Origin of the sequence: Pseudofrankia sp. EUN1h, from assembly GCF_001854645.1 — a bacterium.
GTDB lineage: Bacteria > Actinomycetota > Actinomycetes > Frankiales > Frankiaceae > Pseudofrankia > Pseudofrankia saprophytica.
In genome coordinates, this window is record NZ_MBLN01000074.1 from 57,672 (window position 1) to 150,845 (window position 93,174).

General features: G+C 73.5%; 72 protein-coding genes and 1 pseudogene (1 of these 73 cut by a window edge). 45 read left to right on the forward strand and 28 right to left on the reverse strand.

From position 1 onward, the window contains the following. Positions 1–583, forward strand: partial view of a DUF4232 domain-containing protein gene (locus BCD49_RS29185; protein ID WP_007519295.1) — the 3' portion only. It extends 239 nt beyond the left edge of the window; 583 of the gene's 822 nt are visible here — the last part of the coding sequence; its start codon lies off the left edge, out of view; it ends in the stop codon at positions 581–583. On the opposite strand, the gene BCD49_RS29190 is transcribed toward BCD49_RS29185, so the two are convergent. Together BCD49_RS29190 and BCD49_RS29195 are read right to left on the reverse strand one after the other, a co-directional pair. Beyond that, entirely contained in the window at positions 559–6,054 is a 5,496-nt protein-coding gene (locus BCD49_RS29190) for a heavy metal translocating P-type ATPase (protein ID WP_071042127.1), read from the reverse strand. The genes BCD49_RS29185 and BCD49_RS29190 overlap by 25 nt on opposite strands. A 3-nt stretch (positions 6,055–6,057) precedes the next feature. Further along, positions 6,058–6,582, reverse strand: a complete 525-nt coding sequence (locus BCD49_RS29195) for a hypothetical protein (RefSeq protein ID WP_131803586.1) — start codon at positions 6,580–6,582, stop codon at positions 6,058–6,060. Between BCD49_RS29195 and BCD49_RS43745 the strand changes: the two genes are divergently transcribed. Next, the gene (locus BCD49_RS43745; protein WP_071042129.1) at positions 6,575–7,093 is read left to right on the forward strand and encodes a hypothetical protein; all 519 of its coding nucleotides are present in this window, start codon (positions 6,575–6,577) and stop codon (positions 7,091–7,093) included. The genes BCD49_RS29195 and BCD49_RS43745 overlap by 8 nt on opposite strands. 75 nt (positions 7,094–7,168) lie before the next feature. On the opposite strand, the gene mftR is transcribed toward BCD49_RS43745, so the two are convergent. Further along, a complete protein-coding gene (mftR, locus tag BCD49_RS29205; RefSeq protein ID WP_007520380.1) occupies positions 7,169–7,789 on the reverse strand; it encodes a mycofactocin system transcriptional regulator in 621 nt (206 codons plus the stop codon). Between the two features lie 291 nt (positions 7,790–8,080). On the opposite strand from mftR, the gene BCD49_RS29210 reads away from it, so the two are divergent. The 9 genes from BCD49_RS29210 (at position 8,081) to cas6 (ending at position 18,370) form a co-directional block, all read left to right on the forward strand. Beyond that, positions 8,081–10,177, forward strand: a complete 2,097-nt coding sequence (locus tag BCD49_RS29210) for a mycofactocin system FadH/OYE family oxidoreductase 1 (RefSeq protein ID WP_007520382.1) — start codon at positions 8,081–8,083, stop codon at positions 10,175–10,177. Beyond that, the gene (locus tag BCD49_RS29215) at positions 10,174–12,198 is read left to right on the forward strand and encodes a mycofactocin system FadH/OYE family oxidoreductase 2 (RefSeq protein ID WP_071042130.1); all 2,025 of its coding nucleotides are present in this window, start codon (positions 10,174–10,176) and stop codon (positions 12,196–12,198) included. Before BCD49_RS29210 ends, BCD49_RS29215 begins: the two co-directional genes overlap by 4 nt. Before the next feature lie 88 nt (positions 12,199–12,286). Further along, complete coding sequence (locus tag BCD49_RS43750; protein ID WP_007520388.1) at positions 12,287–12,445, forward strand: hypothetical protein; 159 nt, start codon at positions 12,287–12,289, stop codon at positions 12,443–12,445. Positions 12,446–12,488: 43 nt separating this feature from the next. After that, positions 12,489–13,715 carry a mycofactocin-associated electron transfer flavoprotein alpha subunit gene (locus tag BCD49_RS29220; protein WP_241832419.1) on the forward strand — a complete coding sequence of 409 codons (1,227 nt, stop codon included), beginning with the start codon at positions 12,489–12,491 and terminating at the stop codon, positions 13,713–13,715. Next, positions 13,708–15,075, forward strand: a complete 1,368-nt coding sequence (locus tag BCD49_RS29225) for an FAD-dependent oxidoreductase (RefSeq protein WP_007520763.1) — start codon at positions 13,708–13,710, stop codon at positions 15,073–15,075. Before BCD49_RS29220 ends, BCD49_RS29225 begins: the two co-directional genes overlap by 8 nt. Next, positions 15,072–15,512 carry a ferredoxin family protein gene (locus BCD49_RS29230; protein ID WP_007520765.1) on the forward strand — a complete coding sequence of 147 codons (441 nt, stop codon included), beginning with the start codon at positions 15,072–15,074 and terminating at the stop codon, positions 15,510–15,512. The genes BCD49_RS29225 and BCD49_RS29230 overlap by 4 nt, the downstream gene beginning before the upstream one ends. A 51-nt stretch (positions 15,513–15,563) precedes the next feature. Further along, the gene (locus tag BCD49_RS29235; protein ID WP_241832420.1) at positions 15,564–16,547 is read left to right on the forward strand and encodes a mycofactocin-associated electron transfer flavoprotein beta subunit; all 984 of its coding nucleotides are present in this window, start codon (positions 15,564–15,566) and stop codon (positions 16,545–16,547) included. A gap of 254 nt (positions 16,548–16,801) precedes the next feature. Next, positions 16,802–17,197 carry a DUF2267 domain-containing protein gene (locus tag BCD49_RS29240; protein WP_007519431.1) on the forward strand — a complete coding sequence of 132 codons (396 nt, stop codon included), beginning with the start codon at positions 16,802–16,804 and terminating at the stop codon, positions 17,195–17,197. A gap of 267 nt (positions 17,198–17,464) precedes the next feature. Beyond that, positions 17,465–18,370 carry a CRISPR system precrRNA processing endoribonuclease RAMP protein Cas6 gene (cas6, locus tag BCD49_RS29245; protein ID WP_007519429.1) on the forward strand — a complete coding sequence of 302 codons (906 nt, stop codon included), beginning with the start codon at positions 17,465–17,467 and terminating at the stop codon, positions 18,368–18,370. A gap of 68 nt (positions 18,371–18,438) precedes the next feature. On the opposite strand, the gene BCD49_RS29250 is transcribed toward cas6, so the two are convergent. The 3 genes from BCD49_RS29250 to BCD49_RS29260 all read right to left on the reverse strand — a co-directional run bounded on the left by BCD49_RS29250 (position 18,439) and on the right by BCD49_RS29260 (position 24,002). Further along, complete coding sequence (locus BCD49_RS29250; protein ID WP_232794010.1) at positions 18,439–20,340, reverse strand: serine/threonine-protein kinase; 1,902 nt, start codon at positions 20,338–20,340, stop codon at positions 18,439–18,441. A gap of 270 nt (positions 20,341–20,610) precedes the next feature. Beyond that, entirely contained in the window at positions 20,611–23,697 is a 3,087-nt protein-coding gene (locus BCD49_RS45960) for a helix-turn-helix transcriptional regulator (protein ID WP_063630154.1), read from the reverse strand. Positions 23,698–23,780: 83 nt separating this feature from the next. Then, entirely contained in the window at positions 23,781–24,002 is a 222-nt protein-coding gene (locus BCD49_RS29260) for a hypothetical protein (RefSeq protein WP_007519422.1), read from the reverse strand. A 405-nt stretch (positions 24,003–24,407) separates the two neighbouring features. On the opposite strand from BCD49_RS29260, the gene BCD49_RS29265 reads away from it, so the two are divergent. Together BCD49_RS29265 and BCD49_RS29270 are read left to right on the forward strand one after the other, a co-directional pair. Continuing rightward, a complete protein-coding gene (locus BCD49_RS29265) occupies positions 24,408–25,412 on the forward strand; it encodes an ABC transporter ATP-binding protein (protein ID WP_007519420.1) in 1,005 nt (334 codons plus the stop codon). Next, positions 25,409–26,284 (forward strand): ABC transporter permease, encoded by an 876-nt coding sequence (locus tag BCD49_RS29270; RefSeq protein WP_007519419.1) that lies wholly within the window; start codon positions 25,409–25,411, stop codon positions 26,282–26,284. The genes BCD49_RS29265 and BCD49_RS29270 overlap by 4 nt, the downstream gene beginning before the upstream one ends. 92 nt (positions 26,285–26,376) lie before the next feature. Here the strand turns inward: BCD49_RS29270 and BCD49_RS29275 are convergent, their stop codons facing one another. From BCD49_RS29275 to BCD49_RS29290, 4 genes are all read right to left on the reverse strand, one after another. Beyond that, the gene (locus tag BCD49_RS29275) at positions 26,377–27,324 is read right to left on the reverse strand and encodes a DMT family transporter (RefSeq protein ID WP_007519417.1); all 948 of its coding nucleotides are present in this window, start codon (positions 27,322–27,324) and stop codon (positions 26,377–26,379) included. 149 nt (positions 27,325–27,473) lie between these two features. Further along, positions 27,474–28,763, reverse strand: a complete 1,290-nt coding sequence (locus BCD49_RS29280; protein ID WP_007519415.1) for an MFS transporter — start codon at positions 28,761–28,763, stop codon at positions 27,474–27,476. Between the two features lie 102 nt (positions 28,764–28,865). Continuing rightward, positions 28,866–29,336 carry a bacterioferritin gene (gene bfr / locus BCD49_RS29285; RefSeq protein WP_027140483.1) on the reverse strand — a complete coding sequence of 157 codons (471 nt, stop codon included), beginning with the start codon at positions 29,334–29,336 and terminating at the stop codon, positions 28,866–28,868. Positions 29,337–29,640: 304 nt separating this feature from the next. Next, positions 29,641–30,570 (reverse strand): proline dehydrogenase family protein, encoded by a 930-nt coding sequence (locus BCD49_RS29290; RefSeq protein WP_007519411.1) that lies wholly within the window; start codon positions 30,568–30,570, stop codon positions 29,641–29,643. Between the two features lie 224 nt (positions 30,571–30,794). On the opposite strand from BCD49_RS29290, the gene BCD49_RS29295 reads away from it, so the two are divergent. From BCD49_RS29295 to BCD49_RS29330, 8 genes are all read left to right on the forward strand, one after another. Next, a complete protein-coding gene (locus tag BCD49_RS29295) occupies positions 30,795–31,298 on the forward strand; it encodes a hypothetical protein (RefSeq protein ID WP_007519410.1) in 504 nt (167 codons plus the stop codon). A gap of 155 nt (positions 31,299–31,453) precedes the next feature. Then, entirely contained in the window at positions 31,454–32,437 is a 984-nt protein-coding gene (locus BCD49_RS29300) for a MurR/RpiR family transcriptional regulator (protein ID WP_071042131.1), read from the forward strand. Between the two features lie 274 nt (positions 32,438–32,711). Further along, positions 32,712–33,878, forward strand: coding sequence for an ABC transporter ATP-binding protein (locus BCD49_RS29305; RefSeq protein WP_007515455.1), 1,167 nt, complete (start codon positions 32,712–32,714; stop codon positions 33,876–33,878). Between the two features lie 167 nt (positions 33,879–34,045). Further along, positions 34,046–35,428 (forward strand): ABC transporter substrate-binding protein, encoded by a 1,383-nt coding sequence (locus BCD49_RS29310; RefSeq protein ID WP_007515456.1) that lies wholly within the window; start codon positions 34,046–34,048, stop codon positions 35,426–35,428. Between the two features lie 127 nt (positions 35,429–35,555). After that, positions 35,556–36,458, forward strand: coding sequence for a tyrosine-protein phosphatase (locus tag BCD49_RS29315; RefSeq protein WP_071042132.1), 903 nt, complete (start codon positions 35,556–35,558; stop codon positions 36,456–36,458). An 83-nt stretch (positions 36,459–36,541) separates the two neighbouring features. Next, the gene (locus BCD49_RS29320) at positions 36,542–37,447 is read left to right on the forward strand and encodes a metallophosphoesterase (protein ID WP_007515458.1); all 906 of its coding nucleotides are present in this window, start codon (positions 36,542–36,544) and stop codon (positions 37,445–37,447) included. 6 nt (positions 37,448–37,453) lie between these two features. Continuing rightward, positions 37,454–38,416, forward strand: a complete 963-nt coding sequence (locus BCD49_RS29325) for a carbohydrate ABC transporter permease (RefSeq protein WP_007515459.1) — start codon at positions 37,454–37,456, stop codon at positions 38,414–38,416. Between the two features lie 67 nt (positions 38,417–38,483). Then, positions 38,484–39,374: a carbohydrate ABC transporter permease gene (locus BCD49_RS29330; protein WP_007515460.1), complete on the forward strand. Its 891-nt coding sequence runs from the start codon at positions 38,484–38,486 to the stop codon at positions 39,372–39,374. A 55-nt stretch (positions 39,375–39,429) separates the two neighbouring features. Here BCD49_RS29330 and BCD49_RS29335 read toward each other — a convergent pair whose 3' ends face one another. Then, positions 39,430–39,954, reverse strand: a complete 525-nt coding sequence (locus tag BCD49_RS29335; protein WP_007515461.1) for a hypothetical protein — start codon at positions 39,952–39,954, stop codon at positions 39,430–39,432. A gap of 226 nt (positions 39,955–40,180) precedes the next feature. After that, positions 40,181–40,675, reverse strand: a complete 495-nt coding sequence (locus BCD49_RS29340) for a DoxX family protein (RefSeq protein ID WP_007515462.1) — start codon at positions 40,673–40,675, stop codon at positions 40,181–40,183. 640 nt (positions 40,676–41,315) lie between these two features. On the opposite strand from BCD49_RS29340, the gene BCD49_RS29345 reads away from it, so the two are divergent. The 5 genes from BCD49_RS29345 to cydD all read left to right on the forward strand — a co-directional run bounded on the left by BCD49_RS29345 (position 41,316) and on the right by cydD (position 50,079). Continuing rightward, positions 41,316–42,665, forward strand: a complete 1,350-nt coding sequence (locus BCD49_RS29345; protein WP_027140482.1) for an ATP-dependent 6-phosphofructokinase — start codon at positions 41,316–41,318, stop codon at positions 42,663–42,665. Between the two features lie 68 nt (positions 42,666–42,733). Further along, positions 42,734–43,396 (forward strand): DsbA family oxidoreductase, encoded by a 663-nt coding sequence (locus tag BCD49_RS29350; RefSeq protein ID WP_007515464.1) that lies wholly within the window; start codon positions 42,734–42,736, stop codon positions 43,394–43,396. 283 nt (positions 43,397–43,679) lie between these two features. Beyond that, on the forward strand, positions 43,680–45,251 hold the full coding sequence (locus BCD49_RS29355; RefSeq protein WP_007515467.1) for a cytochrome ubiquinol oxidase subunit I: 1,572 nt from the start codon (positions 43,680–43,682) through the stop codon (positions 45,249–45,251). A gap of 32 nt (positions 45,252–45,283) precedes the next feature. Continuing rightward, a complete protein-coding gene (gene cydB, locus BCD49_RS29360; protein WP_007515468.1) occupies positions 45,284–46,417 on the forward strand; it encodes a cytochrome d ubiquinol oxidase subunit II in 1,134 nt (377 codons plus the stop codon). Next, a complete protein-coding gene (gene cydD, locus BCD49_RS29365; RefSeq protein WP_007515469.1) occupies positions 46,414–50,079 on the forward strand; it encodes a thiol reductant ABC exporter subunit CydD in 3,666 nt (1,221 codons plus the stop codon). The genes cydB and cydD overlap by 4 nt, the downstream gene beginning before the upstream one ends. A gap of 158 nt (positions 50,080–50,237) precedes the next feature. Here cydD and BCD49_RS29370 read toward each other — a convergent pair whose 3' ends face one another. Then, positions 50,238–51,317, reverse strand: a complete 1,080-nt coding sequence (locus tag BCD49_RS29370) for an Lrp/AsnC family transcriptional regulator (RefSeq protein WP_007515470.1) — start codon at positions 51,315–51,317, stop codon at positions 50,238–50,240. 146 nt (positions 51,318–51,463) lie between these two features. Between BCD49_RS29370 and BCD49_RS29375 the strand changes: the two genes are divergently transcribed. From BCD49_RS29375 to BCD49_RS29385, 3 genes are all read left to right on the forward strand, one after another. Then, positions 51,464–53,062 carry an MFS transporter gene (locus BCD49_RS29375; protein ID WP_083401765.1) on the forward strand — a complete coding sequence of 533 codons (1,599 nt, stop codon included), beginning with the start codon at positions 51,464–51,466 and terminating at the stop codon, positions 53,060–53,062. A gap of 247 nt (positions 53,063–53,309) precedes the next feature. Further along, the gene (locus BCD49_RS29380) at positions 53,310–54,188 is read left to right on the forward strand and encodes a TIGR03619 family F420-dependent LLM class oxidoreductase (RefSeq protein WP_071042133.1); all 879 of its coding nucleotides are present in this window, start codon (positions 53,310–53,312) and stop codon (positions 54,186–54,188) included. Positions 54,189–54,222: 34 nt separating this feature from the next. Further along, positions 54,223–54,726 (forward strand): nuclear transport factor 2 family protein, encoded by a 504-nt coding sequence (locus BCD49_RS29385; protein WP_007515473.1) that lies wholly within the window; start codon positions 54,223–54,225, stop codon positions 54,724–54,726. A 42-nt stretch (positions 54,727–54,768) separates the two neighbouring features. On the opposite strand, the gene BCD49_RS29390 is transcribed toward BCD49_RS29385, so the two are convergent. From BCD49_RS29390 to BCD49_RS29405, 4 genes are read right to left on the reverse strand one after another with little or no spacing between them, the layout of a single operon-like run. Further along, on the reverse strand, positions 54,769–55,530 hold the full coding sequence (locus BCD49_RS29390) for a GntR family transcriptional regulator (protein ID WP_007515474.1): 762 nt from the start codon (positions 55,528–55,530) through the stop codon (positions 54,769–54,771). Between the two features lie 44 nt (positions 55,531–55,574). Then, a complete protein-coding gene (fabG, locus tag BCD49_RS29395; protein ID WP_007515475.1) occupies positions 55,575–56,357 on the reverse strand; it encodes a 3-oxoacyl-ACP reductase FabG in 783 nt (260 codons plus the stop codon). Continuing rightward, a complete protein-coding gene (locus BCD49_RS29400) occupies positions 56,358–57,455 on the reverse strand; it encodes a phosphotransferase (RefSeq protein ID WP_007515476.1) in 1,098 nt (365 codons plus the stop codon). Between the two features lie 14 nt (positions 57,456–57,469). Further along, positions 57,470–58,759: a class-III pyridoxal-phosphate-dependent aminotransferase gene (locus BCD49_RS29405; protein ID WP_071042144.1), complete on the reverse strand. Its 1,290-nt coding sequence runs from the start codon at positions 58,757–58,759 to the stop codon at positions 57,470–57,472. 328 nt (positions 58,760–59,087) lie between these two features. On the opposite strand from BCD49_RS29405, the gene BCD49_RS29410 reads away from it, so the two are divergent. The 3 genes from BCD49_RS29410 to eutC all read left to right on the forward strand — a co-directional run bounded on the left by BCD49_RS29410 (position 59,088) and on the right by eutC (position 63,296). Beyond that, complete coding sequence (locus BCD49_RS29410; RefSeq protein WP_007515478.1) at positions 59,088–60,722, forward strand: APC family permease; 1,635 nt, start codon at positions 59,088–59,090, stop codon at positions 60,720–60,722. A 196-nt stretch (positions 60,723–60,918) separates the two neighbouring features. Continuing rightward, on the forward strand, positions 60,919–62,361 hold the full coding sequence (gene eutB / locus BCD49_RS29415) for an ethanolamine ammonia-lyase subunit EutB (RefSeq protein ID WP_071042134.1): 1,443 nt from the start codon (positions 60,919–60,921) through the stop codon (positions 62,359–62,361). A gap of 5 nt (positions 62,362–62,366) precedes the next feature. Then, the gene (eutC, locus tag BCD49_RS29420) at positions 62,367–63,296 is read left to right on the forward strand and encodes an ethanolamine ammonia-lyase subunit EutC (protein WP_241832421.1); all 930 of its coding nucleotides are present in this window, start codon (positions 62,367–62,369) and stop codon (positions 63,294–63,296) included. A gap of 293 nt (positions 63,297–63,589) precedes the next feature. Here the strand turns inward: eutC and BCD49_RS29425 are convergent, their stop codons facing one another. Then, a complete protein-coding gene (locus BCD49_RS29425) occupies positions 63,590–64,498 on the reverse strand; it encodes a hypothetical protein (RefSeq protein WP_007515481.1) in 909 nt (302 codons plus the stop codon). Between the two features lie 469 nt (positions 64,499–64,967). Between BCD49_RS29425 and BCD49_RS29430 the strand changes: the two genes are divergently transcribed. From BCD49_RS29430 to BCD49_RS29445, 4 genes are all read left to right on the forward strand, one after another. After that, positions 64,968–65,834: an ABC transporter substrate-binding protein gene (locus tag BCD49_RS29430; protein WP_027140480.1), complete on the forward strand. Its 867-nt coding sequence runs from the start codon at positions 64,968–64,970 to the stop codon at positions 65,832–65,834. Between the two features lie 121 nt (positions 65,835–65,955). After that, a complete protein-coding gene (locus BCD49_RS29435; RefSeq protein ID WP_027140479.1) occupies positions 65,956–66,831 on the forward strand; it encodes an amino acid ABC transporter permease in 876 nt (291 codons plus the stop codon). Further along, the gene (locus tag BCD49_RS29440; RefSeq protein WP_007515486.1) at positions 66,824–67,627 is read left to right on the forward strand and encodes an amino acid ABC transporter ATP-binding protein; all 804 of its coding nucleotides are present in this window, start codon (positions 66,824–66,826) and stop codon (positions 67,625–67,627) included. Before BCD49_RS29435 ends, BCD49_RS29440 begins: the two co-directional genes overlap by 8 nt. 263 nt (positions 67,628–67,890) lie before the next feature. After that, positions 67,891–70,674: a LuxR C-terminal-related transcriptional regulator gene (locus tag BCD49_RS29445; RefSeq protein ID WP_071042135.1), complete on the forward strand. Its 2,784-nt coding sequence runs from the start codon at positions 67,891–67,893 to the stop codon at positions 70,672–70,674. Here BCD49_RS29445 and BCD49_RS29450 read toward each other — a convergent pair. Beyond that, a complete protein-coding gene (locus BCD49_RS29450; protein WP_007515488.1) occupies positions 70,622–71,044 on the reverse strand; it encodes a globin domain-containing protein in 423 nt (140 codons plus the stop codon). The genes BCD49_RS29445 and BCD49_RS29450 overlap by 53 nt on opposite strands. 243 nt (positions 71,045–71,287) lie before the next feature. On the opposite strand from BCD49_RS29450, the gene BCD49_RS29460 reads away from it, so the two are divergent. Beyond that, positions 71,288–72,217: a hypothetical protein gene (locus BCD49_RS29460; RefSeq protein ID WP_007515489.1), complete on the forward strand. Its 930-nt coding sequence runs from the start codon at positions 71,288–71,290 to the stop codon at positions 72,215–72,217. Positions 72,218–72,260: 43 nt separating this feature from the next. On the opposite strand, the gene BCD49_RS29465 is transcribed toward BCD49_RS29460, so the two are convergent. The 4 genes from BCD49_RS29465 to BCD49_RS29480 all read right to left on the reverse strand — a co-directional run bounded on the left by BCD49_RS29465 (position 72,261) and on the right by BCD49_RS29480 (position 78,610). Then, positions 72,261–76,355, reverse strand: coding sequence for an ABC transporter ATP-binding protein (locus BCD49_RS29465; RefSeq protein ID WP_007515490.1), 4,095 nt, complete (start codon positions 76,353–76,355; stop codon positions 72,261–72,263). Continuing rightward, entirely contained in the window at positions 76,352–76,876 is a 525-nt protein-coding gene (locus BCD49_RS29470) for a MarR family winged helix-turn-helix transcriptional regulator (RefSeq protein WP_007515491.1), read from the reverse strand. Before BCD49_RS29470 ends, BCD49_RS29465 begins: the two co-directional genes overlap by 4 nt. A gap of 458 nt (positions 76,877–77,334) precedes the next feature. Next, positions 77,335–77,550: an antitoxin gene (locus tag BCD49_RS29475; RefSeq protein ID WP_007515492.1), complete on the reverse strand. Its 216-nt coding sequence runs from the start codon at positions 77,548–77,550 to the stop codon at positions 77,335–77,337. Between the two features lie 163 nt (positions 77,551–77,713). Then, positions 77,714–78,610 carry a LysR family transcriptional regulator gene (locus BCD49_RS29480; protein WP_007515493.1) on the reverse strand — a complete coding sequence of 299 codons (897 nt, stop codon included), beginning with the start codon at positions 78,608–78,610 and terminating at the stop codon, positions 77,714–77,716. A 138-nt stretch (positions 78,611–78,748) separates the two neighbouring features. Here BCD49_RS29480 and BCD49_RS29485 point away from each other — a divergent pair, with 138 nt between their 5' ends. After that, entirely contained in the window at positions 78,749–79,570 is an 822-nt protein-coding gene (locus BCD49_RS29485; RefSeq protein ID WP_007515494.1) for a CTP synthase C-terminal region-related (seleno)protein, read from the forward strand. Positions 79,571–79,636: 66 nt separating this feature from the next. Then, complete coding sequence (locus BCD49_RS29490; RefSeq protein ID WP_007515495.1) at positions 79,637–80,470, forward strand: maleylpyruvate isomerase N-terminal domain-containing protein; 834 nt, start codon at positions 79,637–79,639, stop codon at positions 80,468–80,470. A gap of 113 nt (positions 80,471–80,583) precedes the next feature. On the opposite strand, the gene BCD49_RS29495 is transcribed toward BCD49_RS29490, so the two are convergent. After that, complete coding sequence (locus BCD49_RS29495) at positions 80,584–81,759, reverse strand: iron-containing redox enzyme family protein (protein WP_007515496.1); 1,176 nt, start codon at positions 81,757–81,759, stop codon at positions 80,584–80,586. A 244-nt stretch (positions 81,760–82,003) separates the two neighbouring features. Between BCD49_RS29495 and BCD49_RS29500 the strand changes: the two genes are divergently transcribed. Both BCD49_RS29500 and BCD49_RS29505 read left to right on the forward strand, forming a co-directional pair. Continuing rightward, positions 82,004–82,819, forward strand: coding sequence for a hypothetical protein (locus BCD49_RS29500; protein ID WP_007515497.1), 816 nt, complete (start codon positions 82,004–82,006; stop codon positions 82,817–82,819). A 206-nt stretch (positions 82,820–83,025) separates the two neighbouring features. Then, on the forward strand, positions 83,026–83,631 hold the full coding sequence (locus tag BCD49_RS29505) for a hypothetical protein (RefSeq protein ID WP_007515498.1): 606 nt from the start codon (positions 83,026–83,028) through the stop codon (positions 83,629–83,631). 78 nt (positions 83,632–83,709) lie between these two features. Here the strand turns inward: BCD49_RS29505 and BCD49_RS29510 are convergent, their stop codons facing one another. Then, positions 83,710–84,597, reverse strand: a complete 888-nt coding sequence (locus BCD49_RS29510) for a pyridoxamine 5'-phosphate oxidase family protein (protein WP_071042136.1) — start codon at positions 84,595–84,597, stop codon at positions 83,710–83,712. Between the two features lie 31 nt (positions 84,598–84,628). Beyond that, positions 84,629–85,081 (reverse strand): VOC family protein, encoded by a 453-nt coding sequence (locus BCD49_RS29515; RefSeq protein WP_007515500.1) that lies wholly within the window; start codon positions 85,079–85,081, stop codon positions 84,629–84,631. 109 nt (positions 85,082–85,190) lie between these two features. Between BCD49_RS29515 and BCD49_RS29520 the strand changes: the two genes are divergently transcribed. Next, a complete protein-coding gene (locus tag BCD49_RS29520; RefSeq protein ID WP_106410181.1) occupies positions 85,191–85,787 on the forward strand; it encodes a CGNR zinc finger domain-containing protein in 597 nt (198 codons plus the stop codon). Positions 85,788–85,820: 33 nt separating this feature from the next. Here BCD49_RS29520 and BCD49_RS29525 read toward each other — a convergent pair whose 3' ends face one another. Beyond that, complete coding sequence (locus tag BCD49_RS29525) at positions 85,821–88,742, reverse strand: BTAD domain-containing putative transcriptional regulator (RefSeq protein ID WP_241832422.1); 2,922 nt, start codon at positions 88,740–88,742, stop codon at positions 85,821–85,823. Between the two features lie 280 nt (positions 88,743–89,022). Between BCD49_RS29525 and BCD49_RS29530 the strand changes: the two genes are divergently transcribed. From BCD49_RS29530 to BCD49_RS29540, 3 genes are all read left to right on the forward strand, one after another. Next, positions 89,023–90,003: an NAD(P)-dependent alcohol dehydrogenase gene (locus BCD49_RS29530; RefSeq protein WP_007515504.1), complete on the forward strand. Its 981-nt coding sequence runs from the start codon at positions 89,023–89,025 to the stop codon at positions 90,001–90,003. A gap of 305 nt (positions 90,004–90,308) precedes the next feature. Further along, positions 90,309–91,430 carry an effector-associated domain EAD1-containing protein gene (locus BCD49_RS29535; RefSeq protein WP_007515505.1) on the forward strand — a complete coding sequence of 374 codons (1,122 nt, stop codon included), beginning with the start codon at positions 90,309–90,311 and terminating at the stop codon, positions 91,428–91,430. A 421-nt stretch (positions 91,431–91,851) separates the two neighbouring features. Further along, positions 91,852–92,922 carry a hypothetical protein gene (locus BCD49_RS29540; RefSeq protein WP_157845203.1) on the forward strand — a complete coding sequence of 357 codons (1,071 nt, stop codon included), beginning with the start codon at positions 91,852–91,854 and terminating at the stop codon, positions 92,920–92,922. A gap of 16 nt (positions 92,923–92,938) precedes the next feature. Here BCD49_RS29540 and BCD49_RS43755 read toward each other — a convergent pair. Beyond that, positions 92,939–93,174 (reverse strand): annotated as a pseudogene (locus BCD49_RS43755) (hypothetical protein); the annotation flags it as partial.

Sequence of the window (93,174 nt, forward strand, 5' to 3'; positions counted from 1 at the left end):
GGCCTGGGCCAGGACACCGCCGGCCGCGGCTCAGGCGACCGGAGAGCCGTTCGCCACCCTCGACCCAGCGGACCTCACCAACCCGACCGGCCGCGGTGATACCGCCGCGGGCGACGCGCCGCGGTGCACCGGCGCGGGACTTACGCCCCGGCTCGGCAGCCCGACCCAGCTCACGGCGCTCGCGCCGGGGCTGACCCAGTTCGGGCTCATCATCACCTTCGTCAACAACACGACGCGAACCTGCGCGATGTACGGCTTCCCGGGCGCGACGCTCGTCACCGCCCAGGGCGACACCTACGACCTGGCTCGCCGCACGACCGTCATGCCCGCGTCGCTGCGCGTCCCGCCGGGCGACGGCGCCGCGGCGGTCCTCACCTACCTCGCCGTGCCCGCGGCGGCCGCCACGCCACCGGCGGGCGACGGCTCGCCTGCCGCGGCGATGCCGGCCTTCGACGCGCGCTACCTGCTGGTCACCCCGCCCGACGACCGCGACCCGATACGCGTCGACTGGCCGGGCGGCCCCGTCGCCGACCAGCGCCGCGACGCCTATCCCGCCAGCTACATCGGCCCCGTCACCCGCTGAGCCGGTTTCGCCGGGCCGCCACGGCCGGCGGCCTGTCCGCCACCGGCGGCGACCGCCGCGGGCCGCGCCAGCCCCGGCCGGGGCGCGGACGGCCGACCGGCGGGTAGCGAGCGCCCGAACACGGGCAACGCCAGCGTAAGGCTGGGCACCCGACCGTTCTGGGACGCGGTGGCCCGACCGTTCTGGGACGCCACCGTCGGCCAGGGCCTGGGCGTGCCACGGCGCGCGACCGGCTCGTCGCGACCAGCCGGGCTGACAGAGCCGACCGGGCTGACAGAGCCGACGCGGCTGACAGAGCCGACGCGGCTGACGGAGCCGACCGGGCCGAGCGAGCGGCGACGGCGGCGTTCGTAGAGCCAGGCCGCGGATGTCGCGAGGGTCGCCGACGCGAGCACCACCGTCCAGCCCGCGGGACCGACCGGACGGCAGCCGAAGAGCTGGGACAGCAGTGGCGTCTGGACCAGCACCGCCAGAACCAGCAGGCTCGCGAGCGCGGTGGTGATCACCAAAGGATCCCAGCCGGCCAGCATCAGCGTCTGGCCGAGCTGGGTCGTGACCAGCGCGAGCAGCCCCATCGTCGACGCGCGCCGCGGAGTGCCGCTGTACCGGCCGACCAGCCAGGCCGCCGTCGCGCCCGCGGTCGTCGTCGCGCCCCTGACCAGCAGCATGCGGCGCAGCGGCCCGGACAGCCACCGCTCGGCGACCGCGTCCGCCTCGGCCGCCGGGGCCCGCCCGAAGTCGGTGCCGTTCGACAGGGACGCGCCGGCGAGCCAGGCGGCCCGAGCGAGGCGGCGCAGGGCAGCGACCGGATCGGCGCGACCGGATCGGCGCGTCCCACCGGCGCCGTCCCGGCCACCACCGTCCTCGCCGCCGCCCCCATCTCCGCCGCCGCGGCCGCCAGACCCGCCGCTGTCAGGCCCACCGCCATCCGTTCCCCGGGTGCTGTCGCCGTCTCGGGCCGCCATCGGCCTCTCGACCGGCCGGGAGGCGTCGTGGTCGCCCCGTCCGTGCTCCTCCCCCGAACGCACGGCGAGCGCCATGGCCGGCGCCATGTCGGTGAGCAGGTTGACCAGCAGCAGCTGGCGCGGGCGCAGCGGCGCCTCGCCGGCGATCGCCGTCCCGAGCAGCGTGAAGGCGATCTCCCCGGCGTTACCGCCGACGAGCACCGACACCGCGTCGGTCACCGAGCGCCACATCCTGCGGCCCGCCAGCACGGCGTCGGCCAGGCGGGTGACCTCGGCGTCGGTGAGCAGCAGGTCGGCGGCGCCCGTCGCGGCGGCGGTACCCCGGCCGCGCACGGCGACGCCGATGTCGGCGGCCCGGATGGCGGCGGCGTCGTTCGTGCCGTCGCCCGTCATCACCACCACCTTCCCCAGCCGCTGCAGGGTCGTGACCAGCCGCACCTTCTGCTCCGGTGAGATGCGGGCGAACACCGCGGCGGCGCCGACCTGGGCGGCATAGCCATCGTCGGTGAGCCGGTCGAGCCGCGCGCCCGTCACCACCCGGTCCGCGCCGGGGACGCCGACCTCCCGCGCGATCGCCGAGGCGGTCTCGGGATGGTCGCCGGTGACCATGACGACCCGCAGCCCGGCGTCCAACAGGCGGCGCACCCCCAGCGCGGCGGACGGACGCGGGCTGTCGGCGATGCCGACGAAGCCCAGCAGGCGAAGCGAGCTCAGGTCGACGGCCGACGCCGGCCGGCTTCCCGGAATCGACTCGGCCACCGCCAGCACCCGCAGCCCCTGACGGGCGAGCCGGCCGGCAGCGGCCCGAGCGGACGCGAGCCGCACCGCGTCCAGTTCGACGAGGCCGAGCACCACCTCCGGCGCGCCCTTGAGCGCGAGCACCGGCCCGTCGGCCGTGCGCAGCAGGGTGGACGCATAACCCCGAGCGGTCTCGAACGGGCTCTCGTCCGCCCGCTCACCCACCAGCGCCCGGGCCAGCTCGGGCCGCCCGACGACCGCTTCGAGCACCGCCCGGTCGGTCGCGTGCGGCACCCGGCCCTCCCGCGGCGGGCAGGCCGCGGCCGCCACCGCCAGCATTCGGGCGGCTGCTCCGTTCAGCCCGTTCGACCCGGCCGTCGCGGCCGTCGCGTTCGATTCGCTTGTTCCGGCCGGTCCGCTCGTCGCGTCGCCCGTTCCCGGGGCGGCCACGGGCACCGTCCGCCACCGGCCAGCCGCGTCGGGCAGGGCGGCCGCGCGCAGCAGCAGTCGGCCCTCGGTCAGCGTGCCGGTCTTGTCGAAGCAGACGACGTCGGCCCGACCCAGCGCCTCAACCACCCGCGAGGAACGCACCAGCACGCCGAGCTTCGCGAGCCGACGGGCCGCGGCCACCTGCGCGACCGTCGCGACCAGCGGCAGACCCTCGGGCACCGCGGCGACGGCGAGGGCGACACCGGAGCTGAGCGCCGAGCGCGCCGACGAGCCCCGCACCGAGCCGAGCGCCGCCACCGCGAGCCCGGACAGCCCGGTCGCCGGCAGCGCCAGCCGGGTCAGCTCGCCGAGCCTGGCCTGCACGCCGACGGGCCCGGCCGTGTGGGCCTCGGCCACGACGCCGGCGCGGCCCGCGAGGGTGGCCTCCCCCGTCGCGACGACGACGGCCCGGGCGGTGCCGGCGAGCACCGTCGTCCCCTCGTAGACCATGCAGTCGCGGTCGCCGACCTCGGCGGCCGGGGTGGGCTCGATGCCCTTGGTCACCGGCAGGGACTCCCCGGTCAGCGTCGCCTCGTCCACCTCCAGCGCGTCGGCCCTCAGCAGCCGGGCGTCCGCCGGCACCACGTCCTGCGCGCTCAGCTCGATGACGTCGCCGGGCCGCAGCGTGTCGGCCCGGCGGGTCTCCGCCTCGTCGCCGCCGGTCACGACGCGGGCCATCAGCACGTTGCGGTCGATCAGCCTGGCCAGCACTCCCTCGGCGTGCGCGCGCTGAGCGCCGCTCATCGCCGCGTTCGCCAGCGACACGCTGGAGACGAGCAGGGCGTCCGTGGTCGAGCCGAGGACGGCGCTCGCCGCCGCCCCGACGAGCAGCACCGGCACGAGCGGATCGGTGAGGTCCGCGACCACCGCGGTGAGGTAGCGGCGGGCACCCGTGCCGGCCGCCACGACCCGGCCGCCGACCGCCCGCGCGGCGGCGCCGGTCACCTGGCCGTTCGCGGCCAGCGCCCGCGCGCGGCCCGCGCCGAGCCGGGCGCCGGCCGCGTCCAGTCCGCGTCGGGCCGCGGACGGGCCGGCGATGGATGACGCGGTCGACGCCTGTGCCGGCTGCCGCCGCGCCGCCCACGCGGCCGCCGTCGGTCCGCCGTCCGGACCGGCGGCGCCGCGCAGGCGGCGCAGCGCCGCGTCGGCGGTCAGCGCGTGCCAGTCGGTGTGCAGGACGGGCGACGGCGGTGCGCCCCGGTCCGCGCGCAGGGCGGCGACGAGCCCAGCGGCCATGGCCGTCGCCGCCGCGGCGCTCACCGGCCCGCTGGTCAGCGCCAGCCGACGGCCGGCCGGTAGCGCGCCCGGGCCGTCGACGGCGGTGGTCAGCGCGGCGAGCGCCGAGCCGGACACCGACAGGGTGGCGGCCCGTCGGCTCGTCGCGGCGGCGTACGGCGGCAGCCGCAGCACCCGCCAGACGTCGGTGAGCTCCGGGCCACACAGCAGGTCCGCGGACCAGGGCGGCCGGTGGCCGGCGCGGGCGAGCCCGACGCCGACGTCGGCGACACGCAGCGCCTCGTCGCCCTCAGCGTCGGCGACGACGCACACCCCCGCTCCCGCGGCCTGGAGCCGGCGGACCTCCTCGGCGAGGCCGGGCGCTGGCCTGGGCGCCCGGGACGCGGACACCGGGCCGGGCGGCCGAGGCGCCAGGGTCACGTCGGCGAGGCCCGCGACGTCGGCGACGCTGGCGTGCTCGGTCAGGACCACCCGCCCGCAGGCACGGGCGGCCCGCAGCACGGCCTCCGCGTGGCCGTCCAGCGTCGCCCCGGCGAGCGCCTCGGTGCTGGTCCTTCCGTGCCACAGCCGCAACGGCAGCCCGGCGGGGTCGGCGGCGCGGCGGCGGCCGGCGTAGTGCGCGGCGACGAGCTGGTCGCCGCCAGCGTGGGCGACCACGTCGCCCGGCCGGAAGGCGCGGCGCGGGTCGAGCTGACCGAGCATGGTCTCCACCCGGTTCCACGTCGCGGCATCGGTGGCGGACAGCACCCGGGCACGCTCGCCCAGCAGCGCCGACGCGCACACCACCACGGTGTCGACCCGGTCGAGGCGGCGCAGGCACCCGGCGTCCAGCGGGACGATCCCGCGGGCGGCGAGCCTGCGCCCCGCTGTCGAGGCGAACACCTCCCGGCCCGACCTGGCGGCGCGCGGCAGCGTCGCGAGCACCAGCTCCCCGGCGAGCCGCGGCGACCGGCCGACAAGCAGCCCGGCGCCGCCGAGCGCCAGCCCAGCGGCGGCGAGCCGGGCGCTGGCCAGCTCGACCGGCCCGTCCGGCAGCGGCACCGGCCGGTCGCGCCAGGCGGCGCCCGCGCGGCCACCGGCGCCGGCGCCGGGATGGCCAGCGTGGACGCCGGCCGAGTCGTCGAGCCCGGAGCGCCGAGCGGTGTCCGCGGTCAGCTGAGGGGCCCTGGCCTCGAACACCCGCGCGCCGGCGCGCAGCTCGGCGACCCGCGCGAGCCGGCGGACCATCGCGACCGCGAGCACGTCGGGCTGCTGGGTGAGAGCGCCAGCCCAGGCGCTGGCGAACCCGAGCGCGAGGTCGGTGGCCGTCGGGCCGATCCGGTCCGCGAGCGCGGCGCGCACCCGAGGTTGGCCGTCCACGACCGCGACGACCGCGCTGGCGGCGCGGGGCACCGCCGGCAGCCGGACGACGCGGCCTACCAGCGCGGCGCCGAATGCGGCGGTGTCGGTGGCGAGCGCGACGGTCTCCGCGAGCAGCGGGTCGGTCTCCGCGGGATGGCGCTCTGTGCCCCGCGCCGGGCGCGGGGCGACGCCGGCGACGCCGTCACCGGCGCCGGCGCCGACGCCGTGCAGCGCGTGCTCGACCTCCGTGACGGTGTCGACCAGGTCCGAGACCCCGAGCTGGTCGCCGTCGAACCCGACGAGCACCTGGCCGAGGCCTTCGTCGACCTCCGCCCAGTCGACCCCGTCGAGCTGGCGCAGCGCGGTGCGGACGGCCGAGCACGCCGCCGCGCCGCCGGTGCGGGCGGCGCCGATCAGCTCGATGTGCGCGGCGCCGTCCTGGTGCCACACCCGCCGGGGCCGCCGGTCCGGATGCGCCAGCTCGTGGCGCAGCGCGCGCGTCACCTGACCGGGGCCCGGCAGCGCACGCGCCACCCGGCTCGGGCTCGGCAGCGCGCGCACGGCCTGAGCGGGGCTCGGCAACGCGCGTACCACCCGGCCGGGGCTCGGCAACGCGCGCGCCACGGTCGCGGGGGCGGTCAGCGCCCGCGTGAGGCCGGCCCGCCCCGGCAGCCCGAGCCCGGGCGCGCGCAAGGCGACCACCCGTCAGCTGTCCGCGGACGTGCGGCGGCGCGCGTGGCCGTTGTGCGTGCTGGCGCCGGCCACGGCCGCCGCACCGGCGGCGGTGCCGGCGTGTCCGTTGTGGCTGTGCTCGTCGTCGCCGTGCCCGCGGTGGCGCAGGAAGTCCCAGGGCGCGGCGCCGGTCGCCGGCGCCTCCGGCCGGGTGTGCTGCGCCACCCAGGTGCCCGCCGCGACCGCGGCCACGACCGGCCATTCGACCACCTCGAACGCCGCCAGCGCGCCGAGCCCCAGGTAGTAGGCCGTCTTGCGCGGCGAGGGCAGGTCGAGAGGACCGACCCGCCAGCCCTCGGCGCCGGCCCGCTCCGCGTCCCCCCGCGTCGCGGAGGGCTCGAGCATCGGGGCACGGCGACGGTGAGGACGCTCCAGGTTGACCCGCAGGAACGGCAGCCGGAACGAGGCTGCGACCGCCTCATGCTCCTGCGAGACCGCGTCCAGGACACCGCGGCGGTACCAGTCCTCGGCCGCCGTCGCGTGCTCTCCCATGCTCACGGCGTTCGCCTCTCTGGCATTCGTCGCCGTCGCGACGTCGCGGCCGTGCCGAGTGGTCGACCGGCCGGTCGACGAGGCGGGCCGCTTCGTCGCGCCGGTCGTGCTGGCGCCGGCGGCGCGCCGGGCCGTCGTGCCCCGGGCCGTCGTGCCCCGGGCCGTCGCGCCCCGGGCCGTCGCGCCCCGGGCCGTCGCGCCCCGGGTCGTCGCGCTCCTGGTACCGGTGGCACCGGCGGTGGCCACGCGCGACGAGGTCCCTCGGGCGGCCGAGCGAGCCGCGGCCGGCCGGGCGGCGGACGACCGCGTCGCCGCCGACGACGTCGCCGCCGGACGCGCGGCGGTGGAACGGGTGGCCGTCGAACGGGTGCCGGTGGAACGGGTGGCGGGCGACGCGGCGGTCCGCGTGGGCCGGGCCAGGCTGTTCTCATCGGGGCTGACGGTCGTCGTTCGCGCCTTCGACGGCATGGCTGTTCCCCTTTCCGCCCAGGCAGCGGCGACAGTCGGCTACGCTTAGTAACCGCGTTGAAGCCAAGTGTCTACCATGCGGGACGGCCGATCGCCCGTCAGCCAGCCGGGCCCGTCGGGTCCTTCACGGACGGCGCCCGCCACGCTCGAGGGGCGAGAGCGGACGGTCGAGACCGTCCACCAGCAGCCCGAGCGCCCGGTCGAGGATGGGGATCAGATCGGCGCCGGCGTGGGCGAGCCACTCCTCGTAGCCGGCGATCGCGACGCCGAGAAACGCCCAGGCCACCGCTTGCGGCTCGAGCGCGCCAACGTCGCGTCCGGTCCGCTCGGCGACGAACTCGGCGACCACCGCCCGCCACCGGGCGTAGCGCAGCATGGAGTGCGCCTGCAGGGCGGGGGTGCGCAGGATGAGCGCCATCCGTCGCCGGTGCCAGTCCGCCTCGGCGGCCGGGTAGCTGTTGAAGTCCAGGATCGCGCGGCGCAGCGCCGGGAGCACCGGCACGTCGGGCGGGGTGGCGGCCAGCGCCGCGCGCATCGTCTCGAGGTGGGCGTCGAACTCCCCCCAGGCGACGTCGTTCTTCGACGCGTAATACCGGAAGAACGTGCGCCGCCCGATGCCCGCCGCGGCCGCGATGTCGTCGACCGTGGTCGCGTCGAACCCGCGCTCCGCGAAGATCAGCAGAGCGTGCCGCTCGAGCTCGGCGGCGCTCGTCACCGGCCGGCGCCCGGCCCGTCCCCCGTTCACCCTGGACCCATCCCCCCGGCTGGCGCCATCTCCAGGAACCGTGCCATCTCCAGGAACCGGGCCGTCCCCGCGGACACGGCCGGTGTCGCGCTGCGCGACCGCTCGCGCGGAGCCGGGCTCGCGGAACGCATCAACCGATCCCTTTCCTTTGGCATCGGGTGCCAATATGCTTCCTGTCACCCGGCAAGTTGTGACATCGGGTGTCACAACCGGACGGGCCGCGAGCGCCGCCCGTTCCGGGAGGTGCCCAACCCATTGCGATGTGGACGGACATCACGGTATGGCCACAGCATGAACTCGATCGACGGCGACACCGACGCGGTGCCCGCGCCGCCACTTTCGGTGCCAGCGCCGACACCGGCGGTGGCACGCTCCGTGAGCCTGGCGCTCGCCGAGCCGTTCGCGTTGCGTGAGCACACCGCGCCGTCGCGTGTCCTGTTCGGCCCGCACGAGACGAACCTCGCCCGCCGCCGGGACATCTCCGACCGCCACGTCGCCTACTACGCCCGCCGCGCCGCGGGCGGCGCCGGCGTCATCGTCACCGAGACGGCGTCCGTCACGGCCGACGACTGGCCCTACGAACGCGCCCCGTTCGCCGCCGACTGCGGCCCCGGCTGGGCCGCGGTCGGCGAGGCGGCCCGCCCGCACGGCACCTTGGTGCTCGCCGGGCTGGGGCACGCGGGCGGGCAGGGCTCGAGCGCGTACTCGCAGTCGGTGCTGTGGGCGCCGTCGCCGGTCGCGGACGCGGCCAGCAGGGAGCTCCCGGCCGAGCTGGAGCAGGACGGGATCGACGCGGTCGTCGCCGGTTTCGCCGCCGCCGCCGAGCTCGCCGCCACCGCTGGCCTCGCCGGGGTCGAGATCGACGCCGGCCCGCTCGCGCTGCTGCGCCAGTTCCACTCCGGGCTGACGAACCACCGGGGCGACGGCTACGGCACCGACCGGCTGCGGCTGACCCGCGAGGTGCTCACCGCGGTGCGCGCGGCCCTCGGCCCGGACAGGATCCTCGCGCTGCGGCTGTGCTGCGACGAGCTGGCGCCGTGGGCCGGAGTCACCCCCGAGCAGGCCACCGAGCAGGTGGACGCGCTGGCCGGCCTGGGCCTGCTCGACCTGCTCGTCGTGGTGCGCGGCGGCCCGTACTCGACGACCGCCTACCGGCCGACGTCACACACCGAGCCGACGTTCAACCGCGACCTGTGCGCGGCGATGCGGACGGCGGCGGCGGGCCGGGTGCCGGTCGTGCTGCAGGGCAGCGTCGTCGACGTCGACGCCGCCGAGGCCGCGCTCGCGGACGGCGTCGCCGACCTCGTCGAGATGACCCGCGCGCAGATCGCCGACCCGGAGCTCGTCGCCAAGGCTCGCGCCGGGCACGCGGAGCGGGTGCGGCCCTGCCTGCTGTGCAACCAGGCCTGCCGGGTCCGCGACAACCGCAACCCGATCGTGAGCTGCGTCGGCGAGCCGCGCAGCGGCCACGAGACCGAGGACGCCCCTCCCGAGGGGAAAGACCCGCGGCCGCGCGAGGTTCTGGTCGTCGGTGGCGGCGCGGCCGGGCTGGAGGCCGCCCGGGTGTTGGCGTCGCGCGGCCACCGCGTCACGCTGGCCGAGGCGGGCGAGCGGCTCGGCGGCGCGCTGCGGACCGCCGCCGTCGGCCCGGGCCGCGAACGGCTCGCGCTGCTGGTCGACTGGCTCGCCGCCGAGTGCGCCCGCCTCGGGGTGCGGTTCCTGTTCGAGAGGACGGTCACCGCCGCCGAGCTGGACGCCGCCGAGGCGGCCGGCCTGGCGGTCATCCTCGCCACCGGCTCGGTCGCGGCGGGCCGGGTCTACCCGGCGCCGCCAGGAGCGGTCCCGGTCCCGGCCCTCTCGGCGCTGGCGCTGCTCGACGGCGGCGTCGGGGTGCTGCCCGACGGACCGGTGGTCGTCCACGACCCGGTCGGCGGCCCGGTGGCCGTCGGGATCGCCGAGTGGCTGGCCGGCGCCGGCCGCGAGGTCGCGCTGGTCGCCCCCGACCAGGTCGCCGGCACCCTGCTGTCGCTCACGGGCGACCTCGCTCCGGCCAACACCCGCCTCGCCCAGGCGGGCGTCCGCCGCGAGCTGCGGGCGCTGGTCCGCGAGGCCGCCGCAGGCCGGGCGGTGCTGGAGGACGTCTGGACCGGCGCCCGCCGCGACATCCCCTGCGCGGTCATCGTCGACTGCGGCCACCGCCTGCCGATGGAGGCGCTTTACCTCGAGCGCCCCGGCACCCCGCGGGCCGGCGACTGCGTCGCGCCGCGCGGCGCGCTGGAAGCCGTCCTGGAGGGCCGCCGCCGCGCCCTGGAGGTCGCCACCACGCCCCCCAGGCAGCGGCGCGCGCCGGCCGGCGCCGCGAGTGTGAGCGAAGGGGCGGGCCGATGAGCGCGACGGGCCGGTACCGGTACCTGTTCAGCCCGCTGCGGATCGGGCCGTTGACGGTGCGCAACCGGGTGGTGTTCTCGGCGCACCTGACGAACTACGCCGCCGACGGGCTGCCGACCGAGCAGCACGCCGCCTACTACGCCGCCCGCGCGGCCGGCGGCGCGGGGCTCATCATCACCGAGGAGCACTCGACCCACCCGACCGACTGGCCCTACGAGAAGCTGATCCACGGCTTCAACCCGGCCGTCATCCCCGGCTACCGGCGGATCACCGACGCCGTGCACGCCCACGGCACGCCGATCCTGGCGCAGATCAACCACAACGGCGGCCAGGCGTCGAGCATGTTCTCCCGCCAGCCGGTGTGGGCGCCGAGCCCGGTGCCGGACCCGCTGTTCCGCGAGGTTCCCAAGGCGCTCGAGCCGCACGAGATCCGCGAGGTCGTCGCGGGCTACGGGCTGGTCGCCGAGCACTGCGTGGCCGGCGGGTTCGACGGCATCGAGCTGCAGTGCTCGCACTCGTCGATCGTGCGCGGCTTCCTGTCTCCCGCCACCAACAAGCGGACCGACGCCTACGGCGGGTCGCTCGTGAACCGGGCCCGGCTGCTGTTGGAGATCGTCGACGCGGTGCGCGCCGCGATCGGCCCGGGCAAGGCGCTCGGGGTGCGGATCTGCGGCGACGAGCTGATCGAGGGCGGGACGACGATCGAGGACGCCGTCGCCATCGCCCAGCTGGTCGAGGCGCAGGGCAAGGTCGACTACATCAACACCTCGATCGGCGTCGCCACCGCCACGCTCTACATGATCGAGGCGAGCATGCAGGTGCCGCCGGGCTACGCGATGTTCATCCCGAGCGCGATCCGGGCCGCCGTCTCGCTGCCCGTCGTCGGCGTCGGCCGGTTCAAGGACCCGCTGCAGGCCGACCGGGCGCTCGCCGCCGGCCATGYGGACCTCATCGGCGTCGTGCGCGGCCAGATCGCCGACGCCGACTTCGTCGCGAAGGCCCGGGCCGGGCACGCCACCGAGATCCGCACCTGCCTGTCGTGCAACCAGGAGTGCGTCGGGCGGATGGGCCTGAACCGCTGGCTCGGCTGCATCGAGAACCCGCGCACCGGCCGCGAGGCGGTGCCGCTGCCGGCGCCGCGCCGGCGCGGCCTGCGGGTGTTCGTCGTCGGCGGCGGGCCAGGCGGGCTGCAGGCCGCCGTCACCGCCGCCGAGCGCGGCCACCACGTCACCCTGTTCGAGCGCTCCGACCGGCTGGGCGGCCAGGTGCTGCTCGCGGCGAGCGTGCCGAGCCGGGCCGAGTTCCTCGACATCACCCGCAACCTGGTCGCCCACGCGCAGCGGGTCGGCGTCGACGTGAAGCTGTCGACCGAGGTGGACGCGGACCTGCTGCTCGCGGAGAAGCCGGACGCGGTGATCCTCGCGACCGGCGCCGCGCCGAACGCCCCGTGGTGGGCGGGCGGAAACCCGCGGGTCGTCGACGTCCGTGACGTGCTGGAGGGACGCGCGGTCCCGGCCGGCAGGGTGGTCGTCGTCGACGAGCTGGGCTTCCACCAGGCGACGTCGGTCGCGGAGCTGCTGGCCGACCGCGGCTGCCAGGTCGAGGTCATCACCAACGGCATGGTCGTCGGCCAGGACCTGGGCGTCACCCTCGACATGGAGCAGTGGAACGTGAAGGCCGCCGTGCGCGGCATCACCCAGGCCACCGACCTCGTCCCCATGGGCACGACGCCCGCCGACGACGGCGAGGGCGTGGTGCTGAGCCTGCAGCACCACCCCACCGGGACCGACCAGACCAGGACCGCCGACTGGATCGTCTGCGCCGTGCACCAGCGGGCCGACGACACGCTCTACCGGGCGCTGCGCGCGGCCCGGACCGGACTGCCGGCCGGCCCTCATAGCCCCGAGGGCCGGCCGGTGGGCGACCTGCCGTTCATGGTGACCCGTGTCGGCGACTGCCTGTCACCCCGCCGCGCCCACGCCGCCGTCGTCGAGGGGCAGCGCGCGGCGGTGGCGCTCTGATGGCCACCGGCCACCACCCCGCCGGCCACCGCCCCTCCCGGGCGGACGGGCGGCGGGCGGACGGGCGGCGGGCGGACGGGGGCGCGGCGTGATCTACGAGATCGAGTGGACCACCGGCGAGGAGGTCGCGCCGGGCTTCCTCGCCCTGTTCATCGCCGAGATCGAGGCGGACAGCCTCGACGAGGCCCACCTCGTCCTCGACGACATCGTGATGGAGAGTGATCGTCTGTGGCGCGAGTTCTGCTGATCGTCGCGGGCGGCCCCACGCCGACGGACGGGACCGGCGCGCGATGATCGAAGCCGTGATCTCCGATATGCCGCCGACGACACCGGGCTCGCCGGCGCCTGGCTCGCCGGCCGAGACGCCGGCACCCGGCCCGATGACCCGGCCCGGATCCCGGTCTGGGTCCGGGCCGACGGTCGGCGGGACGGTGGCGGTCGTCGTCGCGCGCGGCGGGCAGGTGCCGCCGGGCGGCGCAGAGGCGGTGGCGGAGGCCGGCGGGCGGGTGCTGGTCGTCGGCTCCGGGGCGGCTGAGGCGGCCATGACGCTGCACCACGCGACCGGCGGCGGGCCGGCGGCCGAGGTCTGGTGGGCCGACACGGGCCCGGGCCTGCGGGTGGGAGCCCTCGCCGCGTCGCTCGCCCCGCTGCTTGCCGGCGCGGACCTGGTGGTGCTGCCCGCGTCGGCGGACGGCCGGGACCTCGCGCCGCGGCTGGCCGCCGAGCTCGCCGTCCCGCTGCTCGCCGGCGCCGTCCAGGTGGGGCTCGCGGGCGACGGGGAGGTGCGGGCGGAACTGGCCCGCGTCGACGGCCGGCTGCTGGTCGCCGCGACCTGCGCGGTGCCCGCCGTCGCGACGCTGCTGCCGGGTGCCCGTTCGGTGTACGGCGGCTCGGCGGAACCGGCCCGCATTCCCCAGCAGACCTCTGCGGGCACCCGGGGGCCGGTCGAGGTGGTGTTGCCCGCCGCGCCGGACGGCGTCGTCGACGTCGAGGTCGTCGAGGTGCTGGAGCCGGACCCCGCGACGATGGACCTCGGCGAGGCGCGCCGGGTGCTCGGCGGCGGCGCCGGCCTCGTCGCCCGCGACGGCGGGCTGGCGGGTGTCGAGCCGGCCGCGGCGTTCACGCTGCTCGCCGGCGTGGCCACGGCGCTCGGCGCGTCCGCCGGCGCGACCCGGGTCGTCACCGACGCCGGCTGGATGGGTTACGAGCGCCAGATCGGCACCACCGGCATCACCCTCGATCCCGAGCTCTACATCGCGTTCGGGGTGTCCGGCGCGAGCCAGCACACGGGCGGGCTCGGCGCGCCGCGCCATCTGGTGTCGGTCAACACCGACCCGAGCTGCCCGATGACCGCGATGGCCGACCTGGGCCTGGTCACCGACGCGGGTGAGCTGCTCGTCGAGCTCGCCCGCCGCCTCGGCGTGCACGTCCCCGCCGGCGCTCCGGTCCCCGCCGGTCCCCCGGCGAGCCCGGCCGCCGACGTTCCCGACCCCCGCGGGGAGACCACCCATGGCTGACGACCAGGCCCTGTACGCAGGCCCGGCCAGCGTCCCCGGCGCGCCCCGCGGCGACCGGCCGGCGGATGTCGACGTCCTCGTCGTCGGCGCCGGGCCCGCCGGCGCCGCGGCGGCGCTGGCCGCCGCCAGCGCCGGCGCGTCCGTCGTCATGCTCGAACGCGGACCGTTCCCCGGCTCGAAGAACGTCTACGGCGGCGTCATCTACGGCCGGATCCTCGACACCGTCGTGCCGAACTGGTGGGAGGAGGTGCCGGTCGAGCGCTGGGTGGTCCGCCGCTCGACGATGGTGCTCACCGAGACGCAGGCGCTCACCGTCGACTTCCGCACCCAGAGCTGGGCCGGCCCGCCGTACAACGGCATGACGGCCTACCGCGCCGACTTCGACAGCTGGCTCGCGGGCAAGGCGACCGCCGCCGGCGCGCGGCTGGTCACCTCGACGGTCGCGACCGGGCTGCTGCGCGACGCGGCCGGCCGGGTCGTCGGCGTGCGCACCGACCGGGCCGACGGCGAGCTGCGCGCCAAGATCGTGATCGCCGCCGACGGCGTCAACTCGTTCCTGGCCAAGGAGTCCGGCCTGCTGCCGAAGGCCGACCCGAAGCACCACACCCTGGGCGTCAAGGAGGTGCTGTCGCTGCCGCGCGAGGTGATCGACGAGCGCTTCGGGCTGCGCGGCCAGGAGGGCCTCGACATCGAGATGCTCGGCAACACCCGCGGCATCCCCGGCGGCGGCTTCCTCTACACGAACAGCGACACGGTCAGCATCGGCGCGGTGCTCGCGCTGCCCGGCCTGGCCGCGGCGAAGGTCCGGCCGGAGGAGATCATCGCCGACCTGAAGGCACACCCGGCGATCGCGCCCTACCTGCGCGGGGCGACGGTGAAGGAGTACGCCGCGCACCTCATCCCGGAGGGCGGCTACGACCACATGCCGGCGCTCGCCATGGACGGGATGCTGGTCGCCGGCGACGCCGCCGGGATGACGCTCGCCGCCGGCATCTGGCTGGAGGGCGTCAACTTCGCGATCGGCTCCGGCCTGGTCGCGGGCCGGATCGCCGCGGAGGCCGCCGCCGCTGGCGACGCGTCGAAGAAGAGGCTGGCCCGCTACCGCGACGAGCTGGAGAAGCAGTTCGTGCTCGCCGACCACAAGCGGCTGCGCGGCGCACCCGAGATCATCCTGTCGGAACGGATCCAGCGCCGCTACCCGGGGCTGGTCGCCGACCTGGTCGAGAGCCTCTTCACGGTGACGAACCCGGAGCCCAAGCCGGGCGCGCTGGCACTGCTGCGCCGGGCCGCGAAGCGCAACGGTGTCAGCCTGCGCGAGCTGGCCAGCGACGGAGTCAAGATCGGAAAGGTGTTCCGGTGAGCCGGTTCGGGATCAGGAAGTCGGCGCGCGCGGCCGGCACGTCCGCGGACGCGGGCGCCGGCGAGCCCGCCACCACCGGCCCTGCGGCCACCAGCCCGGCCACCACCGGGGTTGCCGCTGGGGCAGCCGCTGCGGGCGCCGGCGGCGGGCGGTTCGGCGACATCGCGTTCGACGACCGGATGGCGACGGTCGACTTCCGGGTCGGCGAGCGGGCGCACATCGTCGTCGACTCGGACGTCTGCCGCTCCTGCACCACCCGGGCCTGCGTCACCGCCTGCCCGGCGAACCTGTTCGCGCCCACGGCGGACGGCGGGATCCTGTTCAACTACGAGCAGTGCTTCGAGTGCGGCACCTGCTACATGGTCTGCAACGGCGAGGGCGCGCTCACCTGGACCTACCCCGACGGCGGCCAGGGCGTCGTCTTCCGCCAGGGCTGAGGCGGGCGGGCTGAGGCGGACAGGGCTGAGGTGGCGATGAGGAGCACGGCGATGACGAACACGACCGGCGACGGGGCGGGCGCGGGTGGCCCGCTGGTCGCCGTGTGCCTGCGGGTCGCCGACCTTCGGCCCGAGGTCGACCCGCTGACCGGGGCGGTGACGCGCTCGGCGCACGGCGCCGGGCTGTCGGCGGCGGACGAGGCGGCGCTGGAGCGCGCGCTGACGATCGCGGCGGCCTGGGAGGGGCGTGTGCTCGCGGTCGCCGCCGGCCCGCCGATCGCCGACGGGCCGCTGCGCGCCGCGGCGGCGCTGGGCGCCCAGGTGCTGCGGGTGGCCTGGCCGCCCGCCGGCGAGGGCCACGGACCGGCCCTCGCCGATCGCGGGGGCACGCAGGGGCGGGGGGCGCGGCGGCGGGACGAGCCGTTCGGGCCGGCGGACGCCTACCTCGCGGACCTCGCCGGCGACACCCGCGCGCTCGCCGACGCGCTGGTCGAGGCGATCCGGACGGTGGGCGAGCCGACGCTGGTGCTCTGCGGCGACCATTCCCCCGATCGCGGGACCGGCGCGCTGCCCGCGCAGCTCGCGCACGCCCTCGGCGCCGCGCAGGCGCTCGGCCTGGTGGGTCTGACCCCGGCCGTCGGTGGCTGGCTGCTCGCTGAGCGCCGGCTCGATGGCGGCCGGCGCGAGCGGCTGCGGGTGCCGACGCCCGCGGTCTGCTCGGCCGAGGCCGCCGGCCTGCGGCCGCGGCGCGCGGCGCTGCCGGCGCTCCTGGCCGCCGGCGACGCACCGGTCCCCGTGGTCGAGCCGGCGCCGTCGGCGGCCGGGGCGGTCCGGGTCGCCGACGTCCGCGCCTACCGGCCGCGGGCCAGGGTCGTCGCCCCGCCGGAGGGCGCCACCGCGCGGGACCGGCTGCTGGCGCTCACCGGCGCTCTGGTCGCCCACGAGCCGCCCACGATCGTCGGCCCGACGGACGCCGCGCGGKCCGCGGACGCACTGCTCGCCTATCTCGTCCGCACCGGCTACCTCCCGGCCTGAACCGCCCAGGACTGCCCGAGACCGGCCGGGTCCGCTGGATCGCTCGAGACTTTCCGAACCGGCCCGAACCGGTCCGGACCGCCTGAACCGTTCACGGCCGTACCGGCCGCGAGGCCGTGACCTGGCGTTTTGTCCGCGGCACACCGGGGACGAGCAGAAGTTGTCGGCCACGGACCGGTTGGGTCCGGCGCGACGCCAGGTCGCCAAGGCACCGGAACACGAAGGCGCCAGGTCACGAGCGGGGGGCAGGCGAGATGAAGCAGGACCAGCTGGTATCCGCGATCCGCGTCACCGGTGGGTTCGAGTCCGCGCGGCAGGCGGAGATGGCGATGCGTGCCACCCTCACCGTGCTCGGCGAACGGATATCCGGCGGCGAGACGCGGAGTCTCGCCGCCCAGCTCCCGGCGGCGTTCGCCGAGGTGCTGCCACCCAGGGGCGCGGGCGAGCGCTTCGACGTCCAGGAGTTCTATCTCCGGGTCGCCCAGCTCGAGGGCGACTCCTGCACGGCCTCCAAGGCGCGCCGGCACGCCCGCGCCGTGGTCGCGGCACTCAAGGCCGGCATCTCGCCGTCGGAGTTCGAGGATGTCGCCGGCCAGTTGCCCGTCGACTACGCAGATCTCCTCGGCCGCGAGTCCGTCATCCACTATTAACAGCGTCTTCGCCCGACAGACGTCTCACAGCGGTCATCCCTGAACGAACCGAAAATCTACCGCGATACGCTCCAGATGGGGCCCTCGACCGCGACCCGCGGCACATCGGCGGACGAAGCAGCCGTTCTCGCAGAAACCGGTTTCAGGCGTAGCGCTAGAGTGACCCCGGCCACAATGTCGACGGTGCCGTCGGCTATGCTCCCCTCGCGGCGCGGCTGACTGTACCCAGCCGGTTACCCGCCGCGCGGGACGATGGCGGAGGCTCGGATGCCGTCGATACTTCTCGTCCGAATGGCGGGAGCCATTCCGGACGTGCCCCCTCGTTGGCTGCTCACCGCGGCAAGCGCCATCTGCGACCCCGGCGGCAGGACTCATGCCGCCGAGGCCAGGCCCTTCAGCGTCGGCGCGCTGGTGCCCGGCGCCGGGCCCGACCTCAGCGGGCCGCGCGCCCCCGGCGACGCCCACCTCGCCGGCGGACGAGGGCCCTCCGTGTCCGCCGGCGGCCAGCCGGGCCATGGTGGCGCCGTGACGACCTGGCGGCTGGGCTGGCTCGACGACGGCGCCCCGCCGCCCGGGTGGCCGCCGGACACGGTCCGGTTCGGTTCCCAGGTGGTCCCGGTCATCGGCGCCGACCTGCACCGGTACTCCTACGCCGAGCTCGCGCAGGGCCGGCCGGCCCGCAGCGTCCGGCTGACGATGAACACCCCGACGTTCTTCGCCCTGGACGGGCGTGACCTGCCGCTGCCCGACCCGGCGCTGGCCATCGGCGGCCTGCTCGCCCGCTGGAACGCCTACGCGCCCGGGCCGCTGCGGATCAGCGCCGACGACGCGCGGGCCCTCGTCGACGCGGTCTTCCTCGACGGCGTCTGGGGCGCGAGCGCCGAGGTCGAGCTCGGGCACGGGCTGCGTCAGGTGGGGTTCGTCGGGCAGGCCGACCTGCGGCTGCTCGCGGCCACGTCCGACTACATCGCGACCATGTTCACCGCGCTCGCCCGGTTCGCCGCGTTCGCCGGCCTCGGCGCTCGCACCGCCCACGGATTCGGCGCGGTGGACGTCGACGTCGTCGACCTCGCGCCCGCGCCACGGCGGACGGCGCCGGTGGCCGTCCCGACGAGCCGGCGTTCGGACCGCTCCCCGGCCCGCTCCCCCGCTGCAAGGACCATCAGGCTGTAGATCGAGATCATCACGGCGCGGCGCCAGGTCGCCAAGCCGCGGTGCCGGATCGCTGGCCAGCCGTCAGGTCAGCCCCGTGAGACGCTTCCCTGGGTGTCGACGTACACAGGAGAACATCTCCTGTCGGCGGGGGCGTTCTGATTCCAGATGCAGATCCGCACGGAGAGCTTGTAATAGCCGAAATAGAGGTACGACGGCGGCTTGGAGTCCGCCCGGGTGTTGTCCACCGCCGTGAGGCTGACGCGCGAGGGCTCAGCTCCGTAGGCTTCGTCGGTGGTGGTGACCTCGGCGGCGCAGGAGGCGTGTCCGGCGGAGAGTGTTCCGTAGAGGACCCCGGCGAAGTCCATCCAGCCGGCGCAGCCTGGGACGGCAATGTCTGAGCCTGCCTGATAGTTCGAGTCGCCTTCCGGCCCTGCGGGCCTCGCCTGGCTCGGGGTGGACCGCGAGCCAGGTCTGGTCGGCACGGTCCCAGCGGTGGCGACCGAGGAGGCGGGGGTCCGGGGGCTGACCGAGACCACCGGGGTCGACGTGCCGACCGCCGTGGAGGTGTCGGTGGCGGGAATGGTCGGTGTGACGGAGGGACCCGTCGATGCCGGGACGGACAAGGCCCCGGCGCCCTGAGGTTTCGTGCCGGCCAGGGGTCCGGCTCCGCCCTTCGCCGACGAATGATCACCTCCGGGCAGGATGTCGGCGCCGAACAGTCCCAGCGTTACCGCCAAGGCAGCCACCAGCACGGCGCAGACGATGGCCAGCCGTGCCGCTCTGCGCCGCGACCCACCGACGGCAATGCCCGCGCCCGCGGGCGGGGCTACCGGGGATGTCGGGGATACCGGTGCCGATGACGGTCCAGCGAGCGGCTCGGCCCCACCGGTGGGGAGGATCACCGGCGGCACCGTTGTGGAGGACCGCTGCGACGGCACCAGCGACGCGGGCTCGATTGCCTGTTCGTTGACAGGCGGGGAGATTCCGAGGAACGGGGGGGTGCTGGGCTGGCTCGCTGACCGGTCCAGGGAATCGTCGGCGGCACGGCGGACGGCGTCGTCGAGGTGCAGCGGCAGCCCCGCACGGGCGGTCCAGCCGGGGCCGAGGGCCTGGACGGCGGCCCGAGCGAGGTCGAGCGCGAACGCGGTGGCATCCGGGTGCCGGTCCGCGGGGGACTTCGCCAGCGCGCGGAGAACCACGGCGGCGATCCGGGGATCCACACCGGTCATCGGCGGCGGCGGTTGGGTCACCTGCTGGTACCACAATGCCGGCGCCGGCATTTTCGGATCGAACGGCGGCCGGCCGGCCAGCAGTCGGTAGAGCACCATGCCCAGCGCGTACAGGTCGGTTGCCGGCCCCAGCCGGCCGCCCTGGATCTGTTCCGGCGCCATGTACAGCGGCGTCCCCACCATCCGGCTTGCGGTCACCGCCGATTCGTCCAGCAGCTTCGCGAGCCCGAAGTCGCTGACCTTGGGGGTGCCGTCGGCGGCGAACAGGATGTTGCTGGGCTTGATGTCGCGGTGCAAAACCCCGTGGTCGTGAGCATGCGCCAACGCTCCCGCCACCGCCAATCCCACCGCGCAGGCCTGCTCCAGCCCGATATCCGCCTGCCGGTCGGTCAGCGTGCTGCCCGCCAGCAGTTCCATCACCACGAGGCAAAGGCCCTCGGCCTCGACATAGTCATGCGCGCGCAGCACATGGGGGTGGTCCAACCGCGCCAGCACCCGAGCCTCGGCGGCAAAGCTGTCTGTCGACTCGTCGGAGTCTTCGGCGTCCATCACCTTGATGGCGACGGGACGGCCCATCCGCAGATGCTCGCCGGCCAGGACGAGCCCGTATGCTCCCGAACCCAACCTCTCGGCAACGCTGTAGCCGGGCAGCGCCTTCTCCACCCGCTGCCGGTCAACGATCACCGAGCGCCCCCGAGTAACTCGCCGCCCAATCCCCGCCGCCGCGCCACGGTGACCGCAATTTAACCATCCGGCCACATTTCGCCTCGGACCGGTCACGTTCCGCCGTGGGCGGACGGTAGATCAGCGTCTCAAGATGGCCCACGGATGCGTTGGTCAGACCGAGGCGGGCGGTGAGCACGAGGATGTCGTCGGCATCCTTGCGTCGTTGGGCGATGGACTTGGTGACCAACAGCACCAACCGCTCCGAGCAGTCCGGACCGCGGCGACCTCTCCCCCACCGCCGGAGTCGCCAACGGCTGACCGTCCTGCCCCTGGGTGACCCGCCGACGGTGAAGGACTCGACGACTAGCGGCGCGTCACGGGACGGTGGTCGGGGACGGCGGTATCAGCGACGTCGGTGCCATCGAACAGGCGCAGGCGGTGGGCGACGGCCGCGGCCTCGCCGCGAGTGGTGACGCCCAGCTTGCCGAGGATGTTCGAGACGTGCGTGCTCGCGGTCTTGCGGCTGATGAACAGGGCCGTGGCGATCTGCGGGTTGGTGCTGCCGGCGGCGACGAGGCGCAGCACGTCCAGCTCCCGCGCGGTCAGGCCGAGCGGCGGGCCGTCCGCGGTGGCCACCCCGCACTCACCCTCGGCCGCAGTCAGCTCGTCCGCGGAGCCCGGCAGCGCCAGGCGGCCCTGCGCGGCGAGCAGGCGCAGGTCATGGCGCAGCAGGTGCGCGCCGAGCGCGTCCGCGGCGGTCGCGGCGGCGCGCAGCTCGTCACCGGCCGCCGACCGGTCGCCGATGGCGAGCAGCGCCTCCGCCCGCCGGTAGCGCGCCCTGGCCGAGTGGTAGGGCACGCCGAGCGCGGCCCAGGCCTTCGCCGCACTCGCCCACGCCCGCGGGTCCGGCCGGCTCTCGGCCCTGGCCTGCTCCCCGGCGATCACCGCGCGGCAGGCCTCACCGGACACCGCCCGGTCGAACGGCATCTCGGCGGCCAGCGCGGCGACCCTGTCGGCGGCCTCGAGGGCGCGGCGCAGGTCGTCCCGGGCGCGCAGGGCCCTGGCCACGCCCGCGGCCTCGGCGGTGGCGCCCATGGCGGCGGCGAGCAACGGCGCGGCGTAGCGGACCACGTCGGTGAAGTCGAACGTCTCCACGGCGCGCACGGCCGCCAGGGCGGCGGCGACGCCATCGGCCAGCGCGCCCGGTTGGGCACGGCGCAGGTCGACCTCGATGCGCAGCCGCAGGAGCGGCATCGTGTACTGGCTGCCGAGGTAACGGTAGGCGAGTGTGCCCTCGGCGGCGGCCAGCGCCGTCGCGGCCTCATCGAGCCGGCCACGGGCCAGCGCCAGGTCGCCTCTCAGCTGCTCGAGGAACAGCGCGTGGATTCCCACCGGGCCGAGCTCGGTGGTCTCGGCGAGCAGTTTCTCGGCCTCGTCCCAGCGGCCGGCCCCGAACAGCGCCTCGACGACGTTGCCCGCGATGAGCAGGCCGTGGTTGCGTTCCTGGCCGAGCCTGCGGGCCAGCCGCAACCCCTCGCGTCCGGCGGCGATCGCCTCGTCGAAACGGCAGCCACCGAGCCAGGTGTCGGACTCGTTGGTGTAGCTGGACAGCAGCAGGTCGTCGTCGCCCAGCTCCTGGGCGATCTCCCGGCCCAGGCGCGCATCCTCCGGCCAGGTCCAGACGCTGGCGAGGCAGGCGGTGCTCATCAGGGCCTTTCCCTCGACCCGGCGCGCGCCGGTGGCGCGGGCGACGGCCAGCGCCTCCTCGATCGCCTCCAGCGCCGCGGCGCGCCGCGGGATCATCGACAGCGCCTTGCCCAGCGAGACCAGCACCTTTGCCCGCGTCGGCGTGGGCGGCTCGGCGGGCATCAGCCGGACCGCCTCCCGCGCCTCCTCGACCCCGTCCGAATGGCCGAGCATGCGCAACAGGAAGCTCTGCTCCGTCAGCACCAGGGCCTGGCGCACCGGGTCCCCCAGACGGGCGGCCTCAGCACGCGCCTGGGTCGTCAGGTCCAGCCCACGGCGCAGCTCGCCGGCCGTCTTCGCCACCGCGATCGCCGCCTCCAGGACCCCGAGGTGGTCGACACCCGCCCGCTCGGCCGCGTCGGGCACCTCGTCCCAGCTGGCGAGCGCCCGCTCATAGTGCCGCAGCGCCTCGGCGAACGCGAAGGTGCCGGCGGCGGCGCGGGCGGCGGTCAGCAGGGCCGGCAGCGCCCTGAGGTGGTCGCAGGCCGCGTACCAGTGGTAGGCGACCGCCGCGGCGGCCCGCGAGCCGCCACCGACCAGGCCCGGATCGGCCTCCAGCGCCTGCGCGTAGCGCCGGTGCAGATGGGACAGCTCTCCGGGCAGCGCCTCGTGGCGCAGGGCGCCGCGGGTCAGCGCGTGGCGGAAGCAGTAGGCGTCGTCGGCCGGGGCGACCATCAGCACACCCGTGGCGACGGCCGCGCGCAGCGCGTCCCACAGTTGCTCCTCCGGCAGGCCGAGGACTGCGGCAAGGAGGCGGTGCTCTACCCGCTGGCCGCCCGCGGCCGCGACCCGCAACAGGTGGCGCGTCGCCGCCGGCAGCGCCTCGATCCGGGCGAGCAGGGCCTCGCGCAGTGTCGGGCTGATCGTGTCGACCCCGCCTGCGCCGGCGGCGCAGACCAACTCCTCGACGAAGAACGCGTTGCCGTCCGAGCGGTCCATGACGGCGTCGACCAGGTCGTCCGCCGGCGCCTCGCCGAGGATGGCCTCGACCAGCTCGGTCACCTCGGCCCGGCCGAACCGGGCGAGCTCGATCCGCTCGACCCAGCGCTGTCGCTCCGAGCCCGCCACCCAGCGCAGCCGCTCGGACTCGGCGAGGAATGTCCGCAGCGGGTGGCCTGGCCCGACGCCGTCGGCCCGATAGGTGAGCACCAGCGTCGCCCGGCAGCCACGCAGGTTGCGCAGCAGGAACGCGGCCAGGGCGCGGGTGGAATGGTCCGCCCAGTGCAGGTCCTCGATGACGAACAGCACCGGCTGCTCGGCCGCCAGCGCCTCGACGACGCCGAGCACCAGGTCGAACAGCCGGCCGATGCCGTGCCCCTGGACGTCCTCACCCGCGGCCGCGGGGCTGGTGGCGGGGCCGGCGACCTCGGGCAGGAGCCGGGCCAGCTCGTCGCGGCGCCCGCCCGCGAGCCGGGCCAGCGCCTCAGGGCCTATCCGGCGGGCCAGGCCGCGCAGCGCCTCGACGACCGGGGCGAGCGGCAGTCCGTCGCCCTCGAGCTCGACGCAGCCCCCGGCGAGCACGGTGTGCCCCGCCGCGGCGGCCCGGGCGGCCGTCTCCTCCACCAGCCGGGTCTTGCCGACGCCAGCCTCGCCGCCGACGATGACGCCCGCGCCCTCGCCGTCGGCCGCGCGTCGCAGCGCGCCCTCCAGCCGGGCGAGCTCGACCGCGCGGCCGACGAACACCGAGCTGGCGAGTCGCGTCATATCTCCTAGTCTGGCGGACGACTGCGACAACTCCACCCGGTTTTCCGTCACCCGCCTGTAACTCTCGCCTTCCCGGCGCCGCTTCAGCGGCGCCGGCCACTGGCGGTCCGCCGCCCGGCGCCCCGGCCCTCGGCCGGCTCGTCGGGGTAGACCTCCTCGGGATCGAGCGCCAGGCGCCCGCTCTTCGGAGCCTCGGCGGGGGCGCTCGCCCGCGCCGACCGGGCCGACCGGGCCGCCGCCGCGTCCCGCCGCAGCTGGTCGCCGTGCTCGCCCGCCGCCGCCGTCGTGATCTGCCAGGACAACATCGTCTGCCACGTCCTCTCGCGCCCCTCGGCGCGTGCCGCCGTCTTCTCGTGTCGCTATCCACGATCACCGTCGGACGGGGGTGGCGGCATCGGGCAGGTGCCCGATTCCTGTCCGAGCCGACCGCCCTACCCACGGGCGCGGGTGTCGGATAACGGACAGGATCCGGCCCGCGTGGCGCGCGCCGTCCGCGCCCGAGCGACCCGCCCGCGGAGGTCGCGCAGTTGACCTGCGCGAATGGTGACGCCGAGCAGTCAGGCGGTACAGCCACGTGTTTCCAGCCCCGGTCGCCGTCACCCGACGTACACATCAAGGCCGGCATGTCGCCACCTCCGGGGTCGGGAGCGCCTACGGGGTGCCCCTAAGGTGGACGTGACGGACAGCCGATAGACCCCTGAGGTAGGCGGATGATAGAGGCGCGCGGCCTGACAAAGCGGTACGGCAGCAAGACGGCTGTCGACGACCTCACCTTCAGCGTCCAGCCAGGCGTGGTCACCGGGTTCCTGGGCCCGAACGGCGCTGGCAAGTCCACGACGATGCGGATGGCCATCGGTCTCGACCGGCCGACCAAGGGCAAGATCACCGTCAACGGCAAGGCCTACCGGGACTTCGCCGCCCCGCTGTGCGAGGTCGGCGTGCTGCTCGAGGCGAAGGCCGTGCACACCGGCCGGTCGGCCTACAAGCACCTGCTGGCCGTGGCGCAGACGCAGGGCATCCCGCGCCGCCGGGTCGACGAGGTGCTGGGCCTGGTGGGCCTGTCCGAGGTGGCGGGCAAGCGGGTCGGCGGCTTCTCGCTCGGCATGGGACAGCGCCTGGGGATCGCGTCCGCGATGCTCGGCGACCCGGACGTGCTCATCCTCGACGAGCCGGTCAACGGGCTCGACCCCGAGGGCATCCGCTGGATCCGAACCCTGCTGCAGACGCTCGCGGCCGAGGGCCGGACCATCTTCGTCTCGTCGCACCTGATGAGCGAGATGGCGCTGACCGCCACCCACCTGATCGTCGTCGGGCGCGGCAAGCTGATCGCGAACATGTCGGTCGAGGACTTCATCCGGTCCGCCTCCGGCGACCTGGTGCACGTGCGCTCCCCGCAGGCCAGCCGGCTCGCCGAGGTGCTCGACCGCGAGAACGCGAAGACCACGCCCACCGGGCTGGACACGCTGGCCGTCAACGGCCTGACCGCCCAGCGGATCGGCGACCTGGCGTTCGAGGCCGGCGTCCCGCTGCATGAGCTCACCCCGCGGCAGGTGTCGCTGGAGGACGCGTTCATGGACATCACCCGGGACGCCGTCGAGTACAACCACGGCCAGCCGCAGCAGGCCCGTGTTCCGGCCGCCGCGACCTCCGCCGGCGGCTTCGTAGACGACGGCTCCGTCGGGGCCGGCGCGACCAACGCGAGGGGGCAGGCATGACCACCACACCGCTCGGGTCCGGCGAGACCCTCCAGCCGCGGGTAGCGGCGCCGGCACCCGTTCGGCAGCCGGCCGCGTTCCACAAGACCGCCAAGGTCACGATCTCCCGGGTCCTGCGCTCCGAGTGGACCAAGCTCACGTCGCTGCGCTCCACGATGTGGACGATGCTCGCGGCGTTCGTCGTGACGATCGGCTTCGGCTGCCTCATTCCGGCGATCACCGTCTCGGAATGGCACAACTCGACTCCGCAGGAGCAGGCCGAGAACTTCACCGAGCCGGTGATGACGAGCCTGGTCGGCGGCTACTTCTCCCAGATCGCCATCGGCGTCCTCGGCGTGCTGCTGATCACCGGTGAGTACTCGACCGGGATGATCCGCACGTCGCTCGGCGCGGTGCCGCACCGGCTGCCGGTGCTGTTCGCGAAGGCCGCCGTGTTCGGCGTGGCCAGCTTCGCGCTGTCCCTGCTCTCGATCCTCGCCGCGTTCTTCTGCGGCCAGGCGATCCTCCACCAGATCGGTCTCGGCGTCTCGATCGGCGACCCGCACGTGGTGCGCGTGCTGCTCGGTGGGGCGTTCTTCGTCACCACCATCGGCCTGCTCGGGCTCGTGCTCGGAACCCTGATCCGCAGCACCGGCGGCGCGATCGCCGCACTGCTCGGCCTGATCTTCGTGGTGCCGATCATCACCGGCCTGCTGCCCGGCGACTGGGGCAGCATTCACAAGTTCGTCCCGGACGGCGGCGGCGAGGCGCTGGTGACCGTCGTCCGCGACTCGGACGTGATGACGCCGCTTGGCGGCCTGATCGTCCTGCTCGCGTGGATCGTCGTCGGCCTCGGCGCGGCCGCCTACACCATGGTCCGCCGGGACGCCTGAGCCACCTGCTCGAACCGAGGAAGCCCCGGGCTGGCCTGCCCGGGGCTTCCTCGGTTTCGGGACCACCTCGGCGGTTCCAGGACCACCTTGGCCTAGGCCCGGCGTCCGGCGCCGGCCGCCCGGCGGCGCCGGACGGCCTCCTGGACCGGCACCGCGACCGAAGTGCCCACCGGGCGGGACGGCAGGAGCATGCGCGCGAGGCCGGTGACGCCGACGATGACCAGCGCGGCCGCGGCCGTCAGCCCGATCACCTGGTGGGGGGCGGTCGGCGCGGGGACGCCGTAGACGAGCACGGCGAGCAGGTAGGACACGACCGGGTTGGTGATGTTCATGCCGGTCACCGCGCCTGCGAACGGCCCGGAGGCGTAGGCCGTCTGGCTGAGCGTCATGCTCGTGATCATCGCGGCGATCAGTGCGTAGACGTGCCACGAGGCCGCCAGCGCGAGCACGCCGTGGTCGACGAGGAGACCGACGGTGCGCTTGATGAGCACCGCGTTGAGCGCGTAGAAGAACCCACCGGCGATGCCGAACATCGGGGCCCGCAGCGCCGGGGGCCGGCCGATCGACACCACCGTGATCGCGACCCCGACCGCGACCGTGACCGCGATGGCGGCGATGAGGCGCGTGTCGTCGACATGCACGACCTCGGGCGGCTTGCCGCGCACCGTCAGCAGGACACCGAGCCCCGCGGACACGGCGCCGGCGGCCCACCAGGCCCCGTGCGGCAGCGGACGGCCCGAGCCGACCCGGGACAGCGGAAGCGCGAACAGCAGCTGCGCCACGATCAGCGGCTGCACGACCGCCACCGAGCCCAGGTAGAGCGCCCCTGCCTGGACGAGGAAGCCGCCGAGGTTGGCCAGCCAGCCGGCGAACCACAGTGGGTCACGCATCAGGGCCAGCATCAGGCCGTGCCCGGGGACGACCCGGTCGAGCGCCAGCGAGCCCCGGCGGCTCGCCCGCATCGCGGCCCGTTGCTGCAGGACGGCCGACAGAGCCCACAGGAACGCAGCGAGGAGGCTGAGCGCGACGACGATCAGCACGGTGGGCGGGACGCCTCGGCGGCGGTGAACACGCCGTCCGCGCCTCGCATGGGCCTCACCATAGCGGCCAAACCGGCGGTCCGTTAGTCAGTCGCGACGACGCGAACATGAAGGTCAGCCGGCGTGTTTCATAACAACCCCCCCACAAGTCAGCGCAGGAGAAGCTGGCGCACGGCCTCGGCGGGCGGCCGGCGCTCCAGGATGGGGCGCAGGGCGAACGCGGCCGCGACGGGGGCGATCGCGACCAGCAGGAACGCGCGTGACCAGCCGGTCCCCGTGACGAGCAGGCCCACGAGCGGCGGGGTCGCCGCGGCGGCGACGAAGTTCATCGTGTTCTCCGCGGCCATCGCGGTCGCCGCCCGGCCGGGTGGCGCGAGCTCGCCGGCCGCGGTGAACGCCAGCCCGTTCCAGCAGACCGTCACGGCCGCGGCCAGCACCAGGACCACCGCGAGCAGGCCCACCGGCGCGGCGGCCGTCGCCACGGCGGCGGCGACCATCCCGGCCGCGGCGGCGACGGCGAGCACCCGCAGCGGGCGCAGCCGGGCTCCCACCCGGTCGCTCCAGGCGCCGACCAGGATGCGCGCGAGCGCGCCCGCCGCCTGCGCGACGGTCAGCACGACGGCCGCGCGCTGGGCGCTCATCCCACGGCCGTCGTGCAGCACCTCCACCAGAAACGCGACCATCGTGAACTGCGGCACGACCAGCAGCCCCGCGGCGACGCTCAGCCGCCATAGCCGCCGGTCACGCAGCACGTCCCGGGTCGAGGCCGGCCGGTCTCCCGCGAGGCCCGGTTCCGCGTGCGCCGCGGGCTGAGCGGGCCCCGAGAACCCCGCCGCCACAGGTCGGGGGGCGTCCGCGCGCAGAGCCGGCGGTGGCTCACGGATGAACGCGAGCACCGCGATGCCCGCCGCCAGGCAACAGGCGGCGAGGGCGTAGAAGGCGGCGGCGACGCCGAACCGGTCGGTCACCGCCGGCAGCCCGGCGGCGGCGAGCCCCGAGCCGGCCGGCACCGCGCACTGGCGGATCCCCATCGCGACACCGCGGCGCGCGCCGGGGAACCAGGTCAGCACGGCCCGGCCGCTCGCGGTCGTGACGCTCGCGCCGGCCGCCCCGGCCAGCGCCAGCAGCACCGCCCGGGTGGCGAGGCCGTGGCCGAGCCCGGCGCCGAACAGGCACACCGCCGCTCCGGCGAGCCCGGCCGTCATCGCAGGGCACTCGCCGTACCGGTCGACCAGCGGCCCCCAGGCGAGCAGCGTCAGCAGGATGCCGGCCGTCGGGCAGGCCAGCAGCAGCCCCAGCCCCCCGAGCGTCAGCCCGTGCTCGGCCCGCAGCGCCGGCCCGATCCCGGCGAGCCCCTGGAAGTACGCGCTGGTCGTCGCCTGCGCCACGGTCCCGACCGCCAGCACCACCCAGCGGTAGCCCGCGCCCCTAGTTCCCATATTTTGATACTAGAGTCCCACATAGTGAGACAGGCGACGGGTCGACGACACCCCCGAACGGCGCGAGACGGCGCCGGGCGGGGCAGGACCGCCGTTCGGCGCTCAGTCGCGGATCTGCTGCGCCAGGTAGTTCTCGGTTCCGATCTGGTCGATCAGGTCGTGCTGCGCGTCGAGCCAGTCGATGTGCTCCTCCTCGTCGTGCAGGATCCGCTCGAGCAGCAGCGCGGAGCCGATGTCGCCACGCTCTCGACACAGGGCGATGCCAGGTCGCAGCACGTCGACCGACCGCTCCTCGTGCTTGCGGTCGAGACTGAGCTGCTCGGGCACGTTCTCGCCGATGGCCAGCGTGTGCAGCCGCTGGAGGTTGGGGTGCCCGCCGAGGTAAAGCACCCGCTCGATGAGCTCGTCGGCGTGCTTCATCTCGTCGATCGACTCGTGGTAGGAATGCTCAGAAAGCCGCTTGTACCCCCAGTTACGCTGCATACGCGAATGCAGGAAGTATTGGTTCACCGCCGTCAGCTCATCGGTGAGCACCGCGTTCAACAGCTCGATGATCTCCGCGTCCCCGCGCATGGTCATGCACCTTCCGCCATTACCTCGCCGTCGCGGGCGGGTGGGTCATCCGAGGGCGGAGCAATTCCGCGACCACAATCCGTGACCAGCGAGGACGACGCGCGACCGCCTCCAGTTCCACCCACGAACAGCAAACCACAGAAATGAGACGGGTGGTACGGGAGGGGGATTACACTCGCCAGGCTGGTATTGTTCAGGTCAGCCTAACCTTCGCGCAGGTGAACCTCACCTGTAGGAGAATTCAGCGCCGCCCGAACGGCACGGCCGTTCACCGTCCAACCCGGCGCCGACACCTCGGGCCGCGTCAGGAGCGGGTACGCAGGGCACGCAGGAAAAGGGCCAGGTTGGCGGGGCGTTCAGCCATCCGGCGAAGCAGATACGGGTACCAGTCGGGGCCGTAGGGCAGGTAGACCCGCACCCGGGCGCCGAGGCTCGCGAGCCTGAGCTGCTCGTGCGGCCGTACGCCGTGCAGCAGCTGGTACTCGAAGCCGTCCCGGTCGCGGCCGCGCGTCTCGGCGAGCCGGCCGGCGAGCGCCAGCAGCCGCGGGTCATGGGTGGCGACCATCGGGTAGCCGTCGCCGGCCATCAGGATGCCGAGGCACCTGGCATAGGACGCGTCGACGTCGGCGCGGCGGGTGAAGGCGACGTCGCCCGGCGCCCGGTAGGCGCCCTTGCACAGCCGCACCCGCGCGCCGGCGCGGCCCAGCCGACGGCAGTCGTCCTCGGCGCGGCGCAGGTAGGCCTGCAGCACCGCCCCGGTGGTCGGGAAGTCGCGGCGCAGGTCGGCGAGCACCGCCAGGCCCGCGTCCACGCTGGTGTGGTCCTCGGCGTCGACGGTCACCGTGGCGCCGACGGCTCCCGCGCGGGCGCAGATCTCCGCGGCGTTCTCGTAGCAGATCTTCAGTCCGCCGTAGGGCACCAGCCGGCCCAGCGCGGACAGCTTCACCGAGACGTCCAGCCCGGCGGCGAGCCCCACGTCCTCGGCGAGGTCGAGCAGCGCGAGGTACCCGTCGGTCGCCTCCCGCGCGCTGGCGAGGTCGACGCCGCTCTCCCCGAGCCGGTCGACGGTGGCGGCGATCCCGTCGGCGGCGAGCCCACGGACCACCTCGAGGGCGTCGGCGGGCCGCTCACCGGCGACGAACCGGTCGACGACGCGGCGCGTCGGCCGGGTGGCGACCACGAGGTCCCGCGCTCTGGGGCTACGGGACGTGGCGAGCAGCATCCGACGGATCATCCGGCGCCTCCTCGCGGTCGTGGCGCGGTCGCGCCGCACCGGCGCGGCGCCGTCACTGACGGTGCCCCCACCGACACGACTTCAGCCTCGGCCACCCCACCGGCCCTGTCCATTCGGCGCCTGCCGCGGTCGGCGCCGGTGCGGGACACCGGGACCACGCCAAGATCCCGACATGCCGCCGAACGGCCGGCGGATACACCCGCGCGGTCACTACGTTGCTTTCCGTGAAAGAGCGGACACCTCATCCACGGCACCGGCGGCTTGGCCGCCGGATTGCCGCCCTCGCCACGGCCACGGCCGCCGCCGCGTCCTGCGGCGCGGTCCTCGGCCAGGTCACCCCCGCCGCCGCCGGCGGCGACCCGACCCGCGACTGCCCACCCGGCGCCCGGGTCAACATCCCGTCCAACCACGACTACCCGGTCTCTGCGACGCAGCTCGTCGGCGGCTACTACGCCCAGGCCGGCGTGTTCTGGCCGCCGACGACGGCCGCCGTCTGCAAGGTCGGGCCGGACATACGCCAACCACTGATCAGGGTCGGCAAGGGCGGCTGCGACACCGACGCCCTGGCGTTCCTGATCCCCGACGACTCCCCCGTCGAGTACACGGACGTCACGCCGCCCACCTGGGGCACCTTCCTGCCCGCCGGCTGGTACTACCTCGGCGAGCCGACCACCCCGGGCTGGTCCACCGTCTGCTGGTACACGCTCAAGCCGAAGGTAGCGGCGTAGCCCAGCCGAGCCGGATCGCCGCCCTGGTCCCCGGTTCCGCCCCGAGCCGTGCAGGAGGACGACCAACCAGGCGCCGGACGTCTCCCGACATCCGTGCGCAGCATGCCTGTTACGAGTTCGCCCGAACGGTGCGCGCGTCGGGTAAGAACGGACGCATGGTCAGCCCATCGCCGCCGCGCACCGGCAGCCTGTTCGCCGGCATCCGGGCGGCACTGCCGACGCTCATCCCGAGCGAGCGGCGCGTCGCCGAGGTGTGCCTGCTGCGCTCGGAAGACGTGGTCGAGTGGTCGGCCGCGCAACTGGCGGCGGCGGCCGACGTGTCGGCGGCGACCGTGGTGCGAGCCTGCCAGTCGATGGGCTTCCGCGGCTTCCAACAGCTGCGGGTGGCGTTCGCCAGGGAGGCCGGTGTCTTCGCCCGCGACGCCGAGGCCGCGGGCGCCGGCGCCGCGACGGGGGCTGGCGCGCCAGGCGGCGGGCGCCGCGGCCTGCGCGAGCCGCGCGCCGGCGACCCGCCGGAGCTGATCGTCGACGCGGTCTTCCAGGCGGCCGCCTCCGTGCTCGCGGACGCGTTGGCCGGCCTCGACCGGGCCCAGCTCGCCACCGCGGTCGACCTGCTCGTCGGCGCGCGCCGGCTGCTCCTCGTCGGCAACGGCGGATCGTCGCCGGTCGCCCAGGACGCGGCGCTGCGGTTCCTCGCGGCCGGCCGGCCGGTCGAGGCACCGGCGGACGCGCTCGTACAGCAGCTGGCGGCGAACGGGCTGTCCGCCGGTGACCTCTGCCTGCTGGTCACCGGCAGCGGCGTGAACGACCTGACGATCCGGGTGGCCGAGATCGCGCGCGGCCGCGGCGCGTCGGTCGTCGCCATCACCAGCTACGCCGGCGGCCCGCTGCCTGCACTCGCCGACGCGCTCCTCGTCGTGGGCTCGCCGCACTGGCCGCTGGGCAGCGACACGATCGGCAGCCGAGTGCCGTCGCTGCTGCTGATCACCGCGCTGCAGCAGGCGGTCATGCTGCGCGGCGAGGACGCGGCGGGCACGTCGCTCGCGCGCCAGCTCGAGCAGCAACGGGACCTGCTCGACAGCATGATCGTCAGCCCGGACCGGGCGGACCGAGCGGACCGGGCGGCGCCCGCGCCGTGAGACGGCGCTCACAGACGCGCCATCTGCGGATTCCCGCGCCCCGTTGGCGTGGACAGCGTTGCCCTAGCCGTCCGCGCGGCTTCGTTGCGAGTACCTGGACCGTTCACCTGGATCTCGGACCCTGAGCTTGTAACAGCGATCCATAAATTTCCGATCTATGGAACGTTCGTACATAGCCAGGGATCTCCGCCAGTTCCGCCGACGGGCACGGGCCGCGTCCCAGCGCCGTTCGCACGGATCCGGCAGGGGTGCCACGTCACACGGGAGCACGGTTGTGGCAAGGATCCGAATCGAGGGCCTGGGCAAGGTGTTCGGCGCCACCCGCGCGGTGGACGACGTCTCCCTCGACGTCGCCGACGGTGACTTCCTCGTCCTGCTCGGCCCGAGCGGCTGCGGCAAGACGACCCTGCTGCGCATGATCGCCGGCCTGATCCAGCCGAGCACCGGGCGGATCCTCGTCGAGGACCGCGACATCACCTACCTGCCGCCGCGCGAACGTGACGTGGCGATGGTGTTCCAGAGCTACGCCCTGTACCCGCACCTGAGCGTGGAGCGCAACATCGGTTTCCCGCTGCGCGCCGCCCGCCGCTCGAAGGCCGAGATCGCGGCCCGGGTACGCGAGGTGGCCGCCCAGCTGGAGCTCGACGGGCTGCTCGGCCGCCGCCCGCGCGAGCTCTCCGGCGGGCAGCGCCAGCGGGTGGCGCTCGGCCGGGCGCTGGTCCGCGACCCGCGCGCGTTCCTGATGGACGAGCCGCTGTCGAACCTGGACGCCAAGCTGCGCACGGCCACCCGCACCGAGCTCACCGCCCTGCACCGCAGGCTCGGCTCGACGTTCATCTACGTCACGCACGACCAGGTCGAGGCGATGACGATGGCGACGAGGATCGCGCTGCTCGACGGCGGCAGCCTCGAGCAGGTCGGCACGCCAACCGAGGTCTACGACCAGCCGGCGTCGGTGTTCGTCGCCGGCTTCCTCGGCGCGCCGCCGATGAACCTGCTGCCGGCGACGGTGGCCGGTCGCGACGGCCAGGTCGTCCTCACCGCGGATGGCATCGACATCTCACTGTGGCCGGGCGGGGCCGACCCGACCGAGGTCACCCTCGGCATCCGGCCGGAGCATCTGCGGGTACTGCCGGCCGGCGCTCCGGCACCCGCGGGCCGCGGGCGGCTGGCCGGAGCGGTGACCGGCGTCGAGAACCTCGGCAGCGAGGAGGTCGGCTGGCTCGCCATCGGCACCGGCGGCGGCACGGCGAGCGCCGCGGTCGCGGTACGCGGGCCGCGACCGCTCGGCCTCACGATCGGCGACCGGGTCACCCTGACCGTCGCCCCCGAGCACCTCCACCTGTTCAGCCGGGACTCCGGCCGCCGGCTCGCCTGGCAGCCGGACGCGAAGGTGCCGCGCCCGGCCCGACCGGTCGAGCTGACCACCAGCGGCGCCTGACGCCGACTCAGACACCCGACACCCGACACCGTCTCCGGAGCCTGACGCCCGCCGGCTCCCGTCCCGCATCCCACACACACCGGCGGCCCGCCCCTGGGCCGCGCGGCTCCCAGGCGTGCCCGCGGTCCACCGGGCACGCGCGCAACGCTCAAGTTAGGAGCCCTGACGTGGCACGTCCACGCCTCGGGCGCGCGGCCGTCGGCCTCGCGCTGCTCTCGACGCTGGTGGCGGCATGCGCCACCGGCGGATCGAGCTCCCCGGCGCCCGCCGGCGCCTCGTCGGCCGCCGCGGCGACGATCCCCGAGCTGAAGCCCGACCAGAAGGTGACGATCACCTTCGAGAGCTACAACCTCGCGAACACCGGCACCTGGAAGCCCGTCATCGAGGGGCTTCTCGCGGACTTCGCGAAGGAGCACCCGAACATCACGGTCAAGGCGCAGCCACCGCAGAGCACGACCGCGGGCGACTTCGTCGGCTCCATCAAGACCCAGGCGCTGGCCGGCAGCCCGCCGGACGTCGCCCAGATCACCTTCAACGCGCTCGACTTCGCCGCGACGGCGCTGTCGGCCAAGCCGCTCGACGCCCTCGTCGGCAAGGACGCCGTGACGGCCAACTTCGCCGGGACGCACCCGTTCGCCCCGGCCGCCACGACGCTCGGCGACCTGGGCGGCCACACCTACGCACTGCCGTACGTGTTCTCCACGCCGGTGTTGTGGATCAACTCGACGCTGTTCAAGGCGGCCGGTCTCGACCCGGCGAACCCGCCGAAGACCTGGGACGAGGTCAAGGCGGCGGCGCTGGCCATCAAGCAGAAGGCCGGCAAGGACGGCGTCTATCTCGACTGCACCACCAAGGGGTCGGGTGACTGGTGCTTCCAGAGCCTGGTCCGCTCCAACGGCGGCCAGGTCGTCTCGACCGACCGCAAGTCGCTGACCTTCGCGGACGAGCCCGCCGTCGGCGCGGTGTCGATGGCCGCGGACCTGTACAAGTCCGGCGCCTCCCCGAACTTCTCCCAGGCCCAGGCCATGGACGCCTTCACCAAGGGCAATCTCGGCATGATGCTGGAGACGTCCGCCCTGCAGGGTGCCTTCATAGCCGGCGCGCAGTCCGGTGGCTGGGAGCTCTCCGCCGCCGCCGAGCCAGGCTTCGGCGCGAAGCCGGCCGTCCCGACGAACTCCGGCTCCGGCCTGTCGATCTTCTCGAACGACCCGGCCAAGCAGCGCGCCGGCTGGGAGCTGATCAAGTACCTGACCAGCGACCACGCCTACACCGAGATCTCCTCGAAGATCGGCTATCTGCCGCTGCGGACGAGCCTGGTCGACGACGCGGCCTTCCTGAAGCCGTGGGCCGACCAGCACCCGCTGATCAGGCCGAACCTCGACCAGCTGACCAGGCTGCAGCCATGGGTGTCGTTCCCGGGCAACGGATACCAGCAGATCACCGACCTGATGATGTCCGCCGCCGAGAGCGCGATCTACCAGGGCAAGGACCCGCGGACGGCGATGACCGCCGCGCAGAAGCAGGCGACCGACCTGCTGCCGAAGACCTGACCTGCCTCCACCTGCCCAGCCACCCACCACCGGCCGGCCACCCGCCCCTCGGGTGGCCGGCGCCGGCGGCTGACTTCTACGAAACAGCGACCGCTCGCCAGCGCGAGCCTCTGGAACGCTGAGGACCATGAATCTCGAACTTGACGTGACCCCCGATCTCGGCAACCCGGCGGACGCCGACCGGGTGCTCGGATTGCCCGGGGCGCTGAACCTGCGCGACGTGGGCGGCTACCCGGCCGCGGGCGGGCGCCGGGTCCGGCGCCGCACGCTGCTGCGCTCGGCCGCGATGCACGGCCTCGGCGACGAGGCCCGCGCGGTGCTCGCCCAGATCCCGGTACGCACGGTCGTCGACCTGCGCGAGGACACGGAGGTCGCGCACGAGCCGAACGCCCTCGGCCGGCTGCCGATCACCACGATCCGGATGCCGCTGTACTCCAGCGGCTCGCCGCTGCCGTCCGTGGCGACGACCGACACCGCCACGGATGYGGCGACGGGCGAGGCGGGCGAGAACGCGCCGGGCACGGGCGCGGCGGCGGCCGAGGGGGTGCGGGCCGCGCAGGCGGCCGGCCTGGAGATGGACCTCGCCGCTATCTACGACTTCATCCTCGACAACAAGGGCGACCGGCTCACCGCGGTCGTGCTGGCACTGGCCGAGCCGGGCGCGCTGCCGGCGATCGTGCACTGCAGCGCCGGCAAGGACCGGACCGGTCTGACGATCATGCTGGTGCTGGACCTGCTCGGCGTCCCCGACGAGGTGATCGTCCGCGACTACGCGCTCACCGCCGAGCTGCTGCACGACGAGGCGATCGCCGCGCTGCGCCGGCTCACCGCGGTCACCAGCGGCGGCGGGGACGCACGCCGGCTGCCGGCGGGCCTGATGGCGGCCCCGCCCGAGCTGATCCGCGCGGCGCTGGAGCGTGTCCGGGCGGCCCACGGCGGTGCCCGCGGCTACCTGCTCGCCCATGGCGCGACGGCCGAGCGGCTCGACGCGCTAACCGAGGCCCTGCTCGTCGCCGACGACCTTTCCTAGAGGGCCAAAGGGGGCGCGAAAATGCTCTTCCTTCGCGCACCCGGCGGCCTATGTCTCCTAGCAACAGAAACGCGGAGCCCACCATGCGCCTCATCACCGACGCCCCGTCCCCGACCCACACCGTCATCCAGTTCTCGGACACCCACATCGTCCCGGAGGGCGAGCTCTACCACGGGATGTTCGACACCCTGCCCAACGTCGCCGCCGCCTTCGACCAGATCGAGGAGTCCGGCCTCGACGTCGCGGCGCTGCTGCTGACCGGCGACCTGGCCGACGCCGGCGACCTGGCCTCCTACCGGCGGCTGCGCGCCTACGTCGAGAAGCGCGCGGGCAGGCTCGGCCTGCCCGTGCTCTACCTGATGGGCAACCACGACAACCGCGGGCCGTTCCGCGAGGGCCTGCTCGACGCCGAGCCGACGACCGAGCCGTACGACCACGTCCACTGGGCCGGCGACCTGCGCATCATCGCGCTCGACTCGACCGAGCCGGGCGAGGCCCTCGGCGAGCTCACCGACGCCCAGCTGGACTGGCTCGCCGCCGAACTCGCCACCCCGGCGCCGGCCGGCACGATCCTCGCGCTGCACCACCCGCCGGTGCCGTCGCCGATCGCGATGCTGAACTCGATGGTGCTGGCCGAGCCGGAGCGGCTCGCCAAGGTCATCGCGGGCACCGACGTGCGGATCGTCCTGTGCGGGCATGCGCACCATGCCACGGCCGGGGTGCTCGGCGGCGTGCCCGTCCTGGTCGCGGGCGCCGTCTCCTACTCGGCGCGCGCGCTCGGCCCGGCCGGCGGCTACGCCGGCGTGACCGGCGGCCTGTTCACCCGGGTCGACGTCTACCCCGGCCAGGCCGTCGCCACGGTCATCCCGGTGACGGTCGGCGACAAGATCTACGAGCTGACGCCGGAGACGCTGGCCCGCTTCGCCGACGAGTTCAACGCCGAGGCGGACACCGCGGCGCGTGACCTCGAGAAGCTCACCGAGGTATAGGCGCCGATGTTCGTCGAGCTCGCCGCCCCCGCGACGCTCGCCGGCGAGGGCCGGGCCGCCGTCCAGGCGGCCCGGCCGGCGCTGGCCCGGCGCCTGCTCGCGGCCACCCCGCCCTACCTGTACCTGCTGCCCGCGCTCGCCTGCCTGGTGCTCTGGACGTACAAGCCACTCGTCGAGGCCGTGCAGCTGTCCTTCTACGACTGGAACCTGCTGCCGACGTCGCCGATGACCTACGTCGGCCTCGACAAGTACCGCCAGGTGTTCACGCAGGCGGGCCTGCGGCACGCCGCCGTCAACACCGTGATCTACATCGTCTGCCTGCTGCCGTTCTCGGTGGTGCTGCCGACCGCCGTCGCACTGGTCACGCGCCGGCTCGGCGGGCGCTCGCGCGACGCTTACCGGGCACTCGTGTTCACGCCGATGCTGGTCGCGCCCGTCGCGGCGGCGGCGGTGTGGCGCTGGCTGCTCGACCCGACCGGCCTGTCCAACCAGGCGCTCGGCTGGTTCGGCATGGCGCCGCACAACTGGCTGCGCGAGGAGTCGACCGCGCTGCCGGCCATCCTCGCGATCACCGCGTGGTCGATGTGCGGCTTCGCCGTGCTCGTCGTCTCGGCGGGCCTGACCGGGATCAGCGCCGACTACGCCGAGGCCGCCGCGATCGACGGGGCGACCGGCTGGCAGATCCTGCGCTGGGTCACGCTGCCGCTGCTGCGTTCGACGCTGTTGTTCCTGGTGCTGATGACCGTGCTGCTCTCCGGGCAGTGGACGTTCCCGCTGCTGGACTCCCTCACCCAGGGCGGCCCGGCGGAAAGCTCGACGAACGTCTACTACCTGCTCTGGGAGCTGGGCTTCCGCAACTTCGACTCCGGCCTCGCGTCGGCCGCCGGGATCGTGTTCTTCGTCGTCTTCGGCCTCATCGCCGCCGGGCTGGTGGCGCTCGCCGACCGTTTCAGCTTCCACGACAACTGACGACCGACCGACGACGACGACCGACGACGACCGACCGATGATCGACGACTGCGAGGAGCGCGCGACGATGAGCCTCATCTCGGCCGAGGCTGGCGACACCGGCACCGCGACGTGGGGTGGGCCGCCCGCCGGCGCGCCGCCCAGGCCACGGTGGGCCTGGGCGGCGACGGCCGGCCGGCACGCGGTGATGGTCGCGCTGAGCCTGGTCAGCATCGTCCCGATCTACTGGATGTACGCCGGGTCGGTCCGTCGGCCCGGCGACATCCTCAGCCAGAACCCGCTGCCGTGGCCGTTGTCGGCGCGCAACTACACCTACGTACTGGACACGCTCGACGTCCCGGTGCTGCTGGCCAACACGCTGGTCATCGCGGTCGGGTCGACCGTCGGCCAGCTACTCGTCTGCCTGCTGGCCGCCTACGCGTTCGCGGCCTGGGACTTCCGTGGCAGGAACGTTCTCTTCCTGCTGTTCGTCGCCACCTGGCTGGTCCCGTTCCAGGTGACGATGATCTCCAACTACCTGGTGCTCAACAAGCTGGGCCTGTTGAACACCCTGGCGGGCGTCATCGTGCCGAGCCTGTGCTCGGCCCTGGCTGTGCTGATGCTGCGCCAGCACATGCAGGCTTTCCCGCGCGAGCTGCTCGACGCCTCCCGCATCGACGGGCGGGGATCCTGGACGACCTTGTGGACGGTCGTCGTCCCCAACATGCGCCCGGTGCTCGCGTCGCTGGGGATCCTGCTGTTCATCAGCGCCTGGAACGAGTACTTCTGGCCGGCGCTGGTGCTGCAGCGGGCGAACTCGGTGATCCAGCTCGGGATCCGCGGCTACCTGACCCAGGAGGGCAACGACTGGGGCGCCATCATGGCCGCCTCGGGCCTCGCCTGCCTGCCGATCTTCGCCCTCTACGTGGTGCTGCAGCGCCAGGTCATCGACGCCTTCGTCCGCTCGGGCCTGCGCTGAGGCCGGGGTGGGCAGGGCGCCGAGCACCTGCCCACCCCGGCGGCCGTCGGCGGCGTCAGGCGGACGCGAGAAGCGCGCGGACGGCCTTCGAACGACGGGATCCCGCCACGAGGTCCACGAGGCCGCGGATGGCCTCGCCGATCTCGGAGTACATGCGGGTGCCCTCCAGCGCGTGCGGGCCGCCGGCCGGAAGGACGCCATTGGCGCCCAGCACCTCGATGGCGAGGCGGGTGGCGGCCGGGTCCGGCCCGGCCATCTCGGGGAACGGGCGACTGAAGGCGACGGCGTGCTTCTGGCCGCCCGGGAGCCGCAGGTGGGCGATCATCCGGCCGGACCACCACGGCCAGCTGACGGCGGTGCCCTGCCGGGGCGCGCGGAACAGCTCGCCGCGCGGGGACGCGAACGCGACGTCGGTCGCCGAGACCGCGAAGACGCCCCACTCGTAGGCGTTGCCGCGGCCCTTCACCCACACCGCCGCCGGGCCACGCCAGCCGGGAAACAGCGCCACCTGACCGGTAGGCGTCGCGACGATGACACTGTCCTTGGACAGACTGACAATGGACGAGGCGGTCGCGCTCATTCTTCCTCCCGCTGGCCGGACGGCGGACGGGAATGATTCGGCCGCCTTCTCCGTCGAAGACATCGTTGTTTCCGGGTCGATGCTACGGAGCGATTCGGCCGGCGGTACGGCGGTTTGTTGTCGGACCTCGGACACGACGCGGCGACAATGCCATCGCCCGGTCGTCGGAAACGTTCCAGGACGGCCCTGGGGCGTTTCGCCCGGTTTCGAGACGAACCGGGCGCCGTCAGCCGCGGATGATCAGGACGACGGCGGCGAGGACGAGACCGAGAACGATCGCGGCGGCGCCGACGGGCCAGCGGGGCTCGCGCAGCCCGCCGAGGTAGTCGTCGATCGAGTAGCGGCCGGGGCCGGTCAGCGCGAGGGACGCGCCGGTCATGGCGAGAAGGACCTCGTACTCGATGCCGTCCGATCCGTACAGGCTGCCGTGCCAGACGGCCGCCATCGCATTGATCATGGTGCCGAGGATGGCGGCGCCGGCGAGCGGGGTGAGGAACCCCAGCGCGAGGCCCGCCCCACCCAGGGCCTCGGTCAGCCCGGCGACGACCGCGCACACCCGGGCCGCCGGGTAGCCGAGCCTGCCGAACGACGCCGCGGTGGCGTCCAGGCCGCCACCCCCGAACCACCCGAACAGCTTCTGGGTGCCGTGACCGAACATGATCACGCCGATGGTGACGCGGAGCAGGAGCAGGCCGACGTCGCGCCCGGACGTCGCCGGCATCGCTCGTAGCCCTGGCCACGCCCCTACCGGGCGCTCCCCCGCGGCCGGCCTGGCCCGCGCCGCCGGGGTGGGCCGACGATCGTCACCCGACGTGGTCACCAATGCCTCCATGGACCAGAACCGCTCCGCGCTCTACGGCCAACACCATCACAGCATGCATCTAAACCATCACGGGAAGCATGCTCGCCGGACACCACCACCCCGTGAAGGTGACCCCGGAGAACCTTCACCGTCGTCACGGCTCCCATTGCCCCATTCCMACCGCCACCCACTCCGGCAACCGGAGGTCGCGAATACCGCCATTCGTTACCGCGCCATGTCCAGCCGATCTCGCGCATCACTTTCCCTAACGGTCGGCGCCCCGGCCGTCGTGTTCTCGGCGCAGTCGGACGACGCCAGACGGTGACGCTGTGTGGCCGTTCACGCGGGGTTCCCGGTGCGCTCCGGCAGGGGCCGGTTGGCGGTGCGGTGAGGCGGTAGGCTCGGAGAAAGTCCTGGAACAGCCGAGGATCTCCGAACAGCCAGGTCCACGACCGCCAGGATGACGATTAGCGGGATCACGGTCATCAGATCGGCCAGGAGTTGGCCCGGACGCACCGGGCGGAGCAGGCGAGGAGAGGTCCGGGGCACGGTGGCTACGCTGGGCGATCCACTGACCGTCGATCACGAGGCGCTGGCGGTCCGAACGCTCGGGCCGTGCCGGGTGACCTCCCCGTTGCTCCCATTGCTTGGTGAACGGCCGACGACGGAGCACTACATCGACGAGGCGGACAAGGTCCTCTTCGACGACACATTGGCCATGGTGTCGGCACGAAAAGTGCCGATCGGGGAACTACCCAGCTTCGAAGCCGCCGGGCCGCGCCGGAAGATTTACTTCGACCCCGCGAAGACACGCGTGGGCATCGTCACGTGCGGCGGCCTGTGCCCGGGTCTCAACAACGTCATCCGCGGCGTGGTGACCGAGCTCACGACGCATTACGGCGTGACCCGCATCTTCGGTTTCCGCAACGGTTACCAGGGATTCATCGCCAGGTACGGGCACGACGTCCTCGACCTCACCCCGGAGAAGGTCGCGACCATCGGCGAGGACGGCGGCACGATTCTCGGCACCTCCCGCGGCCAGCAGGACCCGGAGGAGATCGTCGACTGCCTTTCCCGCATGAACATCAACATCCTGTTCGTCATCGGCGGTGACGGGACGCTGCGCGGTGCCGGCGAGATCGCCCGGGTGGCGGCCGAGCGCGGTGAGAAGATCGCCGTCGTCGGCATCCCGAAGACCATCGACAACGACATACCGTTCATCGACCAGAGCTTCGGTTTCCAGACCGCGTTCGCGAAGGCGTCCGAGTCGATCGCCGCGGCCCACGCGGAGGCGACCAGCGCGCCAGGCGGGATCGGGCTGGTCCGAATGATGGGCCGCCATTCCGGGTTCATCGCCTGCTACGCGTCACTGGCGAAGTCCGACGCCGACGTGGTGCTCATTCCCGAGGTCCCCTTCGCCCTCGACGGCGAGGGTGGGCTGCTGAGCTACCTGCGCCGGCGGATGGAGGACACCGGCCACGCGGTCGTCGTGGCCGCCGAGGGCGCCGGCCAGGACCTGTCCGCCGCGGACAACGGCGGCCACCTCACCGGCACCGACGCGTCGGGCAACAGGAAGCTGCACGACATCGGCCAGTTCCTCAACCACCGGATCACCGACTACTTCGCGTCCGCCGGCGTCGAGATCAACCTGAAATACATCGATCCGAGCTACGTGATCCGCAGCGTGCCCGCGAACCCGTACGACAGCGTGTACTGCATCCGGCTGGCGCACGCCGCCGTACACGCCGCGATGGCGGGCCGCACCGAGATGGTGGTCGGCCGCTGGCGGCGCCGGTTCATCCACATCCCGATCCCGCTGGCGATCGGTCACCGCAACCAGGTCGACCCGTCCGGCGACCTGTGGATGTCCGTGCTGGAGGCCACCGGCCAGCCGCCCCGCTTCCACTAGCCGCCAGTAACGTCGGGCGTCGCGAGGCCTGGCCGGCCTCGGGCTTCGGGTGAGGACAGGGAGAGGCCATGCTGGAGATCGACATCTGGTCGGACGTCGCGTGCCCGTTCTGCTACATCGGCAAGCGGTCCTTCGAGGCGGCGCTGGCCACCTTCGAGCACGCCGACGAGGTCGAGGTCCGCTGGCACAGCTTCGAGCTCGACCCGGACGCGCCCACCACCCCGCCCGGCAGCATCAACGAGCTCCTCTCCGCCAAGTACGGCGTCTCCGTCGAGCAGGCGGTGGCGATGAACGAGCGCGTCTCGGCGATGGGCGCGGCCGTCGGCCTGACCTTCGACTTCGCCGCCCTCAAGCCCACCAACACCTTCGCGGCGCACCGCGTCCTGCGGTACGCCGCGACGGAGGACCTGCAGGCCGCCGCCGCCGAGGAGCTGTTCGCCGCCTACTTCACCCGGGGCGCGAACCTGGCCGACCCCGACATGCTCGCCGACACGGTCGCCGTCCTCGGCCTCGACCGCGCCCGCGTCCGCGCGGTAGCCGCGGGCGGCGAGTTCGCCGACGAGGTCCGCGCCGACGAGGCACACGCCCGCCGGCTCGGCATCGGCGGCGTGCCCTACTTCCTCGTCCAGTCCAGGTACGCCGTCAGCGGCGCCCAGCCCCGCGAGACCTTCGAGAAGGCCCTCGCCAAGGCCTGGGACCTCGTCGCCGCCGAGGCCGCCACCGCCTCATAGCCGCCTCCCGGCGCTCGCCAAGGTCTCGACACCACCCCGGCCCCGCCGCCTGTGCCGAGGTCTGCCCGGCCGCCGCCGGCGTGGCCGACGTCACGGCCGCGTGCCCGGCGGTCGCCGCCGGGCGTTTCCGCTGGTAGACAGCGCGGACCGGTACCGGCCGGGTAGCGCGTGCGCGACCTTCGGGGCGTCGGATAGGGCCGAACGGACCGGCCGCACGGCGCGCGGGTGCCGGCAGTCTGGCGCTCGGCGGCTCACCGGGGCGGCCGGGCCCCGGAGGTGGCGGATGAGCGGCGAGACGATCGCGCGCTGGCAGTTCGGCATCACGACCGTCTACCACTTCTTGTTCGTGCCGCTGACGATCGGGCTTTCCCTGACAGTCGCGTCGATGCAGACGGTCTGGGTGCGTACCCGGAACCCGGACTGGCTCCGGCTGACCAGGTTCTGGGGAAAGCTGATGCTCATCAACTTCGCGATGGGCGTCGTCACCGGCATCGTGCAGGAGTTCCAGTTCGGGATGAACTGGTCGGACTACTCACGTTTCGTCGGCGACGTGTTCGGCGCGCCGCTGGCGATGGAGGCGCTGGTCGCGTTCTTCCTGGAATCCACGTTCCTCGGGCTGTGGATCTTCGGTTGGGACCGGCTTCCTCGCCGGGTGCACCTGGCGACGATCTGGCTGGCCGCCGGCGGCACGGTCATCAGCGCCTACTTCATCCTGGCCGCGAACTCGTGGATGCAGCACCCGGTCGGCTACCGGATCAACCCGGACACCGGCCGCGCGGAGCTGACCTCCATCTGGAAGGTGCTGACGAACTCCACGCAGCTGGTCACCTTCCCGCATGTGCTGGCCGCCTCGCTGGTGACGGCCGGGGCGGTGCTGATGGGGCTGTCGGCCTGGCACCTGCGCCGCGGCCACCAGGTCGAGCTGCACCGCAAGGTCGCGAGGCTCGCGGTCGGCGTCACGATCGTCGCGTCGCTGGCGACCATGGGCTTCGGCCATCTGCAGGCGCAGGTGATGACCAAGCAGCAGCCGATGAAGATGGCCTCGGCCGAGGCGCTGTGGACCACCGAGACGAACGCGCCGTTCTCCCTGTTCGCCTACGGCGACGTGAACGACGGCCAGAACAAGATCGACATCAAGGTCCCTGGCCTGCTGTCGTTCCTGGCGACGAACTCGCCGAACGGCGAGGTGCGCGGCGTCACGGACGTCGCCGCCCAGGAGCAGGACAAGTACGGCCCTGGTGACTACACGCCCGTCATGGGCGTCACCTACTGGACCTTCCGGCTGATGATGGGCTTCGGTGGGCTTTCGCTGCTGCTGGCCGCCGCCTTCGGCTACTGGTTGCGCCGCACCAGGAGGCCCGCCGCCGCACCGACCGCGGTCACGGCCGCGACGGCCGCGACGGCCGAGGCCACCGAGACCGCCGAGACCGCGTCGCCCCCGGCCAGGCCGCCGGCCGGCGAGGAGCCCTCGCGGTGGTCGCGGCTGCTGCTCCTGGGGGTCGTCTGGGGCACGGCCCTGCCCTACCTCGCCAACTCCGCCGGCTGGATCTTCACCGAGATGGGCCGGCAGCCCTGGCTGGTCTTCGGCCTGCTGCGCACCGCCGACGGGGTCTCGCCCGGGGTGTCGACCGCGATGGCGCTGGTCACGGTGATCGGGTTCACCGCCCTGTACGGCGCGCTCGCGGTCGTGGCGCTGCGGCTGTTCCTGCGGCACGGGCGGGCGGACATCCCCGAGCTGCCGAGACGAGGCGGGCCGGCCGACGGCACCGACACCGGCTCCGGCTCCGGCTCGGACGGCGTCGATCGCGGCGACGCGGACGACGACCTCGACCGGCTTCCCGCGCTCGCCTACTGAGCCCCGTCGACGACTGACAAAGGAGACGTCCGGTGCTTCCCGACTTCTGGTTCGCGCTCGTCGCGGTGCTGTGGACGGGCTTCTTCGTCCTCGAGGGCTTCGACTTCGGAGTTGCCGCGCTGCTGCCGTTTCTCGGCCGCAACCGGCCCGCACCTGATCCGGCGCGCGCGGCGGACGCGGACTCGGACCGGGGGCACTCCCCGGCCGCGACCGCGCCGGCGGAACGAGACCGCCGCGCCGTGCTCGGCACCATCGGGCCCGTCTGGGACGGCAACGAGGTCTGGCTGCTCACCGCGGGCGGCGCGATGTTCGCCGCGTTCCCCGAGTGGTACGCGAGCGTGTTCAGCGGGTTCTACCTGGCGCTGTTCCTGGTGCTCGCGGCGCTGATCGTGCGCGGGGTGGCGCTGGAGTACCGCGGCAAGGCGGCGACGGACGCCGGCCGGGCCTGGTGCGACCGCGGCATCGTGCTCGGCGGGCTGCTGCCACCGCTGCTGTTTGGGGTCGCGTTCGCCAACATCGTGCGCGGGGTGAAGATGACGCCCGACCACGAGGTGACGTCGAACCTGCTGGACCTGCTCAACCCGTACGGCCTGCTCGGCGGCGTCACGGTGCTGCTGCTGTGCCTGCTGCACGGCGCCGTGTTCGTGACGCTGAAGACGGCGGGTGACGTGCGCGAACGGGCCCGCGCCGCCGCGAGCGCCCTGTTCGCGCCGACCGCCGCCGCGCTGTTCGCCTACCTCACCTGGACGGTCGCGCTGCGCGGCGATGTCGCGGTCGACGTCGTCGCCGCGGCGGCCTTCGCCGCCCTGCTGTCCGCGGTCGGGGCCCACCGGGCCGGGCGGGACGGGTGGGCGTTCGCCGCCACGGCCGCGACGCTCGCGGGCCTGGTCGCCACCTGGTTCGTGGCGATCGCGCCGGAGGTGCTGCCGAAGCTCGGCGGCGGGCCAGGGCTGACGATCCACGAGGCCGCGTCCTCGCCGTACACGCTGAAGCTGATGACGGTGGTCGCGCTGGTCGCCACTCCGGTGGTGCTGGCCTACCAGGCCTGGTCGTACTGGGTGTTCCGCCGCCGTCTGTTCGGCGCGGACGGCCCGACCGGCCACGCGCGGGAATCCCAGCCCGCCGCGCCCGACCAGGAGCCCACGACCACGACCACGTCGTCATGAAGCCGGTCGACCCGCGCCTGGCGCGCGCCGTGCCGCGCCTGCGCGGGTACCTCGGCCGGCTCGCCCTGCTCACCACGGCCTCGGCCGGTCTGCTGGTCGTCCAGGCCACGCTCCTCGTCGACGTCGTCGTGCGTGGCTGTTCGGGCCGCGTCGGGCCCGGCGAGCTGGCCGGGACGCTCGGCGCGTTCGTCTGCGTGGTCGCCGCGCGGGCCGGTGTCGGCTGGCTCGTCGCCCGCGACGGCGAGCGGACGGCGCCACGCGTGATCGCCGACCTGCGGGCGCGGGCGCTGGGGGCCGCGGTCGCGAGCGCCGAGTCCGGGGCGGCCGCGCCGAGCGCCGGGCGGATCGCGCTCGTCACCGGCGCCGGCCTGGACGGCCTGGAGACCTACCTGACCCGCTTCCTGCCAGCGCTGGTCACCGTGATCGTGATCCCACCGGTCGTCCTGGCGGTGCTCGCCCACACGGACCTGACGAGCGCGGTGATACTCGGCGTGACGCTGCCGTTGGTCCCGGTCTTCATGGTGCTGGTGGGGCTCGCGACCCGGGCGCGCACCGAGCAGCGGCTGGCTGTGCTCACCCGGCTGTCACACCACTTCCTCGACGTCGTCAGCGGTCTGGCCACGCTGCGGGTGTTTGGCCGGGCCCGCGCGCAGGTCGAGACGATCCGCCGGGTCAGCGAGGCCTACCGAGTCCAGACGATGGCCTCCCTGCGGCTGGCGTTCGCGTCGTCGCTGGTCATGGAGCTGCTGGCGACGCTGTCGGTGGCGCTGGTCGCCGTCTCGGTGGGGCTGCGGCTGGTCGACGGCTCCGTTTGCTTCTCGGCGGCGTTGCTCGTCCTCGTGCTCGCCCCCGAGGTGCACGCGCCGCTGCGCCAGGTCGGCGCCCAGTTCCACGCCACCATGACCGGTCTGACCGCGGCGTGCGCGGCGCTGGACCTGGTCGACGCCGCGCCGCCGGTGCCCGAGCCCGCCCTCGGCGCCGGCCAGCCCTCAGGAGAGGACGCGGCCAGCCCGGTGGAGGTGCGGCTGGCCGACGTCGAGCTGCGCAGGCCGGGTCTGCCCGAGCCGACCCTGCAAGGGGTCACGCTGACGCTGCGGCCCGGGGAGATCACCGCGCTCGTCGGGCCGAGCGGGGCGGGCAAGAGCAGCCTGGTCGACATCCTGCGCGGCGGCGTGCGGCCGTCCGCCGGACAGGTGCTCGTCGACGGCGTCGACGTCGCGACCCTGGCGCCGGCCGCGTGGCGCGACCGGGTCGCCTGGCTCCCCCAGCGTCCGCACGCGCTCGCCGCGGGTGCGCCTGATCTGCTCGCGGACGGCCGCACGGCCACGGTGGCCGACGAGGTCGCGCTGGGCCTGCCACGGTGGGCGGGCCGCCCGGCGCCGGCCGCGGCCGGGATGGACGCCGCGGTGACGGCGGCGGTCGCCGCGGCGGGCGCGCCGGACGCGGACAAGCCACTGGGCGAGGACGGCCGCGCGCTGTCGGCCGGCGAGCTGCGGCGGGTGGCGCTCGCTCGGACGTTGGCCAGGCGGGCGCCGCTGATACTGCTCGACGAGCCGAGCGAGAGCGTCGACTCCCTGACCGAGGCGCACGTCGCCGCGGCGGTCGCAGCTCTACGCGGCCACGCGACGGTGCTCGTCGTCGCCCACTCGTCCGCCCTCGTCCAGGCCGCCGACCGGGTGATCACTCTGGACGCGGGCCGGGTCGTCGCCGACGAGTCCCGCCTCGTCGGCCGCCACACGCCGCCAGGTCCCGCCACTGCGTCCTCCCCCCGCCCCCACCAGCGCGGCTCTGTGGCGGATCGGCGAGTCCATGGGCCCAACCATCTGCCACGCTTCGCCGTCGCCGCGCGAACTGTGGCAGATGAACGTGCCTATGGACTCGCCAGCCCGCCACGCTTCGTCCCAGACAGGCACGTGCTGCGTGTCGCGCTGGCCGGGAGTCTCTCCCCGCGGGGGTGGGCCCGGCTGGGCCTCGGCGTCGCGGCCGGGACCGGGGCCGTGCTGGCCGGGTTCGGGCTGACCGGGACGGCGGCCTGGCTGATCAGCCGGGCGTCGGCGCATCCGCCGGTGCTGACGCTGATGGTCGCGGCGGTCGCCGTCCGGGCGTTCGGCCTCGGGCGGCCGGTGCTGCGCTACGCCGAGCGGCTGCTCACCCACGACGCGGCGTTGCGAGGCCTGGCGGGGCTGCGCGCCGAGGCGTTCCGCCGCCTCGCGGGCCTCTCCCCCGCGGCGCTCGCCGGCCGACGCCGCGGCGATCTGCTGCGCGGCTTCACCGCGGACGTCGACGGACTAGCCGAGGCCCTCCCCCGCGCGTTCACGCCCCTCGCGGTCGCCGCACTCACCGCGGTCGCGGCGACGACCGCGTTCACGGTCATGACGCCGTCGGCCGGTCCGCTGGTCGCCGCCGGCCTGCTCCTCACGGCCGCCGCCGCGGCCGCGGGTACGGCGGCGGCACGCGCGGGACGGCACGCGGCCAGCCGGGAGCGAGCCTGCCGCGACGCTGCCGTGGTGGCGCTCGCGGAGCGGCTCGACGAGGCCGTGGCCTTCGGCGTCGCGGCGGCGCGTCTCGAGGCTCTGCGCCGGCGCGACGCCGACCTGGTCCGGCTGATCACGGCCCGCCGCCGCTCGGCCGCGTGGGCGGGCCCGGCTCAGGCGCTGGTCGCCGGCCTGTGCACCGCCGCGATCGCGGCCGTCGGCGCCGCCGCCGTCCACCACCGCGCGCTGGGCTGGGAGCTGTTCGCCGTGCTGGTGCTGCTCACCCCAGCCGTCTTCGAGCCGGTCGCCGGCCTCGGCGACGCCCTGGCCGCGGCCGGCGACGCCCGCGACGCCGCCACCCGCCTGGCCGACGTTCTGCCCGTGGAGGTTGACAGGGGCGCGTCCATGGACACGGGCGCGGGTGGAGGGCCGGTCTCCGGGGTTCCTCACGGGCCGCTCGCCGTGCGGCTGATCGGGGTGCGCGCCGGCTACCCGGGAACGCCGGCGGCGTGCGTGCTGGACGGCGTGGACCTGGAGGTCCCGGCGGGTGCGCGGATCGCGCTCACCGGCGCCAGCGGCGCCGGCAAGAGCACGGTCGCGTCTCTGCTCACCGGCCTGGCCGAGCCCGCGGCGGGCCACGTCGAGCTCGGCGGCGTCGGCCGGTGGGTCGACCTGCGAGACGTGCCCGAGGAGCGCCTGCGCGGCGCCGTCGTCGCGCTCACCCAGGACGCGCATGTCTTCGATGCCACGATCCGGGAGAACCTCCGGCTCGCGCGGCCGGAGGCGAGCGACGCGGAGCTGATGGCCATGCTTGGCCGGGTCGGACTCGCCGACTGGCTGGCGGCCCTGCCCCGTGGACTGGACACCCGTGTCGGCCCCGATGGGGCCTGTATCTCCGGCGGCCAGCGCCAGCGTCTCCTGCTCGCCCGCGTCCTGCTCACCGACGCCCGGATCCTGGTGATCGACGAGCCGACGGCCCATCTGGACGCCGCCACCGAACGGCAGATCGTCGACCTTCTGTTCACCCTGCCCGCCGACCGCACGGTCGTGGTCATCACCCATCGGTCCGCCGGCCTCGACCGGATGGACGCCGTCTACCAGGTCTCGGATAGGCGCGTGTCGCGCGTCGAGCGCCCCTGTTCGGCGACCGCGGCCGGCATCGGCTCCAGGGCCCTCGTCATGGGTTAGAAGAGTGCGCCCTGGACGCCTGCGTGGTGGCTGAAAACGTTCACGGCCAGCGCGGGTGATCCGCTGACCGAGCGCGAACCGTCCGCCCGCGACGTCAGGAAGTCGCCCTCCCGCCCGGGTCTCGCACCGCGCGGCCCGGGTGGTGCGACGAGGGATGTCTAGGCGCCGGCGGAACGGGATCGGCCGGTGGCCGCCGGGGGATCGAGGAGGCGGCCGTCGTCGTTCCAGGCCCCGGCCTGCTTGACCGTGCGGAACACCGGCGAGGTCTCCAGGGTCTGCACGCCGTCGAGCGGGCCGACGCGGTGGGTGGTGAAGGCGTAAAGGTCGGCCAGGTCACGGCAGACGACCGCGGCCACGAGGTTGTGCGGGCCGGACAGGGCTGCGGCGAACGCGACCTCCGGCAGCTCGGCGAGCGCCTGCCCCGTCTTGTGCAGCCGCGCCGGGCTGACCCGCATGTACAGGTGGGCCTTCACGCCGTGGCCCAGGGCAGGCATGGCCAGGTCCATGTCGATGATCACCATGCCGCTCTGCAGGAGCGCGGCGAGCCGGCGGGTCACGCGGCCCTCGCTGATCCCCGCCGCGGCGGCCAGCTCGGCGTAGCTGGCGCGGCCGTCGCGGGCCAGCACATCGGCGATCGCGTCGTCGACCGGGTCCAGCGGCCGGGTCCCGCCCGTCTCGACGGTCGCCAGCGGGGTCGCGGCGGCGCGCAGCGCGGCGGTCTCGTCGGCGCTCAGGTGACCGGCGAGCCCGCCCCAGTCGTCGGAGTGCTGGCCGACGAAGGTGTGCAGCACGACGGAGGCCTCGACGTTCAGGACGTGGGTCGCTCGCGGCAGCCGGCGGGTCAGCAGGGTGTCGCGCGGCTCGGCCGACAGGGACCGCATGCAGAACGCCACCTCGGATCCCGCCGACGCCAGGACCACCCACACGATGTCGTCGCGCCGCGCGAGGGCCGCGGCCAGCGCCTCGGCGCCGTCGGGCCGGCAGTGCACCCGGATGTTCCACGGATGCTCGCCGGCCGTGGCCGGGTTGACGACGCCGAAGATCCGCAGGACGCCGTCCCGGCGCAGCGTCCCATAGCGCCGGGCGACCGTGCGTTCGGGCAGGCCGAGCACCGCGGCGATCCGCGCGAAGTGGGCCCGCGGCGCCAGCTGCAGGGCGCGGATGATCCGCAGGTCGTCCGGATCGGTCACCACGTTCCGGGCCCGCGAGGTGTCGGATTCCCGCAGTGCCGTCGCCATCACGGATGGAAATCTACACCGCGCCCCAGCAGCGGGGCCTCCGTTCGACGACCTTCGGCAGAGTGGGGCACCGGCGGCGCGGGACGTCCCGCCGTCGAGGTCGCCCAGGTTGCGAGGCGCGCCCGGTCGGAGATGGGTGAGGGTCGATGGAACGTAGATGGTGGACGCTGGTCGCGGTGCTGGCGGCGACGTTCATGCTGCTGCTCGACATCACGATCGTCGTGGTGGCGCTGCCCGACATCCAGCGGGAGCTGCACACCAGCTTCAGCGACGTGCAGTGGGTGGTCGACGCCTACGCCCTCACCCTCGCGGCGCTGCTGCTGACGTCCGGCTCGCTGGCCGACCGGTACGGCCGCCGGCGGCTGTTCCTCATCGGGCTGGGGATCTTCACCGCCGGCTCCGCGTTGTGCGCGGCCGCGCAGACGCCGATGATGCTCATCATCTCCCGCGCGCTGCAGGGCGTCGGCGGGGCGATCATGTTCGCCACCTCGCTCGCGCTGCTCGCCATGAACTTCCACGGCCGGGAGCGCGGCGTCGCGTTCGGCGCGTGGGGCGCGGTCGCCGGCGTCTCGACGGCGCTCGGCCCCATCCTCGGCGGCMTGATCACCAGCGGGGTCAGCTGGCGCGGCATCTTCTGGGTGAACCTGCCGATCGGGGTGGCCGCCATCGCGATCACCCTGCGGAAGGTGGCCGAGTCACGCGCCCCGCAGTCCCACCGGCCGGACTGGGCCGGGTTCGCGACGCTCACATCCGGGCTGGTCGCGCTCGTCTACGGGCTGATCCGGGCCAGCGAGGACGGCTGGGGCGACGGCGGGGTGATCKTCTGCTTCGTCCTGGCGGCGCTGCTCCTCGTCGCGTTCGTCGTCGCAGAGACACGGGTGGCGCACCCGATGTTCGACCTGTCGCTGCTGCGGATCCCGACGTTCCTCGGCGGCTCCGTCGCCGCGTTCGCGATGAACGGATCGCTGTACGCGATGCTGCTCTACCTGACGGTCTACCTGCAGAACGACCTGGGCTACTCCGCGCTGCAGGCCGGCGTGCGCCTACTGATCCTGTCCGCCACCGCGATGGTCGTCTCCACCATCGCCGGCCGGCTCTCGACGTTCGTGCCGGTCCGCTGGCTCATCGGCCCCGGCCTCGCCCTCGTCGGCGTCGGGCTGCTGCTGATGGCGGGCCTCACCGCCGACTCCAGCTGGACCCACCTGATCCCCGGCTTCGTCGTCGCCGGCGCCGGGTCCGGGCTGGTGAACCCGCCGCTGGCCTCCACCGCGGTCGGCGTCGTGCACCCGTTCCGCTCCGGCATGGCCTCGGGCGTCAACACCACGTTCCGCCAGGTCGGCATCGCGGTCGGCACCGCCGCCTACGGCTCGATCTTCACGGCCCGGCTCGCGCACGGCCTGGGCGACCGCCTCGCCGGCACCCCGGAGCTGGCCGGGCGCGAGAGCCAGATCGCCGACGCGGTGCACGGCGGTGCCGCGGGCCAGGCGATCGGCGCCGCGCCGGCCGCGGTCCGGGGCACCCTCACCGAGGCGATCCACGCCAGCTTCGCCGGCGCGCTGAACGACCTGTTCGTCACCGCCGGCATCCTCGGGCTCGTCGGCGGCGCGCTCGCCCTCGTCCTCATCCGCGGCAAGGACTTCGCCGCCGTCCCCCAGCAGGTCCCGCCGACGGGCGCCGCGCCCGACGCCCGCTTGGCCCAGGCCCCAGCCGCGGCGACGCCCGAGTCCRCCAGCCCCGCGGCGTAGCCCCACGCGCACGGTTGCATCCGGCGAAGCCCGGCGATCTTGACGGCAGATCGTCCGGCGCGGAGACCTCGCGGACGCCGGACGGGGCCCCCGACGGGGTCAGTCCGGCGACGGGAAGGCTCGATCGCGGGAAACCTCGCGGCCAAGATCGATGGGTCTGGCTGGATGCGATCGGGTCCGCGCGCACGCCGGCAGGTAAGTGCGCACTCATTTACTTCAAGGCTGGGCCGCGTTAGGTTTCGTCTCCATGACGAAGTTCGGTCTTCTCACCCCCGTTCTGTCTCTTGTGCCGGGAGCGCATGCCGACTGGGAGCGGGACGGCGGGATCGATGACGTGCGCAGGATCGCCGAGGCGGCGGACAGCCTCGGCTACGACTACCTCACCTGCAGCGAGCACGTCGCCATTCCCGCGGAGGGGGCGAGTATGCCCGGGCCCCGCTACTGGGACCCGCTCGCCACGTTCGGCTACCTGGCCGCCCACACCACGCGCATTCGGTTCACGACCTCGGTGCTGGTGCTCGGCTACCATCACCCGCTTGACATCGCGAAGCGGTACGGGACCCTCGATCGCATCTGCGGTKGGCGGCTCAACCTCGGTCTCGGCGTCGGCTATCTGGAACCCGAGTTCCGCCTGTTGGGTCTGCCGTTCGAAGGCCGCGGCGCCCGCGCCGACGACGCGATCCGAGCGCTGCGGGCCTCCTTCGGCCGGCGTCACCCGTCCTATGCCGGTCCCTGCTATCAGTTCGACGAGATGATTGTCGATCCTTTCGGCGTGCAGACCGACATCCCGATGTGGATCGGCGGACGCACGCCGCGCTCGCTGCGCCGCGCCGTGGCGCTGGGCGACGGCTGGTATCCCTTCGCCGTCTCACCCCGGACAGCGGCGGAGTGGCTGGCCACAGCGGCCAAGACGGATGACTGGCGGCGACGCGAGCGACCCCTCGACGTGATCCTCGGCCCGCCGCGCCCGATCGACCCCCTGGGAAAGCCGGACGAGGCGAGCGGCGCCGTGCACGCGCTGCTCGACGCCGGCGCCACCACGATCTCGCTCCGGTTCGTCCACCACTCGCTCGACCACTATCTGGAGCAACTCGAAGCGATGCACACGGTCATGGCCACGCTCTGACAGCCACCACCGACCCGAACACCTTGGAGCCCACGTGGACCCACAGCAACTCTCGGACCTCTACGAGATCCAGCGGCTGAAGGCGCGGTACTTCCGATTCATGGACCTACGGATTTGGGACGAGTTTCGCGATGTCTTCACCGACGACCTCGAGCTCTATATCGAGCACACGACGACGCCGCAGGCCACCGAGCCGACGATTAAAGGCGCCGACACGCTCGTGGCCTACCTGGCGGCCTCGGACCCACGCAAGGTCACGGTCCACCACGGACACATGCCCGACATCGAGTTCCTCGACGAGAACAACGCGACCGGAATCTGGGCCATGTTCGACTGGGTCGACGACCCGGGACGCGGTTTCGCGTCGCAGGGCTACGGACACTATCACGAGCGCTACGTTCGCTGCCCGGACGGCAAATGGCGCATCTCGTCGGTGCGGCTGACCCGAATCCGCTCCAATTCCGTCCCGCACCAGGAGTCCGATCTCGAAGCCACACTCGACAGCGAAACCCTGGCCGCCGTGTCGCCACAGCAATAACGGAGGATCATCCGGCGGGCGGGGCAGTCGCGTCGTCACCGGTCAGCGGGTGGTGGCGACCGTGGCGCCGGCGGACCTTACGACAATGCGGATGCGGTCGGCGCGGAAGAGGTCGTGCGAGTGCTCGAACGGCTCGCCCGCCGGGTCGTAGGTCGTGCGTTGCAGGGCGAGCAGCGCGGCCCCGACGGTGGTGCGCAGCAACGCGGCCTCCTCGTCGCCCGCGACGACCACCTCGATCTGTTCGACCGCCTCGCCCGGGCGGACGCCGTACTCGTCGGCGAACAGCTCGTAGAGGGAGCCGGACAGCGGCCGGTTGAACAACCCCGGGAAGCGGCGGGCGGGGAAGCAGGCGTTCTCCAGGGAGATCGGCCCGCCGTCGGCGAGGCGGATCCGCACGATCCGCGCGACCGGGTCGCCGGGGGTGAGCGCCAGCGCCGCCGCGACGGCCTCGTCGGCGGGCTCCAGGGCCGCGCTCACCACCTGCGAGCCGGCGGTGAAGCCCTGGGTACGCAACAGCTCGGGGACGCCGACGATGCGGGACAGGTCCCGTTCGACCTTGCGGGGCGCGACGAAGGTGCCGCCGCCCCGGCCGCGGACCCGCAGGATGACGCCCTCCCGCTCCAGCGCCGTCAGCGCCTGGCGCAGGGTCGCGCGGCTGACGCCGAGCGCGGCGGCGAGGTCGCGTTCGCCACCGATGCGCTCCCCGGGGCCGCGGGTCCCGTCGACGACCAGCTGGCGCAGCCGGCGCCGTACGTCGGCCGCGGTCGGACCGAGCGAACCGGACTGGTCGAGCTGGAGTGCCACCGCTCCAGTCTGGCCGACAGGGGCCGCGTCGCCCGAGGATGGGCTCAGATCTCTTCCAGGGCGGCGGGCGACTCGGGAAGGATCTGGCCGCCGTCGACCACGAGGGACTGACCGGTGATGTACGCGGCCTCGTCGGTGGCGAGGAACAGGGCCGCGTGGCCGATCTCGTCGACCTCGCCGAGGCGCCGCATCGGGATGGCTGCCTCCATCGAGCGCAGGTAGTCCTCGCCGAGGTCGGCCAGGCCCTCCGTGACGATGTTGCCGGGGAGGATCGCGTTGACGGTGATCTTGTGCGGGGCGAGCTCGATCGCGGCCGTCCGCATGAAGCCGAGCATGGCTGCCTTCGACGCGCCGTAGTGCGACCAGCCGGGATACCCGGTGTGCGGGCCGGTGATCGACGACGTGAGGAGCACCCGGCCGTGKCCGGACGCCTTCAGCGCCGGCAGGAACGCCTGGACGGTGAGGATCGCTCCCTTGACGTTCGTGCCGAGCATCTCGTCGATGTCGCCCTCGGTCATCGTCGCCAGCGGGGCGCTCGGGAAGATGCCGGCATTGGCGCAGACGACGTCGACGCTGCCGTGGCGCTCCAGCACCTCGGCGGCCAGCCGCGCGGTGTCGGCGGCCGACGCCACGTCCGCGGCGACGAACGAGACCGTGCCGCTGGCCGTCTTGGCGAGCTCGGCCGCCGCCGCCTCGGCGACGGTGGCGTCCCGGCCGGTGATGACGACGTTCGCGCCGGCCCCGGCGAACACCCGGGCGATGCCCTTCCCGATTCCCCGGGTGCCACCGGTGACGACGACCGTGCGTCCCTCGACGGGCGTGAACATCTAGGCGATCCCCTTGGGCAGCAGAGTTCCGGTGAGGTAGCGGTCGGCGAGGTCGAGGCTCGCGTGGGCGAACGCCGTGACGTCGTCGACGGCGTCGGCGTGCGGGTGGGTGCCCAGCCACGCGGTCAGCTGCAGCCGGCGCAGCAGGACGAACGTCGACACCATGGCCACGTCGTCGGCCGTCAGCGGGACGTGGCGGCGGTAGGCCGCGAGCCACGCGGCGACCAGGTCGGGCATCGCCGGATGGTGCTCGATGAACGACAGCGCCGCGGCGAGGTCAAACAGGTACCAGCTGAATCCGCAGTCGTCGAAGTCGATGACGGTGATCGCGTCGTCGGCGGTGACCATGAGGTTCGCCAGCCGCATGTCGGCATGGATCAGGCCGTACCTGTCCGGGCCGGCGCCGAACTGGTCGACCAGTCCCTCGACGGTCACGGCGGCTCGGGTCATCAGCTCACGCTCGGCCGCGGGCGCGCCGGCCCGGGACGGCCGGGCGTCGCCACCGCCGGCGAGCGCCCAGGCCAGGCCGCTGCGCCAGTCGCCCCAGCGGCCGTCCGGGCCGATGGTCGTCGGCAGGCTCCACTCGAACCGGGCGAAGCCCGGCGGCCGGCCCCAGCCGCGGGCATGCAGCTGCATCCGGCCTGCGATGTCGCCCAGGGTGGCGAAGGAAGCGACCAGTTCGGCGGTGTCGTCCGGCTCCGGCGGCCGGCCGTCGACCCAGGCGAACAGCACCGCCTGCCGGTCACCGACGCCCGGCGGGCGCACCGTGGTGAGCACCTCGCCGGCCCGGTTCGGGATCACCGGCGGGGTCCGCACGACGCCGTCGGCACGCAGCGCCGCGACCCAGGCCAGCTCGCCGTGGATCTCGGCCGGCCCGTGGTAGCCGGGGCGGTGCAGCCGAAGCGCGAACCGCCGCCCGCTCGCCGGGTCGTCGACCCGGTAGGTGGCGTTCTCCGACAGGTTCAGCAGCGACACCTCCGGGCGCGCGCCGAGGTCGTAGGCGGCCAGCACCTCCGGCAGCAGCGCCTCCAGCGCCTCCAGCTCGCCGGTGACGGAGACGTCCGCCGCGGTGTCCCCGGCGGCCGCCGGATCGGTCATCGTCATCTACTCGGTCACCTGCTCACGGTGGCCTGGTCGGGTGCCAGGTCCACTCCGGACAGCGCGTCCTGGTGCGCCAGCCGGACCGCCGTGGCCGTGCGTTCGAGCAGGTCGGCCGCCAGCTCGTCGGACAGCAGCAGGCCCGGCTTGAACTGCAGCACCCGCGGGTCGAGGGCGGAGAATATCGCCCAGACGCCGTGCTCGTAGAGACGGCGGGAGACGAACCGGGCACCCTGCGGGTGGTCGAAGCGCAGACCGATGACCAGGCCGTCCTGGCGGATCTCGACCAGCCAGTCCGGGTTGTCCGCGGCGATGCCGGTGAGGCCCTCGGTGAACGTCTTGATCAGCGTGTCGACCCGGTCCCGCGTCGCCGGCCGCTGGGTGATCTCCAGGGTGCGCAGGGCGACCACGCAGCCCAGGTCCGAGCCGCCGAACGTGGAGATGTGCGCGAAGCCGTCCTCCTCCAGCCAGCCGGCGGCGGCCGGGCCGAGGATCGTCGCCGCCACCGGGTAGATCCCGCCTGAGAGGCCCTTGCCGGTCACCAGGATGTCGGGCGTGACGCCGTGCTTGGTGATGCCCCACAGCTCGCCGGTGCGGCCGAGGCCCGTCTGCACCTCGTCCGCGACGTAGAGCGTGCCGGCGTCGGCGCACAGCTTGGCGACGGCGGCGAGGTAGCCGGGCTCGGGCATGACGAAACCGGAGGTAGCCGGAATCGTCTCCAGCAGCACCGCGGCGACGTCGCCCCCGGCCAGCGCGGCCGCCATCGCGTCGAGATCGTTGAACGGGACCCGGATGACCTCATCGGGGCGGCCGGCGAGGAAGCGCTCGGCGTAGCGGTCGTCGCCGGTGGCGACGGCGAGGCCGGTGTGGCCGTGGAACGCGCCGATCGCGGACACGATCTTGCGGCGGCCGGTCGCGTAGCGGGCGGACTTCAGCGCGATGTCGACCGCCTCGCCGCCGCCGCTGCCGAACGTGACCTTGCCGTCCGGGATCGGCCCGGAGGTGACCAGCGCCTCGGACAGCGCCGCACGGCCGAGCGCGGCGAAGTGGTGGTTGCCGATGTCGAGGTGCGCGAGCGCGGCGACGAGCGTCGCGACGACCTCGGGGTTGCGATGGCCGAGGTTGTAGGTGCCGCCGTTGAGGTGGACGTCGACGAGGGTGTTGCCGTCGAGGTCGTGCAGCAGGTAGYCCGCGCGCTCGCCGATCACGAGCGGGGTGCCGGCGTCGGTCCAGAACCTCGTCTTGCTCGGGTTCCAGTAGCGCTCGCTCGCGGCGAGCACATCCACCTTCGGGGTGGCCAGCAGCCGGTCGACGAGATCGTCACGGGCCGCGCCAGGGGCGGTCGCGGCGGCCCCGCTGACGGGACCGCCGAGGGGGTTGCTGGCGGGATCACTGGGGTCCGCGGCGGTGCCCGCGGCGCTGTCACGGTTGCCCACGGGTCGACCGTAGCGTGGCCCCGGGCCAGTGGTCTGGTAAAGGTACGTACCGTTTACGTTTCCGCCACGTTGTGGCCTGTTTCGGCGTGTGAAAAGGTCTGGCCCCGCCTTGTGGCGCCCCCTGTTCAGGGGCCACGATCGCCCCGATACGCGCCAGCCGCCGCAGCGGCCGCGCACAGCGGGAGGTAGCCACAAGGTGAGCGTGCAGAGTGAGGCCGCGGCTCCAGTAGCCGCCGCCGGCACCAGCGGCGTGCAGCGGCTCAGGCCGGGCACGGTCGGTCTCTTCGGGGTCCTGTTCATGGTGACGGCCAACGCCGCACCGATCACCGCGATGACCGGCAACCTGCCGATCGCCGTCGGTTACGGCGACGGCATCCACGGCCCGGCGGCGTTCCTGGTCGCCACCATCATTCTGACGATCTTCTCCGTCGGGTACGTCGCGATGACGAAACACATCACCGCGACGGGCGCGTTCTACGGCTTCATCTCCCAGGGCCTCGGCCAGGCCGCCGGCATGGCCTCCGGCTTCCTCGCGACGATGTGCTACATCGTCTTCGAGGGCTCGCTGATCGGCATCCTCTCGTCGTTCGCGAAGACGACGATGGAGACGGTGTTCAGCGCGCCGTCGGTCTCCTGGGTCTGGTACGCACTGGTCAGCATCGCGGTCATCGCGGTGCTCGGCTACTTCAACATCGCGATCTCCGGCAAGATCCTGGGCGTCTTCCTCGTCACCGAGGTCATCCTGCTGCTGGTCATGTCGTTCGGCGTGCTCTTCACCGGTGGCGGCCCCGACGGCCTGCTCCCCGACGCCATCAACCCGGTCGGCGCGTTCAAGTCGGTGCCCGCCAGCTCCGACGGCGCCATCGTCGGCGTCGCCGGCCTCGGCATCTTCTTCGCCCTGTGGTCCTGGGTCGGCTTCGAGACGACCGCGGTCTACGGCGAGGAGTCGAGGGACCCGAAGAAGATCGTCCCCCGGGCGACGATGATCGCCGTCATCGGCCTCGGCGTCTTCTACACGTTCGTCTCCTGGATGGCGGTCGCGTACTCCGGCAAGACCGGCGCCGTCGACGTCTCCCGCACGGACGCGTTCTCGCTGTTCTACACGCCCACCGGCGACCTGCTCGGTTCGTTCTTCGTCGACCTCTACAAGGTCATGACGGTGACCGGCTCGTTCGCCTGCGCGCTGGCGTTCCACAACGCCGCCTCGCGCTACCTGTACGCGATCGGCCGGGAGGGCCTGTCGAGCGGGCTGACGAAGTCGCTCGGCGCGTCCCACAAGAAGCACGGCTCGCCGCACGTCTCCTCGGTCGTCCAGACCGCGATCACCCTCGTCATCGTGCTGCTGTTCTACTTCCTGCAGAAGCCGACCGACACGGTCTCGGACGTCCCGTACGTGTACCTGTACGGCCTGATGGCGATTCTCGGCACGATGGCGCTGCTGTTCGTGCAGTCCATCTCGTCGATCGCCGTCATCGGCTACTTCCACGTCCGCAAGATGCACCCGGAGACGGCCTCCTGGTGGCGGACGCTGGTCGCGCCGATCCTCGGCGCCGCCCTGCAGATCTACGTCATCATCCTGCTGTTCCAGAACCTCGACTTCGCCGCCGGCGCCGCCTCCGACAGCCCGGTGTTCAAGGCATCGCCGTATATCGCGCTCGGCGTGTTCGTGATCGGTCTCGCGGTGGCGCTCGGGATCCGGTTCCGGAACCCGGAGAAGTACGCGACGATCGGGCGGATGGTCATGGAGGAAAGCCACGAGCGGGAGCCCGAGGGCGCCCTGCCACCGGCCGGCGCCATCCCCGCCCAGCCCGCCGGCGAGGCAGCCGTCTAGCCAGGTCCATCCCGGGCGCAGGGTCCCGACACGCGGTTCCGGCTCGGCCGGCGCCCGCCACGATCTCGTTGGGGGCGCCAGCCGAGCCGGGCCGCGTCGGACTACTGCCGACATCCCGCTCCCAGGACGAAGCGGAACGACGAGGCGAGACAGTGCCGCGACGGCAGGGCGTGGCGGCAAGAAAGGTGGGCGGCCGATGACGTTCCGGGCGACGGTACGGGGCACCAGCTACGTCTTCCCCGACCTCGCGGCGCTGCTCGCGAGCGCGAACGAGGAGAAGTCCGGCGACCAGCTCGCCGGGATCGCCGCTGGCTCCGCCACCGAGCGGGTCGCGGCGAAGCTCGCGCTCGCCGACGTGCGCCTGGGCGACATTCTCGCCACCCCGCTGCTCGACGACGCCGTCACCGAGCTCATCCTGCGCGAGCACGATGTCGCGGCGTTCGCCGACGCGGGGCTCGCGAGCCGCACCGTCGGGGAGTTCCGCGAGCTGGTCCTCTCCCCCGGCTTCGCCGACGCGTGGTCGGCCGGCGGGTTCGCGAGCGCCATCACCCCGGAGATGGCGGCGGCCGTCGCGAAACTCATGAGCGACAAGGACCTCATCGTCGGCGCGAAGCCGCTGCGCACCGTCACCCGCTGCCGCAACACCATGGGCGAGGCGGGCGTGCTGGGCGTGCGCGTCCAGCCGAACCATCCGACCGACGACGTCGAGGGCATTCTTCTTTCCGCGCTCGACGGCATTCTCTACGGCTGCGGCGACGCCGTCCTCGGCGTCAATCCGGTGAACGAGTCCGTCGCCAGTGTCGGCGCGGTGCTGCACGGCCTGCAGAGCCTGATCCGCCGGCTCTCGCTGCCCACGCAGACCTGCGTGCTCGCCCACATCACCACCCAGCTCGCGGYGCTCGCCACCGGCGCGCCCGTCGACCTGCTGTTCCAGTCGATCGCCGGGACGGAGGCGGCGAACCGCTCGTTCGGGATCAGCCTGGAGATGCTCGCCGAGGGCCGGGAGGCGGTGCTCGCGCACCACCGCGACCGGTCCGGCGAGTTCGTCGGCGACAACGTCATGTACTTCGAGACCGGACAGGGCAGCGCCCTTTCCGCCGACGCGCACGGCGGCCTCGACCAGCTCACCGTGGAGGCCCGGGCGCACGGCGTCGCCCGCGCCTACCAGCCTTTCCTGGTGAACTCCGTCGTCGGGTTCATCGGGCCGGAGTACCTCGCCGACGCCCGCCAGATCACTCGCGCCGGCCTGGAGGACCATTTCATCGGAAAGCTGCTCGGCCTGCCGATGGGCATCGACGTCTGCTACACCAACCACGTCGACGCCGACCAGAACACCAACGACGACCTGCTCGTCCTGCTGGTCGCCGCCGGCTGCAACTTCGTGATGGGCGTTCCGGGCGCGGACGACGTGATGCTCTCCTACCAGTCGACGAGCTACCACGACGCGGCCGGCATGCGTGACCTTTTCGGCCTGTCCGCGACGCCGGAGTACACCGCCTGGCTGCACGACCGCGGCCTGGTTCGGGGTGGCCGCCTCGCCGATCCCGACCCGGACGTCGCCGCCGCGCTGCTCGCCGGCCTCGACAAGGCCGTCCTCGACGTCCCCGCCCCCACCCGCGCGCTGACCAGCGGCCGGTGACCACGATGCCCGAACCGATAGCCGTACCCGAACCCATGGCCGTACCCGAGCCCACGGCCATGCCCGAGCCCACGGCCGGAGCCGGCCCGACGACCTCGGCTTCCGCCTCCGCCTCCGCCGGCGGTGGTTCCGCGGAACCACCCATCCCGCCCACGGTCACCGGCCGCCCGAACCCCGGCCCGGCCGCCTTCGAGAGCCGGGTGCGGGCGGTGACCCCGGCCAGGCTGTTCCTCGGCCGTTCGGGCACGTCGCTGCGTACCGCCGACCAGCTCGCGCTGCGCGCCGACCACGCCGCCGCCCAGGACGCCGTCCACGCCGCGCTCGACCTGGAGACCGGCCCGCTCGCCTCGCTGGTCGGCCGGTTCGGCCTGTTCGCCGTCGGCTCGGCCGCGCCCGACCGGGCGACCTACCTGCGCCGGCCCGACCTCGGCCGGCGGCTGTCCCCCGAGGGCCGCGCCCAGGTCGCCCGCCGGTGCCCGCCCGGCGCCGACCTGCAGGTCGTCATCGGCGACGGCCTGTCCGTCGCGGCCGTGGACGCCCAGGTCCCCGCCCTGCTACCGGCCCTGCTCGACGCTGCCCGCGAGGCCGAATGGAGCGTGGGTCAGGTCTTCGCCGTCCGCAACGCCCGCGTCGGCCTGCTCAACGAGATCGGCGAGCTTCTGGACCCGGCCGTGGTCGTGCTCCTCATCGGCGAACGCCCCGGCCTGGTCACCGCCGAGAGCCTGAGCGCCTACCTGGCCTGGCGCCCGCGCGCGAGCCACACCGACGCCGACCGCAACCTGATCTCCAACATCCACACCCGCGGCGTCGGCATTCCTCAGGCCGTCACCCGGATCCTCGCCCTGGCCACGGCGATGCGCGCCACAGGTACCTCAGGCGTCCTCGTCAAGGAAGACCCCAGCACCCCGGCTGCCCTCCCCACGGGACCACGTTGAATAGCTCATGACGTCTTCGATGCTGGTCGCGTTCAATGCCCGACGCAGCCACGCGGCAAGCTCATAGAGATCGCCACATTCACTAATCCGGTCGAGGTCAGCCGCCGGCACCGGAAATTCCCGAACCGCGAGCGCATCCAGAACCGCCGCGGACAGAAGGTCAAGCTGCCCCTCCTTTCTGTCTTCTGCCCGGCCCGGCCCGGCCCGTGAGCCAGCCGCGGCTCCATCCCCGCGCGAAGCCGTCGAAGTAGGTTTCCTGAAGGGAATTGTCGTCGAGCCCGGACCGCCCGTCGCTAGAGCTCAACACGCCCCACCTCGGGGCTCGGCTCGCCGACGACGTCTTCGGCGCTGATAGCGGTCAGAGCCCGGTCCAGCCAGGTGTCCAGCAGGTCGAGATCGGCGCAGGCGCGGATCTGCTCCTCCACCGCGGCCGGAACGGGGACACCGCGCCGGCTCAGGACCCTCAGCACGGAGTCGGCCTTGCCCTCGGCCTTGCCCTCGGTCTTGCCCCTCGCCTCGAGCTCGCGGAAGAGCTCGCTGCGGTACTCGGAGTCGACCACGGTCATATGTTCCTCCCATAGGTCCCGCGCTGCCTTCGACAGCGCGACCAGCAACATGTCACAGATCTTGCGGGAGACCTCCTGGTCAGCGTGGTGCATCCCGTCGTACAGCGCGGCGAACGCGGGTACGAGCGTCGCCGGGTCGTCGCCGCCGTGGCAGATCAACGACAGCGCGGCCAGCGAGAGATTCGCCCTGGCCTGCGCCGAGTCCTCCACCAAAGGCAGGTCGTCCAGGCTCAGGAGACAGGGCCACAGCCGCACGCTGAACCTGTCCGTACCGGCCATGCCGCGGTATCTCTCGGCGTCTCCGGCCTCCGGGCAGAAGACCGCGAGGAGCACGCCGACGTCCAGCTCCTGCTCGAGGGAGGTCGCGTAGTACTTCCACGCCCGCCATTTGCCCGGCACCCATCGGCGCTGCACCTCGATGACGAGGGCGTACACCCGCTTGCCGGCGCGGGTGAACACCAGGGTGTTGTCAGCGTGGTAGCTGGTCGGTGCGAGCTTCTGGAACGTCGCGGGGCCCCGGTGGGCGTCATCGTGCCTCGGCAGGCCGATGTGGAACGTTCGGTCCAGCAACGCCGCCGTCGCGTCCGGAAAGGCGGCGAAGGCCGCCACCGCCGATTCGTGCTCACCACTCGGCATAGCTCGCTCATCCCTGTCGGGTCAGTCAGTGACTGACCCGACAGTACCGGACTGATCGAGAAAGGGCCAACGGGACATTCCGGCGGCGCGTGTCCAGGCGGCGCGGCCGACTCGGCGGGATGCCCTGGCTCGCGTCGCCGCCTCGGCGGCCCGATCAGCCGAACAGTCTGCCGGTCGTGGTTGCGACGACTGGGCATGTTCTGTCCGAGGTGGCGCTAGTCTGGCGGCATGGTGGCGGGGTGGGCGCTGACGCGGCGGTGGCACGTGGATGTCGCGCTGACCGCGTCCTGTCTCTGTTAGAGCGCGCCCGACCACCCGAGTAGGCCGTCCGCCGTGCCGGCGGACCGCCCATTCCCCCATCCGTGACGCCAAGGCGGGACAGCGTCGTCTCGCGCGATCTCTCGGTCGTCTCGCGCGATGTCTCGATTCCGTTCTCCGCTCGGAAGGCAGTTGCATGCACCGCCCTTGGATGACGCGCCCTCGCCGGCTCGCCACGCTCGCCGTCGCGGCCACGGCTGCCGCCGCGCTCACGCTGTCCGCCTGCGCGTCCGATGACAGCTCGGACGCGGCGGCCTCGCCGTCGCCGGGCGCGACCGGCATCGCCGCGCTGCACCTCGTGACGCCCGGGCAGCTGACGATCGGCACCGACTCCCCCGCCTACGACCCCTGGTTCTCGAACAACGACCCGAAGAACGGCCTGGGCTTCGAGAGCGCGGTCGCCTACGCGGTCGCCGGGCAGCTGGGCTTCACCAAGGATCAGGTGAAGTGGGTCACCGAGCCGTTCGACAAGTCGTTCGCGCCCGGCGCGAAGGACTTCGACTTCGACATCAACCAGATCTCCATCACCGACGAGCGCAAGCAGGCCGTCGACTTCAGCGACGGCTACTACACCGTCGCGCAGGCGATCGTCTCGCTGAAGTCCAGCAAGATCGCCGGAGCGAAGTCCCTCGCCGACCTCAAGGACGCCAAGCTCGGCGCCCCCGTCGGTACGACGAGCCTCGACGCCATCAACCAGCTCGTGAAGCCGTCGTCGCCGGCGGCCGTCTTCAACACCGTCAACGACGCGAAGAGCGCATTGGAGAACGGCCAGATCGACGGCATCGTCGTCGACCTGCCGACCGGCTTCTACCTGACCGCGGCGGAGATCGAGAACTCGGTCATCGTCGGCCAGTTCCCGTCGACTGGTGCGCCCGAGCAGTTCGGCCTGCTGTTCGAGAAGGGCAACCCGCTGGTCAAGGACGTCAACGCGGCGCTGGCGAAGCTGTCCTCCGGCGGCGAGCTGGCCAAGCTCGCCGACCAGTACCTGGCCGCGGCCGGCGCGCCGGTCCTGAAGTAACGACGACGAGTAACGGCGATCGGATAGCTGTTTTTCGGTGAGCGTCGTCGAATCACGCCCCGGCCCGGACCCGGAGCCCCCACGCCGGGGGCCCGGGGCCGGGCGACGCGGGCGCGGCAACCTGTCGAGGTCCGCCTCGCCGGCGGCGGGCGGCTGGGTCGTGAGTGACCGACAGCTGGCCCGCGAGCGGTACCGGCGGCGGGCGCGGCGCAGGTCCGTGCTGGTCGCCGCGGTCAGCACGCTCGCGGTGGCGGCGGTGGCCGTCGTCGCCGTCGGCGGCAGCTCGGGCTGGCCGCTGGTCCGGCAGCGGTTCTTCTCCGCCTCGGAGATGGCCGACGCCTGGCCGGCGGTCGCCCACGGCCTGCTCGTCAACCTGAAGCTGTTCGTGCTGTGCGCGGCGGCCGCCGGAGTGTGCGGACTGTTGCTGGCGCTGCTGCGCACCCTTTCCGGTCCGGTGTTCTTTCCCGTACGGTTTCTCGTCGCCGCCTACACCGACCTCTTCCGCGGGCTGCCGGTGATCCTCGTGCTGTATCTGGTCGGCTTCGGCCTGCCCGCGCTGCGGCTGAAGGGAATGCCCCGCGACCCGGTGGTGCTCGGCGGGATAGCGCTGGTGCTCACCTACTCCGCGTATGTCGCCGAGGTGATCCGGGCGGGCATCGAGTCGGTGCATCCCAGCCAGGTCGCCGCCGGCCGGTCGCTCGGGCTGACCTACGCGAAGACGATGCGGTTCGTCGTGCTGCCGCAGGCGCTGCGCCGGGTCGTGCCGCCGCTGCTCAACGACGCGATCAGCCTGCAGAAGGACTCCGGCCTGGTGTCCGTCCTCGGCGTGGTGGACGCGGTGCGGGCGGCGCAGATCGCCACCTCCACCCATTTCAACTACTCGCCCTATGTCCTCGCCGGCCTGCTGTTCCTCGCGGTCACGATTCCGCTGACCCGCGTCACCGACCACCTGGCGGCCCGCTCCGCCCGCCGCCGAGGAGCCGACCACCGTGGCTGAGCCGACGGCCGGACCGACCACGAAGCCGCCCGAGAAGCCGAGCCCCGGCGCGGCCCCTGACACACCGGTGCTGTCCGTACGCGGGCTGCGCAAGGCCTACGGCGCGACGGTCGTGCTGCGCGACATCAGCTTCGACCTGTTCCCCGGCCAGGCGGTCGTGCTGATCGGCGGCAGCGGCTCGGGCAAGTCCACGCTGCTGCGCTGCCTGAACCTGCTGGAGACCGTCGACGACGGCGACATCCACCTGACCGGCGAGGAGATCACGGACCCGCGGGCCAACGTCGACCGAGTGCGCCGCCGGATCGGCGTCGTCTTCCAGGCGTACAACCTGTTCCCGCACATGACCGTGCTGGACAACGTCACCCTCGCCCCGGTCCAGGTCCACCGCCGGCCTCGGGCGCAGGCGCGCGAACGCGCCCGCGAGCTGCTCACCCGCATCGGGCTGGCCGACAAGCTCGACGTCTACCCGGACCGGCTCTCCGGCGGCCAGCAGCAGCGCCTCGCGATCGTCCGCGCGCTGGCCACCGACCCCACGCTGCTGCTGCTCGACGAGATCACCTCCGCGCTCGACCCCGAGCTGGTCGGCGAGGTCCTCGGCCTCGTCGGCGAGCTGAAACGCGACGGTGTCCCGATGGTGATCGCCACCCACGAGATGGCCTTCGCCCGCGAGATCGCCGACGAGGTCCTCTTCCTGGACGCCGGCGCCGTCGCCGAACGCGGCACCCCCGCCCAGGTCCTCGACGACCCGACCGAGCCCCGCACCCGCCAGTTCCTCTCCCGCCTCTGGGCCCGCTGAGCCCTCCGAACAACCAATCGGCCAACCGCCCGCCGGGAATTTCCCCGGTGCGACGAGGCGACAATCTTCGCGGTTGTTCGACGCGAATCCGATCGTCCGGATGCCGGGTTGGATGAGTTTCGTCGGCCGGACCTGTCGGGGGCTTGTCATTGCTCCGCCTACGGCTGCTCACTACCGTGAGCCAGGTGATCGGAAGCATCGGCGGTCGGTCATTTCCCGGTACGGAAGACAGGACCGATCGGGCCGCCGATCGTTGGCCGTTCGTGGGCCGTCATGACGAACGTGAACTCTTCACCGCCGCGCTCACCGGGGCCGGCTGGCGCGGAATGCTCGTCTGTGGCCCGGCGGGTGTGGGCAAGACCCGGTTGGCCGACGAGTGCACGGCGGCCGCCGAGGCGGCAGGACGGGTGACGATCCGGGCGAAAGGCAGCGCGACCGCCAGCGCCGTGCCACTCGGCGCTCTGGCGCATCTGCTTCCGACAGGGGTGGCCGACGGCCGACGCCAGCTCGACCCGCCCGCCGGCTGGGCCTCGGCGGTGGAAGCCTTCCGCTCCCGCGGCAATGACGAGCGGCCGGTGTTGTTGGTTGACGACCTGCATTTCCTGGATGCCGCGTCCGCGATCCTGCTCGCACAGCTCGTCGAAGCCAATGCGGTGTTCCTGATCGGGACGGTGCGGTCGGACAGACCGCTGGCCGACGTGCTCGCGGGGCTGTGGAGCAGCGAGCAGGTGCTGCGCGTCGACCTCACCGACTTTTCTCGGGACGCCATGGACACCCTGCTGCACATGGTTCTCGGCGGGCCGGTGGATGCGAGCACCGCCGCCGACATCTGGTCGGTGGCGCTCGGGAACATGCTGTTCTCCCGCGAGCTGGTGCTCGGCGCGCAGGCGTCGGGAACCCTGGTACAGCACGGTGGGGTGTGGCGGTTGACCGGGCCGCTGACGAGCACGACGCGGCTGGCGGAGCTGATCGGGAGCCGGCTGGACGGGGTGGCCGGATCCGCGGTGACGGCGTTGGAACTGCTCGCGTTGGCGGAACCGGTCGGGGTGAGCGATCTCGAGGAGGAGGCCGGGGCGGCGGACGTGGAGGCGCTGGAGCGGACCGGGCTGCTGGTGGTGCGGGTCGACGGCCGACGGCACGAGGCCGTGCTCGCTCATCCGCTGTACGGCGAGGTGCTGCGCGACCGCATGCCTCGGCTGACCCGGCGGCGCCTGCTGCGCCGCCACGCGGAACGGGTGGAGCGGTACGGCGCACGCCGCGGGCAGGATCCGCTCCGGATCGCGTCCTGGCGGCTCGACGCCGACGGCACCGCGGATCCGGAGCTGCTCGTCGCGGGGGCGAGGCTGGCCCGTTTCGGTCATGACTTCCGGCAGGCGGAACGTCTCGCCCGGGCGGCACTGCTCGAGCACGGCGAACGGGTCGGACCGATCGAGGCGCAGGCGCAGGCGTATCTGTTGCTCGGCGAGGCGCTGAGTGAGCTGGGATCCGCGGCCGAGGCGGAAACGGTGCTGGCCGCCGCCCAGTCGGGCGTGGTGGCTGAACGGGACGTGGTGCGCGTCGTCGCGGCAAGGACCCAGAACCTGCTCACGGGCCTGCTGCGACCAGCCGTGGCGATCGAGGTCAACCGGGCCGCCAGGTGCGGCCTGCGCGACGCCGCCGGACGCGCCGAGCTGCTCGCCGGTGAGGCCCGAGCCCTGGTGACGGCCGGTCGACCCGGCGAGGCGTTGCGCGTGGTGGAGCTGCTCGCGGGCGACGCCGAGCCGCGCACCCGGGTCCTGCGGGCACTCGCCGAGGCACCGGCACTGGCCATGACGGGTCGGTGCGAGCAGGCCGTCGCCGTCGCCGGGCGCGGCTTCGCCGACCACGCCGAGCTCGGCGACGACGTCGCCATTCCGCATCCGGGAACGCACCTGGTCTGCCAGGTGTACGCGTTGGCGGAATCGGGCCGGCTCGCCGAGGCGACCGAGGTGGCCCGCACCGGCTACGAGCTGGCCACCCGGGACCGATCGCCGATCGGCCGGATCTGGTTCGCCCTGAACCGGGGCCGGTGCGCCCTGCTCGCGGGGGGCRCCGCGACCGCCTGGCGGTGGTTCGCCGAGGCCGACGCGCTGTGCTGCGACCATCCGTTCGTCGGCCCACGCCGGCTGGTGCTGGCCGGAGCGGCGGTCGCGGCGGCCTGGCTCGGCGACGAACCGGCCGCCCGGGCTGCCGTCGACGACCTCGATGCCCTGGAGTTCGCCGGCCACCTGGCTGTGGACCAGGAGATCGGCCGCGCGTGGGCCGCGGTGGCCCGCGGCGACCTCGCGCAGGCGCGCCGGGTGCTGCTGGCCGCGGCGGACCGGGCGGCCGGCACTGGTCACCACACCTCCGAGGCCTGGCTGCTGCACGACGCGGCCCGGCTCGGGGACGCGGCCCGGGTGCACGGCCGGCTGCGGGAACTGGCCGACGGCGGCGAGGGGGCGTTCGGCCCCGCCTACGCCGTCCACGCCCGCGGCGCCGCGACCCACGACCCGGCACTGCTGACCGAGGCGGCCGACCGGTTCGAGGCGATCGGCGCGCTCCTTTACGCCGCCGAGGCCGCTACCGCCGCCTCTCATGCCTACCTGCGCCTCGGCGAGCCACGTGCCGCCGTCGCGAACCGCGCCCGCGCGGCCCTGCTCGCTGGCAGGTGCGAAGGCGCTCGTACCCCGGGTCTGGTGGCCACGCTGGCGGTCGAACCGCTGACGCCACGGGAGCGGGAGATCGCCATGCTCGCCTCGCGCGGACAGAGCAGCCGTCAGATCGCCGGCCACCTGTTCGTTTCCACGCGCACCGTCGACAATCATCTGCGGAACGTCTACGGCAAACTCGGAATTGCCGGCCGACGCGAACTCGCGGCGGAGCTGGGCCGAACGGCGGGAAACCCCGGTGCGGACGACGGTCAGCCGCCGGCGGTGATTTCGTCGGCCGGTTCCATAGCCGGTTCCGCGGCAGGCTTCGTTGCCGGTCCGCCGGTCACTGCGTCCGCACCGCGTCGGCGGCGCCCATCAACAGCGCCTCCGCGGTGACGTCGTAGGCCAGCCGCCAGGCCTTTTCGAGCTCACTGTTCCACCGCTCTCCCAGCGCCTCGGCGAGCGTGCCCAACAGCGCCGTCCCGGCGATGCGATAGTGCACCGGGCGCACCCCGTACCCTTTGTGCCGCACACCGAGCGGTCGAGCGCGCCCCAGAAAGACGTCGTGCCGCCGGATCGAGAAGATGATCTGCTCGAGCTCCGTGACGAACCTGGCCCGCTGTGCCGCCAGATCGGTGCCGAACATTCCGACGAGGGTCGGGTCCGCGGCGAACAGGCGCCGGTAGAACCCCGCGGCGACGCCGTCCAGCCCGGGTGCGACGAACGTCCAGGACTCCTCGACCAGCGTGACCTGCTCGGGGGTCATGGCGGTCCCTTCACCGGCGCGGCGTCGACCCGTCCACCGTAGCGGCCTCCGACCCGGTGCGACCGAACACGGCTGGTCAGGCAGCCGTCAGACGGATCTGAGTAGTCGCTACTCAGCGGCATTCGACGGCCGGTCCACAGCATGGACGTCGACGGACCGCCGGTGAGGCAGATGAAACCGACCGGCGACACGCCGCGCGCCGGCGGTCCGCATCCAGGTATTCGTCCACCGAGGAGACCCGACATGGAACCAAATCCGACGGCTACCGCAGAGCCGCGCAGGCCGCGCAGGCCGCGCAAGGGAATTCTGGCCAGGGCGATCGTGGTGCTGGCCATACCCGCAATGCTCGCCGGGATACTCGCCGACTCCGCCTCGGCCGTTCCCGGCCTGGTCCACGTCACCGCGGTCGACACCCTCGCCGATGCCAACCGTGAACACAGGGACATTCACGCGACCGCGAACTGCCCTCCGGGCAAGCAGGTGCTCGGCGCGGGGGCAGAGGCCAAGGGCGCGCCCGGGCAGGTCCTCCTCGAGGAGATCAAACCCCTGCCCTCGGGCTTGGGTGCAACCACCAGCGCGACGCCCAGGGACGGCAGCAAGACCGCCCAGTGGTCGGTGACCGCGTACGCGATCTGCGCGGACCCGCTGCCGAACCTCCACCTGGTCGAGAATGTCAATGACAGCCACTTCGAAGACAAGTCCGTCACCGCGACGTGTCCGCCCGGGCAGAGGGTCGTCGGCGGCGGTGCCTCGATCGACATCAGCTGGTCAGTGGTGATCATCGATCAGATCACGCCGGACCCAGGCCTCACCAGTGTGACGGCGCACGCGAGCTCGGGCCCGCTGGGATATAACCTCCAGTGGCACCTCTCCGCGTACGCCCTGTGCGCCGACGCGCCCCCTGGCCTCGAGCTGCGCACGGCGGCGCCGCTCGAGGTCCCCGCCGGGTCCGCCAACGCCTCCGCCACCAACGCCGTGGGCTGCTCGCCGGGCAAGCAGGTACTCGGTTCCTTTGGCTCGATCGTCGGCGGCGACCGTCGGGTCTTGTTGACCAAGGTCGCGCCGCTGGCCAACCAGCGGGTTTCCGAGTTCGGCGCGAGCAACCTCAGAGGTTCGGCCGGGGTCGGACCTGCCTGGTCGGTCATCGCGCAGGCGGTCTGCGCCGATATCTGAACCGCGGCACCACCGACCGCGGTTGAAAGGCAGAGCTCACCGCTCAGTCGGCCGCCGCCGCCGTCGAGGTGGCGGTGGCCGGCGTGGTGACCAGCTCGAAGGTGCGCCACATGGCGGCGTAGCGGCCGCCGGCGGCGAGGAGCTCGTCGTGGGTGCCGGTCTCGGCGATCCGGCCGCGGTCGAGGACGACGATGCGGTCGGCGCCGCGGGCCGTCTGCAGGCGGTGGGCGATGAGGATCGTCGTGCGCGCCCGGGAGATTCGCTGCATCGCCGCCGCCACCCGGGCCTCCGTCGCCAGGTCGAGGTTGGACGTCGCCTCGTCGAGCAGGAGGACGGCCGGGTCGACCAGCTCGGCGCGGGCCAGGGCGATGAGCTGACGCTGTCCGGCGGACAGCGACCGGCCGCGTTCGGCCACCTCGTGCAGGTAGCCGCCGGGCAGGGCGGCGACGAAGTCGTGCGCGCCGACGGCCCGCGCCGCCGCCTCCACCTCGGCGTCCGTCGCGCCGGGACGGCCGTAGGCGATGTTGTCCCGGATGGTGCCGGTGAACAGGAACGCCTCCTGCGGCACGTAGCCGAGCTGCTGGCGGAACCCCGTCAGGTCGAAGGCACGCAGGTCCTGGCCGTCGACACGGACCGCGCCGGCGTCCGGGTCGTAGAACCGGGCCAGCAGCTTCATCACCGTCGACTTGCCGGCGCCGGTCTCCCCGACGAGCGCGACCGTCTCCCCGGCGCGCACCCGCAGGTCGACCCCGCGCAACGCCTCCGGCGGCTTCGCCGCCCGCGCCGCCGCCGCGGCCGCCATCGTCCGCGGATCCTTCCCCGCGACGGTGATCCGGGCCTCGGCCCAGCCACGGTCACTGCCGCGACCGCGGGAGGCGGCGAGCCCGGCCGCGACCGACGCCGACGCGGCGGACACCGGGCCGGTGGGGTAGGCGAACCGGACGTCGTCGAGCACCAGCTCGCCGCGCAGCCGGCCGGCGGCGAGCGGCTCGGCCGACGGCGGGGTCAGCGTCTCCAGCCGCATCAGCTCGGCGATCCGCCCGACCGACACCCTGGTCTGCTGCCAGGCGTCGAACACCTGGGACAGCTGCTGGATCGGCGAGAAGAACATGTCGATGTAGAGGAGGAACGCGATAAGCGCGCCGGCGGTCAGCTGGCCGTGCGCGATCAGCGCCGAGCCCGCGCCGAGCACGATCGCGTCCGCGACCGCCGACAGGAACTGCACGAACGGGAAGTAGGTCGCGACCACCCGCTGCGCGGCGACCCGGGAGTCCAGGTACGCCCGGCCGAGGTCGTGGAAGTGCCGGGCGGTGCGGGCCTCGTGGACGAACGCCTGCGCCTCGCGCACCCCGGAGATGCTCTCCTGGAAGTCCGCGTTGACGATCGCGATCCGTTCCCGGGACAGCTCGTACAGCTTCGCCGCCCGGCTGCGGAACGGCACGGTCGCCACCACCAGCGGGACCACCACCGTCAGCGTCAGCAGGCCGAGCTCGAGGTTTATCAGCAGCAGCGCGACGCCGACGCCGACGAAGGTCACGAACGCGACCAGTGCCGAGAGCAGGCCGTTCTCGATGAGCGACTCGAACTGGTCGACGTCGGTCGTCATCCTGGTCATGATCCGGCCGGACATCTCGCGTTCGTAGTAGTCGAGCGAGAGCCGCTGCAGCTGCGCGAAGATCCGGATCCGCAGCGAGAGCATGATGCGCTCGGCGACCCTCCCGGTCACGAACGTCTCGCCCACCTGGTTGACCCAGTCGACGAGCGTCAGCGCCAGGAACACCAGGGACGCCACCCACACCACCGCGGTCGTCCCGTCGGTGACGCCCCGGTCGATGCCGGTCTTCACCAGCGTCGGGCCGGCCAGCCCCACGGCCGCGTCGATGACGACCAGCAGCAGGCCGAAGGACAGCGGCCGGCGGAAGCGGCGCAGGAGCCCCGGCAGGCTGAACCGCGGCTCGGGCCGGCTCTCGACGGCAAGGTCGATGTCCGCCTTGTCGCGGACCGGCGGTAGCGCGGCGACCCGCGCCAGCAGCTCAGGGGTGGGCGCCAGGTTCAGCCGCCAGGTGCCACCGCCGACCCCGCCGCCACGCGCGGCCCCACCGCCGAGCCCAGCGCCGAGGGTGGCCACGCCCACTCCCTGAGCCTGGCCGCCACCGGCGCGTTCCGCCGCCTGCCTCGCCCTGGCCGCGTCCCACGCCTCGGCCGTCGTGGCGGGCTGCCCGCCCGCCGCTTCGGCGATCTCGGCGAAGGCCTCGGCGCTGTCGCCGAGCTGGGCGGCGAGCGCCGGGTCAAGACCGGAGAGCAACGCGCGGTAGGTGGCGCTGCGCTCCGTCAGCTCCTCGTGGGTGCCCGACTCGACGACCCGGCCCTCGTCCAGGACGACGATCCGATCCGCCAGGTGCAGCGTGGACATCCGGTGGGCGACCAGCAGCGTCGTCCGGCCGGCCAGGACGTCGCGCAGCGCGTCGTGGATCGCCTCCTCGGTGCGGGCGTCGACGGCGCTGGTCGCGTCGTCGAGGACGAGGACGCGCGGGTCGGCGAGGATCGCGCGGGCGAGCGCGACCCGCTGGCGCTGCCCCCCGGACAGCGAAAGCCCGCGCTCGCCGACGACGGTGTCGTAGCCGAGCGGAAGGCCGACAATGAACTCGTGCGCGCCGGCGGCCCGCGCCGCCTCCTCGATCTCCTCCTGGGAGACCTCCATCCCGGCGTCGAGGCCGGCCCGGCCGTAGGCGATGTTGGCGCGGACGGTGTCGGAGAACAGGAAGCTCTCCTCGAAGGCGAACCCGACCTGGCGGCGCAGGGACGCGAGCCGCACGTCGCGCAGGTCGTGGCCGTCGATGGTCACCCGCCCGGAGCTCGGGTCGTGGAAGCGGCCGAGCAGGGCCGCCGCCGTCGACTTGCCGCTGCCGCTCGGGCCGATGATCGCCACCCGCTCGCCGGCGGCGATGCGCAGGTCGAAGCCGCGCAGCACCGGCGCGCCGCCCGGGTAGGAGAAGTCGACGTCCTCGAAGGCGATCTCGCCGCGCAGGCCGCCGTCCGCGGACAGGTCGACGGCGCCGGGCTTGTCGGCGATCGCGGGCGGCAGGTCGAGGAGCTGGAAGATCCGCTCGCAGCCGGCGCGGGCCTGCTGGCCCATGGTGAGCACGCCGGCGAGCTGGCGGGCGGGGGCGGTGAACTGGGCGACGTAGGTGGAGAACGCGAGGAACGTGCCGATCGTGATCGAGCCGCGGACGGCCAGCCAGCCGCCCAGGGCGAGGATCGCGACCTGGGCGAGGGCCGGGACCGCCTCCAACAGCGGGCCGTACCGGGAGCGCAGCCGCACCGCGCGCATCTTCGTGCCGTAGAGCGTGCCGGTCGCGTCCGCGAGCCGGCGCAGCTCCCGCTCCTCCTGACCGAACGCCTTGACGACCCGGACGCCGTTGACATCCTCGTCGACGATCTGCGCCACGTCGCCCTCGCGCTGCTGGGCGTCCCAGCTCGCCGGGAACACCCGGACGCGCAGCCGGTAGGAGACGGCGACCAGCGCCGGCGCGACCACCAGGCCGACGACCGCCAGGCTCGGGGCCAGCACGAACATGACGACCAGCGCGGCGACCATCATCAGCAGGTTGCCGGTGAGCAGCGGCAGGAACATCAGCAGCCCCTGCACCAGCGCCGAGTCCGAGTTCGCCCTGGCCACCAGCTGGCCGGTCGGCATCCGGCTCAGGTTGTCCTGGTCCATCGTCAGCAGGTGGTCGTGCATGGCGTTGCGCAGGTCGTACTGGACCAGCAGCGCCGCCCTGCCGCCGTGGTAGCGGCGCAGGTGGGCGAAGCCGAAGCTCGCCACCGCCGCCAGCAGCAGGAGCAGCAGCCACGGCCACAGCGCCGCGTCACGCCGAATGATGACGCCGTCGACGATCTGACGCCCGATCAGCGGGACGACAGCCTGCGACGCGCTGCCGAGCAGCGAGCCGAGCAGCGCCAGCACGACCGCGCCCTTGTGCCGCAGCAGCCACCCCGCCAGCCGCCGGATCCAGCCCCGCCCACCTGGCGACTGCCCGTCCGGTACCTGCCCGTCCGGGAGCACGCCGTCCGGGGAACGGTCATCCGGAGACTGGTCATCCGGGGATGGCGCCGGGGCAGGCGGGGGCATGGTCATCGGCGTTCCTTCGCGGCTGCCCGGTTGGCGAGGTAGGCGGCGAGGTGATCGGCGAGGTAGTCGTTGACCGCCCCGTCGAGCTCGGCGAGCGCCCGCGCCATCGCGGCGGGGTCGGGGGCACGGGCGGCGATCCGGTCGAGCCGGTCGAGCATGGCCCCCTCGGCCAGGTCGAGCGCGGCCCGGCCCTGGTCGGTCAGCCGCAGGGCGGCGGCGCGCTGGTCGTCATCGACCGTCCCGCGGGTGAGCAGGCCGCGCTGGCGCAGCGACTCGACGGTCGCGCTGATGGCCGGCTTGCCGAGCGCGAGCCGGGTGGCGATCCGCGACGCCCGCTCGTCGCCCGCGGCGACGGCGGCCAGGACCCGGTACTGCGCCAGGCTCAGCTCGTCCGACGCCCGCTCGAGCACCCTGGCCACGCTCACGAGCGCGCGGATGGCCTCGACAGGTACCCGAACGTCGGCGCGCCGGACATCGGCCGGCTCGACGGCAGCGTCCGGCGCCGCGGCGTCGGTGGGCGTCTCCATGCGCCCGACGCTATCAAATTAGTTCGACTAACGAACCACCTTCACCCGGGCGACCTCCTCGGAGCTCCACCACGAAGAGTGCTCCGTCGCACACGGCTGAGCGGGCCCTGAAGGCCCGAACATCGCCCGCCGAGGTGACCGGCTGGGCCCGCCCCAGCGCCGCAACCCGCCCCAAGCCAAACTGTGGCCGATCGTCGACCTCCGGGACACCACGATCGACCACAGATCACCATCCGCCGCCGGATCGTGGCCGATGGTCGACTGCCCGGACACCGTCATCGACCACAGTTCGGAAACCGACGGCGGGCTCCCGGACCACACCGGGTCGGGCCCGGTGGACGCGCCGCGGGGGGCCGTGGGGACGGCGAACGGCGGGCGGTTCAGGGAACCGCCCGCCGTTCGCCAGCCGTTCGGCCAAACCCGCCTGGCGACCGTGGCGGCGGTCACCAGACGGGAGATCAGTCCTGGCCGCCGAGCTTGTCGACGAGGTCCTGCGCCTTGTCGACGGCCGTGTCGATCTTGTCGCCGTGCTTGCCGCCGGTCTTGTCGTCGATGAAGTCCCCGGCCTTCTCCAGCCCGTCGTCGATCTGGTCTCCGTGCTTGTCGGCGACGTCCTCGGCCTTCTCCTTGAGGTCGCCGGCCTTGCCCGCCAGATCCTTGAGGTTGTCGAACATCCGTGGACCTCTCTGCTGTCGTCGCCGCGGTCATCGTTGCCCCGCCGGGGATCCCGATCCTACGAACAGCCGGGCGGCGCGCCGGGTGCCGGCTCGTCGGTAGGCACGTTGGTGCCCGCCGACCAGGCCCGATCGGGACCGGCCGAAGGAGCGGCGCGGGGTGTCAGCCGCCGAGGAGGCCGGCCAGGGCACGGCCCGCGGGGCCGTTGTCGGCGGTGACGCCGGACAGGAGCTCGGTGCGGTAGACCAGCTGGGGCGCGGTGACCGGGACAGCCGCGAGGCCCGGGTGACCGGAGACGGCCCAGGCCGGCAGGAGCGCGAGGCCGGCGCCGGCCGCGACCAGCGCGGCCAGGCCGGCCAGGTCGGTGCCGGTGTAACGAGCGCAGTGCAGCAGGCCCTCGGCGCCGGCGGCGCGGCGCACGTCGGCGGCCGGCGCGGCCGCCGCGGGGGCGTCCAGCCAGCGGGCGTCGGCCAGGTCCGCCAGGCGCAGGCCGGGTCGGCTCGCGAGCGGATGGTCGGCGGGCAGGACGACGCTGACCGGGTCTGTACCGGTCAGCGCCGCCCGCAGCGGGCCGACGTCGGGCAGCCGCAGCGGGTCGCCGGGGACGGCGAGGCCTACCGCGAGGCCGAGCTCGCAGGTCCCGCGGGCGACCTCGGTCGCGACGCCGTCGCGGTCGGCGACCGAGATCGTGACGTCGAGGCGCGGCATCGTCGCGGTGATCTCACCGAACGCGGCCGCGAGTCGCGGCATGGCCAGCGGGCAGGCCACGAGCCGCAGATGGTCCGGTGGCCCGCCCGCGGCCCGCAGGACGTCCGCGCGGGCGGCGGACGCCCGCAGCAGCAGCGGCTCGGCGTGCTCGAGCAGGCGCGCGCCCGCGGCGGTCGGGGCCACGGGCCGGCGAGTCAGCAGCGGCACGCCCCCGAGCGACGCCTCGAGTGTGGATATCTGCTGGGAGATCGCGCTCTGCGTGTAGCCGAGCTCGCGCGCCGCCGCGGAGAACGAGCCGGCGCGGGCCACCGCGGTGAACGTCCGCAGCAGTGTCAGGTCCATGCCGTCCATCCACACCCGCCCGTCCGCGCCAGCCAACTACGCCAGTCGGCTACGCCCTACGCCCTACGCCGTCAGTATCAGGATTCCTTATCCAGATACCAACAATTATCGTTGGACCTGAATCAGGCGGCTGGCCACGATCGGTACATGACCTCAGCCGCCCCGCCCCTCGCCTCGGCCGTCGCCTCGGGCGTCGCCTCGGGCGTCATCGCCGCCTCGGCCCGCGTCGCCCTCGTCGGCGACCGCTCCGCCGACGTCGCCGCGCACGGCCGCATCCCGACGATCATCCGCCAGCTGCGTGCCCGCGACGGGCTCGCACTCGACGCCTACTGGGTTCCCACCACCGACGCGTGCCTGCCCGGCACCCTCGACGGTTTCGACGCGATCTGGCTGGTGCCGGGCAGCCCGTACGCGAGCGAACAGGGCGCCGTCGAGGCGGTCCGGGTCGCCCGCGAGGGGCGTGTGCCGTTCCTCGGCACCTGCGGCGGCTTCCAGCACACGGTGCTGGAGTTCGCCCGCAACGTCTGCGGCCTCGGCCAGGTCGCCCACGCCGAGGTGACGCCGAACGCCACCGACCTGGTCATCGTGCCGTTGACCTGCTCGCTGCGCGGCCACGAGGGCAGCGTCCGGATCGAGCGCGGTTCGCTGGCCGAATGGGTGCTCGGCGTGGAGCGCAGCATGGAGCGCTACTACTGCTCCTACGGCGTCGCGGACGAGTACCTCGACCGGCTGCGCGCCGGCGGCCTGCGCTTCACCGGCGTCGACGACGACGGCCAGGTGCGCGTCCTGGAGCTCGCCGACCACCCGTTCTTCCTCGCGACCCTGTTCCAGCCGGAGCTGGCCGCCGACACCTCCCGCGTCCACCCGGTGATCCGCGCCTTCGCCACCGCGGCCGTGTCGCGGGCCGCGGCGCGGCAGGCCAGCCGGCGCGCCGAGATCCCCACGATGATCCCCACGATCAGCGGCTGACCCACCCGTGCCGACGCGGCGCGGTCACTCCGGCGGCTCGCCTCGAAGGGCGGCGAAAGTGAGCACGTGTTGCTGATCAACGAACATGTCGCGGCGCTGAGTCATGAAGGCGAGCGGATGGCCGCCACTGCGACGGCCGCCGGGCTCGACGCCGAGGTGCCGTCGGCACCCGGCTGGCGGGTGCGTGACCTGGTGACCCACACCGGCCGCGTGCACCGCTGGGCGGCGTCCTACGTGCGCACCGGCAACCCGTCACCCGTCGACATCGAGGGTGACGGGTTGCCGGCGGTGCCGGACGACGCCCTGCTGGGCTGGTTCCGCCACGGCCACGCGGCGCTCGTGGACGCTCTCGACGGCGCCGACCCCGGCGTGTCCTGCTGGACGCTGTGGTCGGGCGCGCCGTCACCGCTGGCTTTCTGGGCGCGCCGACAGGCCCATGAGACGGCCGTGCACCGGGTCGACGCCGAGCTGGCGCTCGCGGCTTCCCGGCGGGCAGGCGCAGCGGGCGCCGAGGGCACCGCGCCGGTGGGTCGGCCGCCGTCGGTGCGGCCGGGCTTCGGGGCGGACGGGATCGACGAGCTGCTGACCGGGTTCTACGCGCGGCGGCACCGGGGACTGGTCTCGCCCGAGCCCGTCGCGCTGGTGGTGCGCTGCGCCGACACCGAAGCCGGTTGGACGATCCGGATCGGGCCCGACGCGCGCGAGGTGAGCCGACAGACCGTCGCCACCACCACCATCGCCACCGACGCCGACGCCGACGCCGACGCCGACTGCACGATCCGCGGCACCGCCTCCGACCTCTACCTGTTCCTGTGGAACCGCCGGGACGCCGGCGGGATCGAGGTCGTCGGCGACGACTCCGTTCTCGCCCTCTGGCGTGACCGCGCCCGGATCACCTGAGCGGGCCGGTAGCGGCGCTCGTCCCGATGCCGGCCACGACGCCGTCGGCGGCGACGGGCGCCGGCCCCACCAGCACGCCTGAGACGGCGGGCGCGGCTGCCCGGTGCCCCACCTCAGCCGCCGCGCAGCGAGGAGCGGCCGGCGCGCCAGGCGGCGAGGATCGCCGACGAACACCGGCCCTCCACGGCCATGACGGCCCGCGCGCCGAACAGGATGTCGTCGGCGAGGGCCGGCTCGGCGAGGGCCAGGCCCCCGGCCAGCTGATCGGCGGCCACGTTCTGGTGGTGGGCGTCGGCGACGACGTGCACCTCGAAGAAGTGCCGGGCGCCCGCGCCAAGGCCGTGGCGGCGTAGCGCGGCGGCATAGGCGCCCATCGGCTCCACCGAGGTCATCTCGAAGACGGCGAGGTGGCCGACGAGCGCCCCACGCAGACGGCGGTGCAGGCCGAGGAACGTCGGGAGGTTCACCGTCGCGAGCGTCGCGCCCGGAACCTGGTCGAGGTAGCGGCCATAGCCGGGGTCGAGGCCGAGCGCCAGCATCGTCAGGCCGAAGAGGTTCTGGTGGGCGTCGCGCGCCCGGCCGCTGCCGTACTCGTCGGCCTGGATCTCCATCAGCGCGGCCTTGGCCGGGCCGGACAGCCGGGGGATCGCCCAGGAGTGCGGGTCGGCCTCCTTGAGCTGCAGCAGCGAGCGGTGGACGGCGAACTCGCGGAACTGCGTCAGCGAGCCCTCCTCGGCGAGGTAGGCCGACAGCGACGGGCCCGTCGAGCAGCCGATGATCTCCCGGAGGGCCGCGGGGACCTCCGGGGCGAGGGCGTCAGCCGGCCCGGTCCTGTCAGGCACAGCCGGGCCCGCCCCATCGCGGCCGTCCCGTGCCTCGCCCGCGGGGGTCGCGTCGGCCGTGGGAGCATCGACCCCGGCGGCCAGCTTCCGCAGCCGCGCCTCCAGGTCGTCCTCCAGTTCCGCCCGCAGCGCGAGCAGCATCGGCTCCCACTCCCAGCGGTCGTCGACCCCGGCGAAGCCCCGGTAGTGCAGCTCGTACAGGCAGTAGAGCGCGAGGGCGCCGTCCTCGCCGAACAGCGGGTCGTCGTCGGGAACCGGCCATCCGGACAGCGGCCGCGCGGGGCCGGCCAGTTGGCGCAGCAGGTACTCGCTCAGCGTCCCGCGGGCGGGCGGCAGGGCGCTCGGTGCCAGTTCCCGTGGCCCGAGCACGGTGCCGTACCGGGCCGCCGGCACCGCCGTCTGCCTGCCGGTGGCCGGTCCGGCGGCCGTCGACAGCTCAACGGCCATGGCCGTGAATCCCCGTGTACACGGGGCGGGAGATGCCCGGCGGGCGACGGCTCAACCCCCATATCGGATGTGCGTGACGCGCGGAGGGACGCCTGACACGCGGAGGAACCGTTGGTGAGGCGCGGCCGCGCGCCCGCGTCCCGGCGGCGGGATGGGTGGGCACGTGGGCGGGTATCTGGCGGGTCGACTCCGCGGCACCCCGGGTGCTGTGCGTCATTCCGCCGCAGAAGGTCAGGAGCCAGATATGCCGTTCTTTGATCCGATCGAGTCGGGGTTCTACGCGTCGTGCCTGGAGAACCTGTTGGCGGACACCAGGCTCGGGCCAATCCTGGCGGACGGCTTGGTGGAGCTGGGCGCGGGCACCGGCATCCCGATGGTCGAGGCGCTGCGGCGTCAGGAGTCGACGGTGCCGGTGCGCGGCTTCGAGCAGGACGTGCGCTCCAGCCGCGTGGCGGCGCGCATCGTCGAGAAGGCGGGGCTGGCTAATTACCAGATCATCCAGGGGGACTTCTTCGCCGGCGCCCGTGAGGGGAACGAGCGGTGCGCGGTCGGCAACCCGCCCTACCTGCCGGCTCCCGGCGACGCGCCAGAGCTGTGGGGCGGCGACACCGGCGCCGAGATCTCCCGGCGGGTCCTGTCCGAGGGCTTCGAGACGGTCCTGCTGCTCATCTCCTCCATCTCCGACCCGGTCGGCCTGCTCGACCACGCCCGGGCGGCCGGCTACCGCGTCTCGGACTGGATGGCCAGACCGATCGCCTTCGGCGCGTACACCCACGACAAACGGGTAAGYCGCCGCGTCGGCGAGCTTGCCCGCGGCGGGCACGCCTTCTTCACCCCCGACACCTACGTGATCGCCGGTGTCACCTGGGTGGCCAGCCGCTCGGGTCCCGACGACGTCGAGGCGCTCACCCGGGTCCTGACGGCCGGCCGTGCCGCCGCGATCGGCGAGCCAGCCGGCGACGACGGCGAGCCGGACCGGCCGCGGCCCGGCTACGCGGCGCACCCGGCGTCGCCCTATGACGCGCGTCGTGTTTGCTCGGAGGCCGGGACGGAAGGTTGAGGACCGCGAGTCGGAACGGCACTCGTCGACGCCGTGCCCGCCTCGTCCGCATTGCCTGCTGCTTGCCCTCGTCCCCACGACCGCCGCCGCGGCTCGGCCCTGCCGGCGAGGTGTCGGCTGAAAGACTCCTCGCACCGCAATCGTCAGCCGTTCGCCAGCCTTGCCGGAGTTAGCAGGGCTCCCCAGCGGCCGAACGCGGAGACATCATGGGCACCTTCCCCGTCGATGCGGCGAACTCCAGTTCGCCTGGCGAGGTCCGGATTCACCGAAAGAAGCAGGACCTCGTCGCCACCGCTCAGGCGATCACGATCGGTGAGCAGTATTTCGACCTGTCGACGGTCGACCGCGTGATCTATCGGGCCGCCGCCCGGATAAACCAGGCCAGCTACCGGATCGGCCTGGCCCACGGCGACGTGACAGCCATCTTCACGTTCGACGCCTACAAGCGGGGCACGGAGCTCGAGGACAGCCGACGCCTGTTCGAGCAGGTCGTCCAGCTGCTGGAGGCCACGGCGTGCCCGGCCATCGCGCAGCGGGCCGCGCACGCCGTCACCGCCGGCCACCCGGTCGCCTTCGGCAGCAGCCCGGCGGCCCGGATCACCGCGGACGCCCAGGGTCTTCGGCCGCGTCAGCCGTTCGCGAAGACGGTCCCGTGGAGCCAGATCGTGGGAGCCGACCTGCGGGAAGGCCAGGCCCGGGTGTGGACCGCCACGAACGGCGTCACCGACAAGAAGCCAAAGATGTCCATCGACATGATGGGTTGGAATGCCGTCGTCCTGCCCCGGGTCGTCCGAATGCTCGGCGGACGATGACGTCGGCTCGATCGTCGGCTCGATTTCGAGCCTCTGTGCTCGCACGGAGGATGGTGCCGCGCTCGGCCGGGATGGGCATCAGGCCGGGTTGAGCCGGAAGTAGCCGTCGAACGACCAGCGCTGCGGGCTGGCCGCCACGATCTGCACGACTCGTTCCACCTCGAAGTCGACGAGACGCTGCGCCCCGGGCAGCGTCTCGGCCCGCGTGGGGCTCCAGTCGACCCGGGCGCGGCCGGTGAGGTGCAGGGTATGGCCGTGGTCCCAGTCGAGGAAGAGCAGGCCGCAGCGCGGGTCGAGGTCAAGGTTGCCGAGCGTCATGTACATCGAGTTGCCGCGGTAGTCGGGCCAGGTCAGCCGCTGGTCGGCGGCGACCGCGACGAAGCCCGGGTTGCCGCCCCGGTGCGAGATGTCCGCGCCAAGGCCGGCGGCCTGGGTCGCGACGAAGAAGGTGTCGGCCTCGGCGATCCAGCGGCGCTGGCCGGCGGTGAGCGCGGTGGTCACCGAGACGGGTCCGCGCGTCGCCTCGGCGTCGTCGCCCGCGAGATGGCGGAGCTGGATGTACTTCGGACAGTTCGCGTAGACCTGCTCGGTGTGGACGACCAGCCGACCGCCGTCACGGCGGGCCTTCCCGTTGGCCCGCATCCGTCGGCGGCTGGCTGGGTCGAGGGCGAGCAGGCCGACGTCGCGTTCGGCGGCGAAGGCGTCTTCCAGCGGATCCCCGGCTCCGGGCAGGGTCTGGACGACGATGGTCTCCTCGTCCGCCGCCGTGACGAAGCCGGCCGCGCCGGTCAGCAGGCTGGYCCAGACCGCGCCGGCCTCGTCGGCGGCTCCGAGCAGGAGCATTCGTTGCTGTCGGAGGAACTCCGCGGCCGCGGGTGGAATGGTGGCGCCGACGGCGGCCGATCCGCGCGGCTCGGGGGGCAGGCCGGCGCGTGCCTGCACCGCGCGTTCACCGGGGTGGAGCATGACCGGCTCCTTCCGTTCCTTCCGTCAGCTGTTAGAAGAAGCCGCAGGTCGGGGCGCCCTGGGTGGGCACGGGAGCGGCCTCGGCACCGGTCGGCGCGAAGATCTCCAGCCGGATGCCATCCGGGTCGGCGAAGAACACACCCCCGGAGGACGCGCCCTCGCCATGCGCGACGACACCGTCGTACAGCGGCTCGACGCCGATCTCGCGCAGCACCGCCTCCGCCCGGCGGACCGCCTCGAGGTCGGCGACCTGGAACGACAGGTGGTGCAGCCCGGGCAGCGCCGTGGGGAACGCGCCGGCGCTCTGTTCCCAGAGCGTGAGGACAGGCGCGCCGTCCTGACCGAGGAAGGCGAACCTCCGGTCTCCGTCAGCCTGCCCACCCATCTTGTCGAGTCCGAGAACCCGCTGGTAGAAGGCGGTAGAGCGGGCCAGGTCGGTCACGTTCAGACCGACATGACCGGTGCGCGGCCCAGGGTTGCCCATGTGTACCTCCGACTCGTGGATCAGACGTTCTCACGGCATCACCGTTCTCCTACCGTTAGAAGATGGCCGATCCTTCTAACGGTGTCAACCCGGAGGTAGCGTTAGATTGATGGAACACGCCAGCCCTGAGCGCAGCGGCGCTCCGATGCTCGGCGAACCGCCGGCGATCGAGCTGGGCAACACGACCTACGCCATGCGGGGCCGCCCGAGGGACGCCCTGCGGACGGTGCCGGACCTGGCCGACTGGCTGCGCGCGATGCGCCCGCGGCTCACGGTCGCACTGACCGACGACGACCTGCGCGACGTCGGCGAGGAGGACCTGTGGACGGCCCGCGAGCTGCGCGACACCATCCGGGCGCTCGCCGGCGCGGCGACCGACGGCCGCGAGCCGGATCCGGACGCGGTGGCTGCCCTCAACCGGCTCGCCCGACGAACCCCGTCGTGGCGCGAGCTGCGCGTCGACCCGGAACCGCGGGTGGTGGTGAGCTCCACGGGGCGACCCGTCGCACTCGCGCTCACCACGCTGGCCGACGACGCGGTCGGCCTGTTCGGTGGGCCCGCCGGCGCCGACGTGCGAGCCTGCCACGGGCCTGGCTGCGTTCTCTACTTCGTCCACGGCGTGCCCCGGCGGGAGTACTGCTCGGCCGGTTGCGGCAACCGGGCCCGGGCCGCCCGCCACTACGCCAGGGTTCGCCAGGTCCCCTGACCGAAGCCGCCGGGCCGGACGTGGGCGCTTCCGTCAGCCACGGGCAGCCGGAATGAGTTCGGCGAGGACCGAGCGCATGTACTCGAGGGTCTGGTGGTCGTCGAGGTCGGGCGTGGGCAGGTGGGGCTCCGGCGCGGTCAGCCGGGGTGTGGTGCCGATGGCGTGGCGGGCGTCGGCGACCAGACCCGCCCAGTAGGGGGCGGTGCGGTCGAGGTGGCGCAGGACGCGGTCGGCGTCGGCCAGGCGGTCGGCCTGGACCATCATGTTGACGAACTCGACGGCCGTGACGCAGATCCCCTGCATGTTGCCGGTGTCGAGCAGCTCGTCGATGTGGGCGCGCAGGATGGCGAACGCCCGGGCCGTCTCGCCGCGGCGGAAGTAGGCGCGGGCCTCGACGCACCGGTTCGGTGAATGGGTGCGTTCGGGCACCTCGACGGCGATGGCCGCGGCGAGCAGCGCCTCGGCGCGTTCCTGCCGGCCCTGTAGCAGGGCGGAGTAGCCGAGCAGCACGAGCGCCATGTTCAGGAGCGTCGGCGGGCCGTCTGCCCGGTATCGCCCCGCGAGGGCGTCGACGAACGCGTCGCCGTCCTCGAACCGACCACCGAAGATCATCGATGCGCCGACGTCGAGCTCGAAGTGTTCGGCGAGGTCGTCCTCGCCGCGCGCCCGCAGCCGGGAGATCATCAACGGGGCCAGCTCCCCGAGCGCGGGAAAGTCCTGGTGGACGGATGCCTGCGCATGCCGGACCGCGACGTCGAGGAACCCGTCGACGACGGCCTTGTCGACGTCGGGGACGAGAGCCCAGGCGGTGGCGAGGGCGATGGCGGAGCCGCCGCCGGACGCGGCGCCGGTGCCCGCGGGGCCGTGGCGGGTGACAAGCCGCTCGAACGCCGCCGGGTCCTGGGCGAGCTTGTGGCGCTGGCCCGCCCAGGTCAGCCCGAACGCGACGAGGTCGGCCTCGCCCGGCGCGGCCATGGCGAGCAGGCGTTCGACCCAGTCCCCCAGCTCGGCGCGGTTGCGCCGCGGGATCTCGGTGACGAGAGGGCGGACCAGTGCATGCGCGAGGTGACGGTCCGCGCGGCCGCTGGCCCAGTCGAACGCCGCGCGCAGGTTCGGCCAGAGGTCGTCCAACTGGGCGGTGCCCGCGGCCTCACCGCGACCGGTCAGCAACCGGTGGATGCCGCCCACCCGTTCGGTGCACCAGGCCGCGTGGCGCGCGGCCATCAGGTCGGTCTCACCGGCCTCGGCCAGCTTCTCGGCCGCGAACTGGCGGATTGGCTCGAGGAACCGGAAGCGTCGGCTGGCCACACCCGGCTCCGCCACGACCATCGAACGGGCGACCAGGCCGGCCAGCAGCTCCTCGGCCGGGGCCGGGGCCGACGTCGCGGAGTCCGACGTCGCGGGATCGGTCGTCCCGGGGCCGGCCGCGACAGCCGCGGCCGCGGCCAGGTCGAACGCGCCGACGAAGATCGCCAGGCGGCGCAGCAGCAGCCGTTCGGCCGGGGCGAGCAGGTCGTACGACCACTGGACGGTCGCCCGCATCGCGCGGTGCCGACGCGCGCTGGCGCGCCCACCGCCGCCGACCGCGACGAGCAGTCGAAGCTGGTCGTCGAGCCTGGTCAGCAGCTCGGTCGGGGTGAGCGTCGCCGTCCGGGCGGCGGCGAGCTCGATGGCGAGCGGCACCCCCTCCAGGCGCCGGCAGATCGCCGTGACCACACCGTCCTCGGCCTCCGGGCCAAAACCCGGTGAGAGCGCGGCCGCGCGTTCCCGGAACAGTTCGACGCCCGGGCCGTCGGGTTCGAGCGGGCCGACGGGGACGATCTTCTCGTGGCCGTCGCGCAGGCCGAGGCGCTCCCGGGACGTCGCGAGCACCCGCGTGCCCGGGCAGCCGTCGGCGATGGCCTGGGCGAGGGCCGCGGCGCCGTCGAGGACGTGCTCGCAGTTGTCCAGGACGACCAGGGCTCGGCGCGGGCGCAGAGCCGAGACGATGGCCTCGGTCAGCTCTCGCCCGGCCTTCTCCTTGACCCCGAGTGTCCCGGCGACGACGCGCGGCACGTCGGCCGACGAGCCGACCTCGACCAGGTCGACGAGCCAGACGCCGTCCTCGTCGCCCTCCCGGCTGGCGGCGGCGACCGCCAGTCGCGTCTTGCCGATGCCTCCCGGTCCGATCAGGGTAACGACCGGCCAGACGGACAGAGCCAGGCTGACGGCCCCGAGCTCCTGGTCACGGCCGATGAGCCGCCCGAGCCGAAGCGGGAGGTTCCCGGCCCGGCCATCCTCGGCCGCGGGGCGTGGCCCGCCGGGGGATCCGCTCGCGGCCAGCCGGTCGTCCTGGCCGAGGACCATCGCCTCGAGTTCACGCAGTCTCGGGCCGGGCTCGACGCCCAGGTGCTCGACGAGGTGGCGGCGGGCGGTCTGGTAGGCGGCGAGCGCGTCGGTCTGCCGGCCAGCGCGGTACAGCGCCGTCATCAGCAGCGCCCAGAGCCCCTCGCGGGTGGGGTGGCCGGCGGTCAGCTCGGTCAGCCGGCCGACCGACGCCACCGGGTCCGTCTCGACGCGGTCCGCGAGCTCCTGCTCTACGGCCGCGAGCCAGCGTTCCTCCAGCCCGTCGAGGACAGMGGCCAGGCCCGGGGTGACGTGCAGGCCGGCGAGCGGCGGGCCCGTCCACTCGGCGAGCGCCGCGGCGGCGTCGCCGGCGTCCGCGTGCCGCTGGAAACGGAGCGCGTCGACCGCGTCGGCCGGCAGGTCCAGGCGGTAGGCCGCGCCGACGGTCGCGATCGCCCCCGCGCCGAGCGCCTGGCGCAGCCGGGTGACGTAGGAATGCAAGGTCCGCTCGGCGGTCCGCGGGCGGTGCGCGCCCCACATCAGGTCGACGAGCCGGGACACCGGTACCGCCATGCCCGCCGACAGCGCGAGCGCGGCGAGCAGCACCTGGCACATCGGGGGCCCGACCACTACCGGCTCTCCGCTGCCGGCCACAGCGCGGACCCCACCGAAGAGCTCGATGCGCGCGCCAGGCCAACTCTCACCGGCCTGGGCCGTCACCMGCGCTCACCGCCCCTTCACGAGCGCCGCACCGTTCCGACCGTTCCGGCGCACGCCGTGCTCACCGAGTCCGCCGCCMGCCAACAAGCCGGCTCTTCAACCGTAGCTCAACAGATCTTCGACGACGGCTCGACGCCGATGAGGGATCGTCACAGGCGGGAACGGCCAGCCAAGTTCAGGAGGCGGACACATGAAGGCGATCGTCCAGGAGCGGTTCGGCGCGCCCGAGGTCCTACGGCTCGCCGACGTCGACATACCGCGGGTCGGCCCCGACGACGTGCTGGTACGGGTTCGCGCCGCGGCGCTCAACCCCTACGACTGGCACATGCTGCGGGGCGACCCGTACATCGCGCGCCTGATGGGCGGCGTGGGCCTGCGACGGCCGAAGTCCCGGGTGCCCGGGATCGACGCGGCCGGCGTCGTCGAACTGGTGGGAACGAACGTGCGTGGTGTAGGGCCCGGCGACGAGGTGTTCGGCCTGTGCGCCGGCGCGCTCGCCGAGTACGCGCTGGCCGCGCCGCGCGAGGCGCTCGTGCCGAAGCCCGCGCGCCTCACCTTCGAGGAGGCGGCGGCCGTCCCGCTGGCCGCCGGGACGGCCCTGCAGGCGGTCCGCGACATCGCCCGGCTGCGGGCCGGGCAGCGCCTGCTCGTGAACGGCGCCGCGGGTGGCATCGGCACGTTCGCGATCCAGATCGCGACCGCGCTCGGCGTCGAGGTCACCGGCGTGTGTAGCGCCCGCAACGCCGAACTGGTGCGCTCCCTGGGCGCCGTGCGTGCCATCGACTACACCGCCGAGGACTTCCTCGACCGGGCCGAACGGTACGACGCGATCCTCGACAACGTCGGCAACCGGCCGCTACGCCACCTGCGGCGCGCGTTGACGTCGACGGGAACCCTTGTCGTCAACGGTGGTGGGGAACCCGGCAAGGTGTTCGGCGCCGTCACGAACTTCCCCTGCGGGTTCGCGCTCAACACCGTCGTGCGCCAGCGGATCCGGCCGTTCATCTGGAAACCTCGACGAGCCGACCTGGAGGCCCTCGCCGAGCTCATCGAGGCCGGGAAACTCGCCCCGGTCATCGACCGGGCCTACTCACTCCCCGACGCCGCGGAAGCCCTGCGCCACGTCGAAGGCGGCCACACCCGCGGCAAGGTGGTCGTCACCATCGCCTGACCGGCCGACCTCGCCAAGACGGTCACCACAGTAGCCCGACAGCCAAGAACCCGGCTCCCCGAATCTGGGCCTTCTGCCATGGAGCCACCGGCGGCCACCCGCCAGCCGCCAGCCGCCGAGAATGGTGAAACGGCCGGTCACCGACGATGGCTCATCGTCGCGACGCTGGCTGATTCGGCGGCTCACCACGCCAGATAGCCCCGAGCCCCGCCGCCGCGACCCACCCGTCACAATCATGGGTGCTGAGTGTCTTCAGCTGTCCTAGGTAACGGGTGAGCGCCTAGGACGTCGGGGGGAGCTAGTCGGTGGGCGGCTTGTCACCTGGGGAGATCGCGGCGCTGGCGCGGGCCTACACGCGTCCGGGGCCCGCGCGCAAACTACTGATCGCGGCAGGGCTCGACCCGGGCCGACATCCGTCGTGGGAAACGTCGGATGCGCTCGGTTTCTGGGCCGAAGTTTCGATGTTGATCGGCAACGGCGTGGCCCTCGATCTCCGGGAGAGGCTGCTCGCCGCCGCTGCCCACGAGTATCCAGCCAACAAGGTCTTCGGGCCGACCGCCGACCCCGGCCAGGAACAAGCGGACGACTTCGTCGACGTGCAGACACACCACACTCCCGGCAGCGTCAATACAGTCGACAGAGCGCCGTCCGACACCGCCGAGTCCCCAGACGAAACCGAACCGAATCCGACCTCCTCTCGGCACAGAAAGAGGGTCGGCTGGCGACTCCACGTCATATGGGTTCTAATACTCTCGATCGCTGGCGCTGCTGGCGCCACCTATTTTGCGGCGGAACACGAGGTCGCCACCTGGTTCATGGCGGGCAACGCACGGAAGGAGCTGGTGACTCGACTTTCAGGTAGTGGCGTCGACCTGGTGGAGTGCGGCCCCAGAAAGGATGTCGAAAAACAGTTTGGCCTACCCGTCGCCATTGGCTGCAACCCATCGGAGATGGAGCTCGTGATCGCCACCGTTTCAACGCGAGACCAGTCCGCAGCATTCATGCACTGGCATGCCTCGAATGTCAGCTCATACGGTGACTGCGGAACGGCCCGAGACGCCGTTCTCACGCTGAGCGACGAACGATTGAAGATCATCGGCGTCATGGTCTGCAGCGCTCTGAGCGGCAAGCGCTACCGCGTCTCATGGACGTTGTGCGGGTCGGGCCTCGTGGCGATGCTCGACGGAGCCGATCCCGGCAACCTGTTCTCCTGGGCCTACCACCACGTCGACCTACGACGGTATGGCGCCCTTCGCCGGGGCGAACTGCGTGCTTTCACAAATAGCCGTGATCCAGCCGCTACGGACCGAATTTTCGACTTCAGCGGATGCTCTGACGCGCCTCTTCTCGACGGAGACGACCTGAAAGAAAGGTTGACCTGGCCCGCGGGCGACTCGCAGCCGTCCCTGCCAGCCACAGCCGGCTGAGTCGCGTGAAGTGGCTCCAACGGTCCATCTCCGCGTCCAATCCAAGTCTGCGTCACGCGCTCGCGGAGTAGGCTCCAGAGCCGTCTATCAGGATGCGTCCGGCTGGACACGGCCAGGTTCGGCACACATCGAGTGTCGGGGGTGCTACAGGACGTCGATGCCTGCCGCCCGTACGAGGGGTCACCCAATGCCCATGGCGACCATTCCAGGACCAGGGGACCGGCCCACGCGCGCCGCCAAGGAAACGCCACTTGACGGGCGGCGCGCCGCGTCGGCGCTCACGGCGCTGGTGGCCGCCATGGTCCTGGTGGCCTGCGGTGCGGACACGCGTCCGGCGACGCCGCCACCGGCCACGTCGCCCAGCCGTGCCACACCTGCGGTGCGTCCAGCTGCCGCGGCGGCGCCAGACCTGGCCGCGATCATGTCCGTCAGCGCCGTCAACGACACCGGGGCCATGGTGATCGGCCGCGCAGGCCGGGCCGGTGCCGAGTTCTACTACCTGGCCCACGGCGCCCAGCCGGTCCCGCTGACGCACGACGGCGCGCCGATCGAGCCGAGCCTGCTGAACAACGCCGGGCAGGTCGTCGGGACCGTGACGGATCCGGCCGGAAACCAGCCCCCGCGCCTGGTGCGCTGGCAGGACGGGCACAGTACGGTCCTGCCGGTACACGGCGACCAGATCATCCCCGAGGATCTCAACGACCACGGCCAGGTCACCGCCGTCACCGTCACCGCGGCCCGCGAGCCCGGCACCGCCCAGGGCCGCGACGCCACGACGACCCCCCGGGCCTTCCTGACCGACGGGACCATGACCGTCGATCTCGGCGTGGATCCCGACGTCAACGAGCACAACCTCTACCTGAACGAGGCCGGGCAGGTCGCGGGGCTGACATTCGAGGGCTCCGGGACGAGCCCGCGTGGCTTTCTGTGGGACCGGGGCAGGCTGACGACGTTCGACACCGGCCCGACGACGCATCCGGTCGTCATGGGAGTCAACGACGCCGGCCAGGTCGCCGGACTGGTGCTGGACGACCAGGATTCCCCGTCCGGGGCCCATCCCATCTTCCGACCGGCGTTCCGCTGGCGGTCCGGCGTCCTCACCACACTCGACACCGGCGGTGGCGGCGCCGGACCGGTAAGGATCAATCGGTCCGGCCAGGTCACCGGGGTGGTCGCGGACACGTCGGGCGCTTCTCGCGACGTCGTCATATGGTCCTCGGCGCCGGATGCCAGGCCTAACCGGCTCGGAATCGCCGACGCCGACTATGTCGTCGCCATCAATGACCATGGCGACGTGCTCGTGTCCGCCCTCACAGGGCCGACAGCCTCGCCCGGCGGCCGCCTCTGGCACGACGGCCAGCTCATCACACTCGGAACGCTCGGCGGCACCGCGGCCGACCCGAAGGGGTTGTCCGCCCACGGATTGGTCGCCGGCGTGTCGACGTCCGCCGACGGCACCTGGCATGCCGCCATCTGGCCGCCCAACAGCTGAACGGATCGCGCAGGCCTTACGTAAGGCCCCAGTCCAATAGCGGACAGGACGCGCCGCGGAACGCGGAGATCACGAGCGCGCCGTGGAACGCGGAGATCACGAGCGCGCCGCGGAACGCGGAGATCACGAGCGCGCCGCGGAACGCGGAGATCACGAGCGCGCCGCGGAACGCGGAGATCACGAGCGCGCCGCGGAACGCGGTCAGGCGCTGAGCGCCCTCCGCTCCCTGGCCGCTGGCGGGTCTGCGTCGCC

What these genes read in the sequence shown, in the direction of transcription:
- BCD49_RS29370 (WP_007515470.1), bottom strand. Translation starts at nt 51,317, where the DNA reads ATGGCGACGGCACTGCGGGAATCCGACACCTCGCGGGCCCGGAACGTG.
- bfr (WP_027140483.1), bottom strand. Translation starts at nt 29,336, where the DNA reads ATGCGCGGGGACGCGGAGATCATCGAGCTGTTGAACGCGGTGCTCACC.
- BCD49_RS29475 (WP_007515492.1), bottom strand. Translation starts at nt 77,550, where the DNA reads ATGTTCGACAACCTCAAGGATCTGGCGGGCAAGGCCGGCGACCTCAAG.
- BCD49_RS29300 (WP_071042131.1), top strand. Translation starts at nt 31,454, where the DNA reads ATGGTCAGCCCATCGCCGCCGCGCACCGGCAGCCTGTTCGCCGGCATC.
- BCD49_RS29515 (WP_007515500.1), bottom strand. Translation starts at nt 85,081, where the DNA reads ATGGGCAACCCTGGGCCGCGCACCGGTCATGTCGGTCTGAACGTGACC.
- BCD49_RS29430 (WP_027140480.1), top strand. Translation starts at nt 64,968, where the DNA reads ATGACGCGCCCTCGCCGGCTCGCCACGCTCGCCGTCGCGGCCACGGCT.
- eutC (WP_241832421.1), top strand. Translation starts at nt 62,367, where the DNA reads ATGCCCGAACCGATAGCCGTACCCGAACCCATGGCCGTACCCGAGCCC.
- BCD49_RS29350 (WP_007515464.1), top strand. Translation starts at nt 42,734, where the DNA reads ATGCTGGAGATCGACATCTGGTCGGACGTCGCGTGCCCGTTCTGCTAC.
- BCD49_RS29520 (WP_106410181.1), top strand. Translation starts at nt 85,191, where the DNA reads ATGGAACACGCCAGCCCTGAGCGCAGCGGCGCTCCGATGCTCGGCGAA.
- BCD49_RS29210 (WP_007520382.1), top strand. Translation starts at nt 8,081, where the DNA reads ATGAACTCGATCGACGGCGACACCGACGCGGTGCCCGCGCCGCCACTT.
- BCD49_RS29320 (WP_007515458.1), top strand. Translation starts at nt 36,542, where the DNA reads ATGCGCCTCATCACCGACGCCCCGTCCCCGACCCACACCGTCATCCAG.
- BCD49_RS43745 (WP_071042129.1), top strand. Translation starts at nt 6,575, where the DNA reads ATGCTCACGGCGTTCGCCTCTCTGGCATTCGTCGCCGTCGCGACGTCG.
- cas6 (WP_007519429.1), top strand. Translation starts at nt 17,465, where the DNA reads ATGCCGTCGATACTTCTCGTCCGAATGGCGGGAGCCATTCCGGACGTG.
- BCD49_RS29290 (WP_007519411.1), bottom strand. Translation starts at nt 30,570, where the DNA reads ATGATCCGTCGGATGCTGCTCGCCACGTCCCGTAGCCCCAGAGCGCGG.
- BCD49_RS29460 (WP_007515489.1), top strand. Translation starts at nt 71,288, where the DNA reads ATGGAACCAAATCCGACGGCTACCGCAGAGCCGCGCAGGCCGCGCAGG.
- BCD49_RS29335 (WP_007515461.1), bottom strand. Translation starts at nt 39,954, where the DNA reads ATGAGCGCGACCGCCTCGTCCATTGTCAGTCTGTCCAAGGACAGTGTC.
- BCD49_RS29540 (WP_157845203.1), top strand. Translation starts at nt 91,852, where the DNA reads ATGTCCGTCAGCGCCGTCAACGACACCGGGGCCATGGTGATCGGCCGC.
- BCD49_RS29240 (WP_007519431.1), top strand. Translation starts at nt 16,802, where the DNA reads ATGAAGCAGGACCAGCTGGTATCCGCGATCCGCGTCACCGGTGGGTTC.
- BCD49_RS29530 (WP_007515504.1), top strand. Translation starts at nt 89,023, where the DNA reads ATGAAGGCGATCGTCCAGGAGCGGTTCGGCGCGCCCGAGGTCCTACGG.
- BCD49_RS29325 (WP_007515459.1), top strand. Translation starts at nt 37,454, where the DNA reads ATGTTCGTCGAGCTCGCCGCCCCCGCGACGCTCGCCGGCGAGGGCCGG.
- BCD49_RS29330 (WP_007515460.1), top strand. Translation starts at nt 38,484, where the DNA reads ATGAGCCTCATCTCGGCCGAGGCTGGCGACACCGGCACCGCGACGTGG.
- BCD49_RS29225 (WP_007520763.1), top strand. Translation starts at nt 13,708, where the DNA reads ATGGCTGACGACCAGGCCCTGTACGCAGGCCCGGCCAGCGTCCCCGGC.
- BCD49_RS29400 (WP_007515476.1), bottom strand. Translation starts at nt 57,455, where the DNA reads ATGACCGATCCGGCGGCCGCCGGGGACACCGCGGCGGACGTCTCCGTC.
- BCD49_RS29495 (WP_007515496.1), bottom strand. Translation starts at nt 81,759, where the DNA reads ATGGCCGTTGAGCTGTCGACGGCCGCCGGACCGGCCACCGGCAGGCAG.
- cydD (WP_007515469.1), top strand. Translation starts at nt 46,414, where the DNA reads ATGAAGCCGGTCGACCCGCGCCTGGCGCGCGCCGTGCCGCGCCTGCGC.
- BCD49_RS29425 (WP_007515481.1), bottom strand. Translation starts at nt 64,498, where the DNA reads ATGCCGAGTGGTGAGCACGAATCGGCGGTGGCGGCCTTCGCCGCCTTT.
- BCD49_RS29355 (WP_007515467.1), top strand. Translation starts at nt 43,680, where the DNA reads ATGAGCGGCGAGACGATCGCGCGCTGGCAGTTCGGCATCACGACCGTC.
- BCD49_RS29270 (WP_007519419.1), top strand. Translation starts at nt 25,409, where the DNA reads ATGACCACCACACCGCTCGGGTCCGGCGAGACCCTCCAGCCGCGGGTA.
- BCD49_RS29265 (WP_007519420.1), top strand. Translation starts at nt 24,408, where the DNA reads ATGATAGAGGCGCGCGGCCTGACAAAGCGGTACGGCAGCAAGACGGCT.
- BCD49_RS29505 (WP_007515498.1), top strand. Translation starts at nt 83,026, where the DNA reads ATGGGCACCTTCCCCGTCGATGCGGCGAACTCCAGTTCGCCTGGCGAG.
- BCD49_RS29280 (WP_007519415.1), bottom strand. Translation starts at nt 28,763, where the DNA reads ATGGGAACTAGGGGCGCGGGCTACCGCTGGGTGGTGCTGGCGGTCGGG.
- BCD49_RS45960 (WP_063630154.1), bottom strand. Translation starts at nt 23,697, where the DNA reads ATGACGCGACTCGCCAGCTCGGTGTTCGTCGGCCGCGCGGTCGAGCTC.
- BCD49_RS29450 (WP_007515488.1), bottom strand. Translation starts at nt 71,044, where the DNA reads ATGACCCCCGAGCAGGTCACGCTGGTCGAGGAGTCCTGGACGTTCGTC.
- BCD49_RS29480 (WP_007515493.1), bottom strand. Translation starts at nt 78,610, where the DNA reads ATGGACGGCATGGACCTGACACTGCTGCGGACGTTCACCGCGGTGGCC.
- BCD49_RS29470 (WP_007515491.1), bottom strand. Translation starts at nt 76,876, where the DNA reads ATGGAGACGCCCACCGACGCCGCGGCGCCGGACGCTGCCGTCGAGCCG.
- BCD49_RS29340 (WP_007515462.1), bottom strand. Translation starts at nt 40,675, where the DNA reads ATGCCGGCGACGTCCGGGCGCGACGTCGGCCTGCTCCTGCTCCGCGTC.
- BCD49_RS29485 (WP_007515494.1), top strand. Translation starts at nt 78,749, where the DNA reads ATGACCTCAGCCGCCCCGCCCCTCGCCTCGGCCGTCGCCTCGGGCGTC.
- BCD49_RS29465 (WP_007515490.1), bottom strand. Translation starts at nt 76,355, where the DNA reads ATGACCATGCCCCCGCCTGCCCCGGCGCCATCCCCGGATGACCAGTCT.
- BCD49_RS29220 (WP_241832419.1), top strand. Translation starts at nt 12,489, where the DNA reads ATGATCGAAGCCGTGATCTCCGATATGCCGCCGACGACACCGGGCTCG.
- BCD49_RS29260 (WP_007519422.1), bottom strand. Translation starts at nt 24,002, where the DNA reads ATGTTGTCCTGGCAGATCACGACGGCGGCGGCGGGCGAGCACGGCGAC.